Source organism: Buttiauxella brennerae ATCC 51605 (assembly GCF_001654925.1).
Taxonomy (GTDB): Bacteria; Pseudomonadota; Gammaproteobacteria; order Enterobacterales; family Enterobacteriaceae; genus Buttiauxella; species Buttiauxella brennerae.
On the sequence record NZ_LXER01000017.1, the window covers coordinates 1 to 115,343 of the forward strand.

The following is a 115,343-nucleotide window of genomic DNA, read 5'->3' on the forward strand; positions in this document are numbered from 1 at the left end:
AGCAAAAATAGATGAAGTTTGTTTTGCCGCATTTAATGATACTTTAAAGTGTGTGCGGTGTTGAGCTATAAGCCACTCACTCTAATTTACCGGCTGCTCATTGAAGGCGCAGCCGTTAAAGATATTTAACTCTACTTGTTCTGGTAAAGATCCCAGCGGTTGCCGTAGATGTCTTCAAATACAACGACCGTACCGTACTCCTCTTCACGTGGCTCTTCACAAAATTCAACACCTTTTGCTTTCATAGCGTTGTAGTCGCGCCAGAAGTCATCTGTCTGAAGGAACAGGAATACCCGCCCTCCACACTGGTTGCCTATGAAGTTTTCCTGCCTCTCGTTTGAAGCTCGGGCCAGAAGAATGTTGCAGTCGCTTTCCGGGTTCGGTGTGACCACTACCCATCGTTTCCCAGACTGTGGCGTATCCTCAACCAGGGTAAAGCCCAGCTTGGTTGTGTAATACTCAATCGCGCGGTCGTAGTCGTCAACCACCACGGCCACATACCCCATGCATCGCTTTTGTGTTCTCATTTTATGCTCCGTCAGACTTCAGGCATGACTACCTGGATACTCTTTTTATCACAGAACCTCTATACCTGACCGTCCGCTGTTGGCACTAAGCCGACCTTCAGCCCCTCTAAATTAATGAACAAATCTAATAAACCCTAGCTAATTACCCCATCTAATCGAATAAATCAGTTTGCGTTATGCTTTTCCTACACAACAGCTGAAGGATAACGTCATGCAAACTGTAAAACTGAACAACAGTATTGAAATGCCCCTGCTGGGCTTTGGTGTCTTCCAGATGACGGATGCCGGAGAATGCGAAAGAGCCGTTATTGATGCCATAGATACAGGATACCGCCTGATCGATACCGCTGCGTCTTACCAGAATGAAACCCAGGTCGGGAACGCACTGAAACAGACCAGTATTGCCCGTAACGAACTCTTTGTAACGACCAAACTTTGGCTACAGGATACCAATTACGAAGGCGCTAAAGCACAGTTCGAACGCTCCCTGAATCGGCTGCAACTTGATTACGTCGACCTGTATCTGATTCACCAGCCTTATGGCGATGTCCATGGGGCATGGCGTGCTATGGAAGAACTGCAGCAGGCAGGCAAAATTCGCGCCATTGGTGTCAGCAATTTCCATCCTGACAGACTGGCCGACCTTATCGCCTTCAACAAAGTTGCCCCTGCGGTAAACCAGATTGAAGTTAACCCCTTCAACCAGCAGCTGCATGCTGTTCCATGGAATCAAAGCCGTGGCATTCAGCCGGAAGCCTGGGCACCGTTTGCTGAGGGTAAAAATGGCCTGTTCCAGCATCCCGTGTTAACGGCAATTGGTCAGAAGTACGGCAAAAGCGTGGGCCAGGTTGTACTGCGTTGGATCTTCCAGCGAGGCATCGTTTCACTGGCCAAATCGGTGCGAAAAGAACGAATGGAAGAGAATATTAACATCCTCGATTTTGAACTCAGCTCTGAAGATATGCTGCAAATTGCCGCCCTCGACACCGCAACCAGTGCCTTCTTCTCTCACCGCGACCCGGCGATGGTGGAATGGCTGACTGGCCGAAAACTTGATGTTTAAGACGCGATAAAAGAGGTATTTATTCAATGCAAAAACGTTATCTGGGTCAATCCGGGCTCGAAGTCTCAGCGCTTGGACTCGGCTGCATGGGCTTAAGCCACGGCTACGGCCCGGCGACCGATACCCGTCAGGCTATCGAGCTCATTCGCGCTGCGGTTGAACGTGGCGTCACCTTCTTCGATACCGCCGAAGTATATGGCCCCTTCCTTAATGAAGAGGTTGTCGGCGAAGCCTTAAAACCGTTTCGTGACCGCGTGGTCATCGCCACCAAGTTTGGTTTTACTTTTGGCGACGACAACAAGCAGCAGATTTTAAACAGCCGTCCGGAGCATATCCGTGAAGCCGTTGAAGGCTCATTACGCCGTCTAAAGACTGATGTCATTGATCTGCTGTATCAACATCGTGTCGACCCGGCTGTCCCCATTGAAGATGTTGCGGGTACAGTGAAAGATCTGATCGCGGAAGGCAAAGTCAAACATTTCGGTCTGTCCGAAGCGGGTGCGCAGACCATTCGTCGTGCCCATGCCGTACAACCTGTCACTGCCTTGCAAAGCGAATACTCAATGTGGTGGCGCGAGCCTGAGCGGGAGATCCTGCCTTTACTGGAGGAACTGGGTATTGGTTTTGTGCCTTTCAGCCCATTAGGCAAGGGCTTCCTGACGGGTTCGATTAATCCAGGAACGACGTTTGGCAAGGATGATTACAGAAGCCAAGTGCCGCGTTTCGCCGAGCAGGCGATTGAAGCCAATGAAAAGCTGGTCTCATTGCTGGGTGAACTGGCGGCAGAGAAAGGCGTGACGTCTGCGCAAATCGCGCTGGCGTGGCTGCTGGCACAAAAGCCTTGGATTGCTCCTATTCCTGGCACCACCAAACTGCACCGGCTGGAGGAAAACCTGGGGGCTGCCGACATCATGCTTTCCCAGGATGACTCACGTCAGATAACCCAGGCGCTTGAAACGTTTAAAATCGTCGGCGAACGTTACTCTCCTGAGCACCAGGCCCGCGTAGGCCGTTAATATCCGGACGGGTCCGCTGAGATTGGCGGACCCTTTATTCCTGATAGCGAAGTGCATCGATCATCAGCGCAAAAGCTGGCGGATGCTGCTTACGGCTCGGGTAGTAAAGATAATATCCGGGGAAAGACGGACACCAGTCCTGCAGAACCTGAATCAGCTCTCCTGACTTTATATAATCCTGCACCCTGTCTTCAGGTATACAGGCGATGCCAAAACCGGATAAAGCCGCATCAATTCTTTCCGCCTGCAGATTAAACGTTACCTGCCCTTCCACTCTGACCCGTAACGGTTTCCCATCCTTCTCAAACTCCCAATGGTAAAGTCCACCGGCAGTCGGCAGGCGCATATTGATACACCGATGGTTTTGTAGCTCGTGCGGTGTTTCGGGTACGCGGCTAGCGGCAAAATAGGACGGTGCTCCCACCACTGCCATACGCATTTCCGGTCCAATCCTCACCGCGATCATATCCTTATCTACGCTTTCGCCAAGGCGGATCCCCGCATCAAAACGCCCCTCAACAATATCGACAAAACCGTTATCAACCACCAGTTCGAGATTGATTTCCGGATATTCCCTAAGGAAGGATTTTAACTTCGGCCATACCAGACTTCGCGCGGAATGCTCCCCAGCAGATAAACGGATATTGCCGGAGGCACTGCCGTTCAGTTGAACAAGCGATTCTAGCTCCTGCTCAAGATCGGCAATACGAGGTTCAAGGCAGGCAATAATTCTCTCACCGGCCTCTGTAGGGGCTACGCTTCGGGTCGTACGGGTCAGAAGGCGGATATTCAGCCTTTCCTCCAGTGCCTTCATTGCGTGACTGAGTGCAGACTGAGAAACGCCCAGTTTACCCGCTGCTTTGGTAAAACTTCGCTCCCTTGCTACCACAAGAAAGATTTGCAGTTCGTTGAAGTTTTCTTTGAGCATCGTCAATTTCCTTGTGGAGACATTCCCTTCAACGCGCACTCATGAAGGGTGTTCATAGACACAATCATTTTAGCCCCATTACTGACAATAATGATAATTGATATTCTGACTGTATCGAAAATAAGTCTGAATTATCAGAAGGTTTATCATGAAAATACTCGTTGCAGGGGCGACAGGAAGTATTGGTGTTCACGTCGTGAATACCGTTATTGAAATGGGCCATCAGACCGTCGCTCTGGTAAGAAATAAACGCAAAGTAAAACAACTTCCTCGTGGAACGGATGTGTTTTACGGCGATGTTTCAATGCCTGAAACGCTCACCGATTTGCCGAAAAATATTGATGCCATCATCTTCACTCTCGGTTCCGATGGTCAGGGTCGTATTGGTGCCAGAGCGGTAGATTACGGCGGAGTGCGCAATATTTTACGAATATTCAAGGATACACCTGTTCGTATCGGCCTAATGACCACAATTGGCGTGACTGAACGACTCAGCACCTGGAATCAACGCACTGAGGTTCATGACTGGAAAAGACGTGCCGAGCGTCTGGTAAGGGCGAGTGGTCATCCCTATACCATCGTCAGGCCCGGCTGGTTTGATTACAACAATGATGATGAGCACAGAATCGTTATGCTCCAGGGGGATCGACGGCATGCAGGAACGCCGGAAGATGGCGTGATATCAAGAAAACAAATCGCCCAGGCTCTGGTCAGTGCGTTGATTAACGATGCAGCAACAAATAAAACGTTTGAGCTGGTGGCTGAACGAGGCGAAGCACAGCAGGTTCTTACCCCACTCTTTGCTGATCTGCAGGCTGATGATCCACAAAAAAATGATGGAGTTCTAGACATAGACAATATGCCTCTACGTGAAGAACCTGACTGCATTATTAACGAGCTGAACCTGTATACAAAAAATTAACCAATCTACAACCCTGACAATGTTGTCATATAGCGGTCAGCCTCATGACAGCTTAGAACTGTATATTTGAATATACAGACGGATGAAGTTACTCCTGATAAAACCCAGTTTCAAACATATTGTTAAATGAGGTGCTAGATATGAAAAAACTACTTATTACTACTTTGGTCATGGGATTTATTTCAGTGAATGCCGCCTCTGCTGCTCAGGAAATTAATCATGCAGATGGGAAACAAAAGATTGGTGTAGTCTCAGCCAGCAATGCCTATACGCTTGATGAGTTATCGGATGTCCTTTCTCGTAAGGCTGATGGGGAAGGAGCAACGTCGTTCAAAATTCTGTCAACCACTGGGAATAATCGGTTGCACGGGGTTGCTGAAATCTATAAGTAAGTCATTAGTAAATAGAAAAGGATGTGTAAGTATCTCGCAACATCTCTCTGGAACAGTACAGTGTAAATATATATTTGAATTTTCATATATGAATGAAGATAGCGTCGGGAACAAGTCAGCTGAAGCGCCTAAGCCAATCAGTATGTTGATGTTCTTGTTGTATATATCCAGTGGCTGAATCGCCCCAAACATACTTACCTCCCTTATTTTCTGTGTTGAAAATAACATCAGTGTATAGGCAGACCAAGTTTTGACTTAGGCAAAAATTTGTAGCAATAGTCACTACTACTCTGGTTTTTCAACTATTGCAGTTAGCAGCATATATTGAATTAAACCCGTCCAGACGTCTGGACGGGTTTAATTACTTTTCGAGACTGCATTTCAACATATCAGCTTGTAATAATCCCTTTTTTTCCTAAATTACTAGTAAAATCCCCGTACCACTGCATCATATCCCTTCTCCCTTCCAGATACTGAGCGTGGTTATATGTCCCACGAATAGAGTTCTTATCGACGTGAGCCAGTTGTAGCTCAATCCAAGCCGAGTTGAATCCCTGCTCATGCAAAATGGTACTCATCGTGTGACGGAATCCATGCCCCGTAACGAGTCCGGCATAGCCGATGCGCTTGACCAACACAGTCAATGCCATATCACTCATCGGTTTCTTGGGATTATTACGTCCAGGGAACAACAACGCTCCTGCTCCCGTCATGAGTTTAAGCTGATTAAGTAGGTCAATTGCCTGGCTTGACAATGGAACTAAATGGGGACGGCGCATTTTCATGCGTTCTGCGGGTACGTTCCAAACCTTTCGCTCAAAATCAAATTCCCGCCACTCTGCTTGTCTCAGTTCTCCGGGCCTTACTCCGGTCAAAATAAGCAGCTGCATGGATAACTTAACAAGCACACTACCAGTATAGGTGTGCAGGATACGAAGAAACTCTGGCAATTCGTCCTGGGTTAAAAAAGCATAATGCTTTTTCTCATGAGGAGTTACGGCACTGGCTAAGTCAGGCGCTGGGTTGTACTCAGCCCTGCCAGTCACAACGGCATACTTCCAGACTTCGCCACAACGTTGACGAACCTTACGGACCTTCTCTGTTGCACCTCGAGCCTCGATCTTAGACAGAACGGCAAGCAACTCCATCGGCTTGATATCTTTGATTGGTCGGTGACCGATATATGGAAACACATCCGTCTCAAAGGTTCTCATCATCTCTTCACTATAGGAGACAGACCAGCGATCATAGCGACGCTGATACCACTCCCGAGTGATAGCTTCAAACGAGTTTTCTGCGTCCTGTTGACGACTAAGTTTCTCAATTTTGCGCTCAAGAGAAGGATCGTTGCCAGCCGCTAATGTCCTTTTAGCATCCTCACGCTTACTTCTGGCTTCAGCTAAAGAAACATCGGGGTAAACGCCAATCGCGAGCAGCTTCTCTTTGCCTAGCGAACGGTATTTGAGACGCCAGTATCTCTTACCGTTGGGATTAACCAGCAAGTAAAGACCACCACCATCGGCCAGTTTGTAGGGCTTCTCTTTGGGTTTTGCAGTTTCAACCTGACGAGCAGTTAACTTCATTGGGGGTACCTCTCAGCAGGGGTACAATTATACCCCCATCCATACCCCCACATTAGGGTTGACCCTGAGGGAGTACTATTGAGTTCAATTGACTAATAGAATGCTATAACTGCTGATTTATCAAGGGGAAATTGAGTTTGGTAGACTTCAGGAGAGTTGAGTTTGGAGCGGTCAGCGGGAATCGAACCCGCATCATCAGCTTGGAAGGCTGAGGTAATAGCCATTATACGATGACCGCATTGGTCCGCCACCGGAGCCTCGAACCCCGTACTACAACACTGTGGTTGCCGCTCTTCCCGATGAGCTAGTGGCGGTTTGGTATTCATTGCTGGAGTCAAACCAGCGGCGCATCATACATAAGTACAATTACCCATGCAATGAATAAGCCTTTGTAATAACTAAGTTATTAGCATCATCGAAGAACGTACATTTAAAAGAAACAAACACGCCGCATTTTCATAACCCTAATACGCATTAATGCCCCAAAAAGTCATCTTTCCCTTCGTTCTGTTACCAGATGAGAGATCGCCACTGCAAAACGTGCTGGCATTCGGCGCTGCAATCCGTACCATACACGCCAGCATTACGCGTTATGCGTGTCGGTTTATCCTGAGAACTCCATGACCAGTCAAAAAGAAATCTATAATCTGAACAAATTACAAAAGCGCCTGCGTCGCAACGTGGGTGAAGCGATCGCTGATTACAATATGATTGAGGAAGGCGACCGCATTATGGTTTGCCTTTCCGGCGGCAAAGACAGCTACACCATGCTGGAAATCCTGCGCAATTTGCAGCAAAGCGCACCAATCAATTTCAGCCTGATTGCCGTCAACCTCGATCAAAAACAACCGGGTTTCCCTGAGCACATTTTGCCAGCGTACCTGGAAAGCATCGGCGTTGAGTACAAAATTGTTGAAGAGAACACTTACGGGATCGTTAAAGACAAGATTCCGGAAGGCAAAACCACCTGTTCACTTTGCTCCCGTTTACGCCGTGGCATTCTGTACCGCACCGCCACCGAGTTAGGTGCAACCAAAATCGCCTTGGGTCATCACCGTGACGACATCCTTCAGACTCTGTTCCTGAATATGTTCTACGGCGGCAAAATGAAAGGCATGCCACCAAAACTGATGAGCGATGATGGCAAACACATCGTGATCCGCCCATTGGCTTATTGCCGTGAGAAAGATATCGAACGCTTCGCCACTGCGCGTGAATACCCGATTATTCCGTGTAACTTATGTGGCTCACAGCCGAACCTGCAACGCCAGGTCATTGGTGACATGCTACGTGACTGGGATAAACGCTATCCGGGTCGTATCGAAACCATGTTCAGCGCGATGCAAAATGTCGTGCCTTCACATATGTGTGATACCACGTTGTTTGACTTTAAAAGCCTGCAGCATGGTGCCGAAGTCGTTGATGGCGGTGATTTAGCGTTCGACCGTGAAGAGTTGCCAATGCAACCTGCGGGCTGGCAGCCAGAAGAAGATGACAACGAGGCACCATTGCAGCGCCTCGATATTCTCGAGATCAAATAATCTTCTCTCCCTCTCTCGCCTGAGAGAGGGTATCTCCTACATGTGCGGCGGTGGGTCAATAATAGGCTTCGGATCGGGATCTAATGGGTCGGGTATGGGCTGCGGTCTGGGAATAGGATCTGGGATGGGAGTCGGTTCATTCGGAAATGTTGGGTCGCTCATCATCAAGCTTCGATAGACAGTCATTATTGCCTCCTGTAGTTCTTCCTCTCAACACGAACTCTAAGCATAGACAACAAATCGCAGACAAAAAAAAGCCGACTAATAGTCGGCTCGTACGAATCAATTGTGCTATGCAGTAATTCTAAAAAAGGAAGTAAGACAATATGGAGCGCAACGCCCATCGCTTGACGTTGCATTCACCTGCGAGAGAGATATTGCCTTGAACCGGCGTTCCATTTATTGACTTGGCTCAACTATCGCAGCCTTTTTTAGTAGGCTTATTGTTAAAAATGTTAAATTTTACAGCCATTTACTGCGATGTAACCACCAGGCAACACCACCTATAAGAACTACCAACATGATGCAGAACATGCTGAAACCAAAATGCCAGCCGCCGCCAGGAATTCCGCCTAAATTCACCCCAAATAACCCGGTTAAAAACGTGCTGGGTAAAAAGACCATCGCCATCAACGACATGGTATAAGTACGTCGCCCCATCGCTTCCTGCATCACCTGCGCGATCTCATCGGTCATCACCGCGGTACGTGCAATACAAGCATCGATTTCATCCAGCCCGCGCCCTAGCCTGTCGGAAATATCCTGCATCCGGCGACGATGGTCGTCGGTCATCCAGGGTAAGCGCTCGCTGGAAAGCCGGGCGTAAACATCGCGTTGCGGTGCCATATAGCGGCGCATCACGATCAGTTGTTTGCGTAATAAAGCAAGGTAGCCGCGCGGCGGGATTTGCTGATCCAGCAGGTTATCTTCGAGGTCGATGATTTTATCGTGTAGCTGTTCAATAAACTCACTGGCGTGGTCAGTCAGAGCATCGCAAACATCCACCAGCCAGGAGCCGCTGTCGATGGGACCTGCGCCTTCTTTGAGATCGTTAACCACATCATCCAGGGCTAATACCTGGCGCTGACGCGTTGAAACAATCAGCCGTTCATCAATATATAAACGCATGGCGACAAGCTGGTCAGGGCGTTCATCTGTGCTACCGTTAATACAGCGCAGAGTGATGAGCGTGCCCTCACCTATCCGTGACACGCGCGGGCGCAAACTTTCGCCAGCCAGTGCATCGCGAGCATAATTTGGCAACACTGGCGTTGTTGCCAGCCAGTTCGCGCTCTCTGAATGGGTGTAATTCAAATGCAGCCAGGCAGGATGCTCAGCATCAACAGTGTCGTTACTCTCGATGCTATCGACACCGCCTTTGCCATCTAATTGCCAGGCAAATACAGCGTCTGGCACAATTAACTGACGTCCCTCAATGGTTTCCACTGCATTTTCTCCACGTGTTACCACAATATTGTTGTCAGTCTAGCTGCCTTCTTTTGTTATGTAACTCGGAAAATAAGCCAAACATGCTGAATTTTCACAATAAAAAATGTTACATTTCTGTTGGATTATTACCCTACATACCGAAGCAGTATACGGAGATGATGTTTGCCAGAAATTCGCAGTTCTCAGTCTGAATTAGAAACCCGCCTCAAAACCATGCGCCGCAGAGCGATAATTTCCAGTGGGCCATGGTTTCTATGGATTAACCTGTTGTTCTGTTTGTTCATATTAGGACGGCACTATTTTTCACCCTTGCCACAATTTGTAAATGACACGCAGGAGATCCCTGTACTCGAAATTCTGATGGGGCTGATACTCATCACCTCATCCTCCGTTATTTTCATTTTACGCATGGCGCACGATCCCCATGCCGAATGGCTGGGCAAACTGCTACACGGGGCATTGGTGTGTATCAGCGTATTATGGGTGGGATGTTTTTATCTCTTTTTGGCCAGCGGTGACTCGCGAATTGTGTTTCCTTTCGCGGCATTGCTAATTTTTACTGCGCTTATCTCGCTCTATTTTGATGCTCGCATATTACTGAGTTTTACCTTACCCATTTGGGTCGTTGTTCTTATCTGCAACTTTGTCTACCCATCAGAGCTGACCATGCTCAACGCAGTGCTCTATGTTCTGTTGGCTGGTTTGTTCGAATCAGGGCGCCGCATCTTGCGCGGTTGGTTTGTGCTGGCCATAAGCCGGGAACAAGAAACACGGGATTTGATTAAACAGTTAAAAATGTTGGCTAACCACGACCCATTGACCGGGATTGCTAATCGCCGCTCCTTTCACCTACAACTGGATAAAGCGATGCAACGCCAGCAGCAATGCAATATGCCGCTTTCGTTGGTGATGCTGGATGTCGACCACTTTAAGAAATATAACGACTATTACGGCCACCAGGCCGGTGATGAGTGCCTGATCAAAGTCGCTAAATGCCTTGAGGATGCAACGCGTTCAACACAAGATGTCGTGGCGCGTTTTGGCGGTGAGGAGTTTATCATGTTGCTCCCTGACGCAACCGAGCAGCAGGCCATAGAAGTGGCAAAGCGAATCCAGCAAAATTTACAGGTTCCTGGTATTGCTCATGCAGGGTCCCCAGCAACACCGTGGGTGACAATAAGTATTGGTATCTCCACGTTGCAGCCAGGGAGCTCCGCATCACGGCTTATTGCAGAAGCCGATGCAGCGTTGTACAAAGCCAAAGAGCATGGCCGTAACCAATGGCAAACTTTTACACACGGATAAACGAGAAAAAAATGAAAATTGGCGTTCTATTTCCCATTGCGATCATCGTTGCCGCAATTGTATTCATTACCTGGTTTATTGTGGGTGGATACGCAACGCAAGCTTCCTGAAGAAAAGGCCCGTCAGGGCCTTAACTTTTCTCAAAATCCGATGATGCGATTTTTACCGGCTTCCTTTGCCTCGTAGAGCAACTTATCGGCTTGCTCCAGCATTTCTTCCAGGCTTGCTGCGCTATCCGCCTCTACAATTCCACAGCTGAATGAAACGTTGAGTCCTTCTTCACGCCATGCTTTTTGCGAAACGTCACGCCGCCATTCATCCATTAACTCAAAACAGCGGCTAAATGAGCAATCAGGGAAGAGAGCAACCATTTCCTCACCACCAAAGCGGTAAATGGGATACTTGTCGCCAAAGGCTCGCATTCCTAGCCTGCTCACATGTTTAAGCACCATATCGCCTACTGGATGCCCAAAGTTGTCGTTGATGCTTTTAAAATTATCCAAATCAATAATGGCGAGATGAAACTTCACGTTCTTGCCATAATAATCTTTAGCATCTTGTTCTAATTTCCTGCGCGTTCCTGTTTGGGTTAACGTGTCCGTCACTGAAATGGTTTCAACTTCTTTGAGATGCTTATGTTTTTGTACCATACCTTCGTATAAACTTTCGAAGTTATCAACCTGAGCATTCACTTCCAGACCATTGCTACTCATATATAACAACGTAACCAGACGTTTAAAATAAACCCTAAACAACGCTATGATTATAAAATAGAAAAATGATGCCAAAAATATTACCAATGCCAGAATTTTATATTCAGCACTAAATATATTATTATAAACGTCTAAGCTAACTGATGAATAAGCGACCCAATCTGGATTATCATACACTCTGTAAAACACGAAGCTGTTCGTTTTTTCATCAACAAAAGAGCCACTCCTTTCAGTCGTATTCGTTAACCAGGAGTTTGGTATCCTTCTTTTAAGCACAGCATCCGTGTTTGAATACATAACAACAATACCATCTCGCGATGCAACCTGAAACCTCCCGCTATAGGGTATGGTTAACACCTGGAGCATTTTGCTCATGCTCTTCAAATCAAGATCGAATGCAACATTCCCTATCCGCTCTGAGTGTGAATCAAATATATTCATGCTGACGGTGACAGCCAGTTTGGATAGCTGCTTTATCCGGGAACCCGTCAAGGTTTCATAGGGGTCAGAGAAGACGATTTCATCTTTTATCCCGGTATGAGGATACCAGGGTCTTGAACTCGGAGTGAAATCGTCAATTTGAATCGTGGGGTAAATTTTGTAGTTATCAAACTTGTCCGAAACCATCGCGGAATTGAAAAACATCGTTGAGTCTACAATGGAGGGAATGACCATATTAAGGTCGATAAACTCTGAAGATAAATACTTCTCAATAACATCACCTTTCATGTTACCTGACAGAGAAAGTAACAATGACCTCATCTCCTCTACTGGACGCTCCACTGTAGATTGTGCAGAGTTATCATTAAACCTTCTCATCGTATCTTTAAAATCGCCCTCTTTTTCATATTTAATGTAGAAAAACGCACACATACATATAAATATAAAAGGAACCAGCATAACGGACATGAGAATCGTTATCGCTTTGTTCGTCGAAATTTTCTTCATTTATTGAGTCGCCATTAATTCCAAAAAAAACAACTGCCCATTAATGGATAAGTTGTCACTTCTTGACCGCGCGACATTATATACAAACAGATGTAACTTACATCAGTTATTAGCTGGCTATTTTAAAAGCGTGCTGGCGAAAGTTTCTGCGCCAGCACGCTTTTTAACAATGATTAATACTAATGCGCCACGATATACATCGTACGGCTGTATGCGACATCTTCTGGGTTATTGATTGGGTAACCCTTGAGCCACGGTTTGATTAAACGACCATTTGTGTACTGGTAAATTGGTGCAATCGGTGCTTGTTCCTGGATGATCTTTTCAGCCTGGTTGTAGTCTTTATTACGCGCAGCATCCGTCGTTTCCTGGCTTGCCTGCGCAAGAATCTTGTCGTACTCCGGTGAGTTGAAACGCGAAATATTTCCACTATGAGCGGCGGTTAATAACGACAAGAAGGTCGAAGGTTCATTGTAATCCCCTACCCATGACGCGCGGATCACATCGAAGTTGCCGGTGTTACGGCTGTCGATATAGGTTTTCCATTCCTGGTTTTGCAACTTCACATCGACACCCAGATTCTTCTTCCACATCGAAGCCACCGCAATCGCAATCTTCTGGTGGTTTTCTGAAGTGTTATACAAAAGCGTTAGCTTAAGCGGTTTCGTTGGGCCATAACCTGCCGCTTGCAGCAAGGTTTTCGCCTGTGCATTGGCCTCTTCCTGGCTCATTTGCTCGAATGGAGATGGGGCAGGTTTAAAGCCAGCCGTCACATCTGGCGTAAAGCGCCACGCGGGTTTCTCGCCGGTGCCCAGAACCTTATCAGCCATGATGTGGCGATCTATAGTCATGCTCAGTGCCAGGCGTACACGCTGATCGGCGGTTGGGCCTTTCTGAGTGTTAAAGGCGTAATAATAGGTCCCTAACTGTGGCGGCGTATAAACCTGGCCGGGAATATCTTTTAGCAATTTCTGGTAGAGATTTTTCGGGAAAGATTCGGTGATATCAATGTCACCTGCCAGATAACGTTTTGTCGCCGATGACTCCTGGTTGATAGGAATAAAGGTCACCTGAGTAATGACCGTCTTGCTGTCATCCCAGTAATTTTTATTCTGCACTGCCACCAGTTTTTCATTAACGATACGTTCTTTGAGAGCATAGGCACCGTTACCCACTAAGTTTCCTGGCTTGGTCCAGTCATTGCCGAATTTTTCAACGACGGCTTTTGGCACCGGGTAGAACGAGAAGTTGGCGGTAAGATTCGGGAAGTACGGTACAGGCTTATCGAGATTAATACGCAACGTGCGCGCATCTACCGCGGTCACGCCTAACTTATCAGCTGGCATTTTGCCATCGATAATTGCTTGTGCATTATTGATGCCTGCCAGGGCTGCAAACCAGGCAAACGGGGAGGTATTTTTTGGGTCAACCAGACGTTGCCAGCTATAAACGAAATCTTGTGCAGTGACTGGCGTGCCGTCAGACCAACGGGCGTTATCACGCAGGGTAAATGTCCAGGTGCGATTATCGTTGCTCTGCCATTTTGTCGCCACGCCAGGCTCAAGTTGCCCTTTTTCATTTTGGTTGACCAGGCCTTCAAAGAGATCGCGAATAACCTGAATTTCAGGCAAGCCTACCGCTTTCACCGGGTCCAGAGAAGCCGGTTCATCTTTGATATGGCGAACCAGGCTTTGATCCGCTGCGAGTTTAGTGCCAGCTGGAACATCCGCAGCCCAGCTTTGAGAACACAGGCAAGCAAGCGTCAATGCACAAGTCGTAATACGAAAAGGTATTCTCATGAGTGGTCCTGTAATTGTTAGTATTTAAAAGAGACGTTCCACGCCCAGAACTGATGAGTAATGTATCGCAATTGCTCGTTTTGCGAATAACGAAAACCGCATGAACCTTCAAGCTAGTACGCGAGTGTCGTTCTTTTCTGATTTTGTCATCAACAGAGCATAAACGCATTTTTTATATCATCTTTTATCTCTGCTTTCTCATATTATGCCCGCCAAAAAACACAGTAATAAAAGGAAATTTTAAATGGTACGTAGACCTCTTCTTTTCGCAATGCTAGTGGGATGCATCACTACAGCCTGGGCCGCGGAGCCAACACCAGCAATGCTGGGTAATATCACAGCAACGCTGCATCAGACATGTGGTAAACAAATTTTCATTCAGGTTGCAGAAATGAAAGGTGCTGACGCAGGACGAACCATTATTGGCATCAAAAATAACCAGACGGGTGATATCGATCTCTTCACTTCTTTCAGCGCCAGCAATAAGCAATATGATAAATATCAGCCAGTGACTTTTGATAATTTGTCGAAAACTCTGGTTGCGATGGAAAGCGAGCGTCCACCTATTGTCTGGGGCGGCGCGATGACCAATCTGAAAGGTATGGAATACAGTCTTGCGCTGGGATCCCATGTTTATCAGTGCTCAAAATTGGTGCCATTTGAGAGCGAGGTTGCCAACGACCTGTATGGCGAAACTGACACTACTGCTCATTGATTGAGCACAACGGCCTGGCAGCTATTTGTTTCAGATGAGATTTTGGCTAAACACTGATATTAATAATGTCTAGCCACTCGTCACAGTAAGGACATTTATGTCAGGCCACCGCCCTCGTTCACAACGAGGCCATTTGCCGAAAGGCTCCGAACGTTATGGAAAGTCTGTTTTTGGCGCACCGCTTATTTGGTTCCCTGCAGCCGCGAGTGAACAACGCAGTGGGTTGATTATTGCGGGCACACATGGCGATGAAAATGCTGCGATGGTGACGCTGTCTTGCGCTTTGCGCACCCTCGAACCAGAACATCGCCGTCATCACGTGGTGCTGGCCGTTAACCCTGATGGTTGCCAGCTCGGTTTACGGGCGAATGCCAACGGCGTGGATCTGAATCGCAATTTCCCTGCGGCCAACTGGAAGCCAGGTGAAACAGTTTATCGCTGGAACAGTAGCGCGGATGAACGTGATGTGGTGCTTTCCACCGGCGAAAAACCCGGATCTGAACCAGAAACTGCCGCGCTGTGCCAGTTAATTCATACTTTGCAGCCGGCATGGATTGCCTCCTTCCACGACCCGCTTGGTTGCATTGAAGATCCTGATAACTCAGTGTTGGGCGCCTGGCTTGCCAAAGCATTTGAATTGCCGCTGGTCACAAGCGTGGGTTACGAAACGCCGGGGTCATTTGGTAGTTGGTGCGCAGATTTAGACTTGCCGTGCATTACCGCAGAATTCCCGCCCATCTCCGCTGATGAAGCGAGTGAGCGATATCTGGATGCCATGATGGGCCTGCTGCACTGGCAGAAATAATTACACGGACGTTCAGGCGGGTGGTGCTTCACTACCCGCCTGAAACTTTACGCTCGTTACGGATAAAGTTTACCGGTTTCGAAGTGCAATGCGGGTTCGACATCGACCGCAAGCCAGGTTGGGCCATCAAGATCGGCAAAACGGACTTTCGCCGCCAGCGGTAGTGCAGCAGCGATTGCTCTTGAAGTGCACAACATGCAACCGAGCATTACATCAAAGCCTTGTTCACGAGCAGCCTGAGTTAACGCCAGTGCTTCAGTTAAACCCCCGGTTTTATCCAGCTTCACATTCACCATCTCGTAGCGCCCTTTTAGCGCTGGCAGGCTTTCGCGAGTGTGGCAGCTTTCATCGGCACAAATTGGCAGTGGATGGATAAAGTTCGACAGTGCGCTGTCTTGCCCAGCAGGAAGTGGTTGTTCGAGCATCGCAACATTGAGATCTGCCAGTAGCTGGCAACGCGCCGCAAGACCATCACTCTGCCAGGCTTCATTGGCATCGACAATAATTATCGCTTCCGGCACCGCGGCACGAATAGCGACCATACGTTCGGTTATTAAACGGTCGTCAATTTTGACCTTTAACAGGCGGGCACCTTTATCCCATAGCAGTTTTGCTGCCGCTGCCATTTGCTCGGGTTCAGCGATACCAACAGTTTGCGCCGTTGTGACTAATTCAGGCAGCTCAGTTCCTGCGGTATACGCCAGCGTTCGTTTCTGGCGACGCGCTTCTAAATCCCACAATGCGCTATCGACCGCGTTGCGTGCAGCCCCGGCAGGGAGTGCATCTTGCAGTTCTGCGCGTGTCATCCCCATTTCCAACTGAGGCATAATAGTGGTGATTTGCGCCAGCACCGATTCGACACTTTCCCCGTAGCGTGGATATGGCGTGCATTCGCCCACCGCTTTAATACTGTCTTCTTCCAACTCGACCACCACAACCACCGCTTCGCTGCGTGTTCCGCGTGAAATCACAAACGGGGTATGGAGCGGCCATGCTTCCTGGTAAACCTTGACTGTTCTCATTATTTTTGCCTGTCGTCATTGTTTTTTATCTTTGCCAGAGTATAGCCAGAGAACACTTTTACTTGCAGTATCAGTTTTTTATATTCAGACGAGGAATACTGACATACACTGTCGACGGCGTTAATTATATGTAAAAAGGAAAATCAAACATGTCACAAATCGTTCATTTCCAGGGCAACCCTGTAGCGGTTGCAGGTCAAATCCCACAAGCTGGCAACAAAGCTGAAGCTTTCTCACTGGTAGCAAAAGATCTTTCTGATGTTGCACTGAGCCAGTTCGACGGAAAACGTAAAGTACTGAACATTTTCCCAAGCATCGATACCGGTGTTTGTGCCGCTTCTGTGCGCAAATTCAACCAACTGGCAACCGAGATGGATAACACCGTTGTACTGTGTGTTTCCGCTGACCTGCCATTTGCACAATCTCGCTTCTGCGGCGCAGAAGGCCTGAGCAATGTGATTACACTGTCTACTCTGCGTAACCCAGAATTCCAGCAAGCCTATGGCGTGGGTATTTCTGAAGGCGCACTGAAAGGCCTGACTGCTCGCGCGGTTGTGGTTATCAATGAGAAAAATGAAGTGGTATTCAGCCAGTTAGTGAACGAAATCACTAATGAGCCGGATTATGCCGCAGCACTGGAAGCTCTGAAGGCTTAAGTGTGAATGCCCCCGGACCCGGGGGCATTTTTTTTACTCTTCTGTTTTACGCTGGCTCAGGCCATATTCACGTAATTTGTTAGCAATCGCGGTGTGCGAAACGCCCAGGCGCTTAGCCAACTTACGAGTACTTGGGTAAGTACGATAAAGCTGTGTGAGCACCGAGCGCTCAAAGCGGCTGGTAATATCATCCAGTGACCCTTCCATCGCCTCTTCACCAACCACTAAACTCGCCGTATCAAAATCAGGCAGCAGGATATCTTGTGGGCGCAGTTCATAACCTTCCAGTTGCGTTAATGCGCGGTAAATCGCATTTTTCAACTGGCGCACATTGCCCGGCCAGCCATAACGAGTGAGCACATTGCTTAAATCATTCGCCAGTTTCGGACGCGGAACACCCTGTTCATCCGCAAAGCGCGCCACAAACAATTCGGTCAGCGGCATGATGTCCTGCGGCCTGTCGCGTAGCGGCGGCAAATTCAGCGTCAGTACGTTCAGGCGATAATAGAGATCTTCGCGGAACTCACCTTTCTGCACCATTTCAATCAGGTTCTTTTGGGTTGCACAGATCACGCGTACATCGACATGCACTTCATGTTCTTCGCCAACCCGGCGGAACGTCCCGTCATTGAGAAAACGCAACAATTTGGTCTGCATGCGTGGCGACATTTCGCCGATTTCATCCAACAGCACCGAACCGCCGTTTGCCTGCTCGAAGAAACCCTTTTTACCTTCAATAGCGTTGGCGTAAGCGCCCGGCGCATGGCCAAACAACTCACTTTCCACCACATCATCCGGCATCGAACCACAATTAAGTGCCAGATACGGTTTTTGCGCACGCGGGCTGCCAAGATGGCATGCGTGAGCCAGCAAATCTTTACCAGTACCGGTATCACCAACAATCAGCAACGGTGCATTCAGCATTGCCAGTTTATGAGCCTGATCAACCACGTGGCGCATTTTTGGGCTGACTGCGACAATCTGGCTGAAAGCGCTGACATCAGTGTTCGAGAGGTTCTGTAACTGTCGGCCCATTCGCACCGTAGAGCGCAACATAACAACCGCGCCAACCAGTGAGGACTCTTCGTTTTCGCTATCCAGATGCACCGGGGTGATTTCCATCAGGAAATTCTGCCCGTTGATCACCACATGCTCGGTGTGCGATTCCACCGGTGCACTTTCCAGCCAGCGCGTAAAGTTGAAGCCATTCACCAGGCTTGCCGCATTATGGTTACGCAGCTTGTCTTCATTTTGCCCAAACAACGCACAGCTTGCCGGGTTCGCCAGTTCAACTTTGCTTTTCATATCCAGCGAAAGTACAGGTTCTGGTAAAGCTTCCAGCAGCGCACTCAGTGAACGGTGCTCACGTTCAGAAGGCATCCACGGCACGGTACGCACGTCCGTGACACCAGGGATGCGACGAATTTCAGCCATCAGGCTGCTGAACATGTCAAATTCAAGAGTCGAGAAATTCAGGTAAATTCGCCCAATTGGATCGATTTCGATACCTCGTAAATCGATACTACGCAGCACGAGTAAATCAAGTAATTCTCGAGTCAGACCAAGGCGGTCCTGGCAGAAGACTTCCAGACGCATGGAGGTGTCCTTCAAATGCAAATTGCGGAGTCATTGGGTGCGCCAATGATACTCCAGATACCTGGCAGTCTAAAGTGATGTGTGAAGAAATGTTGACAGATAACGTCATGAAGCGGAGGTACTTGTACAAATTGTGGGGTGTATACGTGCCAGCGCCATCCACCCTTGTCACCCATCATTTACATGACGGCAGATGGCACTGATCACCTTCTAAGCCGGGGGGTTTGGCTTCTTGTTCATCGTCTCTTTAAGCTGCACCAATAACTGCTTACGGAAGTCACCAAGACGTGGTTTATCCCCATCAATCCACGGTAAAGGTCGGCACAACTCCATGGCTTTGATCCCCAACCGCGCAGTAAGCAACCCGGCACCGATACCCTGGGCAGCACGCGTGGAAAGCCGTGCGGCAAGATCCTGGCCAAGCCAGTCCATACCCACTTCCCGCACCAGTTCACTGGCACCGGCAAAGGCGATATTCAGCAAAACCAGGCGGAACAAGCGGATGCGGCTGTAATAGCCTAATTCGATTCCGTACAGCGTGGCGATGCGGTTTATCAGGCGTAAGTTGCGCCACGCGATAAACGCCATATCCACTAACGCCAGCGGGCTTACCGCGATCATCAGTGTCGATTCCGCAGCGGAACGGCTGATTTCCCGGCGAGCCTGGTTATCCAGCACTGGCTGCACCAGGCGTGCATACAACTCCACCACTTCGCGGTCGTTTTGTGTTTCGTGAATCGCGGCATACCAGCGTTGCAACGCCGGGTGACCATGATCAAGCCCGGCCTGTTTCGCCAGTTTTTCACAAAAAGCACGCCCCTTGCCCATGCCGTGACTGTTCATCAAATCACGCGCTTCATCGCGCTCTTCAGCACGCTGACGTAAACGCCATAAACGACGCCATTCGGTTGCAACTGAGCCAACGCCCGCAGCGATGATCAAGCCGCCAGCAACACCGCCGCCAAGCGCAATCCAGTCCTGGGTGATGAATGCGTTATGTGTCCACTGTATCCCTTGCGCTACTACGCTTACGCCGAATAACCCAAGCCCGACCTGCACCATGCGCCGCCAGAGGCTGCGTTTAGGGTGCAATGCGGCTTCAATCACCGCCTCGGCCTGCCCGTCATCTTCAACGTCGTCTAAAGTGCCCAGTGCCGGGGTGAATTTTTCTGCTTCCGGATCACTAAAAGCATGCGGCGCTTTATAGCTATATTCTTTTTCCACTTCCAGTGGTTGCGCGAAATCAATGCGCGGTTTTAATGGCTCGTTCATCGCAATTTGTCCCCGATTAAAAACTCCAGCGCCGCATCCATCCGAATATGCGGCATTGGCCGGTCCACATCCATCACTTGTGGGCGGAACTGTTCAAACTGAAAACCCTGTTTCTCCCAGAATGCGCTGCCTGGTAAACGCGCGGGCACTTCACCGGGATAAACCGTCAACGGCTCGCCATCGCTTAACCGGTTACCACGCAATGCCGGGATTTGTTCACCTTTGACATCAACGAGGCCACTTTGTGTGGCCTGCACAGATGCAAGCCCCATGCAGTCCATGTCGATACCTTCAAACGCCGCATTTTGCCAGGCGTCCTGCACCAGTTGCTGAAGCAGCGCCACCATATTGGCGTGTTGATCCACCGTGACATGGTCAGCTTTAGTCGCCGCAAAAAGCAGTTTATCGATAACCGGCGAAAACAAGCGGCGGAACAAGGTGCGCTGGCCGTAATGGAAACTTTGCATCAGTTGCGTGAGCGCAAGGCGCATGTCGTTAAACGCCTGTGGCCCGCTGTTCAGCGGTTGCAGGCAGTCCACCAGTACAATTTGACGGTCGAATTTAAGGAAGTGATTTTTATAGAACCCTTTCACCACTTTTTCGCAGTAGTAATCAAAGCGGGTACGCAACATGCCGATGTTGGTGCTCTTGTCGGCCTGAGCAAGTTTCGACTCACCGATGTTGTCCACATCTGGCCACGGGAAGAACTGCAATGCTGGCGCACCCGCCATATCACCTGGCAACACAAAACGCCCAGGCTGGATGAAATGCAGCCCTTCACGTTTGCAACGCAGCAGGTAATCGGTCCAGGCTTCTGAAATAGCCGCCAGGCGGTTTTCATCAGCCGGGGCGAGAGGGTCCAGCCCTTCACATAATTTTCGCCATTGCGCTGACCACTCGCCGCGATCGCCGGTCAGCAGGCTGGTCATCTGGCGCGACCAAGTCAGGTAATTTTGCGCCAGCATCGGCAAGTCCAGCAGCCACTCGCCCGGGTAGTCGACAATTTCCAGATACAAGGTCGAGGTGTCTTTAAAGTGGCGCAGCAGCGAATCGTTAGAGCGATAACGCAGCGCCAGACGCATTTCGCTGACGCCACGGGTCGGCGTTGGCCAACTCGGTGGGGAGCCATAAAGCTGTGCCAACCCCTCATCATAGGTAAAGCGCTGGATCCCTAAATCACGCTGAGGCACACGTTTAACACCCAGCAAACGCTCTTCGCGTACCGCGTTAAGTAATGGCAAACGCGCGCCGTTATGGACACTCAGCAATTGATTCACCATCGCGGTGATAAAAGCCGTCTTACCGCTGCGGCTTAGACCCGTTACGGCAAGGCGTAAATGCCGGTCTACGCCCCGGTTCATCAGGGCATTCAGTTCATTCTTGATTCTGTTCATATGCGTCCTGGCAGCACCCGTCTGTGACTTTACTGAGAAAGGTTATGGGGGTAAATGGTGATAAATCAAAGGACATAGCATCATTTTACACCTATTTACACTGACGCATCGCCAATAGACAGCCCGTTACGTGTTCAGTAATATGCATTATCTTTTGGCGCAGAACAGGACCGGTTCAGCCATGTCGCCCACTATTTATGATATTGCCCGATTGGCGAATGTTTCCAAATCTACCGTATCGCGAGTGCTCAATAAGCAGACCAATATTTCCCCTGAGGCACTCGAACGTGTTTTAAAAGCGATTGAAGAGTTAAATTATCAGCCAAATAAATTAGCTCGTGCGCTAACGTCATCTGGTTTTGACGCGATTATGGTTATCTCCACGCGTTCAACTAAAACCACGGCGGGAAATCCCTTCTTCTCCGAAGTGCTACATGCCATCACCGCGCGCGCAGAACAGGAAGGTTTTGACGTCATTTTGCAGACGTCTAAAAACAGCCAGGAAGACCTGCAAAAGTGCGTCAGTAAAATCAAACAGAAAATGATTAAGGGCATTATTATGCTTAGCTCACCGACTGATGAATCATTTTTTGAAGAGTTAGATCAGTACGCTATTCCAGTGGTGGTGATTGGGAAAGTGGATGGTGAGTTCAGGCATGTTTGTTCGGTTGACACCGATAATTATCACGACAGCATTGCGCTGACCGAAACATTGCTCAATAAAGGCCATCGTAAAATAGCCTGCCTGCATGCCCCGCTTGATTATCACGTATCGCTAGACAGGCTCGCAGGATTTAAAGATTGCCTTAAAGAGCACGGTATAAACCAGCCGCAAGAGTGGATTGTGGATGGCGGTTATACCAATGAAAGCGCACTTGAAGCCGCTGATAAATTATTAAGCGCCCCGGATCTTCCAGACGCTATATTTGCCACCGACAGCCTGAAATTAATGAGTATTTACCGCATCGCTCATGAGAAAGGTATCGCGATTCCGCAACAGCTTTCTGTTGTCGGTTACAGCAATGACATGCTGAGCTTTTTGTTATCTCCACCACCTGGTGGCATTGAAGTGCCTACACTTGAATTAGGTACTGCAGGCAGCGCCCTGTTATTTGATAAAATAACAGGCAAAGCGGCAGCAGCAAGAACATTAATACCCACAACTATTACTCTGACTGATTCCATATCGTGAAATAACAGCTGCGGGTGCTTTATGCGCACCCGCCTTATTTTTCCACTTAGAACCCGTAGTTCACACCTATCCCGGCATAGTGGAATTTATCATTTCCACCTTCATCATGGTTTTCCCACTCGTAAGCATATTCCAGCGTCATCGACAGACCATTCTGGAAATCATAGGCATATAGCAGGCCAAGTCGGTTGTAGTCGTGGTCTTCACGGTCGATATCGTCAGACCAGTCCCAGTTTGTCCAGCGATCCAATCCCAGGCGGGTGTATGGCGTGAGCGTGGTATTCCCCAGGGAAATCGGCACGTAAGCACGTATTTCCTGTGTTGAGAATTCACCGTTATTTTTATCGCTGTCGGTGTTAAAGCCGCGTTCTAAATAATAATTTGCGCGCACGGAAACGGTTTCATTAATTTTCCAGCTAAAGCCCGTTTCGGTTTCAACGCGACTATCAGAATAGCCGGTCTGGTCAAGATCGTTATCGAAACGAAAGTAGGCTAACCAACCGCTGAAACTCCAGTCATTATTAATATTGACATTCCAGTCCGGCTGGAATTTATAACGCTGGGTATTAGCTGTTCCATTATTTGAGCCGTCATCATTTTTAAAATGATAACCGTAATTACGCATCCCCCCAGTGAAACCCAGTGACCAGGCATCATTGTCGATGATTTGATAGCGAATATCTAATTCCGGGCGGTTAAAGTAAGTCCCTCGAGTGAAGTTACTATAATCGGCAGAACCCTCCTGATACATCGTCATCGAGATGGTCCACGCACCGTAACTGGCATTGAAATAGACTGATGGCTCATAAAGCCCGTCTTTATCATCCGCCTGCCCTTCGACGTTTTCTATTTCGTACATGGCGCCGATATTATAATGCCAGGTATCATTTTCTGCAGCGTGCACATAAAGGGGCCCGGCACAGGCAATCAGCACTGTGCATTGAAGCAGCTTTTTCATTTGATTTCCTTGTCAAAAATAACTAAGAAACCGGGAATGACTTCCCGGCAGGGTACAGTAATAGTTGTTTAGCTAATAGCGCATTCCGTTTCAGCATCAAAGAAATGGCTTTTATTCATATCGAAGGCGATTTTTATATTTTGTGCCGCCCGATAATCAATATCTGAATTGGCACGTAATGTCAGTTCATGCCCACCAATGGTGGCGTATAACATAAATTCAGCACCAGTCAGTTCGGCAACTGTAATATGAGCCTCAACCCCCTCCTCTTTTGGTGAGGGCAAAATATCTTCCGGACGAATGCCCAGGATCACCGGTTTATGCTGGTAGTCTTCCAGTTTTAATGCCGCATATTTATCTTCGGGTATCGCAAGTTTCAGCGTTTCGGTAACAAAATGGCCGTTATCCAGGGTGCCACGGATGAAATTCATGGATGGCGAACCAATAAAACCGGCGACAAACATATTAGCTGGATGGTTATAAACGGTTTTAGGCGCTCCAACCTGCTGGATAATGCCATCCTTCATGATCACAATACGCGTCGCCATGGTCATGGCTTCGGTTTGATCATGAGTGACGTAAATCATGGTGGTGTTCAGCTTTTGATGCAATTTGCTAATTTCTGCACGCATTTGCACACGCAGCCTGGCATCGAGGTTAGAAAGCGGTTCATCCATCAGGAATACACCCGCTTCCCGGACAATGGCGCGTCCCAACGCGACACGCTGGCGTTGCCCGCCGGATAAAGCCGCCGGTTTGCGATCCAGATAGGTTTTCAACCCCAGTATTGAAGCCGCCCACTGCACGCGTTCATCAATAATTTGGGCATCCAGCTTCTGCATTTTCAGGCCAAATGCCATGTTGTCGTAAACCGACATATGCGGGTATAGCGCGTAGTTCTGGAACACCATGGCGATGCCGCGCGATTTTGCAGGAACATCGTTCATGCATACGCCGTCAATCAGCAGCTCACCGCCGCTGATCTCCTCAAGCCCGGCAATCATGCGTAAAGTTGTGGATTTTCCGCAGCCAGAAGGCCCCACGAAGACGATAAATTCTTTGTCTTCGATTTCCAGGGTGAAGTCTTTCACCACATGAACGTTGTTATTATAAATTTTCTGAATGTGCTGCAACGAGAGTTGTGCCATCACGTGTTCCTTTTCTCACACAGCATTGACGCTGTGCTGGGTTAACCAGAATGTTTGCAGAAGCGGCCAGTTCAGCTCGGCTGTAGACGGGAGCCTTAAATCCACGCCTTCAAGCTGCACGCCAATTCCTACCGAAAGCATGCCGCTGGCATTAATCGCTTCGATTCCAGCCTGAGCGTCCTCGATACCGATACAGTTTGCGGGTGCAACACCCAGCCCCGCACAGGCGGCGATGAATATTTCAGGGTCGGGTTTTGAGCGCTGAATTCGGCTGGCATCGGCACAGAAATCGAATTGGTCGACGAGTCCGAGCGCCTCAAGAATGCGTGGTGCATTTAATGAAACCGACGCCAGGCCAACGCGCACATCCTGTCGACGGAGTTCTGCGAGCAATGCCGCAATACCAGGCAACACCGAACCGGGATTTAATTGCTGGAGAGAGGCGACATACAACGCATTTTTACGCTCCGCCAGGCGACGTTTTTCCTGCTCGCTATAACGATGTTCTGCCCCGCCGCAACGTAAAATCCTCTCCAGCGAATCCATGCGGCTGATGCCTTTGAGCTGTTCGTTAATCTGCTCGTCAATGGCAATACCTATCTCGTGAGCGATGCGTTGCCAGGCGAGGAAGTGCAGATAGGCGGTGTCCGTCACCACGCCATCTAAATCAAAAATAACCGCCTGTGGTTTCATTTGGCGACTCCTTCTGTGGTACCGCTCCCAGTAACGGGCGCAAAAAACTCAGCCAGTAGCAGGGTTTGTGTACCTAAAATCGAGACCTGCTTTTCACCCAGCCAAAGCGTTAGCGGTTTGTTTTGCGCGACCGAAATCGTGACGTGCTGCTGAGTTAACATCAGGTGAATTTGTGCTCCCTGCCAGAAAAACGGCATTGCGACAGATTGCCACTGCGCTGGCATTTGTGGGTTTAAGTGAAGTTCGCCCTGCTCGACGGTTAACCCAACAAAGCCTTGCACCGCTCCCAGCCAGATAGCGCCCGTGGCGGCAGCGTGAATGCCGTCGTCACAGCTGTGCGCATCGCCCCCGAGGTCGATAAGACAAGCCTGTTGCCAGAATTCATAAGCCTGGTTGACCCGGTTACCACGCGCGGCAATCACGCCATGAATAGCTTTGCTCAGAGACGAGTCATGAATCGTCCTTGGTTCGTAGTACCCGAGATTCGCCTCCAGTTGTTCAGGCGTAAAACGCCACGGCAACATGTAAGTGAGCATCACTACATCAGCCTGTTTGAGGATTTGCATTTCGTTGACTTCGGCGCGTGAGTAATCGAGCAAAATCGCCTGCGTACCCTGCTGCGTTTTATATGCGCTGAGATCGATACTGGATTTGCTAAAGAAAGTGTCGTCCTGAGCAATAAGGTTCTGCTCATTGGCAGGCGGCAGCCAAAGGCGTTGCAGAAAATCATCAGCCTGGCGGGTAAACGACGGTTCCTGAAGGCCAAATTTCTGCAAATAATGTCTTGCCCGCTCCACATTGTGGAACGCCAGATAGTTGGTATATGCGTTGTTATCGATGTGCTCGGTGTACTCGTCCGGGCCGATGACATCGTGCAGTTCCAGCCTTCCTTTCACATCTACAGCGCGGCTTATCCAGAAACGTGCGGTTTCCAGAAGTAACGCAATACCGCGCTCACGCATAAAGACATCGTCGTGAGTCACCTGATAATAAGCATCTACCGCCCAGGCAATATCTGCGACAAGATGGTGCTCCGCCAGCGCTGAAGCGACCTTCTGGCGCAACCCGGTGCGAATATTGATTGCGGCAAATTCAGGGGTTTCCTCTTCACCTGTCCAGGCGCTTTCCCATGGGAACAGTGCACCCTGCCAACCGTTTTCCCGGGCTTTTGTCTGCGCCCCGCGCAGGTTATGCCAACGGTAACTCAGCAACTGGCGGGCAATATCTGGCTGGGTCATTAGATGAAATGGCAGCAGGAAGACTTCGGTATCCCAGAAAATGTGGCCTTTATAACCCTCGCCCGTCAGCCCTTTAGCGGCAATGCTGCAACGCTCGTTGTGAACAGGCGTCATGGCGAAAAGATGGTACAGCGCGAAATCCAGCGCGACCTGATCTTCTTCATTCACGCTCTCGATCTTCATACGACTGCGTTGCCAGTAGCCGTTCCAGACTTGAGCAGACTCCGCAAGAAGCTGTTCGTATCCGCGTTCTACACATTGCATCAGGTTTTGCAGCGCATGTTCCGCGCAGGTTTCAGCGCGATAGTTCTCATCAAGCGAGCTGGCAATCCAGCTGGTTTTCACCAGGGTAAAGGCAGTCTCTTTTGCGACCGTATTGCTACAGTGCTGCGTCAGACGGCGGTTTTTGGCATAAAAACTGCTGTTACTTTCAGGTGGTAATGCGCAAAAACTGCTGATAATGACTTCGTTGCTGCCATCTAACGTGCGATAGCAGCCTTGCAAATAACGCTGCTCGAAGACGCGAACGCTGGTTTCATCCAGGTGTTGGCGGCCGGAGTTGGTTTGTGTGGCATCGATTCCGGTGCTGATGGTGACTGTGGCTGCACAATCGAGCGGCGTAATCGTGATGCGTGAACAGACCAATGAATGTTGCGCGGCAGATAAAAACCGCTGGCACTCAATTTGATAGCGCTTACCGTTTGGCGATCTCCACAGCACACGACGCCGTAACTCACCGGTGGCAAAGTCCAGTTCGCGCTGATATTCCACGATCTGGCCTGCCAACAGTGTGAAGATTTCACCATCCAGTTCAATGCGCATGTGCAGGATATCGGGCAAGTTCACCAGTTCGGTTGTTTCAAATGGCGAGCTGCGATGGTAAAAGCCCGCCAGATACATGCCGCGAGTCTGGTCGGTATACGCTTCTTCATGACAGGCGCGCAGGCCAAGGTAGCCGTTACCCGCCGTCATCAAAGTGGCAAATTTATTCAGCGTATGGGGGCTAAATTGCGGCTCCTGAAGCCTCGTGAGAGTGCTCATAAATCGATGCTCGCTCCTGATTCTGCCGCGCGATAAATGGCCGCGACCAGTTGCTGAATAAGATAACCCTGCTCGGCATCCGCGATGCTGATCGGTGCGCCAAGCACATGATCGACAAAGGCACGCATACTTTTGAAGTGGCGTTCAGTGTCTGCACTTTCACGCTGTGACAACGTCACTAATTTACCCGCTTCATCCTGATAGATGTGCGCCGGGAAGAGTGTTGCGCCTGCTTTTACGCCGCAGAACTCGACGTTCATCACCGAAATCGGTTCAATATTGAGGGCAAACGAGGTTTCCAGGCGCAGGATGCCCCCATTGCGAAACTCAATAGTGGCAAACAGCGCATCTTCAACGGTGTAGGTTTTCGGGTCCCACTCACCAAATTGTCCGCTATGTTTGAGCGTGCCGAGTTTCTGGAATGAATGAGCATAAACGCGCTTCACCGCTGGGAAACCCAGCACGTACATGGCCGCATCAAGCATATGGATGCCGATATCAATTAACGGCCCGCCGCCCTGTAACTCCTTGTTGGTAAACACGCCCCAGCCCGGCACACCGCAACGGCGCAGTGCTTTTGCGGTGGTGACATATATTTCACCGAGCGTGCCAGCGACCACTTGTTCACGTAAAAACTGCGTGTCGCTGGCAAAACGGTGGTGGAAATCGTAGGCCAGCACTTTCCCGGTTTTGCGCGCGGCGTCACGCATTTCAGCAGCTTCTTCTGGCGTCATCGCTGGTGGTTTTTCACACATCACATGGCAGCCGTTTTCCAGCGCCTGCATGACATGCTGATGGTGGAAACGGTTAGGTGTGCACACGCTAACGATATCCGGCTGGCACTGGCGATACATTTCATCCGTATTCGCGAAGGCACGTGCAATTCCCAGACGGTTTGCGAGGGACTGCGCACGCTCAATATTGCTGTCGACGACAGCCACCAGTTCCAGTTCTCTTCGGGTCAGGTAATACGACGCATGTACGGTTTCTGCGACCTGGCCGCCACCGATAATCGCCACCCTGAGTTTTCGACTCATCTCACGTTGCCTCTTAGCAGGTACGCAAAAATTGCAGCGATTGCTGATATGCCGCCGCCGGATCTTCCGCACGAATGCGGCCTTCATAGACGATGTATCCGTCATAGCCATCGGCGCGAAGCTGCTCGAAGTGTTTTTTGAAATCGATGCTGCCGCTTCCAGGCTGGTAGCGGTGGTTGTCGGCAATATGCACGTGGCCTAGCAAATCACGGTTTTTATGGAACGCCTGGCTGATATCGTCTTCTTCAATATTCATGTGATAGAAGTCGCCGATGATTTGCGTATGTTTGAGTTGGTTTTCTTCGATATAAGAGCGTGCATCCGCCAGGGTGTTGATCATATGATCCTGATAACGGTTGAGCGGTTCGAGGTAGACTTTTGTGCCGGTACGGGCGGCAACTTCATCCAGATAACTCAGAGAATCACTCACGGCTTTACGGTCACCCGCCTGGCTGCGCGGTGAGTTCATCGGCGGCAAACGATAGGTAAACATGCCCCACGCTGCAGGAACCACAATCCCTTTGCCGCCCACTTCTGCCAGCGCTTCCAGAATGCGGGTGATTTGTTGCAGTCCGTTAAGGCGGCGTTCTTCAATAAAATCGCCAATCCAGCCATCGTAGCCGCCGCAAGCCGTAGTCACGGGTAGCCCGGTTTCAGCAATTGCCGCTTTTACTGCCTGTACGTTTTCGACTAATAATTTGCCGTCGATTTCAAAGCCGTCAAAGCCCATTGCTTTAACATATTTAAACTTTTCCAGAATATCTGCCGGGAAAAACGCCTGATTTTGAGTACCGATTTTCATGTTTTAAATCCTTTTAAGTTAGAATGTGACGCCCATCTTGATGCTCAAGTCTGGGTTCTGATCGACGTATTTCATGTAGCTTTCGGCGCTGTCGTGGAACGTGACAACCGGGTCAATCAGGTCTTCGCAGTTCAGATAGCCATTCATCAGCAGTTCCCAGCAGGTTTCTTCGATGCGCTTGCGGTCCCAGCGCGGGTAGTCCGGGTTTGGCTCGCTGCTGCCGCGTGAGAAGACGATTTTAGCGTTGTTGAAATGCGCTTCGCGCCCGAGGTTGAAATCGTGGAAGGGTTTGGCGAATGCGACGTAAGAGATGGTGCCGCCGTAGGCGATGCCGCGCAGAGCACCTTGCAGCGCCTGGTCGTTACCGCTGGTTTCGATAATCACGTCCGCGCCCAGTTTGTTGGTAATTTTCTTGATTTCAAGTCCGACGTCGGTACCAATCGGGTTGAGGCAGAAATCCGCACCGTGGCGTTTGGCGATTTCGCAGCGATGCGCAATAGGATCAACCCCAATCACCACCGATGCGCCCGCTTTCTTCGCCAGTTGGACAGCAATCTGGCCGATAGCGCCAAGGCCCACCACCACGACAAAATCACCGACACGCACGTTTCCGTCACGCACGCCGCTCATGGCGAACTGCGCCGGGTCGTAGCAGACGGCATTTTTCCAGCTCGAACCGGCAGGCATCTTGCGCAATTTGTAGTTGTTGACCCCATTCGCAATCACCGTTTCCTGCAACGGGCCATAAGTGCAAACCTGGTCGCCGATCTGGTATTCGCTAACCTCAGCGCCCTGCTCGATAATTTCTCCTACGACCATATTGCCGAGCTGAAATTTACCAAACTCAATGCCGCGAGCCGCCCCTTCAGCGCGTGGGACAAACAGGTTCCACTCGCTGTTGAATTCCTCATCAATGAACGGGCTGGCACCGCGAAAATCCACCACTTCGGTGCCGTGTTTAGGTGCGCCAAACGCGACTTTGATTTTGACTTCGTGCGCCTGTAACGGGCGGTCTTCATACTCTACTAACTGGGCTAAGCGCGGGGCGCTTGCGATTAACTTTTTCATTGCTCAACTCCGATATTTAAATTTTTTGGTGGATGGCGCTGCCTTATCCACCCTACAAATACATTTCACGACAACGGTTTAACCTTTCACGCCGCCTGCAGTCAGGCCGCTTTTGATAAACCGTTCCGATAACGCATACATCACCACCACCCGTAATGCGGTCACTAATGAGGCCGCCATCATTCTTCCCCATACATAATCAGGCGTGCTGAACAACGTGCTCAGGCCAACTGGCAATGTGAAGTTTTCAGAACTCGAGAGGAAAATAGAGGCAAACAGATAGTCGTTCCACGCCACCATAAAGCAGTAGACAAACACCGAAACCAGGCCGGATATCGCCAGTGGCACCGTGATGTAAAAGATGATTTGCAGGCGGTTTAAGCCGTCCATCATGGCCGCTTCTTCTATTTCGTCCGGAATAGTGTCGAAGTAGCTTTTCAACATAAACACGGCGGTTGGCAGCGTTTGCGTCACCATGGTGATGATCAACGCCAGTTCGGTGTCATAAATTCCCAGGGCGGTGATGATTTTGAATAGCGGCACCACCAGCAAAATTCCCGAAAACATATACACCGCATAGAAACTGGCATTGATGGTCATACGCCCTTTAAAGCGCAGTTTGGAAAGCGCATAGGCGCCAAGAATGCCAATCAGCACCGCAATGGCGGAGGACGTTAACGACACCACCAGGCTGTTTTTGAAATAGGTCAAAAACGGGAAAATGAGCGGATTAAAAATGTCGATGTAATGCTGCAGCGTCCACTCCTGCGGGAAGATGGTCGGATGCAGTGAAATCGCTTCCTGCGAGCTTTTGAACGACGTCATCAACATGACAAAGAACGGGAACAGTGTGACCAGCAGGAACACAGCCAGTCCGATATAAAAGCCCACGCGCCCGAGCAGTTTGCGGTTATTAGCAGTCATTTAAGGTTTACCCGTTTTCTGGTCAGCAAGATGACGGCGAAGATGATGACGAACAGCACCACAGAAATCGCAGCCGCCTTTCCTAAGTCATTAAAGGCAAAGGCCGTTTTATAGAGATAGACACCAAGGATGTTCACTTTGGTGGTCAACAACCAGACATCGGCGAACATATAGAACATCCAGATGGTGCGCAGCGTCACCACGGTTGCCAGTACCGGCATGATCGCCGGGAGGGTAACGATTTTGAATTTCTGCCAGCCGTTCGCGCCGTCCATTTCAGCGGCCTCGTACAGCGATTTGTCGATCGTTTGCAAAATCGCCAGGAAGGAAATAAACGCATACGGGAAGTAGCGCCAGATGGCGAACAACACCACCAGGAAGAAACTGCTGCCGGGGTTGTCGAACCACAATGGCGCTTCGTTAAACATGTGCAGCACATCTACGCCAAGATAGTTCACGATGCCGTAACCGCTGTTGAACATGTATTTCCACGCAAACACCAACGAGATAGATGGTGTGACGTAGGACAGAATTACCAGTGAGCGGGCCGTTTTACGCAACCGAAACTCGCGGTTAAAGAACAGCGCCACGCCAAGCCCTAACCCCGTACTACCAATGACAACCAGAGCGGTGTACCAGAACGTGGTCCATAACGATTGCCAGAAAGCCGCATCCGTCAGGATATTGATGTAGTTTTCTAATCCGATAAACCGGGCATTAATGTTCGGATTCAACGGTAAACGCAGAAAACTTATTTCGATGTTCGACAGCATCGGCCAGGCGACCAGACCACCCAGCAACAGCAAGCTGGGTGCGAGAAGCATCATGGCAAATGGCATATCAGAGCGGCCAGAAAACCACTTCTTCATAATGACTTATCCTGTGGTTCAGTGTTGTTTCATCAATTCAACGATGCGCTGCTGGCTTTTATCCAACGCCGGAGCTGTGGCCTGCTTGCCCACCGTCACCTGGTTAACCATCTCACTTAAAATGGCCGATCCGGTGATATCTCCCATGCGCGTAAAGTTCTTCTCACCGACGGAACCAAAAACTTGCACATGGGAGAATTGCGCGATCAGTTCGTATGGCAGAGAACCAAAGGCTTTGATCACTTCGTTATTTTTATAACTGTCGGTTTCCACTACGGCTTTGGTTACCGGCAGTGCCGCACCTGGCGACATCAACACCCAGTCAGCGGAGTTCTGTGCTTTTTCAAGGAAGGTGACGAATTTCTCAGCCGCTTCTGTTTCTTCTTTGCTCTGTCCGGAAGTAATGGTCAGCGAGGTCAACATGCCGTACACCGCCGGGGATTTTTCCGTTGGTACCACAAAGCCCAAATCCTGCGGTGAGCCGTCTTTATAGAATGCCGGGAGAATGTAGGTGGAATAGACGGCCATAGGCGCGGTGCCATTCATAAAGGCGTCTTTAATTTCCATTACATCGTTGGAACCCGGCATGGTGTATTGCGCCAGATCCCGGTAGTAATTGAGTGAAGCGAGCATTTCTGGGGAGTTAACCGTGACTTTCCCTGCGGCATCAAACACATTCGCCCCGTTGGAAAGCGCAAACTGTGAGAAGGTTTGTTCGGTCATTACGCTTTCAGCGGTAGGCAGCGCAATACCATATTTTTTATTCGCCGTATTGGTCATGCTGCGTGCGGCATTGAGCAATTCGGTCCAGTTTTTTGGCTCCGCAATCCCCGCTTTCGCCAGGGCTGATTTGCGATACCAGACACCCCCTAACCACGCGCTGATTGGCACTCCAGTAAACGCCGCAGCATCTTCGGTGCGAACTACGCGCAGCACACCGTCATAGAAACTGTTTTCCCCAACACTTGCGATGACCATTTTCACCGCGTCCCTGTCGATAAGCTGTTCTTTATCCATAACTTTGGCGTAGTCATGGCTCACTTCAATCACTTCAGGTAACGCGCCGGAGCGCGCAAGCGTAATGACTTTGGTGTTGTAAGCGTCTTCTTCAACCGGGACTTGCTTGACAATGATGTGTGGATTTTCCTGGCTGAAACGCTCGATTAATTTGCTAATAACAGCCTGGCGTTCCTGCTCAACCGATGAATGCATAAATTCAATCGTGACCTGTTGAGAATCATCCTCTTTACACCCTGAGAGCAAAGCAGCGGCTATAAGTGCTGATAACAGCACCGTTTTGGAAGTATTCATTGTTATTCCCTTATATTAATAGCTAAGCCATAACACCTGATAAGGTTGCATGTCGTAAGATTGCTTTCCGTTAATTTTCAGGCCGGTAATTAAATCTTCAAAATCATTAGCTGGCAGAGTGTGGCGCTGAGGCTCGCGACTTAAATTAAATAGCGCCAGGACATTATTACCTTTTGCTGAACGACGTTTAATGACCAGTAGGCTGTTGTTTATACATTGCGTATCGAAAGAGCTATTAGGATGAAAAACATCCTGTTTTTTACGAACATTAATCAGGTGCGATAATTTTTTATAGACCTGTTCGCGCAGTTCATTTTCACCTGATAATTGGCTTTCGATTTCATGAAGATCATATTTCTGGCGATTTATAGCCCGGTTGTAACCCAGGCGTTCAACACCCGCATAATCGTTACGCGAACCAAGAATACTTTGAATGTATATTGCCGGAACGCCGGGGAATGCCAGTAAAATAGCATGCGCCAGGATAAATCTCGCAAGACGCTCTTCGTCACTGCTATCTCGTCGATTTAACGCATCCATATAAGTCACATTAACTTCATACGGGCTACGTGTGCCGTCCGGATTACTCTTCCAGTTAACTAATGCGCCTTGCTCCTGCAACTCGTTCACCAGGTGCAGGATGTCTTCTTCAGGCAGAATTCCACGTAACGGGTTAAGACCGATGCCGTCGTGAGAAGCAAGGAAGTTAAACCAGGTGGTATTGTGGTTTTCAGCGGTTTCTAAAGACGCAGCCCATTGACTTAATACCTGAGCCGAACCGGTGTGTATCGCATGCAGTACCAACGGCGGCAGCGGGAACTGATACACCATGTGCGCTTCATCGTGACCATTTCCAAGATAAGAAATATTATCTTTGTGCGGGACATTCGTTTCGGTAATCAGCACAGTGCCTGGCGCGACTTCATCGACAACAGCGCGGAATAACTTAACGAGTTGATGCGTTTTTTCCAGGTGAATACAGCTGGTGCTGGGCGTTTTCCACATATACCCCACGGCATCCAGGCGAATATATTCTGCCCCTGATTGCAGGTAATGCAGCAAGACATCAACCATTGCCAGCAGAACCTGCGGATTGGCAAAATTGAGGTCAATTTGGTCGTCGCTGAAGGTGGTCCAGATATGTTGTTTTGTGCCATCTGAAAGAGTAAATGGCGATAAAAGTGGCAATGCGCGAGGGCGTGTAACGGCTGACAAGTCAGTTTCTGGATCAACCGATATAAAGAAATTCTTAAACTCAGGTTTGCCCTGAAGATATTGCTGAAACCAGCTGCTTTTCGCTGATATATGGTTGCAAACAAAATCAAACATCAGCTTTGTTGATTTATTTAACTTTGCAATATCGTCCCAGTCGCCGCATACAGGGTCAACCTGATGATAATCAATCACCGAAAAACCATCATCTGATGACCATGGATAAAATGGCAGAAGATGTATATGCGAGAAACTCTTACTTAGCCATTGGTTATAAAAATCGCCCAGCGTTTTTAAGGTTTTATCATTCTGGTGATGAAACTGATCGGCATAGGTAATGAGCACTACATCACTTTCATCCCAACCTTGCTTGCGGGTTTTCATACTGACATACCTGCCCTGCTCTACCCGCGAAATAAAAGCATCTGTAACTGGTTTATTTAACGTGTCGTCATAAATTGAAGACAGTAATTCTTTAATTTTCTGCATTTTTAGTTTTCTCATGGGAGCGGTACCACGAGAAGCGAGACTACTCCCGGTTTATATTTGTGTCAACGCAGAGGGAACTGAAGATTAATATTTGTGAGGTAACGCAAATTAAAATGAAACGCAGAGAATGGAAAGGTAGAGAGGGGATTGTTCCGCTCAAAATCGAGCGGAACAGGCATTCATGGAGAATTACTTCACTGACGGGTTGGTGTAACGCGCTGAAACTTTGCGCAAAATTTTCGCCATCATGGGTTCAAGCACCAGCGCCAGCAGCATTTTCAGCGGGCGGCGGGCGACAGATTTTACAGCCCAACCCGCAACGCCCGCTGGGCCGTAACGCAGAGCCGTCAACAGAACCAGTTTGCCGACGATTTTCAGGCCCGGTTTGGCTTTTTGCGCCGTAGTGCGAAATGTCGCCATGGAATTGAGTCTCCGAATGATGGAATAGTCAGTGAATGAGTCAGGTCGCCCTCAGGAGAGGGCGAAATCAACCCAGGCCAGTCCCCTCTCCCCAAGGAGAGGGTTAGGGAGGTCTAAAGCTGACGAAAACGGCTACGTAACGAGAAAGTATCAGAGGTTATGTAGCGCTCCATCGAGCGTAGCCGCTGCTCACCGGCCGCCAATTCCGCATCGACCTCATCAAGCAGGTCACGACTGGTAGGTTGTGGTTTTCCCTGTTCGGCACCCGCAGGCATCGGATCAAGGATAAATGTCAGTGCGATGTAGGCCACCATCACAAAGAAAAACAGGCCAAAAATCATGGCTAAAACGGTAATCAGGCGAACCAGTTTTACCGGGACATCAAGGTATTGTGCGATACCTGCACACACCCCTTTCACCATTCCCTTTTCTGGGATACGCCACAATTTACGACCGGAAAATGAATTCACCATTATTTGTCTCTCCAGTTCGGGTGTTCTGCATCAAGGATCTGCTCCAGCGCCTGAATGCGTTCGCGCATACGGCGTGCATCGTCAGTCAACTGTGCCAGCCGCTGTTGCTCGCCCTGCGAAAGCTGACCGCCATTCGCAGCTTGATTGTTGTAATGCAACCACAGCCAGATCGGGGCGACAAACAACACAAAAATGGTTAACGGAATGGCAATGAAAAGCGCGCTCATGTGTACTCCTTACAAGTCAGGCTAACTGCGGTGTGCCACGCACCACCGCAGTTAAATTAATTACCCACGTTCCTGGTTGTTCATTTTAGCTTTCAGCGCAGCCAGTTGTTCGCTGATTTCGTCATCCGCTTTCAGTTCGGCAAACTGTGTATCGAGGTTTTTCTGTTTGCCAAAACTGTGGCTTTCCGCTTCTGACTCCATCTGGTCGATACGACGTTCGAAGGATTCAAAACGCGCCATCGCTTCGTCGATTTTACCGCTGTCGAGCTGGCGGCGAACATCACGCGAAGAAGAAGCCGCCTGATGGCGTAACGTTAACGCCTGCTGACGCGCGCGGGTTTCGCTGAGTTTGTTCTCAAGCTCACCAATTTCTTTTTTCATGCGCGCCAGTGTTTCATCGACATGCACCACTTCATCTTCCAGGGTGGCGATCAGGTCGGTCATTTTTTGTTTTTCAATTAATGCCGCACGTGCCAAATCTTCTTTATCTTTACGCAAGGCCAGCTCGGCTTTTTCCTGCCATTCTGCTTGCTGTGCGGTCGCTTGTTCTACGCGACGGGAAAGCTGTTTCTTTTCAGCCAGCGCACGGGCAGAGGTAGAACGCACTTCAACCAGCGTGTCTTCCATTTCCTGAATCATCAGGCGTACCAGCTTCTGCGGATCTTCTGCTTTCTCAAGCAGTGAGTTGATGTTGGCATTCACGATGTCGGCGAAACGAGAAAAAATACCCATAATTCAATCCTCTTTGTACCCAGATTAGTCATTATTTCAGGTGCCTGGCACCTTGCACGAATTGAATATTGCAATGGGTATGCCAACTTTTTATTTATTTGATTAATAAGGAAATGATTAAATTTGACTCACTGTACATAACGTTTATAGTGGTGATATTCACTAACTATTGGTTAATTTCATCATGGCAGAAAGCAAAGATAACCTGATTGGCGAGGCAAATAGTTTTCTGGAGGTGCTGGAGCAAGTCTCCCGCCTGGCTCCCCTTGAGAAACCGGTGTTAGTGATTGGTGAGCGCGGCACCGGGAAAGAGCTGATTGCTAACCGCCTGCACTTTCTGTCACGCCGTTGGCAAGGGCCGTTTATCTCCCTCAACTGCGCGGCACTCAACGATAACTTGCTGGACTCAGAACTATTCGGGCATGAGGCTGGGGCTTTTACTGGCGCTCAGAAGCGCCATCCAGGCCGCTTTGAACGTGCCGACGGCGGTACGTTGTTTCTTGATGAACTGGCAACCGCACCCATGATGGTGCAGGAAAAACTTTTACGCGTCGTGGAATACGGTGAGCTTGAGCGTGTTGGCGGCAGCCAGCCGTTGCAGGTCAATGTGCGATTGGTTTGTGCGACCAACGCCGATCTGCCAAAACTTGCTGAAGAGGGGAAATTCCGCGCTGATTTGCTCGACCGCCTCGCATTTGATGTCGTCAAATTGCCACCGCTTCGCGAGCGCCAGCCCGATATCATGCTGATGGCCGAACATTTTGCGATCACGATGTGCCGCGAGTTAGGCCTGCCCTTCTTTCCGGGGTTTACCGAGCAAGCACAGTTAACACTGTTGAATTACGCCTGGCCGGGGAATATCCGCGAGCTAAAAAACGTGGTTGAACGCTCGGTATACCGCCATGGCAACAGCGAGGAGCAGGTCGATGAAGTGATCCTCGATCCCTTTGCGCGTAAGCCCACGCCTGGTGTGAAACACGAAGCGTCGCCACTCTCGTTGCCAATGGATCTGCGCAAATGGCAAAACGAGCAGGAAAAAACGCTGGTGGAACAGAGCCTGGTGCAGGCGAAATATAACCAACGAAAGGCTGCCGATTTGCTTGGCCTCACCTACCATCAACTGCGGGCATTGCTTAAAAAGCATGATGTGGTTCAGCCCGACTGACTCTCTGTTTACGGTTTTCGCTATTCGGCGAAGGCCGTAACTGCCGTAAAAAACAGCATTCCCCTGCCTTTTTTGCAGGCTTTGATTATAAAAAAAGCAAAATAGCCTGACATATTTTGGGAAGCCCTCCAGAGTGCGATACACTTTGGTTATCACCCGAGAAAACTCAAAAACTTATGCGCGGAATTGTCTCCTCCCTGTTACTGGCGGTAAGCTGCCTGAGTGGCGCAGCATTTGCTGCATCACCTGTTGAAAAGCCAGCCGATATCCGTAGCAGCGGATTTGTTTATTGTGTCAACGGTCAGGTCAATACCTTTAATCCGCAGATGGCCAGCGGCGGTTTGACTGTGGACACCCTTGCCGCACAGTTATATGACCGATTATTAGACGTCGATCCTTACACTTACCGCCTGATGCCAGAACTGGCCGAAAGCTGGGAAGTGCTGGATAATGGCGCCACCTACCGTTTCCATTTACGCCCGAATGTTCAGTTCCAGACCACCCCGTGGTTTACACCGACTCGCGCACTCAATGCCGATGATGTCGTGTTTAGCTTTCAACGCGTATTTGACCGCAAACACCCGTGGCATAACGTAAACGGCGGCAACTATCCTTATTTCGATAGCCTCCAGTTCCCGGACTCTGTGAAAAGTGTGCGTAAACTGGACAATAACACCGTCGAATTTCGCTTAGAAAAACCGGATGCTTCTTTCCTGTGGCATATGGCGACGCATTACGCATCCGTTATGTCTGCCGAATACGCCGCACAGCTGACCAAAGCCGACAAGCAAGAGTTGATGGACCGCCAGCCAGTTGGCACCGGACCATTCCAGATCAGTGAATATCGTGCCGGGCAATACATTCGCCTGGCTCGCCATCCTCATTTCTGGCGCGGTGTGCCATTGATGCCGCAGGTGGTGCTGGATTTAGGCTCCGGCGGCACCGGGCGCTTGTCTAAATTGCTGACCGGCGAATGTGACGTGCTGGCGTATCCTGCTGCCAGCCAGCTCACCATTTTGCGTGATGACCCCCGCCTGCGCCTCACTTTGCGCCCGGGAATGAACATCGCTTACCTGGCGTTTAATACCAATAAAGCGCCGATGAATAACCCGGCGGTGCGCCATGCATTAGCGCTGGCAATTAACAACCAGCGCCTGATGCAGTCGATTTACTACGGCACAGCAGAAACCGCGGCGTCGATTTTGCCGCGTGCATCGTGGGCGTATGACAGCGACTCTAAAATTACCGAATACAATCCAGCAAAAGCGCGCCAGCAATTAAAAGCATTGGGGCTCAATAACCTGGAATTGCGATTGTGGGTGCCGACCAGTTCTCAGGCGTGGAACCCAAGTCCGTTGAAAACCGCCGAGCTTATCCAGGCGGATATGGCGCAAATTGGGGTGAAAGTGATTATCGTGCCGGTCGAAGGTCGCTTCCAGGAAGCGCGTTTGATGGACATGAACCATGACCTGACACTTGCGGGTTGGGCAACAGACAGTAATGACCCGGACAGTTTCTTCCGCCCGATGTTAAGTTGCGCCGCGATACGCTCGCAGACCAACTATGCTCGCTGGTGTGATCCTAAGTTCGATGAGGTGCTGCAAAAGGCGTTGTCCTCTCAGCAACTGGCATCACGCATCGAAGCGTACCGCGAAGCGCAGGACATTCTGGCCAAAGAGTTGCCGGTGCTGCCGTTGGCATCGTCTCTGCGCCTGCAGGCTTATCGCTACGACATTAAAGGGCTGGTGCTGAGTCCATTTGGTAACGCATCATTTGCGGGTGTTTCCCGTGAGAATGTTGAGGTGAAAAAACCATGATTATTTATACTCTGCGCCGCCTGCTGCTATTGCTGGTGACGCTGTTTTTTCTGGCCTTTATAGGTTTTAGCCTCAACTACTTTACCCCTCACGCCCCGTTGCAAGGCGCGTCGTTATGGAATGCCTGGGTGTTCTGGTTTGAAAGCATTCTGCACTGGGATTTCGGGGTGTCGAGCATCAACGGGCAGTCGATTAACGAACAGTTAGGCATTGTTTTCCCGGCCACCATGGAGTTATGTCTGCTGGCCTTCGGCCTCGCGTTGTTGATTGGTATTCCGGTCGGCATGCTGGCCGGAATTATGCGTAATAAATGGCAGGACAGGCTGATCAGTGCGCTGGCGTTAATTGGCTTTTCCATTCCGGTGTTCTGGTTTGCGTTACTGCTGACCCTGTTCTTCTCTTTGACGCTGGGCTGGCTCCCCGTTTCCGGGCGTTTCGATTTACTCTATGAAGTTAAATCCGTCACCGGTTTTGCGCTGGTTGATGCCTGGCTGTCGGACTCGCCGTATCGCGATGAGATGATTGTCAGTGCCATCCGCCACATGATTTTACCCGTAGTGGCTCTGGCCGTTGCCCCAACGACCGAAGTGGTACGCCTGATGCGCCTGAGTACCATTGAAGTGTTTGACCAAAACTACATTAAAGCGGCGGCGACGCGTGGCTTATCGCGCCTGACAATTCTTCATCGCCATGTGCTGCATAACGCCCTACCGCCAGTGATCCCTCGCCTAGGCTTACAGTTTTCAACCATGTTGACGCTGGCGATGATTACCGAAGTGGTGTTTAGCTGGCCAGGCCTTGGGCGCTGGCTGATCAACGCCATTCGCCAGCAAGACTACACGGCAATTTCTGCCGGTGTGATGGTCATCGGTTCGCTGGTTATCATCGTGAATGTTATCTCCGATATTTTGGGTGCGATGGCAAACCCACTGACACATAAGGAATGGTATGCCTTACGATAGCGTCTATCGCGAGAAGCGACCGCCGAGCACGCTACGCCTGACCTGGCAGAAATTTTACGGCGACACGACGGCAATGATTGGCCTGTATGGTTGCGGGGCTTTGGTGGTGCTATGCGTGTTTGGTGGCGTTTTTGCCCCCTATGGCATCGATCAACAATTCCTCGGCTACCAACTGTTACCGCCTTCATGGTCGCGCTATGGCGACGTTTCGTTCTTCCTGGGAACCGATGACCTGGGGCGCGACGTCTTAAGCCGCTTGTTAAGTGGCGCGGCACCAACCGTAGGCGGCGCATTTGTCGTGACGCTCGCCGCTGCGGTGTTCGGCATTCTTCTGGGCGTGATTGCGGGTTCGACCCATGGCCTACGCTCTGCGGTACTTAATCACATTCTCGATACCCTACTGTCGATTCCTTCGCTGTTGCTGGCGATCATCGTGGTGGCGTTTGTTGGCCCGCATTTGGTCCATGCCATGTTCGCGGTGTGGCTGGCCCTTCTGCCGCGCATGGTGCGCTCCGTCTACAGCGCCGTGCATGATGAGCTGGAAAAAGATTACGTGGTTGCCGCCCGGCTGGATGGTGCATCAACGCTCAATATTCTTTGGTTTGCGGTCATGCCTAACACGGCGGCCATTCTGGTGACGGAAGTGACCCGCGCCCTGTCGATGGCGATTCTGGATATTGCCGCATTAGGTTTTCTGGATCTCGGTGCACAGCTTCCCTCGCCAGAGTGGGGTTCGATGCTGGGTGATGCGCTGGAGCTGATTTATGTCGCTCCGTGGACAGTAATGCTGCCAGGCGTGGCTATCATGATCAGTGTGTTGCTGGTCAACCTGCTGGGCGACGGTTTACGCCGCGCGATCAATGCGGGGGTACAATAATGCCATTACTTGATATTCGAAACCTGACCATCGAGTTCATGACTTCCGACGGTTGGGTAAAAGCGGTCGATCGCGTCAGCATGACCCTGAACGAAGGGGAAATCCGCGGTTTAGTCGGTGAGTCCGGCTCAGGAAAGAGCCTGATTGCGAAAGCCATTTGCGGTGTCACCAAAGACAACTGGCGTGTGACCGCCGACCGTATGCGTTTTGATGATATCGACTTACTGCGCCTGAGCTCTCGTGAACGCCGTCGACTTGTCGGCCATAATGTTTCGATGATTTTCCAGGAACCGCAGTCGTGTCTTGACCCGTCAGAGCGTGTTGGCCGCCAGCTGATGCAAAACATCCCCGGCTGGACCTACAAAGGCCGCTGGTGGAAACGGTTTGGCTGGCGTAAACGCCGTGCCATCGAACTGTTACACCGCGTCGGGATCAAAGACCATAAAGATGCGATGCGCAGTTACCCTTATGAGTTAACTGACGGTGAGTGCCAGAAAGTGATGATTGCCATCGCACTTGCCAACCAGCCGCGCCTGTTGATTGCCGATGAGCCAACCAACGCGATGGAACCCACCACGCAATTACAAATTTTCAAATTGTTGACGCGACTCAATCAGTACAACAACACCACTATTTTGCTGATTAGCCACGATTTACAGATGTTGAGCAAATGGGCCGACAAAATTAACGTCATGTATTGTGGGCAAACGGTGGAAAGTGCGACCAGCGAAGAGCTGATTGCGACCCCGCACCACCCCTATACTCAAGCGCTTATCCGCGCTATTCCTGACTTTGGCAGCCCGATGCCACATAAAAGCCGCCTGAACACCATGCCTGGCGCGATTCCGTTGCTGGAACATTTGCCGATGGGTTGCCGTCTGGGGCCACGTTGCCCTTATGCGCAACGTGAGTGCATCGAAACGCCACGCCTGACCGGGGCAAAAACTCATCTCTATGCCTGCCACTTCCCGCTGAATATGGAGAGTCAGTAATGGTCGAAACGCTGCTCGAAGTTCGCAATTTAAGTAAAACGTTTCGCTATCGAACGGGGTTGTTCCAGCGCCAGCATGTAGATGCCGTGAAACCTCTGAGTTTCACGTTGCGGGAAAAACAGACGCTGGCAATTATTGGCGAAAATGGCTCCGGGAAATCGACGTTGGCGAAAATGCTTGCCGGAATGGTTGAGCCGACCACTGGCGAAGTGTTGATTAACGATCATTTGCTGCAATACGGCGACTACACCTACCGAAGCCAGCATATCCGTATGATTTTCCAGGATCCGAGCACGTCGCTGAACCCGCGCCAGCGTATTTCTCAAATCCTTGATTTCCCGCTGCGCCTTAATACCAATCTTGAACCGGAAGCGCGTCACAAACAGATCATCGAAACACTGAGAATGGTCGGTTTGCTTCCCGATCACGCCAGTTACTACCCGCATATGCTGGCCCCAGGGCAGAAACAGCGTCTGGGCCTGGCTCGTGCGTTAATTTTGCGCCCGAAAGTGATTATTGCCGACGAAGCGCTGGCATCTCTTGATATGTCGATGCGTTCGCAACTGATTAACCTGATGCTTGAACTGCAGGAAAAACAGGGTATTGCCTATATTTATGTCACGCAGCATATCGGCATGATGAAACACATCAGCGACAAAGTGATTGTGATGCATCAGGGTGAAGTCGTTGAACGTGGCAGTACCGCTGAAGTTCTCGCCTCCCCGCTTCACGACCTGACCAAGCGCCTGATCGCCAGCCATTTCGGCGAAGCGTTAACAGCGGATGCGTGGCGAAAAGACAGGTAAAGACTGCGGCTAATCCGGCCTGTAAAAACGAAACCCAGGCCGGATAAGCGCAGTAGCACCCTTCAAAACTTACACCTTCGCCTCTACGTATTTCGCGAAATTGTCCAGAATCGCCTGCCAACCGTTTTTCTGATGCTCGACAGGGTATTGCGTATCAGGGTCAAACTCGAGATGCACTAGCACGCCGCCCTCTTGTTGAGAGAATTTGACTTGTGCTTCCCGGTCACCAAAAGAGTATTCAATCAATTCGTGGGGAACAATGTGGGTATAAACACCTGCAAAATCAAAGCCCATACTGCCGTCTTTGGCTTCCATACGTGATGAAAACTTCCCTCCAGGTTTAAAATCAACCACGGCATTGACGGTGTGCCAGTCAGCTGAGGCTGTATTCCACTTTTCAATATCTTGCGGATTGATATAGGTGTCCCAGACCCGTTCAATCGGCGCATTAACCCGTGATTCAACAGCGATTTTCATCATTTATCTCCAGCGTTCATGTTGTCAGGTAACCAGCATTTCCAGCCTAAAAGATAGTATTTGACGCCGATGTCAGCCATTCGCACAGGCGAGTATCTGTTCAGACCTCTGGTGACGGTATCGCCAGTTGGTGGGGTTGTGGAAAATAACGTGACACAACAGGCGCTGAGTGGGATATAATTTCACTTTCGTGTTGAAAAATTGTGACTAATCATTGGCAACTTGATGATTATAAAGTCATAAAATTAGCAGAAACTATAAGGATTCAAAGCTATGGGTTTTCTTACCGGTAAGCGCATTCTGATCACTGGCGTCGCCAGTAAACTCTCCATTGCCTACGGTATCGCGCAGGCGATGCACCGTGAAGGTGCTGAACTGGCTTTCACTTACCAGAATGAAAAACTGAAAGGCCGTGTGGAAGGTTTTGCTGCAGATCTGGGTTCAAGCCTGGTTCTTCCGTGTGACGTAGCAGAAGATGCAAGCATCGAAGCGATGTTTGCTGAACTCGCGAAAAGCTGGCCGAAATTTGACGGTTTCGTTCACTCTATCGGTTTCGCACCTGGCGACCAGTTAGATGGCGATTACGTGAATGCCGTTACCCGTGAAGGCTTCAAAATTGCTCATGACATCAGCTCCTACAGCTTTGTTGCGATGGCAAAAGTTTGCCGCGAAATGCTCAATCCTGGCTCTGCGCTGCTGACTCTGTCTTACCTGGGCGCTGAGCGTGCTATCCCTAACTACAACGTTATGGGTCTGGCTAAAGCTTCTCTGGAAGCAAACGTGCGCTATATGGCAAACGCGATGGGCCCTGAAGGCGTGCGCGTAAACGGTATTTCTGCTGGCCCAATCCGTACTCTGGCGGCTTCCGGCATCAAAGATTTCCGTAAAATGCTGGCACATTGCGAAGCGGTTACCCCAATTCGCCGCACTGTGACCATCGAAGATGTGGGTAACTCCGCAGCGTTCCTGTGTTCTGACCTGTCTGCCGGTATTTCTGGCGAAGTGGTCCACGTTGACGGCGGTTTCAGCATCGCTGCAATGAACGAACTGGAACTGAAAGACTAATTCAGTTCACAACGTGGGTAGGCATTCGCCTACCCCGTTACCCCCACGGTTTCCTATATCCCCCTTAAATCACGCCAAGACAAAGCCCAAAATAACGGGTTATAGCTTTCTGATATTTGTTATCACCTATCATTCTTTTGTCACCCCTCATGGTTACGCCAGGATAAAGCAGCAAACTAGCCGTCAGGTGTTTTTCCCGGGCTTGTAAACTCTTTGACCAAGGAACGACCATGGAACAACGCCGAATATCTGGCAAAGGCCACTGGTATCATGAAACGCAATCCAGTCGCAACGACGCTGTCGTGTTACCGTTAGTTCCCGAAGCGGCTTTTCTCGAAGACCGGTTCTTGCTCGATTTGAGTCTGAGCGCAGAACAACACGCATCACAAGCTGAGTGGTTTTCTGCTGCGCGTAGTGCCTATGAATGTTTGCTGCCAGAGAACAGCGCTGTGACACGCTTACACACGCTCAGTAGCTACGATCGCCTGAGTACCGCGCTGACTGTCGCGCAGGTTTATGGCGTTCAGCGTTTGTGTAATCACTATGCCGCTCGCCTTGCGCCGCAACCCGGCCCTGACTCCTCCCGCGAGAGCAACCGCCGCCTGACGCAAATCACCCAGTACGCCCGGCAACTGGCCAGCCAGCCAACGCTCATTGATGATGTCTCCCGCCAACAGCTCGATGAAGTTGCGCTTTCGGTCAATGATATCGTGACGTTTAACCAGCTTATTGGCTTTATCGGCTTTCAGGCCCGCGTGCTCGCCGTCTTTCAGGCTCTGCAAGGGTTGCCTGTTCGCTGGGTTCCGGGGCTTGATACGCAACAAGATGCCAGCGCCGATTTATTCCAGGAAGGCGAAAAGCAATGGCAGCCAGCATTGCCTGCCGTCGAGCAGCGCTATGCAAATACTCAACAACTCGAAGTGCTCAATATTAGCCTGCCACAACGCGTCTTACATGATATGGGCTGGCTGTTGGCACACGATGCCGATGCCCTGTCGGTATTGAGTAAGCTAACCTGTCTGTTTTTCTTGCCCGCGGAGGAAACGCCGGCCAATAACGACCACATTCTGGCCGGAATGCTGACGGCACGCATTAACGGAAGCGCGGGTTGTTACACGGATTTGGCGCGTGCATGGCATGGAGAAAGTGGTTTGCCAGAAGCGATGCGTAATGGTGAGCGAGCATTGCAAGCCTGGAGCCATAACCACCCGCGAGAACGCGCAATCATTCAGGCGGTACGCGTGTTAACCCGTGCGCCCGGCAGCTTTAGTGCAGCCCAGCTTCAACCCTTGTTCGAGCAAGGTTTTACCGAAGAGGAAATTTTACTATTACTGGTAAATTCGGCCCTGCATGGCTGGCTAAATCGTTTAAAAATCGGGCTTGGCAATGCCTGCTAAACATTGTATATCCCACGTTTTTACGGCAAACAGCGCTTGCCGCAAAGGGTCGTTTCGCGTAAAACTGTCAGCCGCTCTTTTGGCCACGAAAACTAAAAAACATGTTTCAGGATAACCCGCTGCTCGCGCAGCTTAAACAGCAACTGCATTCTCAAACTCCACGCGTAGAAGGCGTGGTAAAAGGCACGGAAAAAGGGTTTGGCTTCCTCGAAGTGGACTCGCAAAAAAGTTACTTTATTCCGCCGCCGCAAATGAAAAAAGTGATGCACGGTGACCGCGTGAGCGCGGTGATCCATACCGACAAGGACCGCGAAACCGCTGAGCCAGAAGAGCTTATCGAACCGTTCCTTAGCCGGTTTGTTGGCCGTGTACTACGTAAAGACGACCGTCTGTCGATTGTGCCGGATCATCCGTTACTAAGAGATGCGATTCAATGTCGCGCAGACCGCAACGTCACCCATGATTTCCAGAATGGTGATTGGGCTGTTGCTGAAATGAAGCGCCACCCGCTCAAAGGCGACCGTGGTTTCTACGCAGACTTAACGCAATTCATCACCTTTGGTGACGATCACCTCGCACCATGGTGGGTGACACTGTCACGCCATAATCTTGAGCGTGAAGCACCTGACGGCGTAGCGAATGAAATGCTGGACGAAGGCCTGGTACGTGAAGATTTAACCGCACTGGATTTCGTTACCATCGACAGCGCCAGCACCGAAGATATGGATGATGCGCTGTTCGTTGAAGAACTGGCCGATGGTAAACTGCAACTGACGGTGGCTATCGCTGACCCGACAGCGTGGATTGCAGAAGGCAGCAAACTTGATGGTATCGCCAAAGTTCGCGCCTTCACTAACTATCTACCGGGCTTTAACATCCCGATGCTGCCACGTGAGTTATCCGACGATCTGTGCTCCCTGCGCCCTAACGTCACTCGTCCGGTTGTTGCATGCCGCATGGTTATTGCACAAGACGGCAGCATTGAAAAAGAGATTAACTTTTTCGTCGCAACCATCGAGTCAAAAGCCAAACTGGCCTATGACGATGTTTCCGACTGGCTGGAAGAAAAAGGCGACTGGCAGCCACCGAGTGATGCCATTGCAAAACAAATTCGCCTGCTGGAGCGCGTTTGCCTGAGTCGTGCCGACTGGCGCCGCACTCACGCATTAGTGTTCAAAGATCGCCCTGATTACCGCTTTGTTTTAGGTGAAAAAGGCGAAGTGCTGGATATCGTTTCCGAACCACGTCGCATTGCAAACCGCATCGTTGAAGAATCAATGATTGCTGCAAACGTCTGTGCCGCAATCGTGCTGCGCGAGAAACTGGGCTTTGGCGTTTATAACGTCCATACCGGTTTTGACCCGGCAAACATTGAACAGCTCGCCACGATGCTGCAAGGCCATGGTCTTGACGTTGACGCGCAAGAAGTGCTGACGCTAAACGGCTTCTGCAAACTTCGCCGTGAACTGGATGCACAGCCAACCGGTTTCCTTGATAGCCGCATTCGTCGCTACCAGTCGTTTGCTGAAATCAGCACCGAGCCTGGCCCGCATTACGGTCTTGGCCTGGAAGCTTATGCGACCTGGACTTCACCTATTCGTAAATACGGCGATATGATCAACCATCGTCTATTAAAAGCGATCATTAAAGGTGAAACCGCCAACCGTCCACAAGACGAGATCACGGTACAGATGGCAGAGCGCCGCCGCCTGAATCGCATGGCCGAACGCGATGTGGGTGACTGGTTGTATGCTCGTTTCCTGAGTGATAAAGCCGGAACCGATACCCGTTTTGCTGCTGAGATCATTGATGTTAGCCGGGGCGGCATGCGTGTGCGTCTGGTTGAAAATGGCGCAGTTGCCTTTATCCCTGCCCCGTTCATCCACGCCGTTCGTGACGAGATGGTATGCAGTCAGGAATTGGGCACCGTGCAAATCAAAGGCGAAGTCGCTTATAAAGTCACTGACGTGATTGATGTAACGATTGCCGAAGTTCGTATGGAAACGCGCAGCGTTATTGCGCGACCTGCTGCCTGAAAGTAATAAAATCGTCACCCCTTTAAAAACCGAACCTTGAGTTCGGTTTTTTTTTTGCTTTTTTCCTGCAAAAGTTAAATGTGATAATCACCACCTGAAAATGATTAGCGTTATCAAACTGTTTTGTTCTTCTCATTTCACCTCCAAAACTACCAATCTCACTGTGAATATTAAGATTTCGCACAACTTCCGCAAAAACAATGTCTTTAATATACGGTTGTCGCTTTAAGATCGGTTTTATATTGCTAATATAAATTACAGACTGACAGGCTATGTCGGCCCCGGTTCAGGAGAGAGCATGAAAGACGATTTGGAGCAGAATCTGCTCTACCGTTATTTAGGGACAACAAGCCCGTACTGGCGTTTGCCTACCGATAGCAACGCTTTACAATTAGCCGCCAGCGAAAACTCGGATATTAGCCAGGTGGTTGCTCTTGACCCCGACCAGGCGGAGCAAATTCGCCAGATGACCGTGATTACCTCAAGCGTAACCATGTCAATCTCATTGTTTGGCAGTGACGTTCCTGTGCATTTGGTGGGACGTAAAGTATCGAAAAAAGAGTGGGCGGGTTCGGCATCAGCCTGGAATGACACCCCTTCTGTTGCCCGCGATTTAGTGCAAGGGCTCTCGTTTGCTGAACAAGTGGTATCTGAGGCCAATTCGGTCATCGTGATCCTCGATAGACTGGGCAATATTCAGCGCTTCAATCGTCTGAGTGAAGAATATACCGGTTTAAAAGAACAAGAAGTCATTGGCCAGAACGTTTTCAAATTATTTATGAGCCGCAGCGAAGCGGCTGCGTCTAAGCGCAACATTAGCGGTTTTTTTCGTAATGGAAATTCCTATGAAGTTGAACGCTGGATAAAAACCCGTAAAGGCCAGCGGCTCTTTTTGTTTCGCAACAAATTCGTCCACAGTGGCAGCGGCAAGAATGAAATCTATTTGATTTGTTCAGGCACTGACATCACCGAAGAGCGCCGTGCTCAGGAACGCCTACGAGTTCTTGCGAATACCGATACCATCACCGGCCTTCCCAACCGTAATGCCATCAACGATTTAATTACCGCGGCTATTGATACGCGCGGTGAAACTCAGGTGGGGATTGTTTATCTCGACCTCGATAACTTTAAAAAAGTGAATGATGCCTACGGGCACATGTTCGGTGACCAGCTCCTGCAGGCGGTGTCATTAGCCATTCTCAGTTGCCTTGATGAGGGGCAAATTCTGGCACGCCTCGGCGGTGACGAATTTATTGTTTTAGCCACCGATACCTCCCAGGCAACGCTTGAAGCGATGTCGTCACGCATTCTGGCACGACTCAAACAACCCTTCCGCATTGGCCTGATTGAAGTTTATTCCGGCTGCTCATTAGGTATTTCGTTGGCACCGCAACATGGTGAAGATCGCGAAAGCGTGATTCGAAATGCCGACACTGCGATGTATACCGCCAAAGAGAGCGGTCGTGGCAAGTTCTGCGTATTCGCACCCGAAATGAACCAGCGTGTGTTTGAATATTTATGGCTTGATACAAACCTTCGCAAAGCGCTGGAAAACGACCAGTTGGTTATTCACTACCAGCCAAAAATGACCTGGCGTGGCGAAATCAGAAGCCTGGAAGCACTGGTGCGCTGGCAATCGCCAGAGCGTGGATTGATCCCACCGTTAGATTTTATCTCTTACGCAGAAGAGTCCGGCTTAATTGTTCCTCTTGGCCGTTGGGTGATGCTGAGCGTGGTTCAACAGGTGGCGAAGTGGCGCGACAAAGGCATCAACTTACGCGTCGCGGTAAACGTTTCGGCACGCCAGCTTGCGGACCAGACAATCTTCAGCGATCTCAAACAGGCACTGAAAGATCTTAATTTTGAATATTGCCCGATTGATGTTGAGCTGACGGAAAGCTGCCTGATTGAAAATGAAGAACTCGCGCTTTCAGTTATCCAGCAATTCAGCCGCCTTGGCGCTCAAGTTCATCTGGATGACTTCGGTACGGGCTATTCGTCCCTTTCGCAGCTTGCCCGCTTCCCGATTGACGCGATTAAACTCGACCAAAGTTTTGTGCGCGATATTCATAAACATTCAGTCTCACAATCGCTGGTGCGTGCAATCGTGGCGGTTGCACAGGCGCTGAATTTACAGGTTATTGCTGAAGGTGTTGAGAACCAGAAAGAAGATGCCTTCCTGACCAAGAATGGCGTTAACGAACGGCAGGGTTATTTATTTGCCAAGCCAATGCCTGCCGCCGTTTTTGAGCGCTGGTTGAAGCGTTATCAGGCACGTACCGCACGCTAATTCACCATCTCTTCATTTATTCAATGGCCAGGGAAACCTGGTCATATTCACCACGCCAATATTTCACACCATTTCCACCGCTAAACTGAACTATTTCACCTTAAAATGCTTTCATCGCCGCACTCAATAAAAATATCCATTCCATTGATTTTATTTGATTTTATTTGATTTTAATATTCACAAACAATCAATAGTCTGATATCAGACCAGAAAGACTTACATTTACCCGGTCAATGCATTGATTAAAAAAGAGACTCAGGTAATATCTATTGCATTGAAACAGCCGGTGATGGTAGCGCAGGGAATTAAATATTCCTGAGCGCTATTAATATGGATATTTCACATCTCACATAAAAAACAATAGTAGTGATGCTAGTGTTTACCTGACCCTACTTTTAATACAATTAAAAGTAACAATATCGGCAATATCAATATTCCCAGACTACCGACCAGAAATAAGAACATTGTAAATACATGCCTTCTTAATTTCTCAAAAACTATCCAGACTGTAGGTAATTAATGTATGAAAATAAGTATCAAGAAATCATTTGCTATTTGCTCATTGATTTTAACTGGTGCAGCATCAACACAGTGTTTTGCTGCAGCTGCTGAGAATAGCATTACATTTAGTGGCAAGCTTATTGATAAGGCTTGTACCGTTGTTGTTAATGATGGTACTGCGACCGTAGATTTAGGTTCTACGGCTGTGGCTGATATTGCAACCACAGGTAAAACAAGTGCTCCTAAAACTTTCACCGTTGCACTTAATAGCTGCCCGGCGGCTGGCGCTGGTGTACCAACGAAAGCCTATGTAGAATTTGAAGGTACAACAGATGGTGATGAAACTTATTTCAAAAATACCGCTGATGCAGCAACTGCGGCAACTAACGTGGCGGTAATAATTAAAGATGCATCTGAAACAGCAATCATCAATAAAGATAAAAATGCCGCAATTACTCTGCCAACGGCAGCTGGGGATATCGTCACTGACTATACAGCAATGATGATTGCTACAGCTGATGATGCAACCAAAGGTGATGTCTCCACAACCCTTACCTATAACGTCAGCTACGAATAATTATATTTGTGCTGAGCAATCTCGCTCAGCACTTTTTTAATCAAGAGTGCAAAATATGAAATACAGCCTTATCGCATCTACCCTTCTCATTTCAACATTAAGCGTATTTAATGCGACAGCCAGCGTGACTGTCGGCGGGACCAGGATCATTTACGAAGGAACGAAAAAAGAAACATCAATATCTGTAGAAAATAAAGACAAGGTGGCTAATCTGGTTCAATCATGGATTACTCCGGCAGATGCCACTACCCCCGGAAAGGATGCCATGATCATTACCCCGCCATTATTCCGCGAGGAAGTCGGAGCAAAAAATGTTTTGCGTATCGTTCGCTCAGGTTTGCCTATGCCTGAAGACCGTGAAAGTATGTATTGGTTAAACGTGAAGGGTATTCCTTCAACGGCTACAAGTCAGCAGAACAACACTGTTGAAATTGCAATAAACACACGTATCAAACTCATTTATCGCCCTAAATCATTATGTGGGGAGATGCCTGAAAAAGTGACCGACAAACTAAGTTGGGCAGTAAGCGGAAATGAAATAAAAGTAACCAACCCTACGCCTTACTATATGAATTTTGCTGTTGTGAAGATTAATGGCAAAACGGTTGATAAAGCCTCATATGTCGCCCCACTTTCTTCAACAACATTTACTGCACCAGCGGGTTCTGGCCACGGAAAAATTTCCTGGCGTATTTTGAATGATTTTGGAATGGCGGCGAGCGAACATAATTCCCAGATATAACCCTCTGGGTTTGAATAAGACCCAGGATTGAATTATAAATATTGGACTGAAAGAGATAAGCATGCGTTATAACAATATTATACGTAGTTTGATTATCTCAGGGATGATCCCTTTTTGCTTTTCCACAAGCAATCTGGCATATGCTCAGGATCACTTCAATCCAAACTTATTAAATACTTCCGATGCGATACCATCAGAGGTCGATCTTTCTCATTATGAAAATGGGATTCAGGCTCCGGGGAAATATCGTGTTGATATTTATATTAATCAAGAGTTGGTTGATACCCAGGAAATCACCTTCACGCTGAATAAAGATTCCAAAGGTGAGCAGACGCTGCAACCTTGCCTGAGCGTTGAGCAACTCGGCGCATGGGGAGTGAAAATAGAAAATTATCCTGAGCTTAGCGTACAGGGAAATCAGTGCGCTAATCTCTCAGTAATTCCTGAATTCACTTCAGTATTAAAATTCAGCGATCAGCGCTTGGATTTAAGTATTCCCCAAATTGCCATGCATGCTGTTGCTCGCGACTATGTCGCCCCGGAACAATGGGATGAAGGTATCAATGCAGCGATGATGAATTACAGTTTCACGGGTACCACAACGAAACCCAGAGTTGCGGGTGAAAGTGCCGGGAATAGCCAATATATGAACCTGCGCCCAGGGTTCAACTTAGGGGCGTGGCGTTTTCGTAACTATTCAACCTGGAATCATGATGATACAGGCGTAAATGATTGGGACTCCGTTAACAACTACGTCACTCGTGATATTAAGACGCTGAAAAGCCAATTAACGTTGGGCGACAGTAACTCTCCTTCCGATATTTTTGACAGTCTTGCGTTCACTGGTGCCCAGATGGCATCCGACGACGATATGATCCCGGACAGCCAAAAAGGTTATGCTCCGGTTATTCATGGTATTGCACGCACTAATGCTGAAGTCACTGTGTCTCAAAATGGCCACAGCATTTATAAAACCAGCGTAGCGCCTGGCGCTTTTGAAATTAATGATTTGTATCCCACAGGGGGTTCCGGGGATATGGATGTTCTGGTCAAAGAGTCGGATGGTACTGAGCAACATCTGGTGGTGCCGTATGCAGCGTTACCAGTGTTGCAGCGTGAAGGCCATTTTAAATACAGCTCTACCGTGGGCCACACCCGTGATACATCATCTGAAGATGTCGGCTTCGGCCAAATGACGGCGTCTTATGGCTTCGCACATGGTATTACCGCCTATGGCGGGATTCAGGCGACACAGAAGGGGTATCAGGCCGTTGCCCTAGGTGCAGGGCTTAATCTCGGAGATTTCGGCGCGGTTTCTGCGGACGTGACGCAATCCTGGGCCATTGTTAATGATGCTGGCCAGACTACAAATATGGACACCAATACAAACCAGTCCTCTCTCAAAAAAGAGAGTGGCCAATCCTTACGCTTGCGTTACAGCAAAAATATTGCGACTACCGGAACCAATTTCACGGTTGCGGGTTATCGTTATTCAACTTCAGGGTATTATTCACTGCAAGATGCGCTGAATACCTTTGATGAGTCTGACGATTATAATTATGGCCGTAGCAGAAACAGAACCGAACTATCTATGTCTCAGAATATTGTTTATGGTTCATTGTCAGTTAACCTGGTTAACGAAAACTATTGGGATAAGAGCCGTACGACATCGTTGAACCTGGGATACAACAACAGTATTGGTGGGATATCTTACGGGCTTAACTACTCTTACAATATTAATGCTGACAATAATACGGCGGATGATAATCGTAGTGATGATCAACAAATAACGTTTAACGTCAGTATTCCTTTAGAGAAATTCCTGCCGTCAAGTTATGCCACGTTTAACATGAGCGGCAGTAAAAATTCTCCGACGACTTATAACACTGGAATCAGTGGTAGTGCCTTTGAGGACCATTCATTAAACTGGCAGGTTCAGGAAGGCTATTCAGATAGCGATCATAAAACCAATGGCAGCGTGAATGCTGATATGAGAACTCGCTACTCAGAATTTAATGCTGGTTATTCTTACGACACGAATGCTGAACGTTTTAACTACGGCATTCAGGGAGGGATGTTATTACACAGCGGTGGCCTGACTCTTTCTCAACCCTTCAATGACACGATTGTGTTAGTCAAAGCAAAAGGTGCAGAGGGTGTGCCAGTGAATAATAACGTAGGTATCAAAACAGACGGACTGGGTTACGCTGTGGTGCCCTACGCAAGCCCATATAAGAGAAATGACATTTCACTCGATACAGAGCAAATTGAAAATGACGATATCGAATTGCAGGACACTAGTAAGAATGTAATCCCTACTCGCGGGGCTGTTGTGGTTGCTGAATATAATGCCAATATCGGTTATCGCGTGTTGTTTAATTTAACATCGACACAGGGTAAACCATTGCCGTTTGGCTCAACTGCTACGGACAAAGGCACTTCAGCGGATAATGAGAATGTTCATAGTGGAATTGTTGGCGATAGTGGCAGTGTTTACATCACGGGTTTAGAGAAGTCTGGCGAGATATTAGTTAAATGGGGTGCCGGTGCCAATGAGCAGTGCACAGCACATTACCACCTCCCGGATCAAAAAAGTGCGTCTGGCGTTGAGGTTATTCATGAGCAATGTAGTTAATATTACACTCTGGAAAGTAAACAATGAAATTTATAACATACATACTATTTTCGTGCGGATTAATTTTATCTGGAAACAATGCCTTTGCATTTGATGACCACTCAGACTTGACCGTTAATATCACCGGAGCTATCGTTGCGCCAGTCTGTAGTGTGACTATCGATAACAAAATCACATTAGGCACATGGGCTAAAGATTCATTATCTACAGCGGGTGCAACTACTGAGACCGTTCCCGTCGATATAGTTATAAGTAAATGCCCAAACAGTATCACAGAAGCAACAGCAACGTTTAGCGGCACCGCCTATTCCGCAGACCCGAGTTTTTCAGATGTCCTTTACGCAAATAGTGCAGCAAAAGGTGCGAGTGATGTTGGGCTGCAATTATATAATATGGATGGCAAAGATGTTATTAACCTGGCTAATGAAACCACCTACTCTTTTCCAGTAGATAGTGAAGCGGGTACAGCGACGTTTAAAATGGGCGCGCGGTTATATACCCCGCACGGCTCACCCACCGCAGGTGATTTTGAAGCAACCATTACGGTTGATGTCACCTATAAATAAATATTTTCCTTTGCATAAAAAAACACCCAGGAACCTCTTCATGCGAGCTTTAATTTTTATTTTATTATCAATCTGCTTATTTAACAGCTGCGAAGCAGCTTGCCAACGAGGTGGTGATATGACGGCCAATAAAAATATTTCGGTATCGTCGGTTTCATTACCTGCAAATATTGTCGTCGAAAGTCGGAATTATTCACCGGGTGAAGTGGTCTGGAGCCAGGGGCCAATAACGGGTTCTAATTCAAATTTAACTATTACAGGTTGCAGCAACGGTTATCACGTCGGTTTTCTTTACACCGGTGGCGGCGAGAAAACGGCATCCGTTGATGCTAACGGTATCGTGCCCACCAATATTGCCGGTTTAGGGTTGCGTATTTACGCGCAAAACCAGGGCGGAAATTATGACGGTAAACACCCTATTGATAATGCGTTTGTTAGTGGTGACGGTAGTGATAAAGACCATACGTTGAAAAACTCAGCCTATTTTGTCGAACTGGTTGCTACGGGTGGGAAAATAACCGGGGGGCAGCTGACTTTTGCTTCTCCAATTGCTCAAGTCGAGTTCAGTGAAGATGGCTCAGAAAGCGGCCGTGGTGATATCGCCTCACAATTAAATCTGAGCAGCACTAATGTCGCGGTAAAAGCCATGGGCTGTACTGCTGATGTCAGCGAGTTGAACTTTGATTTTGGCAAGGTCGACATTAATGAATTTGAATCAAAAACTACCGTGGGTGGCGCTCCTGATCAGACCATTAATTTGGCATGCGAACCAGGGACAAACATCTCATTTTACATCCAGGGGCCTCTGGCACAGGGAAACAACCCAAACCATTCGATCCTGGGTATTATGCAGGGTGGGCTAACGGTAGCTAGCGGCGTTGGCATTCAGATAGATTTAAAAGCCGGTAGTTATGATAGTGCAGGTAAAGGCATTCCGCTCAATTCATTTCTTCAGTTATTCACTTCAACACGCGATGGAGACACAATCACTGGAGGTGCTGCAGCCAATGAGGCCCTTACCTTTAGTGCAAAGGTGGCAAAAGTGGAAGATGATGTCACGGTTGGGAAGGTCAATACGTTTGCAACTATGTCGCTTAGTTATAACTAATGTGCAGGCGTAAGAAGAAAGACTCTTTAACCCGCGTGATGTAAAAGAAGACGCCCTTCTTCTTCTGAAAGGCGTCAACGAACGGCCGGCTAACTTGCAATCAATGCCAGCGGCCTTAGTCGAGCGTCAAATGCAGTATTAACTCGCTTTACGTAAAACCGTCGCGCTATGGCGATTTTGCAACTGTACTAATCGTTCCATATAAGCAATGTCCTTAGGCTCGAGGCAAAATGCTGCATCCACCCAGTCTTCGGTGATATCCATTAATTCTGAACGCGGTAACTGAAGAACACGTTGACGGGCACGCAGCATAGCCCGAACGCCATTCAGTTTAGGTTGCAGGGTATCAATGAATGTTCGCGTGGCGAGATAACCCTGGCCGGGCTCAAAAAGCTCATCTACCAGGCCAAATTGTTGATGCCACTCAGCGGTATGTGCTTCTCCTTTATAAATCAGTTCTTCAGCCAGTTTCATCCCCGAACGGCGAGCAACCAGTGAATACGCCCCCATACCCGGGAACAGGTTGAAGGCGATTTCCGGAAACCCCATGCGTGCATCTCTTTGTGCCAGAACAAAGTGGTGCGCCAGCGCGGCTTCAAACCCTCCTCCTAACGCGCTGCCTTCGACCATAGCGAGGCTAATAGCACCACTATCAAAACCCCGTGATGCAGCATGGACACAATCAACGCAGGCGCGAGCATAGGCACGAAGCGCTTCGCGCCGCCCTTGCTGAATTGATTCAACAAAGAAACCCAAATCACCACCTGTGTTATACATTCCCTGCACCAATGAACCGGTCACCCAAAAATTAACCACAAATCCCTCCTGTTGTACCAGGTACCGCAGGTTCATAATCTCTTCGATCAACTCGTGATTGAAGCAAGGGCGAGGTTGTGCTCGCAACATCATCCACACAGTGCGGCGCTCCGCCTCGTAATAACCCGACAGCTGAGTGAATCGTGAAGTATCCGTGAACAATTTGCAGGTTGGCTGGTTAATTACTGTCATCATCTTATCCTCATGTTATAAAAGCGCGTTACACGCAGGATCAGACTAATCCACTACTGCTTTAGGATGAATTTACCGGGGAATTTAATAATTATTACTTATATATTGTTCGATAATTGATTGATGGATAAGACTAAAAAAGCGCGCTGGCACCTTCTCTTTTAGCGCCTTTTTTTGCATTATGAAGGCAACATTTTTCGTAAAAGAAAAGGACGCACTATGCCGACAGTGGACCCTCTCCAACTCGCAAAACGTATTGATATCGTGCTGGATATTTTGGTGGGTGGTGATCATGCCTCTGCCATCAACAATCTGGAGATTTTAAAAAAAGAATTGCTGGGTATTGCGAATGGCGACGACCAAAAAGAAAGCGACTTGAAAAAGTCGCCCTGGGAGATTTAACGCTGACGCCGGTCATAACCGGCGCTGTTTCTTTTGACTGATTGTTACAAACTCAATGAACCAAATGCGCCCTGCCAGTCTTTCTCAAACGTGGCGATAGCGGCGTTGACCGCAGGCGTAGTCAATAATTGTTCGGTGACATCAACCGGCAACGTAATCGCTTCGCAACCTGCCAATAGACATGACATCGCCTGATGTGGCGTGCGGAAACTGGCCGCCAGCACTTTGGATTGTGGCGCATGCAAGGTCAGTAACTGCTGCAAGTTTTGCACCATTTCAATGCCATCGCCGCCCTGCGCATCCAGACGGTTTACGTACGGCGCGACATATTCAGCCCCTGCCAGCGCCGCTAACAACCCTTGAGCCGCACCATAAACGGCGGTACCCAGTGTCGGGATCCCCAGCACTTTCAGCTGTTTCATTGCCGCCAAACCTTCTACCGTTGTTGGCACTTTAACCACTAATCCCGGTACGCGCTTCACCAGCAGCTCAGCTTCTTTCACCATTTCATCGGCCTGGGCTGCAATAACCTGAGCGAATAATTTACCTTCACCGCCCAAGGCATCTTTAAGCGCGGGCAGAACTTCCCACAATGAAATACCGGCCTTTGCCACGATAGATGGGTTGGTCGTCACGCCCTGTAAAGGTAAAACACGCGCCAGACGCTTAACTGCGGCTACATCAGCCGTATCTAAATACAGTTCCATAAACTCTCCAGATTTGTCGAATATCGCAATACGGACATCATAACGTCGCTGTCTGTTCTTTATCTGATCAAAATCAATAAAACTTTCATTCGAAAGTAATCTAATTTACGAACAGAAGATAAAGGCGGGCTTATGCTATTTAATATCCAACGTTACTCAACACATGATGGCCCCGGTATTCGTACCGTGGTGTTCCTGAAAGGCTGCTCGCTGGGCTGCCGCTGGTGCCAGAACCCTGAGAGCCGTGCTCGTGGCCAGGATGTGTTGTTTGATGAGCGTCTTTGCCTTGCGGGCTGCGAGCTTTGCCCACAGGCGGCACCTCACGCCATCACACGTATAGATGACGCGCTGGTTATTGCTCGCGAAAAATTAATGCCCGACGATTTAGCCACATTAACGGACTGCTGCCCGACCCAAGCCTTGAGCGTGTGTGGCGAAACACAAAGCGTTGAAGCCATCATGCAGAAAGTGCTGCGTGATAAACCCTTTTATGACCGCAGCGGCGGAGGGATCACGCTTTCCGGTGGCGAACCCTTTATGCAGCCAGAAGTCGCTGAACAACTGCTACGAAAAAGCAAAGAGGCTGGCATTCATACCGCCGTTGAGTCCTGCCTGCATGTGCCATGGAAATACATTGAGCCGAGTGTTGAGCACCTCGATTTACTGCTCGCTGACCTCAAACATGTCGATGCACAACGCTTTAAGCAATGGACTGATGGTAATGCCGAACGCGTGCTGGATAACTTCCGCAAGCTGGCTGCACGGAACGTACAAATGACTATCCGCGTGCCATTGATCCCCGATTTTAATGCTGATGAGCAATCCATTCGCGCGATCAGCGATTTTGCCGCCGATGAAATTGGCGTGAAAGCGATTCATTTTTTGCCTTACCACACCTTAGGTATCAACAAATATAAGCTCCTGAATCTCCCTTACCTGGCCGCGCAGCAACCTCTTGATGCGCCAGAACTGCTGGAATTTGCCCAGCAGTACGCAAGCCAAAAAGGGATGACCGCCTGGATAAGAGGATAAACCGATGACCCAACTGAACCTGAATACTTTAAGCCAACGAATCAAAGACCATAAAGACGCTTTGATTCATATCGTTAAGCCACCCGTTTGTACTGAGCGCGCGCAACACTACACGGCGATTTATCAGCAGCATCAGGATAAGCCTTTGCCGGTGCGCCGTGCGCTTGCCCTCGCCCATCATTTGGCTGAACGCTCTATCTGGATTAAGCATGATGAGCTGATTGTCGGCAACCAGGCAAGCCACGTTCGTGGAGCCCCTTTTTTCCCTGAATATACCGTTGGCTGGATTGAAACGGAGATTGATGAGCTAGGCGACCGCCCAGGTGCTGGCTTCTCTATTTCAGATGCAGATAAAGCGGTGATGCATGAGATTTGCCCATGGTGGCGCGGGCAGACGGTACAAGATCGTTGCTACGGAATGTTTACTGACGAGCAAAAAGAGTTGCTGGCAAGCGGGATCATTAAAGCCGAAGGCAACATGACGTCAGGCGACGCGCACCTGGCAGTTAACTTCCCTTTGCTGTTGGAATTAGGCATTGATGGTTTACGTGCTAAAGTGGCCGAGCGCCGTTCACGCCTGCACCTCACAGACTGGGAGGATTTGCATAAAGAACAATTCCTTAAGGCCATTGATATTACGTTTGTGGCTTTGAGTGACCATATCGAACGTTTCGCGCGTCTGGCGAAAGAAATGGCGAGCACCGAAGCACGTGTCGCGCGTCGTGATGAGCTTCTGGCGATTGCTGAAAACTGCGAATTGATTGCCCATAAAAAACCGACCTCTTTCTGGCAGGCTTTGCAGCTAAGCTACTTCGTACAGTTGGTACTACAGATTGAATCTAACGGGCACTCTGTTTCATTTGGTCGCCTCGATCAATTCCTTTACCCGTGGTATCGCCGCGATGTCGAGCTTGAGCAAACGCTGGGGCGCGACCAGGCAATTGAGCTGCTGCAAAGCTGTTGGTTAAAGCTGTTGGAAGTGAATAAGATTCGCTCAGGTTCGCACTCAAAAGCCTCTGCTGGTAGCCCGCTTTACCAAAACGTGACCATTGGTGGCCAGACGCTGGTTAACGGGCAAGCCGTTGATGCGGTGAACCCGCTCTCTTACGCCATCCTTGAATCATGCGGTCAGTTGCGCTCAACCCAACCAAACTTGAGCGTGCGTTACCACGCCGGAATGAGCAATGATTTCCTTGATGCCTGCGTTCAGGTGATTCGCTGCGGTTTTGGGATGCCTGCATTCAACAACGATGAAATCGTGATTGAGGAATTTATCAAGCTAGGTGTCAGCCGTGAGGATGCATACGACTACGCCGCAATTGGCTGTATCGAAACGGCTGTCGGTGGCAAATGGGGTTATCGTTGTACCGGCATGAGCTTTATTAACTTTGCTCGAGTCATGCTGGCCGCCATGGAACATGGCCGTGATGCTACTAGCGGCAAAATATTCTTGCCGCAAGAACACGCGCTGTCAGCAGGCAACTTCAGCCAGTTTGATCAGGTAATGAATGCCTGGGATACCCAGATTCGCTATTACACTCAGAAATCCATCGAAATTGAGTGCGTGGTTGATACGGTGCTTGAAGAAAATGCCCATGATATTTTGTGCTCGGCGCTGGTGGATGACTGCATCGAGCGTGGTAAAAGTATCAAGCAAGGTGGCGCAAAATATGACTGGGTTTCAGGTTTGCAAGTGGGTATTGCCAACCTCGGCAATAGCCTGGCTGCGGTAAAAAAACTGGTATTTGAGCAAGGTGCCATCGGCCAGCAACAGTTAGCTGAAGCGCTGGCAAACGACTTCGATGGTTTAACAGGTGAACAATTACGCCAGCGCCTGATCAACAATGCGCCAAAATACGGTAATGACGAAGATGAAGTGGATTTACTGCTGGCGCGGGCTTATCAGACCTACATTGATGAGCTGAAGCAGTATCACAACACCCGTTTTGGTCGTGGCCCTGTTGGCGGAACTTACTATGCGGGTACTTCTTCTATTTCAGCGAACGTACCTTTTGGTGCGGCAACAATGGCAACCCCTGATGGCCGCAAAGCGACAACACCCTTAGCGGAAGGTGCAAGCCCGGCTTCAGGTACTGACCGGCTTGGTCCAACAGCGGTAATAAGTTCAGTGGGCAAACTACCAACCAGCAAAATCCTGGGTGGGGTATTACTCAACCAGAAACTGAATCCGGCAACGCTTGATAACCCGCGCGACCGTGAAAAATTGATGTTTATGCTGCGTACTTTCTTTGAAGCGCACAAAGGCTGGCATGTGCAATACAACATAGTTTCCCGTGAAACCCTGTTAGATGCAAAACAACATCCTGATAAATATCGTGATCTGGTCGTTCGTGTAGCAGGTTACTCTGCTTTCTTTACCGCCTTATCTCCAGACGCTCAGGATGATATTATAGCCCGTACAGAACATACACTTTGATAATCCGGCGGTGCATTAAGCACCGCCTCAAAATTGGCTGACATGAACTCCAGACAACAAATTATTTTACAGATGGTGATAGATCAAGGCCGCATGAGTGTGGCCGATCTCGCTAAAAAAACCGGTGTCTCAGAAGTCACTATTCGCCAGGATCTCAACCTTCTGGAGAAAAAAAGCTATCTGAAACGTGCCCACGGTTATGCCGTACCGCTGGATAGCGAAGATGTTGAAACACGAATGATGAACAACTATTCGTTGAAACGGCATCTTGCTGATTTTGCCGCTACGCTTGTCAACGACGGCGAAACGATTTTCATCGAAAATGGCAGTTGCAATGCGCTGTTAGCTCGCGCATTGGCCGAGCAGAAGAAAATCACGCTGATAACGGTTAGCAGCTATATCGCTCACCTTCTGAAAGATACCGAATGCGAAGTGGTGTTACTTGGCGGGATCTATCAGAAGAAAAGTGAAAGCATGGTTGGCCCACTTACCCGTCAATTTATCCAGCAGGTTCATTTCAGCAAAGCGTTTATTGGCATTGATGGTTTCTTGCCTGAAACCGGGTTTACCAGCCGCGATATGATGCGTGCCGATGTGGTCAATACCGTGCTTGAAAAAGGCAGTGAAGCCATTGTTCTGACGGACAGTTCTAAATTCGGTGCGATGCACCCCTACACTCTCGGCCCGATCTCGCGCATTAACCGGGTGATTACCGATGATGCGCTCAGTGAAGTTGCTGGCCAGCAACTTCAGGACAGCGGCGTTCAGGTCAATATTGTTAAACAATTCCCGATCGCCTGAGAACCTTTTTAGCTGCCTGCGGCCCAGCAGGCAGCGCTCTTATCAGAATTATCCTGCCTATCCTTTAAGATTATTTACCTGTTGTTATTTCCCATAGAAATTAGACTATTTATTAGCGATATAACAGGAAGTGATAATCACTGGCGTTATCTTTTAGGTCTTATATCGCCATACCGTTTCGCGGATGTTTCCTTAAAACTGGCTGATTGCCACTATACTTTCAGGGAGACTTATTTCCGTGAATCAATTATTCAGGAGAGAGTATTATGACCTTAAATAACAAAAAAGTTGCCGCCGTTGTTCTGGCTTTAACCGTTGCGATGTCTTTAAGCGCATGTTCAAACTGGTCCAAACGTGACCGTAACACCGCGATTGGTGCAGGTGCAGGTGCTGTTGGTGGTGCTGTTCTTACCGACGGTAGTGCATTGGGTACATTAGGTGGTGCCGCAGTAGGTGGTATTATTGGCCATCAGGTAAGCAAATAAAGCCTGTTGCCTGTAGAAGCGTAAATGCTTTAACTTATTATAAATAGCTTTAATATTCAGGTCTGACTTTCAGCAGTCATAATAAAAGGCCACGGTATATTTACCGTGGCCTGATTATTTTCAGCAGCTAAATCAACCGCCTGCTAATTTTACTTTCATACCTTTTGCTTCAAGCAGAGATTTAATCAGGTCACGTTTATCACCCTGAATCTCAATAACGCCATCTTTTAGTGAACCACCGCAACCACATTTTTTCTTCAGTTCGGCAGCGAGCGTTGCTAATTGCGCGTCATCGGCATCAATGCCGGTAATCAAACACACACCTTTACCTTTACGACCACTGGTCTGGCGTTGGATACGCACCACTCCATCACCTTTCGGACGCACCGCTTCCGCTTTAGGCTCGTCAATGCGGCCCGTTTCTGTGGAATAAACTAAACGGCTGTTATCGTCTTTCATCATTCACCCTGTACTAATGAAGCGCGGATATCACATAGCGTCTGTGAAGGGTTTGCAGATTGGGTGATTGGACGACCGATGACCATGAAGTCAACACCCGCAGCTTGTGCCTGCTGTGGTGTCATGATGCGACGCTGGTCGCCCGCATCGCTACCCACTGGGCGAATACCTGGCGTCACGAGCTTAAATGACTGACCCAATTCACTCTTGAAGCGAACGGCTTCCTGAGCTGAACAAACCACACCATCTAAACCACAATTTTTTGTCAAACGGGCCAGGCGCTCTGCATGTTCCGCAGGTGTTGCGGTAATACCGAGATCGGCCAGGTCGCTTGCTTCCATACTGGTAAGAACAGTCACAGCAATCAGTAACGGTGCATCTTTACCGAAAGGCAGTAATGCTTCGCGAGCCGCAGTCATCATACGCGCCCCACCACTGGCGTGAACGTTAACCATCCATACACCCAGTTCTGCCGCAGCAGCAACCGCATGTGCCGTGGTGTTTGGGATATCGTGAAATTTCAGATCAAGGAATACGTCAAACCCGCGAGCCTGGATATCGCGCACCAACTGCGGCCCAAACAATGTAAACATCTCTTTGCCCACTTTGAGTCGGCAATCACGCGGATCAATGCGGTCAATGAATGCTAAGGCTTTGTCACGATTATCGTAATCAAGTGCGACGACAATAGGAGAATCGGTGGCAACTCGGGAGGAGGATGTAGTGGAATTCATGGCTAAACCTTCTGATGTTGGGCAGCAATGCGGCGCAAGAGATAAACGGCAAGCATTCTACCCGCGGCACACATAAAATTACAGTTGCCATTGCACCCTGCCAGGCACAAACCGCTCGATGTTGAGGCGAGTGAGGTATTTAAATTCATAAGTATGTTGTAACTAAAGTATAGCTTTTTTTTATAATGGCCGACGATCTGCCTTTACTGACCGTCCAACCCACGGATAGGTTTTATCGTTGACCATGCACGGCAAGATGGGCAATGCCAGTAAAGAGTAAACGCTGTGAAGCCACATTTCTGGCAACGATATCGCGGTTTGGTGCGAACTTGTTCGCCGACCATGTCACGCAGTACCATCAGGCTCTCTTTCGCACGCCCTTCTTCCGCTTCCTGCAAGTGGTAATCCATCAAACGATGGAACACACGCATCGTTGGGTGACGTTGTAGCTGGCGATTGATATAAACCTGTGCGACCTCGGACCCTTCTTTGTGCTCAAGGATCTCAGCCAGCATCAATTCTGCACCGGCGCCGGTATTCTCTTCAACGCAACGTTTTAAGAATGCTTCCCACTCTTGCGGCTTGTTGAGCTGCTGATAGCAAGTCTGAAGCATTTCCAGCGTTTCACTGACTAACTCACTGTCTTGATCGATAACACGCTGCAAGGTATCAACGGCTTTAGCGTACTCATTACGGACCATGAAGATGCGCCCCATCATGATAGATACCCGAGCACAATTTTTGTCTGCCGCCGCCCCTTTCTTCAGCAGTGACATTGCACGGTCAAGATCATCGCCACCCATCAGTTGCAGGGCTTGTTCACAATAGAAGTGAGCAATCTCAGTACGCTGTTTATCTTTGCCAAGCTTAACCAGGCGTTCAGCTACTTCAATTGCCTTTTGCCAGTCACTGGTAGCCTGGTGAATCAACAGCAGTTGTTGCAATGCGCCAATTCGGAAGTCGGTTTCATCAATCAACTGCGCAAACATGTCTTCTGCACGGTCGTACAAACCCGCTGCCATGTAATCACGGCCCAGCTGTTGTACTGCCAGCAGACGTTGCTCGTAAGTTAGCGAGGCACTTTCCATTAAGGACTGGTGGATACGGATGGCGCGGTCAACTTCACCACGTGAGCGGAACAGATTTCCCAGCGTGAGGTGAGCCTCTATGGTGCTGGTATCCTCTTTAAGCATATCAAGGAACAGATCGACTGCTTTATCTTGCTGGTTTGACAGCAAGAAGTTAACCCCCGCCACATAGTCTCGCGACAGGCGGTTCGCTTCTTGTTGCTTATCTTGTTGCGCGCTTCTGCGCCCCATGTACCAGCCGTAAGCGGCAGCAATAGGTAAGAGCAGAAACAACAATTCCAGCATGGCAGGTTATTCCTTCACAGCCGGAACAGCCGCTACGGTGGCATCAGCACCCGTGGAAACTTGTTGCTCAAGACGCTTAATTTTACGATCTGCACGCGCAAGTGAAACGCGCAGGCGCAGCCAGAACAGGCCGCAAATTAGCCAGCCCAGTAAAAAGCCCGCAGCAAAAAGAGTCGCCAGTAATGTGGAGACACGGTATTCGCCTTGTGCCAGCAGATAGTTGAAATTAACTACCTGATCGTTTTGCGCGCCCAGAGTGACAGAAATCACAAAAATCGCTAGCACCAGTAAGAAAATGAATAAATATTTCACATTACTTCCCGTCATGTGGTTTTACGCGACTAAATTATGCCCAAATGCTTAGCCAACGGTATAAATTACCATTTCCCGCTTGTTCGGGGAATCCATTAGGGCCCTCCAATTCATAAGAAATGGGGATTAAATCGATAAACTCAAGTTTCAGCATCTCGTTCGGCTATTTCGCCCGCTTCTTGCGGCGGTGGTGACAGCGGGCCGCACAGTTTCTGAGCAAGCCAGGTCGCCAGTGTTACCAACACCCAGGAGAGCAATGTGGCGACCGCTAAATCACGGGGCCAGTGCATTCCAAGCAATAACCGGCTCCCCATCACTCCCGTTGCCCAAACTAATAATAACGCAATGGTCCAGGTACGGCGGCGTGGCCACAACAGCCCTACGCCCAATAATGCCCAGCTTGCCGCAAACATGGTGTGCCCTGACGGGAAGGCAAAGCCGGTCTCTTTTTGCCAGTGTTTACGCAACCAGTGAGGCACTTCCGTGTTCGACTCAAGCTGGCTTTTTACCAGTTCGCTGCGCTGCTTGCGTTTTAAATTGTAGAACTCATCTGTAGGAATATGTTGTGTTTTCTCAAGCCACACTACAAAAGGACGTGGTTCTTGCACTTTGTCTTTGATAACAGATTTAACGCCCTGCCCAATAAGAATAGCTGCACCGAGAATAGCGAATAACATGACAGCCGCTTTTAAGCGGAACCTCAGGCACCACAAAAACCAGCCGCACAGCAGAACATGGGTAATGATGCCCCAGGGCTGAGTGACCGTTTCAGTCACCCAATACATCATCTTAAGCCAGGCACTGTTTCCGCCAGGCACCCACTGCCAACCTGAAACCCACACGGCCAAAGGCATGACTAAAAGTAGTCCGGCCCCCATTGTCGTTCGCTTCGCTATTGCCTGCATCACTCATCCTTATGCTATTTAAGTATCAAGAATACCTGATAAACCGCACCGAAGGGAAAACGTGCTCGTGCAGAAAGGGTAAAAATCAGAGCACGTCCAGTCAATTAGGCGAAGTGCCGGCGTTGTGGCAAAATAGCCGATAGCAATTAAACAGGCCAGACGACTGGCAGGCAGCATGCTTTCAAGACATGCAGCCAATATAAGTACCTGGAGAAACACATGCAGCTTAAACGTGTGGCAGAAGCCAAACTGCCAACCCCATGGGGCGATTTCCTGATGGTGGGTTTTGAAGAACTGGCAACAGGGCAAGATCATGTTGCGTTAGTTTTTGGTGATGTAAGCGGGAATGAATCTGTTCTGGCACGTGTCCATTCTGAGTGTCTGACGGGAGATGCGCTTTTTAGCCTGCGCTGTGATTGCGGTTTCCAACTTGAAGCGGCTCTGACTCAGATTGCCGAAGAAGGTCGCGGTGTGCTGCTGTATCACCGCCAGGAAGGTCGTAACATCGGTCTGCTCAATAAGATCCGAGCCTATGCATTACAGGACAAAGGCTACGATACCGTTGAAGCAAACCACCAGCTCGGTTTTGCCGCCGACGAGCGTGACTTCACCCTTTGTGCTGACATGTTTAAATTATTGGGTATCGAGGCTGTGCGCTTATTGACCAATAACCCGCAAAAAGTAGAAATTCTTTCCGAGGCGGGAATCAATATCGTTGAGCGTGTGCCACTGATTGTCGGTCGTAACCCGAAGAACGCCCACTATCTGGATACCAAAGCTGCCAAAATGGGGCATTTGCTGTCTAAAGATTAAGTGATTTTCTCCCCCATCGCTGGGGGAGAAACTTTCCTAGTTCAGCATGTTGCGAATGACATAGTGCAAGATACCGTCATTTTTGAAGTACGTCAGTTCATTGCCAGTATCAATACGGCAGCGGCACTCCACCACTTCTTTATGCCCATCAGCAAATGTTAATGAAACCGGAACTGTAGCTCCCGGCGTCAGGCTATTGAGCCCACTGATATCAATAAACTCTTCCCCGGTCAGCCCCAATGTTTTGCGCGTCACACCCTGCGGGAACTCCAGAGGAAGAATACCCATACCAATCAGGTTTGAGCGGTGAATACGTTCGAATGACTCGGCAATCACTACCCGAACCCCCAGCAGACGTGGCCCTTTCGCCGCCCAGTCGCGACTGGAGCCTGAACCATATTCTTGACCCGCAAATACCGCCAGCGGCACACCTTTGTCGCGATATTTCATTGCCGCGTCATAGATAGAGATCACTTCCTCGCCTGGCAACATGCGTGTCATACCACCTTCCACACCCGGTACCATTTCATTGCGGATACGAATGTTTGCAAAGGTACCGCGCACCATCACTTCATGATTACCTCGGCGTGAACCGTAGGAGTTGAAATCTTTACGCTCAACGCCATGGTTTTGCAAATAGCGCCCTGCCGGGCTGTCAGGTTTGATATTCCCCGCCGGGGAGATGTGGTCGGTTGTTACCGAGTCGCCAAGCATCGCCAGCACTCGTGCACCGTGAATATCCTGCAACGGTTTCGGCGTCGCTTCCATATCATCAAAGAAAGGCGACAAACGGATGTAAGTAGAATCACTTTGCCAGCCGTAAGTGTCTGAACGATCCACCTCAATGTTGCGCCACTCAGGTGTGCCTTCGAACACTTCTGCATACTCTTTATGGAACATTTCTGTGGTAACTTGCGCCACTGCACGGGCAATTTCCTGGCTGCTCGGCCAAATGTCTTTGAGATAAACCGGGTCACCTTTTACATCATGGCCCAACGGGTCGGTTGTCAGGTTCACGTTCATGTTACCTGCCAACGCATAGGCAACGACCAACGGCGGAGACGCCAGCCAGTTCGTTTTCACCAGCGGATGAATACGCCCTTCAAAGTTACGGTTCCCGGAAAGCACTGCGCCGACGGTAAGGTCCCCCTTCTTGATGGCTTGCTCAATTGGGTCCGGCAACGGCCCGGAGTTACCAATACAGGTTGTACAACCGTAACCCACGAGGTTGAAACCCAGTTCGTCGAGATATGGCGTCAGTTTGGCCTTGGCAAGATAATCCGAAACGACTTTCGATCCCGGAGCCAGCGAGGCTTTCACCCACGGCTGGCGCTTTAAGCCTAATGTCACCGCTTTTTTCGCCAGTAACCCGGCCGCCATCAGTACACTCGGGTTCGAAGTGTTAGTACAAGACGTAATTGCCGAAATAACTACGGCACCATCGGGCAACTGATACTCACACCCGCCCATGGTGTAGTTAACCGGAGCCCGGTCTTTATGGGAGGTGTTGAGTTCCAGTTCATTGCTGGCATTAAACGCTTTAGGAACATCCCCCAGTGCGACGCGATCCTGCGGGCGCTTTGGCCCGGCGAGGCTGGCTTCAACCTCATTCATATCCAGCGCCAGCGTACTGGTGAATACCGGCTCATCACCAGTGTTTCGCCACATACCCTGCGCTTTAGCATAGGCTTCAACCAGTGCCACCTGCTCTTCACTGCGCCCACTCAGGCGCATGTAATCCAGCGTCACGGCATCAATCGGGAAGAAGCCGCAAGTCGCACCATATTCAGGAGCCATATTCGCAATCGTTGCGCGGTCAGCAAGCGGGAGTGAGTCCAGCCCATCGCCATAGAACTCGACAAATTTGCCAACAACACCGTGCTTACGCAGCATTTGCGTGACTGTCAGAACCAGGTCTGTTGCGGTAATACCCTCGCGAAGTTTCCCGTTGAGTTTAAAACCGACCACATCCGGGATAAGCATCGACACGGGCTGCCCCAGCATCGCGGCTTCCGCTTCAATCCCCCCAACACCCCAGCCCAACACGCCAAGGCCGTTGATCATTGTGGTGTGGGAATCGGTTCCCACCAGCGTGTCGGGATAAGCCACCAGCTCATCACCCTGCATTTCACTCCACACCGCTTTACCGAGGTATTCCAGATTGACCTGGTGACATATGCCCGTTCCCGGTGGCACCACGCTAAAACGGCTGAAAGCCTGTTGGCCCCAGCGCAGGAAAACATAGCGCTCGTGATTACGCTCCATTTCCAGACGCACGTTTTCTTCAAAGGCATCGTCATTGCCGAAATGATCGACGGTAACCGAGTGGTCAATAACTAAATCGACGGGGGAAAGTGGATTAACTTTGGCGACATCGCCACCAAGACGTTTAACGGCTTGACGCATGGCGGCTAAATCAACCACTGCGGGTACACCGGTAAAATCCTGCATCAGCACACGTGCCGGGCGATAGGCAATTTCGCGATCCGCATGCGCATCTTTCAGCCAACCGGCCAGCGCATGGATATCATCTTGCGTAACAGAACTTTCATCCTGCCAGCGCAGCAGGTTTTCGAGCAGAACTTTTAGCGACTTGGGTAAACGGTTGATATCCCCAAGTTCCTTTGCGGCCAGCGGCAAGCTGTAATAGTGATAGGTTTTATTCAGCGCCTGTAGCGTGTCCTTACTGGCCTCGCGTAGGGTTAACGACATAGCTCCCTCCTTAAATTTCTTAGGATAGCGGTATCCCGGATGAAGATCAGGGACAGTATTAAAGATAACACAAAGATGTCGTAACGATTTGATAACAACCCGAATTGATAAACCAGAGGGTGTAAACAGGAGGGAGAGCCTTGATTATACCCCGGCCGGTGGCCAGGGTATGGGGAATAGTTATTTAGCCAGCATCGCGACCATTTGCGCCCAAAACAGGAACGAAACAGTGAATGCACTTAGCCATGACCAGTACTTGACGCTACAGTGAGTATTCATATGCCACTCTCTTTATTTTTTAGTAAACACTATGACTGAATAAATAATCAGCCGGTTTGAATATTGCTGTGTGTAGTGATTACTTAAAGAGTGCTGTAAATCACATCTAATAAAAAAGTGTGATTGACCGCAAGTTAAATAAAGGTAAATAAAAATAATGCTTATTGTTTTATATGATCGTCTGTTGAAAACAGTTCGATGAAATCTTTTTGCTGTTGGGTCAACTGCCACGATTCGGGAACCTGAACTTCGCCCGGTTTTGCCTCTTTCTGTGGCTTGTCATCTTGCTGACGTACAGTTTTTTGCACTTGTGTCTGAGCCAGGGTTGTCATACTTACCCCCAAAAATGCCAGGCTGCCAACGCTACCACGAGCCAGAACAGACCTGATACGAGAAACACCGCCAGCCAGGCTTTACGTTTACGCCCTGAATCCCTTTGCGGTTCTTCACTTCCTGAAGGCATTGCTAACCTCATACAATCGGCACCACTTATCATAAAATCTTAAACAATAGGTATAATTAATCGCCTGTTGGGATTAATCCTAAAGAAACTCTAGTACAAAAGCCAGCGAAATTACCTGCCCATTGCAGGAAAAGATTTAATCTTTTGACCTCAAATAAATAATTGAAACAGTAAATTTGCGTAGTCGTTAATTATTATCTACGTTTGTCTCTTAATTGAGACAGATTAACCACTTATAAAGCATGGGTAATTAAAATTTGGCAGGTTATTTATTACGAGGAGGGGTAAAGCATATTCATTAATGCAAATGAGAAGAGGTATCTTTCCATCACGAAAAGATACCTTCAGATATTATTTGGCAGGTAATTTAATATCTTTAAACATCGCTTCAATATCTTCGTTAGAACGCAAAGCCACCGCGGTATCGACAACGTCGCGCGTCAAATGCGGCGCAAAACGCTGAATAAAATCATACATGTAACTACGCAGGAACGTGCTACGACGAAAACCAATTTTCGTGGTGCTGTGGCTGAACACGCCTTGCGCTTCAATACGCACTAGATCCGGGTCAGAAATCGGGTCAACAGCCATACTGGCAATGACCCCAACCCCCAGCCCCAAACGCACATAGGTCTTAATAACGTCGGCATCCGTTGCGGTAAACACAATACGAGGTGTTAAACCGGCACGATTAAACGCGGTATCGAGCTCAGAGCGGCCTGTGAAGCCAAAGGTATAGGTAACCAGTGGGTACTGGGCCAACTCTTCAATAGAGACCGACTCTTTCGACGCTAACGGGTGATCCGGTGTGACGACAATCGAACGGTTCCAGTGATAACACGGAAGCATCACGAGATCGTCGTAAAGATGCAGCGCTTCAGTCGCAATCGCAAAATCGGCATTGCCTTTGGAAACGGCTTCAGCAATCTGTGTTGGCGACCCCTGATGCATATGCAGCGATACACGTGGATAGCGCTCAATAAAGCCTTTAATCACGTTAGGCAGTGCGTAACGAGCCTGTGTGTGGGTTGTCGCGACATACAGGGAGCCTTTGTCAGGCCAGGTATGCTCACCGGCAACCGACTTGATAGCATCGACTTTTGAGAGCACTTCGCGGGCAATACGAATTATCTCCTGCCCGGCTGGCGTCACCTGGGTCAGATGTTTGCCGCTACGTGCAAAGATCTGAATCCCCAGTTCGTCTTCCAGCATACGAACCTGTTTACTGATCCCCGGCTGAGAAGTGTAAAGCCCTTCTGCCGTCGACGACACGTTGAGGTTGTGGTTTACCACCTCTACGATATAACGAAGTTGCTGTAGTTTCATGGCGTTCCATCCGCAGTAAAAGCAGCCCCGGTATGAACAACGGCGGGGATCAGACGAGGTAAAAATCTCTGAAACCACTATATCAGTTATACCATCTATGTATAGTTAGAAAGAAAAAATAATAATCAGGTTATATACACCCGAAATAATTCGCGTTGTCAGGCAAACGCGAACGGCCAATGCTCCCGTGACCTGAAGTATGGCGGGTATACGCAGATACAAAAAAGCCGGAGCACAGGCCCCGGCTTTTCATATCAAAAGGAATTACTTCTTCCCTTCAACCCACTTGCCATCCACAAAGAAGGCTGACCAACCGGTCGCTTTACCTTCTTTCTCGGAAGAAACATATTGCTGTTTAGTCTTACGGCTAAAGCGAACAACCGCTTTGTTACCGTCAGCATCTTGCTGTGGCGCGTCAGCCAGATAACGCAGTTTCTCTGGCAGACGGTCACGGAAGCGATACAGCTCTTCCACTAATGGTGCACGTGTTTCACGAGATTTAGGGAAAGTGTTTGCCGCAAGGAAAACACCCGCCGCGCCATCACGCAGGACAAAGTAAGCATCTGACTTCTCGCAAGGCAATTCTGGCAACGGAACCGGATCTTCTTTCGGTGGTGCCACTTCGCCGCTACGCAGGATCTTACGCGTGTTTTTACAATCGTCGTTTGTACAAGCCATGTATTTACCGAAGCGACCCATTTTCAGGTGCATTTCAGAACCACATTTCTCACACTCTACAATTGGGCCGTCATAACCCTTGATGCGGAACTCGCCCTCTTCGATTTCGTAGCCATCACATGTTGGGTTGTTACCACAAACATGTAATTTACGTTTTGGATCGATGAGGTAGCTGTCCATCGCGGTACCGCACTTGGTACAACGACGTTTCGCACGCAGTGCGTTAGTTTCCGCGTCATCCCCTTCAAGCACGTTGAGGACTTCGTTTTCCGGCACCAGGTTAATGGTGGTTTTGCAGCGCTCTTTAGGAGGCAATGCGTAACCAGAGCAACCGAGGAACACACCGGTGCTTGCAGTACGGATACCCATTTCGCGGCCACAGGTCGGGCAATCGATGCTGGTCAGTACCATCTGGTTTGGACGCATACCGCCTTCTTCCGGATCCAGTTCAGCTTTACTAAGCTTTTCACTGAAATCGCTAAAGAAGTTGTCCAGTACCCCTTTCCACTCGGCCTGATTATTGGCCACCTGGTCCAGGTTACTTTCCATTTGCGCGGTGAAATCGTAGTTCATCAGCTCACGGAAGTTTTCTTCCAGGCGGTCAGTAACAATCTCACCCATTTTTTCAGCATAGAAACGGCGGTTTTCTACACGTACATAACCACGATCCTGAATGGTGGAAATGATCGATGCGTAAGTAGACGGACGGCCAATTCCACGTTTTTCCAGCTCTTTAACCAACGAGGCTTCACTAAAGCGAGCCGGTGGTTTGGTAAAGTGCTGGCCTGGAATAACTTCAACCAGTGCGAGTTCATCGCCCTGCTCGACAGGTGGCAATGTACGGTCTTCATCACCTTTACGCAGTGCAGGCATCACTTTCGTCCAGCCATCAAAACGCAGCGTACGGCCACGCGTTTTCAGGCGGAAGTCACCGGCTTGCACAGTCAAAGTGGTGGAGTCGTATTGCGCAGGTGTCATTTGGCACGCGACAAACTGGCGCCAGATTAACTGGTAAAGTTTCTGCGCGTCGGCTTCCATATCTTTAAGCGAATCCGCAACAACACTCACATCTGAAGGGCGAATCGCTTCGTGTGCTTCTTGTGAGTTTTCTTTGCTGGAGTAATGGTTCGCGGCTTCCGGAAGATATTTCTTACCGAAACTCTCTTCGATGTAACCGCGCACCATGCTCACTGCGTCCTGGCTCAAGTTGGTTGAGTCGGTACGCATGTAAGTAATATGACCCGCTTCATACAGACGCTGCGCCATCATCATGGTTTTCTTCACACCAAAACCAAGACGGGTGCTTGCAGCTTGCTGCAAGGTAGAGGTAATGAACGGCGCACCAGGCTTGCTGCTGGTTGGCTTGTCTTCACGCTCAAGCACAGAATAACGAGCTTTCTCCAGCTCGCTAACCGCAGACATTGTCTGCTCGCGGTTAACCGGGCGGAATGGCTTGTCTTTATGGTGGCTGACCTGAACCGGCAGACTGTCACCTTTCGGCGTAGTCAGGTTGGCGTCAACTTCCCAATATTCTTCTGGCACAAACGCTTTAATTTCGCGTTCACGGTCAACAACCAGACGCACAGCAACAGACTGTACGCGGCCAGCAGACAGACCACGGGCAATTTTCTTCCACAGTAACGGGGATACCATGTAACCCACAACGCGATCCATAAAGCGGCGCGCTTGTTGTGCATTAACACGATCAATATTCAATTCACCCGGTTTTTCAAATGCCTGTTGAATGGCATTTTTGGTGATTTCGTTAAATACCACGCGACTGTAACGCGTTTCATCACCACCGATAACTTCCCGCAGGTGCCACGCAATGGCTTCCCCTTCGCGGTCAAGGTCAGTTGCGAGATAGATATGGTCTGCTTTTTCAGCCAGTGATTTCAGTTCAGAAACCACTTTTTCTTTACCCGGAAGCACTTCGTACTGCGCTTCCCAGTTGTGCCATGGATCGACACCCATACGATTTACGAGCGCGCCGCGTTCATCCTTTTTGACCTTTTTGGTCCCTTTGGTGGAGGCGGAGTCAGCGCTCTTCTTGGTGGTTGATCCACTAGTCGGCAAATCACGGATATGACCGACGCTGGACTTAACCACGTAGTCATTACCGAGATATTTGTTGATCGTTTTGGCTTTTGCCGGGGACTCAACGATGACGAGAGCTTTACCCATATTCACCTTTACCTAATGTAATTCTTCCAGGAGACGTCGCACGCTAGTTACACCTTCCACTGACGACGCGCTTTTCTATATTGCGACAGCGTGAATGGATATCAACTCTTTTTTCAACACCGGCCAGATTAAGCGAACAATCGCAGGTGATTGAGATAACGAGTCTTTCGCACCGGTGACATAGCACGACGGAACTTTGGTTGAATGTCAAGCAATTCCGTTGCCAGATTTGCGAAAGCGTCACACTCTACCTGATAAAATGAGTTACGCAACTTTATTAGCATGCGGCGAGGATTCCTGCCAGCACAGTAAACTGTTTAAATCACCTTAGGTTTACTCAGGAGATATTGCCCTTTGCAGTATAGCGGAAGTACACTACCGCCAGTTTTTATAGGAGGAAATCATGAAACCATCCACACAACCTATCGATAAACAGTCGCTAATTATTGAAGCAAACAAAGTTATCCGTGCCCATGAAGATTTCATGCATGGAATGGAAGCCACTGACGTCGAACAAAAAAACGGGGTGCTGGTATTCAAAGGTGAATACTTCCTTGATGAGCAAGGCTTACCTACCGGGAAAAGCACCGCCGTGTTTAATATGTTTAAACATCTTGCGCATGTATTTGCTGAAAAATATCACCTGCAAGACTAAGAATCAGAACGAGGCCAAATGGCCTCGTTTTTACTTTCAAACTGGCTTTCACACCGAGTTTGATTACAACAGCGGTTTTTCACCACGTTGCCACCAGCGCAACAACAGGTTATCCAGGCTGTTAGCCGCACTACCGGTAAAACGGTCCATCATCTTTTTGCGACGTGTGTAATGCACATTAATGACATCATGATCTTTCATCAGATTGATCAGCAAATCGTCGCTGGTGCTGACCGCATCAACCAGGCCTTTTTCATACGCCTGCGTGCCGTACCAGTGCTCACCTGTCGCAACTGCATCAATGTCCAGAGATGGGCGCATATCATGAACAAACTGCTTAAACAGCTGATGAGTTTCGTTGAGGTCTTCACGGAATTTCTCACGCCCCTGCTCGGTGTTTTCACCAAACAGTGTCAACGTGCGTTTGTACTGCCCGGCGGTATGTAGCTCCACATCTATATTATTGCGTTTTAGCAAACGGTGGAAGTTTGGAACCTGCGCCACTACGCCAATCGAGCCAATAATAGAAAACGGTGCAGCGACGATTTTGTCTGCCACACACGCCATCATATATCCACCGCTGGCAGCAACTTTATCTACCGCAACGGTCAGGCGAACTTTACTGTCGCGCAAACGTTGAAGCTGTGATGCAGCAAGCCCATAACCATGAACGACGCCGCCTGGGCTTTCCAGGCGCAGCAGAACCTCATCTTCAGGTTTCACTACGGCCAACACCGCGGTTATCTCTTCACGCAAAGAAGTGACTTCGTGGGCATCCATACTTCCTTTAAAATCCAGCACATAAAGCGTGGGTTTGTCAGAAATAACCGTTTCGCCACGTTTAGCACGCGCTTTCGCTTGTTTCGCTTCAAGCTTATGCTTTTTCTTTTGTGTTTTATGCCAGAGTTTTTGCTGATGACCATCAAGCCTCGCCACCTGCATTTCTTCCTGCATTTCCTGGTATTGTTCACTTAAATTGGTGAGCCGCAGCTCGCCACGTTGATGTCTTTTACGCCCGGCAACATTCACAATAACCGTGACAAGAATGCCAATAGCCGCAACGACTGTGACAATTTTCGCCAAAAATAACCCATAGTTTGCAATCAGATCCACGCTTACCGCCTTCCATTTCGATCATTAAATATCTATTGCCCAGTGTAACCGAGCCGTGATTCCACGTCTGCAATCAACTATAAATGCTGCGAGCCTTCTTCCTGAATGTATTTATCAAAATGAAACTTTTGCAAAATGTTAATCAAAGGTATTGTCTCCTGTTGCCTGATTGAAATAACAAACCCTTTCAGGCATAAAGCGTAAAGGCCATGCATCCCCAGGTATTTCTGAGAATGAAGACGTGAGCGAAACATCACGCGAGGAGTTGAACGTGCACTACCAACCAAAAACTGACTTACTGCAAAACCGGATACTTTTAATCACCGGCGCCAGCGATGGCATCGGTCGTGAAGCCGCCTTAACTTATGCCCGTTACGGCGCAAGCGTGATTCTGTTAGGCCGTAGCGAAGATAAACTGCGTCATGTCGCCCAGCAGGTCAACGCAGTTTGCGGCAGCTTGCCACACTGGTTTACGCTGGATTTTGCCGCCGCGACACCTGAAGATTGTCAGAGCCTTGCGCATAAACTTTCAGGGCTAATTCCGCGCCTGGATGGTGTGTTACACAATGCGGGTATTCTCGGCGATATTTGCCCAATGGATGAACAAGATCCGCAAACGTGGCAGAACGTGATGCAGGTAAATGTGAATGTTACCTTCTTCCTGACCCAGGCTTTGCTTCCTTTATTACTGAAGTCAGAATCAGGTTCACTGGTGTTTACCAGCTCCAGTGTCGGCCGCCAGGGGCGTGCAGGTTGGGGTGCCTATGCGGTTTCAAAATTCGCCACCGAAGGCATGATGCAAGTACTCGCGGAAGAGTATAAACAGCATAATTTGCGCGTAAATTGCATTAATCCTGGTGGCACTCGTACCGCGATGCGCGCCAGTGCTTTCCCCACTGAAGATCCCGAAAAACTCAAAACACCACGTGATTTAATGCCGCTTTATTTATGGCTGATGGGCGATGACAGTCGCCGTAAAACAGGCATGAGCTTTGATGCTCAACCCAACCGTAAACCAGGAATTTCCGAATGAGTGAAGATCGTTACCAGCAACGCCAACAACGTCAAAAAGAGAAAGTGGATGCCCGTGTGGCTGCAGCTCAGGAAGAGCGCGGGATATTGATTGTCTTTACCGGAAACGGTAAAGGCAAAACCACTGCGGCTTTTGGGACGGCAACGCGTGCTGTTGGGCACGGAAAAAAAGTGGGCGTCATCCAGTTTATCAAAGGCCAGTGGCCAAACGGCGAACGTAATCTACTCGAGCCGATGGGTGTTGAGTTCCAGGTGATGGCGACAGGTTTTACCTGGGACACACAGAACCGTGAAACGGATACCGCTGCGTGCCTGGAAGTATGGGACCATGCAAAGCGTATGCTGGCTGATGACTCGCTGGATATGGTTATCCTCGACGAAATAACCTATATGGTCGCCTACGACTACCTGGCGTTAGAGGAAGTGCTGGCGGCATTAACCCAACGGCCTGTGAACCAGACTGTTATTATTACTGGGCGTGGTTGTCATCGCGATATTCTTGAAATTGCTGATACGGTGAGTGAGTTAAGGCCGGTCAAGCATGCATTCGATGCGGGCATCAAAGCGCAAATTGGTATCGATTATTAATAAATAACCACTTTTTAAAAAGTGGTTAATGAGTACCCATAAAAAACCCCTCAGCTGAGGGGTTTGATATTTAGCTGCTACGACCACCGCGGCGGCCACCGCCACTACCCGTAGTTTGCGTATGGCGTTTCACCGCACGACGAATCTGGTTCGCCTTCATGCGGCGACGGTCTTTTTCAACCGCCACTTTGCTTTCAGTCTCTTCCTGCAACTCTACCAGTTTACGCAGGTAGTTAGTTTGGCCCAGGTCGAGCTCAGTGTAACCACCACGTGGCAGGCCTTTCGGCAACTGGATGTCACCGTAGCGCACACGAATAAGACGGCTAACCTGCACACCGACCGCTTCCCACAGGCGGCGCACTTCACGGTTGCGGCCTTCAGTCAGGGTTACGTTGTACCATTGGTTAATGCCTTCACCACCGGTAAATTTGATGGTTTTAAACGCAGCCGGGCCGTCTTCAAGTTGCACGCCACGACCCAGTTGCTTCACTTTGTCGTCGTCAACTTCACCGAACACACGTACCGCATATTCACGCTCAACTTCACGGCTTGGGTGCATCAGGCGGTTAGCCAGCTCACCATCGGTCGTGAAAAGTAACAACCCGCAGGTGTTCACATCCAGACGACCGACCGCAATCCAGCGCGCGCCGCGCAGTTTTGGTAAACGGTCAAATACCGTTGGACGCCCTTCCGGGTCATTACGTGTACACAGTTCGCCTTCCGGCTTGTAATAAGCCAGCACGCGGCAAATCTGTTCTGCAGATTCTTTAATGGAAATCAGGTGACCATCAATACGGATTTTCAGGGATTGTGTTACTTCAACACGGTCACCTAATTTGGCAACTTTGCCATCCACACTGACACGGCCGGCAGAGATAATGGTTTCAATCTCACGACGGGAACCATGGCCTGCACGGGCCAAAACTTTCTGTAACTTTTCGCTCTTATCGCTCATTGAGCTTCCTCGGGTGTCGCCTTCACAGGCGTCGAATTGGGATAATGAAGCATATCAGCCCCATTTTAGGCCGCACAGTATAGCCGCAGACGCACTTATAAGAAAGGCTTAGCGTCACCGGCACCTTCGCGGATAACAACAGGTGCATCCTCAGTTAAATCAACAACCGTCGTCGGTTGCTGGCCAAGGTAGCCACCGTGGATAACTAAATCGACAACCTTTTCGAGGCGGTCTTTAATTTCTTCTGGATCGGATTCGGTAAATTCGCTGCCCGGCAACATCAACGAAGTTGATAACATCGGTTGATCCAGCACTTCCAGCAACGCCAGCGCAATCGGGTTGGAAGGCACGCGTAAACCGATCGTTTTACGTTTTTCCTGCAACAAACGGCGCGGGACTTCTTTGGTACCTTTGAGAATGAAGGTGTAGTTACCTGGCGTGTTATTTTTGATTAAGCGAAACGCCACGTTATCGACAAATGCGTACGTTGAAAGCTCCGACAAATCCCGGCACATCAACGTAAAATTATGCCCATCAGGCAAATGGCGGATGCGGCAAATGCGCTCCATTGCTGATTTATCTTCAAGCTTACAGCCCAATGCATAACCCGAGTCGGTTGGGTAAACAATAACCCCACCCTTGCGAACAATTTCAACCGCCTGGTTAATCAGGCGTTGTTGCGGGTTATCCGGGTGAATATAGAAAAATTGACTCATATACCCTCTCTTTTGCGATGTGGCGGCTCTACTCGTCATACTTCAAGTTGCAGATGCAATGGCTGCAACTCGAATTATTTAGAGCTTATTATCCCAATTCTGCCAGACAGGTTCCACACCTCCGGGCAGCCAGAGTTTGCGCCCAAGCTCAATCCACGCACATGGCATATGGAAATCTGAGCCTTGCGATGCCAGCAAATTATATTGCTGCGCATAACTTGCAAGCTGGGTGCGCTCATTGGGAGCTTGCTGGCACTGCGCGACTTCCATGGCATCGCCTCCACTTTCGGCAAAATGCGCCAGCAACCTTTTCAGCCATTTAGCCGTCAGGTCATAGCGGCCTGGATGTGCCAGTACCGCCTGCCCGCCAGAATGATGAATCACATCAATAGCTTGTTCTATTGTACACCACTGTGGCGGAACGTAACCGGTTTTCCCCTTTGCGAGATATTTCTTAAATACATCGGCCATTGTATTGGCCTTCCCGCACTCCATAAGGAAGCGAGCGAAATGCCCACGGGTTACTTCACCACCGTTGGCATGGCGCATCGCACCTTCCAGCGCACCGGGGATATGCGCTTTTTCAAGCCGTTCTGCGATCAATACCGCACGCTGTACCCGGCGTTCACTTTGCTGGGCCAGAAATTCCGCCAATGCCGGGTGATGTTCATCAACACCCAATCCAACAATATGAATTTCATGGTTTTCCCAGAGGGTGGAAATTTCGACCCCACTGATTAAGCGCAAGGGCAATTGCAGGCGTGATACCGCTTCCCTTGCAGCAGCGATTCCGGCTACTGTGTCATGGTCTGTAATTGCCAGAATACCAACACGCATTTCTACAGCACGTTGCACTAACGCCTCAGGCGTTAGCAGGCCATCAGACGCGGTGGTATGGCTATGTAAATCGTAAATCACCGCAAGTGTTGGTTCGCTCAAATTGGCTCCGGGTGTGTTAATAAAATGAAAAACGCCGCTCATGATAGCGATTTTCCTTGATAACTAAAAATCGCTATTGACATTGACTCATCGAACTAGTTAACTAGTACGCAAGTTCACGCAATAAAGGTATCTGAAATGAAAGCGATAATCCTCATGCACAGCTGGTGGCGTACTTCCTGATAACGGGCAGTGTAATCGCTATGGCTGTAACCCAGCCCAGATACCAGGCCCGCCAACGAAGCGGGCTTTTTTTTGAACAAAATATTGAGAGCAGAACATGCAAACACAAAAACCAGCGCTCGAATCACTGACCTGTGACGCGCCATACCGCGATAACCCAACCGCCGTTTTCCATCAACTGTGTGGCGCTCGCCCGGCAACGCTGTTGCTTGAGTCTGCAGACATCGACAGCAAAGATGATTTAAAAAGCCTGCTGTTAGTTGACAGTGCGCTGCGCATCACCGCTTTAGGTGACACCGTCACCATTCACGCCCTTTCCGAGAACGGCGCTTCATTGCTGCCTTTACTGGATGCAGCCTTACCTGCTGGCGTGGAAAACGCACATTCACCGCAAGGCCGCGTGCTGCGTTTCCCGGCGATCAGCGCTTTGCTGGATGAAGATGCGCGCCTTTGTTCGCTGTCTGTGTTTGATGCTTTCCGCATTATGCAGGAGCTGGTTAGCGTGCCGGAAAACGAGCGCGAAGCGATGTTCTTTGGCGGCCTGTTTGCTTATGACCTGGTTGCCGGGTTTGAAGACCTGCCTGACCTTGTGCAGGATAATAGCTGCCCTGACTACTGTTTCTACCTGGCAGAAACGCTGCTGGTTATCGACCACCAGAAAAAACATACCCGTATCCAGGCAAGCTTATTTACCCCATCAGCCGCTGAAAAACAGCGTCTGCTTCAACGCACCGCGCAATTGAGCAAACAGATGGAGCAGGAACCTGCGCCACTACCGGTGCAGAAAGTGGAACGCATGACCTGCGAATGCAACCAAAGCGACGAAGAATTTGGTGATGTCGTGCGTAAAATGCAAAAAGCGATTCGCATCGGTGAAATTTTCCAGGTTGTTCCATCGCGCCGTTTTTCACTGCCGTGCCCTTCTCCGCTTGCCGCTTACCAGACACTGAAAAAGAGCAACCCAAGCCCGTATATGTTCTTTATGCAGGATAACGATTTCACACTGTTTGGTGCGTCTCCGGAAAGCTCGCTGAAATATGATGCGACATCGCGCCAGATTGAAATCTACCCGATTGCCGGAACTCGCCCACGTGGCCGCCGCGCTGACGGTTCCCTTGATCGTGACCTCGACAGCCGCATTGAGCTGGAAATGCGTACCGACCATAAAGAGATGTCCGAGCACTTGATGCTAGTTGATCTGGCACGTAACGACCTGGCGCGTATTTGTACCCCGGGCAGCCGCTATGTTGCCGACTTAACCAAAGTGGACCGTTACTCCTTTGTGATGCACCTGGTTTCCCGTGTGGTTGGCGAACTGCATAAAGATCTCGATGTACTGCACGCATACCGCGCTTGCATGAATATGGGCACCCTGAGCGGCGCACCAAAAGTGCGCGCCATGCAGCTGATTGCCAAAGCCGAAGGTGTGCGCCGTGGCAGCTACGGCGGTGCCGTCGGTTACTTTACCGCTCATGGTGATTTAGACACCTGCATCGTTATCCGCTCAGCGTACGTTGAAAATGGCATTGCCACCGTGCAAGCCGGTGCCGGTGTGGTGCTCGATTCTGTACCGCAATCGGAAGCCGACGAAACCCGCAACAAAGCCCGCGCTGTACTGCGCGCTATCGCCACCGCGCATCACGCACAGGAGATTTTCTGATGGCTGACATTCTGCTGCTCGATAACATCGACTCGTTCACTTATAACCTGGCGGACCAACTGCGTGCCAACGGCCACAATGTCGTCATTTATCGTAACCATGTTCCGGCGCAAACCTTAATTGAGCGCCTGGCAACCATGGACAACCCGGTGCTGATGCTGTCGCCAGGCCCTGGTGCACCCAGTGAAGCCGGTTGCATGCCAGAATTACTGACTCGCCTGCGCGGTAAATTACCGATTATTGGCATCTGCCTGGGCCACCAGGCGATTGTTGAAGCTTACGGTGGATATGTCGGTCAGGCGGGGGAAATCCTGCACGGTAAAGCGTCAATCATTTCGCACGATGGCGAAGCGATGTTTGCGAATCTCCCTAACCCGCTGCCGGTTGCCCGTTACCACTCACTGGTCGGCAGTAATATTCCAGCTGGCCTGACGATTAATGCCCATTTTGATGGCATGGTGATGGCCGTTCGTCACGATGCTGACCGTGTGTGTGGCTTCCAGTTCCACCCTGAGTCAATTCTGACTACGCATGGCGCACGCTTGCTAGAACAGACTCTCGACTGGGCGCTGCTGAAGTTAAAGCAAGCCAACACGCTGCAACCGATTCTCGACAAACTCTACCAGGCACAGACCCTGAGCCGCGAAGAGAGCCACCAGCTGTTTGCCGCCATCGTTCGTGGCGAGCTGAAACCAGAACAACTGGCAGCCGCACTGGTGAGCATGAAAGTACGCGGTGAGCATCCGAATGAAATTGCCGGTGCCGCAACCGCGTTGCTGGAAGCCGCAGCACCGTTCCCAAGCCCGGACTACCCGTTTGCAGATATCGTCGGTACCGGTGGTGATGGCAGTAACAGCATCAATATCTCTACCGCCAGTGCTTTTGTTGCCGCAGCCGTTGGGCTGAAAGTCGCCAAACACGGTAACCGTAGCGTTTCCAGTAAATCCGGTTCATCCGATTTACTGGCCGCCTTCGGTATTAACCTGGAGATGAGTGCCGAAGCGTCCCGTCAAGCGCTGGATGATTTGGGCGTCTGTTTCCTGTTTGCTCCGAAATACCACACCGGTTTTCGCCACGCGATGCCTGTGCGCCAGCAGTTAAAAACGCGCACCCTGTTTAACGTGCTCGGGCCGCTAATTAACCCGGCGCATCCACAGATGGCGCTGATTGGTGTCTACAGCGCAGAACTGGTGTTACCGATTGCAGAAACGCTGCGTGTTCTGGGTTACAAACGTGCCGCAGTGGTGCATAGCGGTGGAATGGACGAAGTTTCTCTGCATGCCACCACTCAGGTTGCTGAACTGCACAACGGTGAGATAAAAAGTTACCAACTGGAAGCGACCGATTTTGGTCTTCCGGCTTACCACCAGGACGAGCTTGCAGGCGGCACACCGGAAGAAAACCGTGACATTCTCACCCGCCTGTTACAAGGTAAAGGTGAGACAGCTCATGAGTCAGCAGTGGCGGTCAACGTCGCGATGTTAATGCGTCTGCATGGGCAAGAAGATCTTAAAGCGAACGCACAACGAGTGCTGGAAGTACTGCGCAGCGGTGCTGCGTATGACCGGGTTACAGCACTGGCAGGAAGAGGATAAGTCATGCAGGAAACCGTATTAAAGAAGATCGTCATTGATAAGGCGATTTGGGTTGAAGCACGCAAGCAACAACAACCCCTGGCAAGTTTCCAGAACAACATCGTACCGGCGACACGTAATTTTTATCACGCGCTGCAAGGGGCTCGCACCGCTTTCATTCTGGAGTGCAAAAAAGCCTCTCCATCCAAAGGCGTGATTCGTGATGATTTTGACCCGGCGCGTATTGCAAACGTTTATAAACACTACGCTTCTGCGATTTCAGTCTTAACCGACGAAAAGTATTTCCAGGGCAGTTTTGATTTCTTGCCGATTGTCAGTGACATTGTCACGCAGCCGGTGCTGTGCAAAGACTTTATTATCGACTCGTATCAGATTCATCTGGCGCGTTTTTATCAGGCCGATGCCTGCTTATTGATGCTCTCCGTGCTTGATGATGCTCAGTATCGCCAGCTTGCAGCTGTAGCGCACAGCCTGAATATGGGCGTGCTGACCGAAGTCAGTAATGAAGAAGAGCTGGAACGTGCTATCGAGCTTGGCGCTAAAGTTGTGGGTATCAACAACCGTGATCTGCGTGATTTGTCGATTGACCTGAATCGTACTCGCCAGCTTGCACCGCGCCTCGGCCACGGAGTTACAGTTATCAGCGAATCGGGCATCAGCAATTACGGCCAGATTCGTGAGCTGAGCCATTTCGCTAACGGCTTCCTGATCGGTTCAGCCTTGATGGGCGAAGACGATCTGAATGCTGCGGTTCGCCGCGTAACGTTAGGCGAAAACAAAGTCTGTGGCCTGACTCGCCCGCAAGATTCCCGCGCCGCCTTTGAAGCGGGCGCAATTTACGGCGGCCTGATTTTTGTTCCGTCATCGCCACGTTTTGTCAGCGACGAAACGGCTGCAACAGTGATTGCCGCCGCGCCATTGAAATATGTCGGTGTGTTCCGTGACACAGCTGTGGATGATGTGGTGCAGAAAGCCGCTCAACTGTCACTGACTGCGGTGCAACTGCACGGTGATGAAAACCAGGTTTATATTGACGCGCTTCGCGCAGCCCTTCCGGCCAAAGTACAAATCTGGAAAGCACTGAGCGTAAAAGAAAGCCTGCCGGCACGCGATTTGAACCACGTCGACAAATACCTGTTCGACAACGGCCAGGGCGGTAGCGGCAAGCGTTTTGACTGGTCACTCCTTGCAGGTCAGAATCTGGAAAACGTGATTCTGGCTGGCGGACTGGGTGCTGATAACTGCGTGGACGCGGCGAAAACGGGCTGCGTAGGTTTAGATTTCAACTCAGGTGTCGAAAGCGCACCGGGTATTAAAGATGCTAACAAGCTGGCTGCCGTCTTCCAGACGCTGCGGGCTTACTAAGGAAAATATCATGACGTTACTTAATCCCTATTTCGGTGAGTTTGGTGGCATGTATGTGCCGCAGATCCTGATGCCTGCTCTGCGTCAGTTAGAAGAAGCTTTCGTCTCTGCACAAAGTGATGCTGAATTTCAGGCTGAATTTAACGACCTGCTGAAAAACTACGCGGGCCGCCCGACGGCACTGACCAAATGCCGCAATCTGACGGCTGGCACTAAAACCACGTTGTATTTAAAGCGTGAAGATTTGCTGCACGGTGGCGCGCACAAAACTAACCAGGTGCTTGGCCAGGCACTGCTTGCCAAGAAAATGGGCAAAACCGAAATCATCGCCGAAACTGGCGCGGGCCAACATGGTGTTGCGTCAGCGTTAGCCAGTGCTCTGCTTGGCCTGAAATGCCGCATTTATATGGGTGCAAAAGACGTTGAGCGCCAGTCGCCAAACGTGTTCCGTATGCGTTTAATGGGCGCGGAAGTGATTCCTGTGCACAGTGGTTCTGCAACGCTGAAAGATGCCTGCAACGAAGCATTGCGCGACTGGTCTGGTAGCTACGACACCGCGCACTATATGCTCGGCACCGCAGCAGGCCCGCACCCGTTCCCGACTATTGTGCGTGAATTCCAGCGCATGATTGGCGAAGAAACCAAAGCGCAAATCCTTGAAAAAGAAGGCCGTCTGCCAGATGCCGTTATCGCCTGCGTAGGCGGTGGTTCTAACGCCATTGGTATGTTTGCTGATTTCATCAACGATCCGCAAGTTGGCCTGATTGGTGTTGAACCCGCCGGGCACGGTATCGAAAGCGGTGAACACGGCGCGCCACTGAAACATGGTCGCGTAGGTATCTACTTCGGTATGAAATCGCCGATGATGCAAACCGACGAAGGCCAGATTGAAGAGTCTTATTCAATTTCCGCCGGGCTGGACTTCCCTTCTGTCGGGCCACAGCATGCGCACCTCAACAGCATTGGCCGTGCAGATTACGTTTCAATCACCGATGACGAAGCACTGGAAGCATTCAAAACGCTGTGTCGCAGTGAAGGTATTATTCCGGCGCTGGAATCTTCCCACGCCCTGGCTCACGCGCTGAAAATGATCAAAGAGAATCCAGAAAAAGAACAACTGCTGGTGGTAAACCTCTCTGGCCGTGGTGACAAAGATATCTTCACCGTTCACGACATTCTGAAAGCACGAGGGGAAATCTAATGGAACGTTATCAACACGCATTTGAACAGTTGCAGGCTCGTAAAGAAGGCGCTTTCGTTCCCTTCGTGACGCTTGGCGATCCGTCTCCGGAACAGTCACTGAAGATTATCGACACGCTGATTGAAGCGGGTGCCGATGCGCTGGAGTTGGGCATCCCCTTCTCTGACCCGTTAGCGGATGGCCCAACCATTCAGAATGCTGCTCTGCGTGCATTTGCCGCAGGTGTCACACCAACGCAGTGTTTCGAAATGCTGGCCGTTATTCGCCAGAAGCATCCGACGATTCCGATTGGCTTGCTGATGTATGCCAACCTGGTATTTAGCCGCGGTATTGATGAGTTTTACGCGTTGTGTGCCAAAGTGGGTGTCGATTCGGTATTGATTGCTGATGTGCCAATCGAAGAGTCTGCGCCATTCCGCCAGGCAGCGATGCGCCACAACGTTGCACCGATTTTCATCTGCCCACCTAACGCTGACGACGCGCTGCTGCGTGAAATCGCCACACATGGCCGTGGATATACCTATCTGCTGTCTCGTGCAGGCGTGACCGGTGCTGAAACCCGTGCGCAGTTACCGCTTCACCATCTGGTGGAAAAACTGACTGAGTTTGGTGCGGCACCTTCACTGCAAGGCTTTGGTATTTCTGAACCTTCACAGGTGAAAGATGCAATTGATGCCGGCGCTGCCGGGGCGATTTCGGGTTCCGCGATTGTGAAAATCATCGAGAAGAATTTGGATAAACCAGATGTGATGTTGAGCGAGCTGAAAGCGTTTGTTCAGAGCTTGAAAGCCGCGACTCGTCGTTAATTTTATTGTTGCCGGATGGCGCTAACGCTAATCCGGCCTACAATTGCTCGCGTAGGTCGGATTAGCGCAGCGACATCCGACATTACTGTTCTATCAGAAACGATAACCTGCCGAGAACATAAACACCCACGGATCGATGCGCGTTTTAATGTTCTGCTGCTCGCCACCGGCTTTAAACTTCACTTCAGTGTCAATATCCATGTACCACACCGACATGTTCAGCAACCAGTTATCATTAACCATATAATCCAGCCCAACTTGCCCTGCCGCTCCCCACGAATCTTTCACACTCAGATCGCTTAAGCCTGCATCTTTTCCAGTCTGGTTAAAGTCGGCATCAAAGAAAGTGGTGTAGTTAATCCCTGCGCCGATATAGGGCCGCACTTTGCTCTTCGCATCGCCAAAGTACCACTGCGCCATTAAGGTCGGTGGCAGTTGACGAACCGTTGCCAGGTCGCCTGTCGGACCTAAACCAACACGGTGACGAAACGGTGTTGCCGCCAGCAGTTCGATGCCGATGTTATCGGTCACCATATAGTCAAATGTCAGACCCAGTTGGGTATTGTTGCTGACGCTAAAACCGCCCATCCCAAGTACGTTGTCAGAACCTTCCGTTGGACGCACGGTTGCCGTACCCGCACGCATGAAGAATTCACCTTGTTGATGTGCCAGTGCTTCACCAGATAAGCAGGTTAATGCAAGTAACGCCACAGACAATTTTTTCATAGCCCTCTCCTTGTGTTTTTTTAGGCGGGCTGAATATACCTATTATTGAGTATTAATTGATCTGGTGCCGATCACACTTTGCTGGCTAATTTAACATTTAATGATCTGGATTAATTTTTACTCATATTGCTTAAAATCAAAATATGTAGCCAGGTCCAGTACCGGGAGGTTATGACCTCCTGGTACAAGGATGTTGAAGCGACGTTATCGCAGGCAGGCAAAGATTTCGGCTGGATTCAAAGCGCGGTTGCCACTGATAAGGTCCGTCGTTTTGCTATTGTTGCCATAACCAGTACTAACATCATCAGGACTTCCATGCCGAGTACGCCAATCATCGCCTGCGGATAGTTGCCATGATTTTGTTGTTGCATGTGAAGGAATAAACCGCCGAGTACGGCTGGCCCCAGGGCCAATGTAGATTGCTGTAGGGTGCTGAGAATAGCGCTGGCTGCTCCGGCATCATTCGGTTTGATATCTTGCATCCCGACGCGGTAAAAAGTATTGACGATTAAAGCCTGACCATAACCAATGAACACCGTTGCTGGCGCAATGATTAACGCACCGGCTGCATGGCCATAATGATATAGGGTTGCCATAAGACCGATAAGGCCAAAAATTTGCAGTGAAATACCTGACAACAAAATGGTGCTCATCGAATAGCGAGCAATGAGTTTTGGGGCATAACAGGCTGAGATAAAATAAGAAACGCCAAGTGCAATAAAACTATTACCCGATTGCCATGGCTCCATACCCATACCAGACTGTAAAGTCACTGCCAGGCAGAACATAAAACCTGACCAACAACTGAAAAATAATACTGCAATTAATAAGCCAAACCGAATGCTCGGGAGTTTAAGCAAATGAGGCGCGACAAGAGGTTGCAGGCCTCGTTTTTGTTGCAGCAAAGCAGCAGCGCGCATTAAATAACCGAGCGGCAATACCATTACCAGCATTGCCTGCATATACCAGGGCCAATTTAATTCCGGGCCTAAGGTCATCGGAAACAGTAAACAGCACAACATAATTGCCAGAATAGATGTTCCTGGCCAGTCAATACGTGAAGGTGCTTCGCTACTAGTTTCTGGAATATATGAACGACTCAATAGCAGAAATAACACGCAAATTGGCACATTAATAAAGAAGGCGTTACGCCAGCCCAGTCCCGCTATATCTGCTGAGACCAGCCATCCGCCACCCATCTGGCCGATAATAAATGCAATACCACCAATTCCGCCATATAGACTTATTGCCCGTGCACGAGCGGGACCTTTTAACGTCACATGAAGCGTGGCAAGTATTTGCGGGACGATCAGTGCTGCGCCTGCACCCTGAAGCACTCGGGCAGCCAACAATTCATTTACAGAACCAGATATGCCACATAATAAAGAGGCTAAACCGAAAATAAATACACCTAATTGCAAAATACGGCGACGACCATTGTTATCACCCAGTTTGCTTCCCACGGCAAGACAGACGGCAAACGCAACGCCATAAAGTGCAACAATAAGTTCCAACTGAGTCGATGTCGTACCAAGCGAGTGAGTAATAGAATCGAGGGCAACATTAGTGATCGAAGTATCTATCATTGGCAACATCTGCGCTGTTAATAATAACAACAGGCCAGCGCGGCCAGGTGAAACATTCATCAAGTACTCCACTGCATAATTTAAAATTCGGATACAGTATTTCTGATGAATTAACACGGTACCAGTATTTGGTTATACTGGTATTATCACTGCTACGATATTGGAATTTTTAATGCCCCTGAAAGTCTCGCAAGAGATGCCCGCCAACCTCCTGGATGATAGCAATAAAATATTGGCTTTGTTTCTGCGTACACGGCGTGAAAGTCTTGATCCTGCTCGCCTGGGTTTACCACGTAGCGGTAGACGCCGCACGCCAGGTCTGCGTCGCGAAGAAGTCGCTATGCTCGCGAATATCGGGGTCACCTGGTATACCTGGCTTGAACAAGGGCGGAAAGTCAATCCGTCAACGGCTTCCATGGCAGCCATTGCTGATGCTCTGCAATGCACACCAGCTGAGACACGTTATTTGTTTATTCTTGCAGGCCTGCAACCTTCAGAAATGCCTATAGCATCAAAGTATGAAGAGGTCAGCGCAGCATCGCGGCGGATACTGGATACGCTCATGCCGCTCCCTGCCAGTATCGTCATGCCTAACTTTGATATTCAGGGTTATAACGCTAATTACTGTCGTTTGATGGGCGTTGATCTCGATAATGTGCCACACGATGATCGCAACTCAATTTACCAATATCTCACAAATGACCACTGGCATAATTTACTGGGCGACGACGATATTGTTTTGCCCATTTTTATCGCTTATTTCCATGCGGGTATGACAGAACACCGCGGCGACCCACGTTGGGAAAATCTCTTAGAGCGATTTTTCGAGGCCTCTCCTGTATTCAAGCATTTCTGGGAACAGAGACACGAAGTACGTTATATCGAAAATCACACTATGACTTACTATCACCATGAATTAGGGCCATTCAAAATACAAAAGGTTAACTGGTTCTCCGCTCCCCGCGATGGGTCACGTCTGCTGGTTTATGTACCGGTAGATGAAAAAGGGGAGCGGATTATTGCCATGCTCGAGCATAAAGAGATGAACTAGTAGCCCATGGTCCTGCGAGTGATATTCACTCCTGGCCTGTGATGAAGGCTGGTCATGATGTCACTCGTTGTAATGACGGATTTATATAGCCACATTATATATTTCACGAGAATCATCCAGGCGAACAAGTTAAGAATGTAGTGGTTATCATTTATTCAAAGGCGAACCGGTAAGCTACAGCGTAGTCCTGGTTCCTGCCGCCCCTTATTATTATGAATCCTGTAACCGTACCAACATGTTGGTCCTGCATGAGTAAATCATCACGCACAACAGCAGGCTGATCTGTGCCAGAAACCGCATGATAAAAGTCTGAAACACCAAAACCGTGCAGGCATTAGTGACCGTATCAGGATAATCAGCTTAACCGCCGCATTGCTGTCCAGTTGCAGTAATTACGCTGATAGAACGGTAACTGCGCTTAATGATGAATCACCATGCGTGAACCTGCCATATTCTAGTGAATCTAGAACTTCCGCTCCTGGCTCAGAGCAGACTACCAGGACTTACAGTCCGCTCTGAGCGACAAGATAACTAAACTGTCTAATCACTTATCCAATTCGCTAATTGCCAGCTTAGCAACATTTGATGCAATTGATGTTGCATCATTACTTTCGAGGGACCATGTTGTTGAAAGCCCGCACCATGCAATTATCCATTTGAGAAGGCGATCTCTGTCCAGTTCTGCCGTCTCGACAACAACACTTAGACGCTGTTTAAATATCTCCGGCAGCGTCGCGACACGAGGCACTGGATTACCAAGATCCGGATTAGTAAAAATATTGGCAAAGTCGAATCCCCGTTCACCTATTAGTCCTTTTGGGTCAATGGCCAACCAGCCAGATGTTTCAAAATCAAGCACGTTACCGTGATGTAAGTCACCATGTAATGCGACCACATCACGTGGAGAAGAAAGCAATTCTTCTGAGATTTCTGCGCAACGTGTCAGGATACCGCCATACTTCAAGGCTGCTGGTTTTAGAGGATAAAACCACTCATGTAGAGGTGTAAGCTGGGGTAATGGTTTTTTTGGGAATGTATGAAGCCTGTTCGCAGTAGTACACAGAATACGACAAGCTACATCATCCTGACCTTCTCGTGACATAGCTGCCAATGACGCGGAACCACAGGCTCTTGAAAGAAGAATTGCTTCATTTTCATGTGCAATAACATGCGCCGCACCATTCCCTTCCCACCATGCCATTAGTGCATTACCGGCTTGTTCATCTGTATCATCCGTAACTTTTAACATGGCTTTAATACCATGTGTTGCTGTTTTAACCGGATATAACTGTGATGTATGAGTTATAAATGGGGTGCCATCAGGAATAAGATTCCAGCGATTTAGCCAATGTTTTAACTTGAGCGTATCCATAAAATTTTCTTTAATATCCTTATATTAAAAGAGGGGAAAAAGACATGCATTCAAGTATTTTAACCCATAGGTGATGAGCTTTCCTGCATGCTGTTTTCTAGTAGGCAACGTCCGCTTCACGCCCTGTCAACTCAGACCTCAATGGACTCAGATATCTCCAGAGCATCATCTACTTCAATACCCAGATAGCGGACATAGCTGCCAGACCATAAATTTACAAAATTTTGACTTCGCTCAACACATTTTTACCCATGAAGAGCTATTTATTTGCCGTTAAATCATCTCGTCTCAATACAACAAAAAGGAGGAATGATGATGTTGACCTATGATTGCTACCGTAACGCTATCACAACTGGCAGCCGTGTTATGGTGTTCAATAAAGGTCTGACTGGTGTCATTAAGACCATTCACGGCGAAGGTAAAACAGCCGAACAAATTCGTCGTTCTGAATGTGTTGAAATCGAAGGTTGTGAAGGTGCTTTCTGCCCGATGGAGTTGGTTAGACTTGAACTTCACTGATAGGGCTTATCGAGCCAACACATTGCTTTACACATAAGATAACCCCGTAAGGCCACCGAATTGGTGGCCTTATTTGATGGATTACTTAGCAACGCTGACCCGCCTCTCGAAAATCTCCATCAGCTTTGAGCGAAGAATGGACAATACCCTTTCTAACCTTGCGCCCACCAAAGAAAGGTCGGGGTGATACCCGCCGCTGGAGTTACATGAACGGTGCGTACAGTGTGTACATTATTGTAAATACTGATATTACTTGAGTTGAATTTTCATTGATGGAGATGCATGATACACAAAATGATTTCGCTCATAAAACGGAATAGCTTCTTTTCTGGCATCTAAAAAAATAAAGTTCATACCCCTGCTTTTAGACTCTGCTTTTGCAAAATTCAAGAGTAATTCGCCTATACCCAAGCTTCGAGACTCTTTATCAACAACCAAATCATCAATATGCAGATGAAGACCTCTAGCTAGTGTATGAACAGGTCTGAACCCCATCAACCCCATGGGTTTTTCATCAATAAAAGCACCCACGATTTCATAACCGTTTAGAGTTTGGATAGTCACGCTCTGGATAAATTGTTCCTTTGAAATATCTCGCAGCTGAGATATCAATCTGTAAGCGCCATCCCATTCGTTAGGAAGTAATTTCCTGATAATCATGCTGATACCTCTTTTTATTTATATATTTTTGACTCTATAAGATTCAATTTCATTATGGAGCCCCCTGCTAATTCGTACCCCCTGTGTCAGTAACATCCGTTTCTGGTACTAACCAGTCCACATGTTGTTCCCAGTTGTACTCACAGTGAGAAACGGACGTAATGGCATAACAATAATGGGTCTATCGAAATCAGGCGATTCAACATCATCAAATGAAGCATAAGGCATTTACCATTATCATCTTCTATCCTGACTAAGAACTTTAATGAAGGGTATCGCATGATAACAGTAGAGAAATCAGATCCACTTTCACCAGATTCTTATTCTTTAATTGAAAATAGCATAAGCGTTTTCTACTCATACCTTTATTTGCGCAGCGTCCCAGCGTGCGATTTGGCCTTCCCCAGGCTATAGGCGCAGATGAATGAGCGCGCTGATCGAAAAATGTTAAATGTCCATTTAATCAAAATCTTAAATTTGACAAGATGTACACCTGAGATTCTACAGTATCAACCAGGGCGTATTGGCATTTTGAATATTACTCTCTAATCCGGGTAATTTATTGCTTCACCCAAACCAACTGATCGACCTGGAAGCCGAGAGTGCGCGCAGTGTTTAGGTAATCCTGCTTCACCGCATCCGGAATGGTTGGCGTACGCGACAAAATCCACAAGTAGTCACGGTTCGGGCCGCTAACCAGCGCGAACTGGTAATCATCATCGAGCTTTATCACGTTATAGCCGCCGTAGAATGGCCCAAAGAATGAAACCTTCAGCGCGGCGGTTGTAGGTGCACCGGTGAATGAGGCTTTCCCTTCGCTCTCGTTCCATTTGTTCTTAATCGGATCATACCCGCGATTGAGTACGCTAATCGTGCCATCGCTGCGCTTGCCGTAAGTAGCAGTCACCTGCTCAAGGCCTCGTTCGAAGCGGTTTTCAAGGCGAGCGACTTCGTACCATTTGCCAAGATAGCGGCTGGCATCAAAATCAGTTATCGGCTGCACGCCTTTCGGTGGCGTGGGGGATTTACACGCAACGAGTGACAGTGCGATAGCAACACCGGTTACAACAGGCCATAGCTTCATAAAACCTCCTTTCTTCTGCGCATCTGGAACTAGAAAGTGTAGTGCAAACATTCTGCACTTCATTCATGCCGCGAATATTCGTAGTATATTGAGAATATTCTTTGTTATCAGGTGTACCTCATGGCCTACTCCATCGGCGAATTTGCCCGGCTCTGCGGAATCAACGCGACCACGCTACGCGCCTGGCAGCGTCGTTACGGCCTGATTAAACCGTTACGCACCGATGGCGGGCACCGCCTGTACAGTGATGACGATGTCCAGCAGGCGCTTAAAATTCTCGACTGGGTGAAAAAAGGCGTCCCGGTAAGCCAGGTGAAGCCCTTGCTGGCCCGCCCGGAAGCTCGCCGTACAAACAACTGGCTCACCCTTCAGGAGAGCATGTTGCAGCGGTTGAAAGAGGGAAAAATCGAATCTCTACGCCATCTGATTTACGACGCGGGCCGCGAGTATCCCCGCCCGGAAATGGTCACCGAAGTACTGCGCCCGTTGCGCAGTAAAGTCTCGGCCAACATTCCCGCGATCATGACGCTGCGTGAAGTCCTCGATGGCATCATCATCTCCTACACCTCGTTTTGCCTTGAAGGTGATAAAAAAGCGCCGGGGGATAATTACCTCATCACCGGCTGGCACCTTAGCGACCCGTGCGAAATCTGGCTTGAAGCGCTGAAACGCACGGGACAAGGGCAGCGTATTGACGTGCTCCCGGTGCCGCCTGCCACACTGGCTCCCGAGATCTTCCCTGAGCGAAAATGGCTGCTGGTCACCACCGGCAAACTTACCGCAGCCCGCAAAAAACAGATCGAACTCTGGCAGCAACAGGTCGTTTCACTCGACGTGATCCCACTCTAAAACTGTTCCTCCGCCCCCTTTTCCTCTCGATGATAAGCAACCGTAAAAAGTTGCGTATCTGGCATGTCTTTATAAAAACCCAATCAAAACCAGCAAAATAACACCTACATAATGCATTGAATATATAGAACAATAAAAACAGATCCACTCTAAACTTGTACAAATATTATTAATTGTCTAAGTTTTAACTATGCGATGACATTACGTCGTCCACAACCAGGGTGAGACTCATGAGCACAATGCCATCCGTCATCGATCGTTTTTTTGACTATTACACCACCCTGGATAACCAGTCTCCGTTGGCGCTGGCGGCGCTTTATCACCGGGATGCCGAACTGGTCGACCCCTTTGGTACACATCAGGGGCTGTATGCGCTACAGCGTTACTTTACCCATCTGCTGACCAACGTGGAGCAGTGTCGCTTTTCCATCGATTCGCCGCTCAGCGAAGGCCAGCGTTTTGCCGTGAGCTGGACAATGCACTGGTCACACCCACGGATTTCTAAAGGAGACACGCTCGCTTTGCCAGGGTGTTCAATCGTGGATGTACAGGACAACCTGATTATTCGTCAGCGCGATTACTACGATGCGGGAGAGATGGTTTACGAACATCTTCCCCTGCTGGGCTGGCTGGTACGCGGAGTAAAAAGGAGGGTGCGCTCATGATGACTGTCCTCATCACTGGCGCATCCTCCGGCATTGGGGCGGGGCTTGCAAAATCCTGGGCTGATGACGGCTGGCGCGTCATCGCGTGCGGTCGCGATCCTGCCCGGCTTGAGGCCCTTCACCAGCACAACCCGAACATCACGCTACGACTGTTCGATATGACGGACGCGGCGGCCTGTCACCAGGCCCTGGCGGGTATTAAGGCCGATCTGGTCGTTCTCTGCGCGGGAACCTGCGAGTATCTCGACGGCGGCATAGTCGATGCAGCTCTAGTTGAACGGGTTATCAACACCAACTTACTCGGGCCGGTAAACTGCCTGGCGGCACTTCAGCCACAGCTGGTTTCGGGCAATCGTGTGGTGTTTGTCAGCTCAATGGCGCACTGGCTACCTTTCCCCAGAGCCGAGGCGTACGGCGCGTCTAAAGCCGCACTCACCTGGTTTGCTAACAGTTTGCGCCTGGACTGGGAACCTAAAGGCATTGCGGTAACAGTGGTATCGCCGGGCTTTGTCGATACGCCACTTACCCGTAAAAATGATTTTGCTATGCCTGGACGGGTCAGTGTTGACAACGCGGTGGAGGCCATTCGCAACGGCCTTGCGAAAGAGAAAAACCATATCGCCTTTCCCACTCGTTTGAGCCTTACCCTGGGTCTGTTGGCAGCACTGCCGTCCTTTTTACAGCGAGCACTGCTGCGCAAGATGGTGCGATCATGAAAATCGCTATTATCGGCAGCGGTATCGCTGGGTTGACCTGTGCCTGGCGGCTGGCAGGACATCACCAGGTCTCCCTTTTTGAAGCAGAACCCACAGCGGGCGGGCATACCGCTACGGTAGATGTGACCACCCCGCAGGGCACGTACGCCATTGATACCGGGTTTATCGTCTATAACGACCGCACCTATCCACGTTTTATGGGCCTGCTGAGCGAGTTGGGTATCAGCGGGCAAAAAACGCAGATGAGCTTCTCGGTGCATAATCCGCGCAGCGGCCTTGAGTACAACGGGCATACCCTCAGCTCGTTGTTTGCCCAGCGCCAGAACCTGTTTAACCCTGTGTTCTGGAAGTTGCTGAAAGATATCGTGCGCTTTAATCGCCTGGCGAAAGCCACGCTTGCGGGCGAAGTTGAACCAAACGCCACGCTACATAACTTTCTTGAGCAACACCGCTTCAGCCCGTTTTTCGCGCGCCATTACATTCTACCGATGGGCGCCGCCATCTGGTCGTCATCGTTGCAAGAGATGCGCCGTTTTCCCCTGCCCTTGTTCTTACGTTTCTTTGAACACCACGGTCTGCTGGATATTACTCATCGCCCGCAGTGGTACGTGGTGCCAGGCGGCTCTCGAGAGTATATCCGCGCCATGCTTTCACAGCTGGGTGACCGCCTGACTCTGCACCTCAACTCGCCAGTACAACAGGTCATCCGCAATGCCGAGGGCGTTAAAATCCAGCTTGAAACCGCAAGCCACACGTTCGACCAGGTGATCTTCGCCTGCCACTCTGCGCAGGCTCTGGCGATGCTTGACGAACCGACAGCCAGCGAGCGCGAAGTGCTGGGTGATATCGGCTGGCAGCGTAATGAGGTGGTTCTACATAACGATCCTCGCTGGCTTCCGGTGCGTGAACGCGCCTGGGCAAGCTGGAACTATCGTCTGAGCGAACGGGATGAAGCCCGCGCCTGCGTGACCTACAACATGAATATTCTCCAGGGATTCCCTGCGGGGAGTCCGCTGTTTTGCGTGACTCTGAATCCAGAAACGCCGGTAGATGAACGCTTTGTCCTGAAACGTTTTGTTTATGAGCACCCGCTGTTTAACCCACAAAGCTGGCGTGCTCAGGCACGTCGCAGCGAGATTAATAGTCACCCGCAAAGCTGGTTCTGCGGGGCTTACTGGTACAACGGTTTTCACGAAGACGGGGTACGCAGCGCCCTCGACGTAGTGCAGGGAATTGCCGCCGGGAAAGGTGATTAAGATGAACAGTTGCCTGTATCAGGGCGTGTTACGTCATCGCCGCCTCCAGCCAAAAGTGCATCATTTCCGCTATCGCGTATTTATGGGCTGGCTGGATTTGGATGAGCTTGATGCGCTTTCGTTGGTGGGGATCCGGCGCAACAAGTTTGCCGCAGCCGCCTTCTACGACGCGGATTACCCGCTCGGTATGCCGCTTAAAGAGAATGTTCTCAACCGGCTGGAAAGCCTGACAGGAGAACGCTCTGGTGGCCGCGTCATGCTGCTGACCCAATTGCGTTACTTCGGGTTCCATTTTAATCCGATTAACTTCTACTACTGCTATGACCGCACGGACACGCTGCTATGGATTCTGGCAGAGGTGCGCAATACGCCGTGGAACGAGCGCCATTACTACGCGGTGGACGGTCAGGTAGCGCATCCAATTGAGAAAGCTTTCCACGTCTCGCCCTTTAACCCGATGGACATGGTTTATCACTGGCGCTTCAACAAACCCGGCAAAACGCTGTATATGCACATCGAAAATCACCAGCAATCGAAAGTGTTCGACGCAACACTGGCGCTGAGCCGCACGCCGCTGACGCGTGCCAACCTGGCCTCGGTGCTGCGGCGTATACCGTTGATGACGCTTAAAACGGTGTTCGCCATTTACTGGCAGGCGCTACGGCTGTGGTTCAAGCGCGTGCCTTTTTATAGCCACCCCGTTAACAGGAGTGATCGCTCATGACCGATCCTGTCTTTGCGTTTGAAGCGAGCACCCCACGCAACGTGCGTCTCGCCCGCTGGATGCTGTTCCGTTTGTTGAGCGGTATTCGCGGGGGTTCGCTCACCGTGCGTGACGGGACACAGATCTGGCATTTTGGTGATACCTGCGCCGCGTTAAATGCCGAAGTGCAAATCCTCTCGCCAGCCGTTTACTGGCGTCTGCTGACGGGTGGAAGCCTCGCCGCGGCAGAAGCCTGGATAGAAGGCGAGTGGGAAACGCACCAGTTAACACCGCTGTTGCAGATTCTGGCACTGAATGGCCAGGTTTTAGGACAGCTGGAAAGGGGGTTCCGCCTGCTTGGCAAACCCATAGAGCGACTTCGCCACTGGACACGGCGCAACCATCGCCAGCAGGCGCGTGAAAACATCGCCGCACATTACGACCTGGGAAACGAGTTTTACGCCCTTTTTCTCGATGAAGAACTGCTCTACTCCAGCGCACTGTTTACCGCCGATGAGCTGGATCTCACCCGCGCTCAGCAGGCCAAAATGGCACGACTGTGCGAACAGCTGGCGCTGACTTCCAGCGATCATCTTCTTGAAATCGGCACTGGCTGGGGGGCGATGGCCGAATATGCCGCTCGCCACTACGGCTGTCGCGTGACCACCACCACGCTTTCGCAGGAGCAATACCTCTGGGCGACACAGAGGATTGCCCGCGCAGGATTACAGGATCGGGTACAAGTGCTGTTGTGCGATTATCGCGACCTGACCGGAGAGTTCGACAAGCTAGTGTCCGTCGAGATGATTGAAGCCGTGGGTCAACGCTACCTGCCCACGTTTTTCCGCACCTGTCAGGCACGGCTGCGACCGGGTGGAAAAATGGCGATTCAGGCGATCACCATTCAGGACCAGCGCTACCGTGACTACAGCAAAAGCGTCGACTTTATCCAGCGCTACATTTTCCCCGGCGGTTTTCTGCCGAGTATTACGGCAATAAGCGAGCTGATGACACACCACACGGATTTTGTGGTACGCAATCTTTTTGATATGGGGCCAGACTACGCCCGCACGCTGGCGCACTGGCGGCAGCGGTTTGTACACGCCTGGCTCGATATTGAAAAACTCGGTTTTGATGACCAGTTCCGCCGTATGTGGCTCTACTACTTCGGTTACTGCGAAGCCGGATTTAACGCACGCACCATCAGCGTCGTACAACTGACGGCGGAGCGCGTATGAATCGCAATGTGCAGGTTTTTGCGATGGCCATCGCGTTTGATCTTTACTGGACGTTGGTGGTGCTGTTTCGCGAGCACGGCGTGATTCTTTGGCTGGCCCTCGCCATCCTGGCCTGCCTGATGCTCTCGCCTGCACATCGTTTTTACGCCCTCTTGCTTGCTGCTGTGGGCAGCGGGTTGGATGCACTCTGGGCACTGACCGGGCTTATTGATTTTAATGGCGACGCGCTATTACCCCTTTGGATGCTCTCCCTGTGGCTGATGTTTGCCGTCGTCTGGACCAGACTAACGACCACAACGACGTTACCAGGCTGGTTGTTGACGCTAATGGCGACAGCTGGTGGGCCTGTGGCGTACCTGATCGGCGAACGCCTTGGCGCGATGACCTTCCTTGCACCAACGTTTATCGTCGTCAGTTGGATGGCGACGGGCTGGCTGGTTCTTATGCTGTTTTTCCATGTTCTGATAGGGAGGCGAGCATGAAAACCTCCCTATTATTGTTGCTCTGGCTGACTGTTTTTACACCCGTCGCCCATGCCGCTGACTGGTTAAACTGGCATAAAGTCGGTAGCGCGACTCTCACCTGGGGGCCATTTACCGTCTATACCTCCCAACTGCTTACGCCAAGCGGTCTTTATGACGGGCCGATGCAGAACCAGGCGCTGATTATCACCTACCAACGCGACATCAGTCGCAAGGAGCTGGTCGAGGCCACTCGTGACCAATGGCAGGCGCAAGGCGTACTCGCGCGCGAACCGCAAAGCAATACCTGGATTCGTACGCTGCTTTCACTCTGGCCAGATGTATCGAATGGTACCCAACTGGCATTTGTTCTCAACGATAAACAGGGGCAGTTCTGGTATCGCGCTTCAACATCACAAAAAACCTTTACCCCTCTGGGGCCCCGCCAGTCTGAAGCGTTTAGCGTCCACTTTTTGGGCATCTGGCTTGATCCCCGCACTCAATATCCCGCACTGCGCCAGCAGTTAATTGGAGGTGGAGAATGAAACGTATTCTGGCACTCGGTATAGCATTGATTCTGTTGCTGGCGGGATGTAGCACAAACATTAACGACTACCGCCAACAGACGCCGCCACTTGATATCTTCCACTACTTCCAGGGTAAAACCGAGGCATGGGGCATGGTGCAGGACCGCAGTGGGAAACAGCTGCGCCGCTTCCATGTCGAGATTAGCGGTGACGTTGTCGGCGACACATTGACTCTCAATGAGCACTTCGTCTATGACGACGGCGAGAAACAGCAGCGGGTTTGGCATATTCGCCGCGTCAGTTCTGACCGTTACGAAGGCACTGCGGGCGATATTGAAGGCGTGGCAACGGGCACGACGGCGGGGAATGCCTTTAACTGGCGTTACAGCATGAAGGTGAAAGCCAACGGCAGCAGCTGGCTGCTGAACTTTGACGACTGGATGTACCTGCAAGACGGCACCCATCTTTTTAACAAAACCGAGATGAAGAAATTCGGGGTTACCGTTGGTACGGTCACGCTTTTCTTTACCCGAAAAGATCAGTAAGAGGATTACACCATGAACACTCAACCTGTCATTGGGATTAGCGGATGTTTAACCGGCTCGGCAGTAAGATTTGACGGCGGTCATAAACGGATGGGCTTTGTAATGGACGCGCTGTCTCAGTGGGTGACGTTCAAACCTGTCTGCCCGGAGATGGCTATCGGCCTCCCCGTTCCCCGCCCGGCGCTGCGCCTGGTTCAGACCAGCGAAGGGGATATCCGGATGCGCTTTAGCCATGCCCCTCATGATGATGTGACGCAGAAAATGGCCACATTCGCTGATTCATATATTTCCCAACAGAGTCATTTGTCTGGCTTTATCGTCTGCGCGAAATCGCCGAGCTGCGGCATGGAACGCGTCCGGCTTTATGACGATAAAGGGAATCGCGGGCGCAAAGAGGGTGTCGGGCTGTTTACCGGTGCGCTGTTGGAAAAATTCCCGTGGCTGCCCGTAGAAGAGGATGGCCGCCTTCACGACCCGGTGCTGCGTGAAAACTTTGTCGAACGGGTTTTCGCCTTACACGAACTCAACACCCTGCGGGCAAACGGTCTGACGCGCCGCGCACTTCTGGATTTCCACAGCCGCTACAAACTCCAGTTGCTGGCGCACCACCAGCCAGGCTACCGGGAAATTGGACCTTTTGTCGCGTCGCTGCACCAGTGGGAAGATCTGGATGCTTTCTTCGTCGAGTATCGCGAAAAGCTCATGACGATCCTGAAAAATCCCGCGTCACGTAAAAATCACACTAACGTGCTCATGCATATTCAGGGCTACTTCCGCAAACAACTGAACACCCGCCAGCGCGGGGAATTGCGTGACGTGATCCTTCACTACCGTGAAGGACTGTTACCGCTGCTCGCCCCACTAACGCTGTTGAATCATTATCTGGGCGAGTACCCGGACAGCTACCTGCTGACGCAAAACTACTTTTCCCCCTACCCCGAAAATTTATGCCTGCGTCTGACGGTTAACTGAGAACGCAACACATTGAGAGCTGGCTTATCGGGCCAGCACGTCAATTTCTGGGTAAAACGACGCTCACACTCCAGATCAAAGTGACATATTGACAGTAACTTACTTACTGCGGTTCATCTTGTCGGTGCTAGCGCCCTTCATCCAGTGTACAATTGGCCGCTGATTTTTTACCGCGCAACACCAAGGAGAGTGCATGTCTATCACGGCGGGTTCTGTGTACCGTGACACGGGGAATTTTCTACGCAATCAGTTTGTTACTGTCTTACTGATCGCTTTGCTTTGTGCCTTTATTTCGGTGGTGATCGGTCACGCTTTTTCACCTAGCGACGAGCAAATGTCTATCCTTAGCGAAGGGGATAATTTATCGAATAGCGTTGGGCTGTTTGACCTTGTGCAAAACATGACTCCAGAACAACAGCAAATGTTGCTCAAAGCGTCAGCGGCATCGACATTTTCCGGTTTGATCGGCAATGCTATCCTTGCGGGTAGCATGCTGGTTTTGATCCAGATGGTTTCTGCCGGTCAGCGTGTGAGTGCGCTTCGTGCCATTGGTACGTCGGCACCTGTGTTGCCTAAAATCTTTATTCTGATGTTCCTAACCACTTTCCTGGTGCAGATTGGCATCATGCTGGTTGTGGTACCCGGTGTCGTGTTAGCGATTTTGCTGTCGTTCGCACCGATTATGGTTGTTCAGGATAAAGCGGGGATCTTCCAGTCCATGCGCAGCAGCATGCGTCTTGCATGGGCAAATATGCGCCTGGTTGCCCCAGCGGTGATTAGCTGGTTGCTGGCAAAAACTGCACTTCTGATGCTCGCATCTTCATTTGCGGCGCTGTCACCTGCTGTTGGCGGGGTGGTCGCGAATACGATTAGCAACCTGATTTCTGCCGTGTTGCTCATCTATGTATACCGTTTGTATATGCTGGTTCGCCAATAACATTAACTTACGCCTGAGCAGACTCATTTACGGTTCAGGCGTTATTTTACGGAACAGATTATGAAGCAGTTTCTCGATTTTCTGCCCCTGATTGTCTTCTTTGCATTCTATAAAATGTACGACATCTATGTGGCCTCAGGCGCACTGATCGTCGCCACCGGTTTTGCGTTGGTCTACAGCTGGTATAAATTCCACAAGCTGGAGAAAATGGCGCTGATCACCTTCTTAATGGTTGCGGTATTCGGCGGCCTGACGTTGTTCTTCCATAACGATGAATTTATCAAATGGAAAGTAACCGTGATTTACGGCCTGTTTGCTGCCGCGTTGCTGATTAGCCAGTTGGTGATGGGCAAGCCGTTGATTCAACGGATGCTGGGGAAAGAGATTTCCTTGCCGCAAATGGTCTGGTCACGCTTGAATGTTGCCTGGGCGCTGTTTTTCATCATCTGCGGCGCACTCAATATTTACGTTGCGTTCTGGCTGCCACAAAGCGTGTGGGTCAACTTTAAAGTTTTCGGCCTGACCGCAGCAACGCTGGTATTTACCCTGCTGAGCGGCGTGTATATCTATCGCCACATGCCTCAGGAAGAGAAGTAGGAATAGCGCCGACTGCATCAATAAGTTGTTGGCCGTTTCTCTATAAAAAGCACGCAACTCATTGCGTGCTTTTTTGCTTTTAAAACGTGGCAAACTCCCGATACAAAAATGCCCCGGCAATAATAACCGAGGCATTTTCATCAGACTTAAATTCTAAAATTAATGATGGTCATCATACTGGTGCTCAATCACCATACCTTCCGCAACACTGGCAACATGCCGAGCACGTGGATGATAAGCGGCTACGGGGGCTGGAGCGGGCGTTGGTGCAACATAAACTGCCTGCGGTGCCGGGCTTGCAACGGTGATAGCCTGCGAAACAGTAACGGAAGAAGGCACTACCACCACTTTATAGCCACTTGGCACATCAACAGTGACATTTTGCGCCATGGCTGAGCTAATCCCACCCGCCATAACAACCGCCAAAAGAATGATTTTTTTCATATAAACATTAACCTACCAGATAGTCAGAATACGTAATTCGCTAAAAGAAGCGTCAGTAAATACAAGTCATGCTTTTTCTGTGGTGCGACAGTGATGCGGATAGTAGACAGTTTATCAATGTGATTATTAGCTTTGGGTGCTTAGGTTTATCCCCTTCAAAAACGACTTCACAAGCCATACCGGGCGCAGGGTCATGTTCATAACTATGATAAAATATGCAAAGACTTTAATAATGTTGAAATTCATGACTACTTTTTGGAAAGCAAAATGACTCCACAAGACGCACCCGCAGGGGAACTGGTACTGCGCACACTCGCGATGCCTGCTGACACTAACGCCAACGGCGATATTTTTGGCGGCTGGTTGATGGCGCAAATGGATATGGGCGGTGCAATCATGGCCAAAGAGATTGCCCAGGGGCGCGTGGTCACCGTTCGTGTCGATGGTATGACCTTCCTTAAACCCGTCGCGGTAGGCGATGTGGTGTGTTGTTATGCAAACTGCGTAAAACGTGGCAATAGCTCCATCACCATAAATGTCGAAGTGTGGGTGAAAAAGGTTTCATCAGAGCCGATTGGCCAGCGCTACAAAGCCACTGAAGCCATTTTTATTTATGTGGCTGTCGATTCTGAAGGTAAGCCGCGCCCTATTCCTCGCTAAATTTATTAATAGGAAATGCGCCTGACGGCGCATTTTTTGACTACAAATCATCAGTCATAAACACTCACTCATAAATAAATTGACCGGAGGATTATGCTTTTTCAAATTATTAAGAAACAGTAATAATTCACAATCGGAATGAAGATTAAATTTGCTCATCATTAAACGTTTGTGTGCGCTTATGGTTTTAACATTAAGTTCTAATAGTTCTGCTATACCAATAATGTCATGACCGCGAAGCAGCAATTTAGCAATCGTCAGTTGCTGCGGTGTTAGTGAGCGATATTTGCATTTCAGGCATTTTTTACAAGGTAATGATTCAGGGTTTTCAATATTGTTCCTCCAGGCTTGCACAACCTGTTCTCGCGCGGTGTTTAATGGCTCTGCACGGTTGATAAACACAACGTTTTTTATACATAGCGGCAACTCATTATGATAAGGAGTCTTTTCACCATCATAGATACCAATAATTAACCCTGGCCTGCTTCGGTACTTTAACATCGGCTGGCAAATATATTCAGCACCTGCCACAAAACTCTTTACGATCACATCAGCCTGAATGGAATTCGTTTTGGTCAGTGGGTTAAACTGCACAGGCTCATTTTGTTCTTCAAGAAATAATTCCTCGAGAAAAATTTCCATTCCATTCCGATACAGCGAATCCGAATCATCAATGGCGATATTTAACATCTTTTCCTTTCTCAGAATGCTACTTAAACCAAAATAAGATCTTACTGGTAAGTAAATACAACGCTTACCGCAGCATTAAACGTCCCACCTGTCGCATTCTCAGCCGGGCTGAATATTCTCGCAGAAAGCGGGAATACTGCCTGTCTCGTTGAATTATCAACGTTCACAGTCATCTGGCTGGCATTACCGTAAATAACCGAATGGTCAGTATTTGTCATCTGCAAGGCGCTATTCACCCCCGTGCCGAGATTCTTAAATGCTGTCGGGTCGGTACTGTCAACATCACCGCTAAAGGTTGCCGTTGCTGAATGGGTAGCAGCCGGACACTGGGTTAATAAAAGCTGGAAGTCCTTCCAGACTGGATTCCCGCCGGGCTGATTAAGGTTGTTTGCAAACGCCGGCCCTAAATCAACTTGTTTCGAGACAGTATCCGTATCGACGACACACGGTGATGCCACCACACGCCCGGTTACGCTGATATTCACCAGGTCGGCAGCACTGGCCATAACGACATAACACAGTGCGGCACCCGAGAGAATCAAAGCAGTAATGGTCTTTTTCATGATAATTACCGCCCTTATTGATAGGTTAATTGTAGCGTGGCACTGGTACTGGCATCGCCAGCCGTTACCGTGGTTTGAGTCTGAATAAAACGTGCCTTCAGAGGAAAGGTTTCGACACCACCCGGTGAGCTTTTCAGCACGATTCTATTATTCAATATTAAAGGAACATCATTATAAAGAAGCTGAATCCCCACACCACTGGCGACATCACTTCCCCCCTGGTTATTTAATGCTAGTACGCTGGCATTCGAACTATCAGGGTTTTGTGTCCCATTTAATGAAACATTAAAATTGGCACCGGCATCACAATCCAACCCAAGGTTTTGAGTTGAGCTGACATCCGGTATAAAACCGATGGTGTTGCCAAAAGTTGAAACCGGAACATCGCCCAATGGAAACACTAAATTAGGCGTTTTTATCGAACAGGCGACTTGTGTGACAGAACCACCCGACAATTGGATATCACGCAAAATACCGCCATCGTCTAAAAGTGTTTGATGACCAACTCTGCCAGGAACCAAATTACCTGAAATAATATTCCCCACTTTATAAAGTCTTATAACCTGTGGATTTCCCGACCAAATATCTGTAATGGTTGTACTACCCGAAGCAAGCTGATAGGGAACCGGTGGACTTTGCATCGTCGATGTGCCACCCGTCATACCAACAATACTCATACCGACCCCTGGAATGTTCGTGTTATAGACATTGGGAATGGACGTTGCCACTCCCCCCATATAATCGAACTGGGCCAATGCCTTGCCAGGGCCGGTGGCATTGATGCAAGTAGCCTGATGAACTTCTTGGGCCTGGGTTGGTACAGTCCCAATTAGCGCTCCTACCGGCGTATCGCGCTGAACGATGATATTTCCGGCATTAACAACTGAAAGCCAGGTATCTACCGTCTGGCAAACGGCCCCAGCAAGACCAGAAAATAATAATGTAATAATTAAAGCAAAATATTTCATAGCGAATTCCTTAATGACACACGGCATCAAGCTGCGTAACGGATGTATCATTTTTCGGTTCAGGCAATACGGTTTTAACCTGGCAGATTTGCGTGGCGTCATCACCCCATTTCACAGTGGAATCAAGGTTATTACTCAGGCCAGTTAAATAAACCTGCCCGTTATCACCCACAATAAATCCATGGTTATCGGCATCTTTATTATTCATTGATAAAATGGCACCAAATGGAACAGGTTCGCCATTGTTGCGTTTCAGATTCAATAACAACCTTAGCCCAACGTTCGCCTGATAAACCGCACGCACCACCGCACCACGCGTCGGTACCACGGTTTTGGTGGTTAATTCCAGCTCCACGTTATCCGGCATACTTGCGGTATCAAAACTGATGTCGTTTTTACGGAATGGCGTCATATTGCTCACCGCGGTGTAGCCGCGATAATCCGTTTTCACCCCATTCTGGTTCAATACCCCAACTCCGACAGCACCAGGTGCTTTGACCAACGCAATGGTTTCGCCAAAAGGCTGCGCCAGCGTAATGCCGTCACTGTGAGCAAGGACTCCACCGGAAAGGCCATAATTCACGCGCTGTGAATGCTGATCGTAGCTGTATCCTGCAAGCGCTTCGCCGTAGGTTCCCCGGTAATCAGCATTCATATTTCCGGTGTAACCGACATCATTTGTTCCGTAGCCCTGCTGCACGTTCCAGTTCAGTGCGTTGCCGGGTAAAGCAATACCACTGACACCGATATTATGGGTTGTATTGCCCTGTTTACTGGTATTCATGTTGTAGTTAGCCCAGCTATTTGGCAGGAAATTTGACAACGGAACGCTGATATTCAATGAGACCAGTTGATCGTTGGTATAAATTTTCCCGCTATTGCTACCATTTGCCGTCGAGTTCTTACTCCATGTGTAACTCAGGCTGTAACTGACGCTATTCCATGCGTTGTTATAGCTCGCGCCATACGACTCCATAGTTTTGTTAATATTCCAGTAATCCTCGCGGATGGCCGACAGCGAAACAGCCCCCATGGATTTACCCAGCGCCTGACTAAGAGTCATTTCTGCACGATTACGGCGGCGGTCGTCGGAAAAGTGCGAGTCACTATAGGTATCGAGCACTTCCTGCATGCTATAAAAGCCGGAGGTGGAATAGCGATAACCTGCGATGGCAAAGTTGGTGCCGCTCTCAGAGAAGTTCTTACTGTAGCGAACACGCCATGACTGCCCATCTGTTTTTAAGCCGCCTTTTGGCGTTGACCAGCCTTGTGTCACATCGGTCGAAATCGCCCCAATATCACCGAGGTTTTTCCCCAGGCCCAGTGCCAGGGACTGATATTTGCTCGACTCCTGCAAGCCGCCATAAATCGTAAAGCCGTGTGGCAGACCATAAATTGCTGTACCTTGCGCCAGCGGCGTTTTTTCAACGCTGCTGCTATACGAGCGATACTCACCGCCTGTCAGACTGTATTTCAGCCGCCCTTCACGCTGCAAAACGGGTACGGAAGCAAAAGGCACCACCAGATATTGTTCGCTGCCGTCTGCTTCTTTTATGGTGACAAATAAATCACCGGAGCCACCGGTCGGGTACATGTCGGTAATTTCAAAAGCACCCGGTGCGACGTAGCTTTGATAAATAACATAACCGCCCTGGCGAATAATCACCTGCGCATTGGTACGGGCAATTCCACGTACCACGGGTGCGTAGCCTTTCAGGCTGTCTGGCAACATATCGTCATCAGAGGCTAACTGACCGCCGCGGAACGGAATACTGTCGAACACATCAGATGGTGTTGAGCTGTCGCCGAGCGTCATCTGGCTTTTCAGGGCAACGACATCACGCTGGGCGTAGGTGTAAACCGTATCCCATCTGTCTTTGCCGTCACTGTCACGGTTCCATGTGGTGTAGTTGCGCAGGCGCCAGGCGCCGTAGTTGATGCCCGGGCGCAGGTTGGCATACTGGCTATTGGTGTTCTGGCCATTACGCACAAATGTGTTATTACCGCTGACGCTGTAGTTCAGCAGCAGCGCGTTAATACCTTCATCCCATAGTTCTGGCGCCACATAGCCACGCGCCTGCGCGGAAAGTGCCGCCTGAGGAATACTCAGCAATAACTGCTGTGATGAAAATAAAAACTCAGCTGACGCCTGCGGAATAGCCGAGAGATTAGCGCATTCCGCCTCAACATTAAGCTGCGGGAACAGAGCTGTTTTTACGCCGTAGCTTTGTAAAACACCGACAGACAAACAAGGCTGAAGTTTCGCCTCTCCCTTACCTTCTTTGACCATTTTGAAAGTCATATCCCGGGTGTCGACCAGTTGGTTGTTAATAACAACATCAACACGATAAATACCGGCCGCCTGTTCACCCTCTTCAAAGGCGGTAAGATCAGCACCTTGTGAAGAAGGGTTATTAACCTCGAGTAATGCCGGGTTAAAATAATCACGCGACTGAGCTGTTTCACTCATACCTGAACACGCCAGCGCGACACACCAGGCGAGATGGGTCGATCGTAATTGAAGACGATTATTTGCTTTCATCATTAACTTCCTGCCTGTATATATCAGGCTATATCATTCTGGTCCGTACCACCCTGTACGCCCGGGAAGCATCTATTAAGTTTATTAAATTGACGCGTTATGAGCTTCGCCGGTGCCCCCGTAATCACTGATTAATTTAAAGCTCAGGGGTCCCGATGAAACGCCAGCAGGTAAGTTAAAGCGTGCCGTACCGCCCGGCGCGACAAAGCTGACATCTGACACGGCTTTACCACCGACCGTAATTTGGTTGAAATTCATGTAGTAACTGGTTGGGTTAGTCACCTGCAGCTGGTTACCGACTTTCTGCCAGGTCAGTTGATCCGCGACTTTTTCCGGTATATTTTTCTTTAACGACCCCGGGCGATAAATCAATTTAATGCGGGTTTTTACCGCCACCTGGAGCGTGTTTTCCTTTTTAGGTGCAGAAGGAATAGATTTTATATTTAACCAGTACATTGATTCTTTATTATCCGGCAGATTCCCGGCACGCACGATACGCAATATATTCTGTTGGCCGTTATCTAAACGAAACAGTGGCGGCGTGATAATAAAGGGAGCTTTCTCAGCGCCACCTGATTGGGTGTCAATCCATGACTGAATCAGATATGGCACAGAATCCGGATTATTGACGCTCAGTGAAGCTTCCTTTTTTCCACCGTCATAAATCACCCGGGTTCCACCAATCACAACGCCTGCATTGGCTGCAGAAATAGCCGTACCGGCTATCACCAGGGCAATTATAGTTTTACTGACAAAATTCATTTGATACCTCTGTAAAAAAGGGCCGGGAAATCCGGCCCTCTTGTCATTTCTGTCTGGATATTAGTTATAAACAACAGAGAAGCTGGCTACAGAGTTTGCCGGGCCAGCAGTCACTGTTGCAGATGTTGATTTATACTGAGCGTAGAAATCCAGAACGTTATCTACAGTGTCAGTCAGAGTGTAGCGATAGCTGTTTTCGCCGTGCAGAGGCAACTGAGTTTTATCTGCAGACATCAGATTGATTGCAACACCAGTAGCTGCGCCCGGAACGGTGCTGTCGATAGCCAGCAGAGTAGAATCAGCAATAACTGGCTCGCCGTCAAAACGCACGTGAGCAATTTTGATTGCTTCAGGGCAGTCTTTCAGCACGATAGAGAATTTCTTAGCCGCTGTTACAGTACCCATGGAGGTGAATTCAGACTTATTGTATTCACCCAATGGAACAGTCTGGTTTGCAGAAGCCACGTCAACAGTACAAGCCGTATCCAGAATGACACCTGTGAAGTTCACGGTGCCTGCAGTTGCCATAGCATTAGAAGCAGATACAGCGGAGATAGCAGCAATTACAACAGCGAGTAAATTCTTTTTCATTTTGTTTTCCTTTATATATTTATTTGACGTTTTATTCAGGCAAAACAAGCCCCATTCATTATCGTGAAATAATGAAAAATATACCGTCAGGTTTTCCATGCATCATCATGTTATATGTACAGCGAAATGTGACATGAGAAGAGAAGGTGATTTATCTCATTAATATTCAATTCGTTCTTTTGGCGTTAACCATAAAAACCGAACCTATATTAATAATCAACTTTTGAACTTCACATCAATTCGCTGCTTGAATCAATTTTCATCAAATCACACATCAAACTCAAGGTATTTCTCGGTCTAAATTTAGACCGAGAAAGCAATACTAAAATTGGGAGTTGCCTTGCCATAATGCTGACTCAAATAACAGACCAGCTCTAAGAACAATCCATTCATATCGGAGTTATCACCTATGCAGGCAATAGAAAAATCAGTAATTTCAGCTGATTGCACAGACAGAAAAGATAAACCTAATTCTCACATACAGAATTTAATTAATTGTTTTCTGCCCTATGCAAATACATTTGAAACAAATAATAAACAAATTTTTAACTATGGTAATCAAGATGAGAATACCATTATCATCCTGCTTGAAGGGAGCATTTCGCTATATCGCAAGCATGACAATATGATTCTTAATTCAGAATCAGCCCCCTTTATTTTTGGTATGGGTCAGCAAAGCACGTCGCCAGAGTACCTCTTTTTGCGTACTCAGGAGCCTTGCCTGGTCGCCACACTTTCCCTGACCGAGGCACATCGTTTAATTGATGACAATGAGCTTTGGGAAAGTCTGGCAAAGTTACTGATTTATACCATTGCTCGTGTCTATGCGCATTGCGCTAAAATTTCGCAACTCTCTGCGTACGAAATTATTCGTTTTCAACTGCTTGAGCTGATGAATGAAAGTCCGGAAATCCGCAGTAAGACTACGGCGGCAAATTACATTATTAGCAGAACATTTTTATCCCGCAGTGGCACGATGCGTATTTTGGCGGAACTGAGAGCGGGTAACTACATAAGCATAGAAAAAGGCATTTTGCATAACGTCAACCATTTGCCATTGAAGTATTAACCTTATGAATTTACTAGAAACATTTGCTTAAATTTTTGCCCATCAGACTTGAGGAATACCCGTGCTTTGTATGCTATGTTTTTATAAGACTATGTGATCCTATATGAAGCTTTGGTATTAAACCTGAGGAAAGAATGTGAACAATATTGAAAAGTTCTCACTTTATACTGAAGAATTCATTAGAAAATTGATTCCTTATGTGGAGTTCAAACTGTCCCCAGCGGGGCGGGTCTGCCCTTTTATGACTCAGGGGCGACTCAATTGCTATCTGATCCGTACCGGGAGCATTTCTGTCTATCATTCTGGCGGTATTTTGATAGGTGGCCTACCCGCACCCGCTATTGTTGGACTGGGTGAGTTTGAAGCAGCTTCATCTTTGTATTTTCTAACCAACGAGCCTTGCGAGATTGCTGAAATCTCTCGTGATGATATTTTTAACATCATAGAGAAAGATAATCTTTGGCAGAACCTCTCGGTCCATATGCGGTTTGTCTCAAACCGGTTACTTAACTACGCCTCGATTCTTAACGCCCCTAGTGCATATGAGATGATTCGCAACCAGTTGCTGAAGCTTATCAATGAACCTGACTCTCTCAGAGAGTCCATTACCGCGGAAAAGTATATACGGTCAAAAACACATCTTTCGCGTAGTGGCATTATGCGCATTCTTTCTGCGTTAAAAGAGGGGGAATACATTATGATTGAGAATGGAGTATTGAAGGAAGTCCGCCATTTACCGGCGAAATATTGATAGAGTGAGAGTGAAGATGAATACGAAAAAACCGAGCTTTCACCCGGTTTGATTAAAAATTCTTATACGCATTCAAATTATTAGCTGGCAAACAAATGAACGGGTGGATTATGTGTTCTCAGGTTATTGAGAAATTGCACTAATTCACAGTCAGAATCGAGATTGAACTTTTTCATCATTAAGCGTTTGTGCGCGCTGACTGTCTTAACATTAATTTCTAAAGAACTGGCAATCTCTATGATGTCATTGCCATGTAAAATGTGTCGGGCAATAACAGATTGCTGAGATGTTAATGAACGATATCGGCATTTAAGGCACTTTTTACATTTTAGTTCTTTCGAGTCAATAATTTTCTCTTGCCACGCCTCAATAATTTTATCGTAGACAACACTTAACATTTCATTGCGATTAATAAACAAAATGTTTTT

General features: G+C 49.3%; 114 protein-coding genes, 1 tRNA gene and 1 other annotated feature (1 of these 116 running past the window's edge). Of the genes, 57 read left to right on the plus strand and 58 right to left on the minus strand.

Annotated features, from left to right (window positions below; genetic code table 11):
- Window positions 1-131: 131 nt before the first annotated feature.
- Window positions 132-527: a VOC family protein gene (locus M975_RS08095; protein ID WP_064558680.1), complete on the minus strand. Its 396-nt coding sequence runs from the start codon at window positions 525-527 to the stop codon at window positions 132-134.
- Window positions 528-738: 211 nt separating this feature from the next.
- Here M975_RS08095 and M975_RS08100 point away from each other — a divergent pair, with 211 nt between their 5' ends.
- Window positions 739-1,590, plus strand: a complete 852-nt coding sequence (locus M975_RS08100) for an aldo/keto reductase (protein ID WP_064558682.1) — start codon at window positions 739-741, stop codon at window positions 1,588-1,590.
- Window positions 1,591-1,616: 26 nt separating this feature from the next.
- Window positions 1,617-2,606, plus strand: a complete 990-nt coding sequence (locus tag M975_RS08105) for an aldo/keto reductase (protein ID WP_064558684.1) — start codon at window positions 1,617-1,619, stop codon at window positions 2,604-2,606.
- 34 nt (window positions 2,607-2,640) lie between these two features.
- On the opposite strand, the gene M975_RS08110 is transcribed toward M975_RS08105, so the two are convergent.
- Complete coding sequence (locus M975_RS08110; protein WP_064558686.1) at window positions 2,641-3,534, minus strand: LysR family transcriptional regulator; 894 nt, start codon at window positions 3,532-3,534, stop codon at window positions 2,641-2,643.
- A gap of 148 nt (window positions 3,535-3,682) precedes the next feature.
- Here M975_RS08110 and M975_RS08115 point away from each other — a divergent pair, with 148 nt between their 5' ends.
- Entirely contained in the window at window positions 3,683-4,456 is a 774-nt protein-coding gene (locus M975_RS08115; RefSeq protein ID WP_064558688.1) for an SDR family oxidoreductase, read from the plus strand.
- Window positions 4,457-4,596: 140 nt separating this feature from the next.
- Entirely contained in the window at window positions 4,597-4,848 is a 252-nt protein-coding gene (locus tag M975_RS08120) for a YdgH/BhsA/McbA family protein (protein ID WP_064558690.1), read from the plus strand.
- Between the two features lie 389 nt (window positions 4,849-5,237).
- On the opposite strand, the gene M975_RS08125 is transcribed toward M975_RS08120, so the two are convergent.
- The gene (locus M975_RS08125) at window positions 5,238-6,431 is read right to left on the minus strand and encodes a tyrosine-type recombinase/integrase (RefSeq protein ID WP_064558692.1); all 1,194 of its coding nucleotides are present in this window, start codon (window positions 6,429-6,431) and stop codon (window positions 5,238-5,240) included.
- A 163-nt stretch (window positions 6,432-6,594) separates the two neighbouring features.
- Window positions 6,595-6,669: transfer RNA gene (locus M975_RS08130), tRNA-Gly, on the minus strand.
- Between the two features lie 382 nt (window positions 6,670-7,051).
- On the opposite strand from M975_RS08130, the gene ttcA reads away from it, so the two are divergent.
- Window positions 7,052-7,972: a tRNA 2-thiocytidine(32) synthetase TtcA gene (gene ttcA / locus M975_RS08135; protein ID WP_064558694.1), complete on the plus strand. Its 921-nt coding sequence runs from the start codon at window positions 7,052-7,054 to the stop codon at window positions 7,970-7,972.
- Window positions 7,973-8,008: 36 nt separating this feature from the next.
- Here ttcA and ynaL read toward each other — a convergent pair whose 3' ends face one another.
- Entirely contained in the window at window positions 8,009-8,158 is a 150-nt protein-coding gene (gene ynaL, locus M975_RS23635; RefSeq protein ID WP_483413588.1) for a proline-rich small protein YnaL, read from the minus strand.
- A 276-nt stretch (window positions 8,159-8,434) separates the two neighbouring features.
- Window positions 8,435-9,418 (minus strand): zinc transporter ZntB, encoded by a 984-nt coding sequence (gene zntB / locus M975_RS08140; protein ID WP_064558696.1) that lies wholly within the window; start codon window positions 9,416-9,418, stop codon window positions 8,435-8,437.
- A gap of 216 nt (window positions 9,419-9,634) precedes the next feature.
- Here zntB and M975_RS08145 point away from each other — a divergent pair, with 216 nt between their 5' ends.
- Together M975_RS08145 and M975_RS22905 are read left to right on the plus strand one after the other, a co-directional pair.
- Window positions 9,635-10,726 (plus strand): GGDEF domain-containing protein, encoded by a 1,092-nt coding sequence (locus M975_RS08145; RefSeq protein ID WP_064559177.1) that lies wholly within the window; start codon window positions 9,635-9,637, stop codon window positions 10,724-10,726.
- A gap of 11 nt (window positions 10,727-10,737) precedes the next feature.
- Window positions 10,738-10,836, plus strand: coding sequence for a YoaK family small membrane protein (locus tag M975_RS22905; protein WP_157093351.1), 99 nt, complete (start codon window positions 10,738-10,740; stop codon window positions 10,834-10,836).
- 30 nt (window positions 10,837-10,866) lie between these two features.
- Here M975_RS22905 and M975_RS08150 read toward each other — a convergent pair whose 3' ends face one another.
- Window positions 10,867-12,387 carry a sensor domain-containing diguanylate cyclase gene (locus M975_RS08150; protein ID WP_064558698.1) on the minus strand — a complete coding sequence of 507 codons (1,521 nt, stop codon included), beginning with the start codon at window positions 12,385-12,387 and terminating at the stop codon, window positions 10,867-10,869.
- A 179-nt stretch (window positions 12,388-12,566) separates the two neighbouring features.
- Window positions 12,567-14,186 carry a peptide ABC transporter substrate-binding protein gene (locus M975_RS08155; RefSeq protein WP_064558700.1) on the minus strand — a complete coding sequence of 540 codons (1,620 nt, stop codon included), beginning with the start codon at window positions 14,184-14,186 and terminating at the stop codon, window positions 12,567-12,569.
- Window positions 14,187-14,430: 244 nt separating this feature from the next.
- Here M975_RS08155 and M975_RS08160 point away from each other — a divergent pair, with 244 nt between their 5' ends.
- Window positions 14,431-14,901 (plus strand): hypothetical protein, encoded by a 471-nt coding sequence (locus tag M975_RS08160; RefSeq protein WP_157093352.1) that lies wholly within the window; start codon window positions 14,431-14,433, stop codon window positions 14,899-14,901.
- 97 nt (window positions 14,902-14,998) lie between these two features.
- Window positions 14,999-15,706 (plus strand): murein tripeptide amidase MpaA, encoded by a 708-nt coding sequence (gene mpaA / locus M975_RS08165; protein ID WP_064558703.1) that lies wholly within the window; start codon window positions 14,999-15,001, stop codon window positions 15,704-15,706.
- A 56-nt stretch (window positions 15,707-15,762) separates the two neighbouring features.
- Here the strand turns inward: mpaA and ycjG are convergent, their stop codons facing one another.
- Window positions 15,763-16,728: an L-Ala-D/L-Glu epimerase gene (gene ycjG, locus M975_RS08170; protein WP_064558704.1), complete on the minus strand. Its 966-nt coding sequence runs from the start codon at window positions 16,726-16,728 to the stop codon at window positions 15,763-15,765.
- Between the two features lie 149 nt (window positions 16,729-16,877).
- Between ycjG and tpx the strand changes: the two genes are divergently transcribed.
- Window positions 16,878-17,384, plus strand: coding sequence for a thiol peroxidase (gene tpx / locus M975_RS08175; RefSeq protein WP_064558706.1), 507 nt, complete (start codon window positions 16,878-16,880; stop codon window positions 17,382-17,384).
- Window positions 17,385-17,417: 33 nt separating this feature from the next.
- Here tpx and tyrR read toward each other — a convergent pair whose 3' ends face one another.
- The 3 genes from tyrR to M975_RS08190 all read right to left on the minus strand — a co-directional run bounded on the left by tyrR (window position 17,418) and on the right by M975_RS08190 (window position 21,646).
- Window positions 17,418-18,980: a transcriptional regulator TyrR gene (tyrR, locus tag M975_RS08180; RefSeq protein ID WP_064558708.1), complete on the minus strand. Its 1,563-nt coding sequence runs from the start codon at window positions 18,978-18,980 to the stop codon at window positions 17,418-17,420.
- 210 nt (window positions 18,981-19,190) lie between these two features.
- Window positions 19,191-20,252 carry a YcjF family protein gene (locus M975_RS08185; protein WP_064558710.1) on the minus strand — a complete coding sequence of 354 codons (1,062 nt, stop codon included), beginning with the start codon at window positions 20,250-20,252 and terminating at the stop codon, window positions 19,191-19,193.
- Window positions 20,249-21,646, minus strand: coding sequence for a YcjX family GTP-binding protein (locus M975_RS08190; RefSeq protein ID WP_064558712.1), 1,398 nt, complete (start codon window positions 21,644-21,646; stop codon window positions 20,249-20,251). The genes M975_RS08185 and M975_RS08190 overlap by 4 nt, the downstream gene beginning before the upstream one ends.
- A gap of 181 nt (window positions 21,647-21,827) precedes the next feature.
- Between M975_RS08190 and M975_RS08195 the strand changes: the two genes are divergently transcribed.
- Window positions 21,828-22,838, plus strand: a complete 1,011-nt coding sequence (locus tag M975_RS08195; protein WP_064558714.1) for a LacI family DNA-binding transcriptional regulator — start codon at window positions 21,828-21,830, stop codon at window positions 22,836-22,838.
- 46 nt (window positions 22,839-22,884) lie between these two features.
- On the opposite strand, the gene M975_RS08200 is transcribed toward M975_RS08195, so the two are convergent.
- From M975_RS08200 to pspA, 15 genes are all read right to left on the minus strand, one after another.
- Window positions 22,885-23,796: an OmpG family monomeric porin gene (locus M975_RS08200; protein ID WP_064558716.1), complete on the minus strand. Its 912-nt coding sequence runs from the start codon at window positions 23,794-23,796 to the stop codon at window positions 22,885-22,887.
- Window positions 23,797-23,864: 68 nt separating this feature from the next.
- Window positions 23,865-24,944 carry an ABC transporter ATP-binding protein gene (locus M975_RS08205; RefSeq protein WP_064558718.1) on the minus strand — a complete coding sequence of 360 codons (1,080 nt, stop codon included), beginning with the start codon at window positions 24,942-24,944 and terminating at the stop codon, window positions 23,865-23,867.
- A gap of 15 nt (window positions 24,945-24,959) precedes the next feature.
- Window positions 24,960-25,637, minus strand: coding sequence for a beta-phosphoglucomutase (pgmB, locus tag M975_RS08210; protein WP_064558720.1), 678 nt, complete (start codon window positions 25,635-25,637; stop codon window positions 24,960-24,962).
- Window positions 25,634-27,916 carry a glycoside hydrolase family 65 protein gene (locus M975_RS08215; RefSeq protein ID WP_064558722.1) on the minus strand — a complete coding sequence of 761 codons (2,283 nt, stop codon included), beginning with the start codon at window positions 27,914-27,916 and terminating at the stop codon, window positions 25,634-25,636. Before M975_RS08215 ends, pgmB begins: the two co-directional genes overlap by 4 nt.
- Window positions 27,913-28,953, minus strand: coding sequence for a D-glucoside 3-dehydrogenase (gene ycjS, locus M975_RS08220; RefSeq protein WP_064558723.1), 1,041 nt, complete (start codon window positions 28,951-28,953; stop codon window positions 27,913-27,915). The genes M975_RS08215 and ycjS overlap by 4 nt, the downstream gene beginning before the upstream one ends.
- Window positions 28,954-28,966: 13 nt before the next feature.
- Window positions 28,967-29,755 (minus strand): 3-dehydro-D-guloside 4-epimerase, encoded by a 789-nt coding sequence (gene ycjR, locus M975_RS08225; protein ID WP_064558725.1) that lies wholly within the window; start codon window positions 29,753-29,755, stop codon window positions 28,967-28,969.
- Between the two features lie 18 nt (window positions 29,756-29,773).
- Complete coding sequence (gene ycjQ / locus M975_RS08230; protein WP_064558727.1) at window positions 29,774-30,823, minus strand: D-guloside 3-dehydrogenase; 1,050 nt, start codon at window positions 30,821-30,823, stop codon at window positions 29,774-29,776.
- Window positions 30,824-30,901: 78 nt separating this feature from the next.
- Entirely contained in the window at window positions 30,902-31,747 is an 846-nt protein-coding gene (locus tag M975_RS08235) for a carbohydrate ABC transporter permease (protein ID WP_064558729.1), read from the minus strand.
- Window positions 31,744-32,616 (minus strand): carbohydrate ABC transporter permease, encoded by an 873-nt coding sequence (locus tag M975_RS08240; protein ID WP_064558731.1) that lies wholly within the window; start codon window positions 32,614-32,616, stop codon window positions 31,744-31,746. The genes M975_RS08235 and M975_RS08240 overlap by 4 nt, the downstream gene beginning before the upstream one ends.
- Before the next feature lie 18 nt (window positions 32,617-32,634).
- Window positions 32,635-33,927 carry an ABC transporter substrate-binding protein gene (locus tag M975_RS08245; RefSeq protein ID WP_064558733.1) on the minus strand — a complete coding sequence of 431 codons (1,293 nt, stop codon included), beginning with the start codon at window positions 33,925-33,927 and terminating at the stop codon, window positions 32,635-32,637.
- A gap of 15 nt (window positions 33,928-33,942) precedes the next feature.
- Window positions 33,943-35,628, minus strand: coding sequence for an alpha-amylase family glycosyl hydrolase (locus tag M975_RS08250; protein ID WP_064558735.1), 1,686 nt, complete (start codon window positions 35,626-35,628; stop codon window positions 33,943-33,945).
- A 189-nt stretch (window positions 35,629-35,817) separates the two neighbouring features.
- Window positions 35,818-36,048, minus strand: coding sequence for a phage shock protein PspD (gene pspD / locus M975_RS08255; RefSeq protein WP_064558737.1), 231 nt, complete (start codon window positions 36,046-36,048; stop codon window positions 35,818-35,820).
- A 113-nt stretch (window positions 36,049-36,161) separates the two neighbouring features.
- Entirely contained in the window at window positions 36,162-36,521 is a 360-nt protein-coding gene (pspC, locus tag M975_RS08260; protein ID WP_064558739.1) for an envelope stress response membrane protein PspC, read from the minus strand.
- On the minus strand, window positions 36,521-36,748 hold the full coding sequence (gene pspB, locus M975_RS08265) for an envelope stress response membrane protein PspB (RefSeq protein WP_064558741.1): 228 nt from the start codon (window positions 36,746-36,748) through the stop codon (window positions 36,521-36,523). The genes pspC and pspB overlap by 1 nt, the downstream gene beginning before the upstream one ends.
- Window positions 36,749-36,808: 60 nt before the next feature.
- Window positions 36,809-37,480, minus strand: a complete 672-nt coding sequence (gene pspA / locus M975_RS08270; protein WP_064558743.1) for a phage shock protein PspA — start codon at window positions 37,478-37,480, stop codon at window positions 36,809-36,811.
- Window positions 37,481-37,649: 169 nt separating this feature from the next.
- On the opposite strand from pspA, the gene pspF reads away from it, so the two are divergent.
- The 6 genes from pspF (at window position 37,650) to sapF (ending at window position 44,099) form a co-directional block, all read left to right on the plus strand.
- Window positions 37,650-38,645, plus strand: a complete 996-nt coding sequence (gene pspF, locus M975_RS08275) for a phage shock protein operon transcriptional activator (RefSeq protein WP_074388343.1) — start codon at window positions 37,650-37,652, stop codon at window positions 38,643-38,645.
- Window positions 38,646-38,821: 176 nt separating this feature from the next.
- Window positions 38,822-40,462 (plus strand): ABC transporter substrate-binding protein SapA, encoded by a 1,641-nt coding sequence (sapA, locus tag M975_RS08280; RefSeq protein WP_064558747.1) that lies wholly within the window; start codon window positions 38,822-38,824, stop codon window positions 40,460-40,462.
- Complete coding sequence (gene sapB / locus M975_RS08285; protein WP_064558749.1) at window positions 40,459-41,424, plus strand: putrescine export ABC transporter permease SapB; 966 nt, start codon at window positions 40,459-40,461, stop codon at window positions 41,422-41,424. Before sapA ends, sapB begins: the two co-directional genes overlap by 4 nt.
- Window positions 41,411-42,301, plus strand: a complete 891-nt coding sequence (gene sapC, locus M975_RS08290) for a putrescine export ABC transporter permease SapC (protein WP_064558751.1) — start codon at window positions 41,411-41,413, stop codon at window positions 42,299-42,301. The genes sapB and sapC overlap by 14 nt, the downstream gene beginning before the upstream one ends.
- Window positions 42,301-43,293, plus strand: coding sequence for a putrescine export ABC transporter ATP-binding protein SapD (gene sapD / locus M975_RS08295; RefSeq protein WP_064558753.1), 993 nt, complete (start codon window positions 42,301-42,303; stop codon window positions 43,291-43,293). The genes sapC and sapD overlap by 1 nt, the downstream gene beginning before the upstream one ends.
- On the plus strand, window positions 43,293-44,099 hold the full coding sequence (gene sapF / locus M975_RS08300; protein WP_064558754.1) for a putrescine export ABC transporter ATP-binding protein SapF: 807 nt from the start codon (window positions 43,293-43,295) through the stop codon (window positions 44,097-44,099). Before sapD ends, sapF begins: the two co-directional genes overlap by 1 nt.
- 69 nt (window positions 44,100-44,168) lie before the next feature.
- On the opposite strand, the gene M975_RS08305 is transcribed toward sapF, so the two are convergent.
- Window positions 44,169-44,579, minus strand: coding sequence for an SRPBCC domain-containing protein (locus M975_RS08305; protein ID WP_064558756.1), 411 nt, complete (start codon window positions 44,577-44,579; stop codon window positions 44,169-44,171).
- Between the two features lie 270 nt (window positions 44,580-44,849).
- Here M975_RS08305 and fabI point away from each other — a divergent pair, with 270 nt between their 5' ends.
- From fabI to M975_RS08350, 9 genes are all read left to right on the plus strand, one after another.
- Window positions 44,850-45,641: an enoyl-ACP reductase FabI gene (fabI, locus tag M975_RS08310; protein WP_064558757.1), complete on the plus strand. Its 792-nt coding sequence runs from the start codon at window positions 44,850-44,852 to the stop codon at window positions 45,639-45,641.
- Window positions 45,642-45,871: 230 nt separating this feature from the next.
- Window positions 45,872-47,038: a CMD domain-containing protein gene (locus M975_RS08315; RefSeq protein WP_064558758.1), complete on the plus strand. Its 1,167-nt coding sequence runs from the start codon at window positions 45,872-45,874 to the stop codon at window positions 47,036-47,038.
- A gap of 101 nt (window positions 47,039-47,139) precedes the next feature.
- Complete coding sequence (locus M975_RS08320) at window positions 47,140-49,074, plus strand: exoribonuclease II (RefSeq protein WP_064558759.1); 1,935 nt, start codon at window positions 47,140-47,142, stop codon at window positions 49,072-49,074.
- Window positions 49,075-49,372: 298 nt separating this feature from the next.
- Window positions 49,373-51,364, plus strand: a complete 1,992-nt coding sequence (pdeR, locus tag M975_RS08325; protein WP_064558760.1) for a cyclic di-GMP phosphodiesterase — start codon at window positions 49,373-49,375, stop codon at window positions 51,362-51,364.
- 523 nt (window positions 51,365-51,887) lie between these two features.
- Entirely contained in the window at window positions 51,888-52,442 is a 555-nt protein-coding gene (locus M975_RS08330) for a fimbrial protein (protein WP_064558761.1), read from the plus strand.
- A gap of 55 nt (window positions 52,443-52,497) precedes the next feature.
- Window positions 52,498-53,184, plus strand: a complete 687-nt coding sequence (locus M975_RS08335; protein WP_064558762.1) for a fimbria/pilus periplasmic chaperone — start codon at window positions 52,498-52,500, stop codon at window positions 53,182-53,184.
- A 61-nt stretch (window positions 53,185-53,245) separates the two neighbouring features.
- Window positions 53,246-55,819, plus strand: a complete 2,574-nt coding sequence (locus tag M975_RS08340) for a fimbria/pilus outer membrane usher protein (RefSeq protein WP_064558763.1) — start codon at window positions 53,246-53,248, stop codon at window positions 55,817-55,819.
- A gap of 23 nt (window positions 55,820-55,842) precedes the next feature.
- Window positions 55,843-56,385, plus strand: coding sequence for a fimbrial protein (locus M975_RS08345; RefSeq protein WP_064558764.1), 543 nt, complete (start codon window positions 55,843-55,845; stop codon window positions 56,383-56,385).
- A gap of 40 nt (window positions 56,386-56,425) precedes the next feature.
- The gene (locus tag M975_RS08350; protein ID WP_064558765.1) at window positions 56,426-57,493 is read left to right on the plus strand and encodes a type 1 fimbrial protein; all 1,068 of its coding nucleotides are present in this window, start codon (window positions 56,426-56,428) and stop codon (window positions 57,491-57,493) included.
- 138 nt (window positions 57,494-57,631) lie between these two features.
- Here the strand turns inward: M975_RS08350 and M975_RS08355 are convergent, their stop codons facing one another.
- A complete protein-coding gene (locus M975_RS08355; RefSeq protein WP_064559178.1) occupies window positions 57,632-58,501 on the minus strand; it encodes a crotonase/enoyl-CoA hydratase family protein in 870 nt (289 codons plus the stop codon).
- 219 nt (window positions 58,502-58,720) lie between these two features.
- Here M975_RS08355 and yciZ point away from each other — a divergent pair, with 219 nt between their 5' ends.
- Window positions 58,721-58,903 (plus strand): protein YciZ/DeoL, encoded by a 183-nt coding sequence (gene yciZ, locus M975_RS08360; protein ID WP_064558766.1) that lies wholly within the window; start codon window positions 58,721-58,723, stop codon window positions 58,901-58,903.
- A gap of 44 nt (window positions 58,904-58,947) precedes the next feature.
- On the opposite strand, the gene fsa is transcribed toward yciZ, so the two are convergent.
- Window positions 58,948-59,610, minus strand: coding sequence for a fructose-6-phosphate aldolase (gene fsa / locus M975_RS08365; RefSeq protein ID WP_064558767.1), 663 nt, complete (start codon window positions 59,608-59,610; stop codon window positions 58,948-58,950).
- A gap of 132 nt (window positions 59,611-59,742) precedes the next feature.
- Here fsa and M975_RS08370 point away from each other — a divergent pair, with 132 nt between their 5' ends.
- The 4 genes from M975_RS08370 (at window position 59,743) to osmB (ending at window position 64,365) form a co-directional block, all read left to right on the plus strand.
- Complete coding sequence (locus tag M975_RS08370; RefSeq protein WP_064558768.1) at window positions 59,743-60,642, plus strand: glycyl-radical enzyme activating protein; 900 nt, start codon at window positions 59,743-59,745, stop codon at window positions 60,640-60,642.
- Window positions 60,643-60,646: 4 nt separating this feature from the next.
- Complete coding sequence (locus M975_RS08375; protein WP_064558769.1) at window positions 60,647-63,079, plus strand: formate C-acetyltransferase/glycerol dehydratase family glycyl radical enzyme; 2,433 nt, start codon at window positions 60,647-60,649, stop codon at window positions 63,077-63,079.
- Window positions 63,080-63,121: 42 nt separating this feature from the next.
- Complete coding sequence (gene yciT / locus M975_RS08380; protein ID WP_064558770.1) at window positions 63,122-63,880, plus strand: DNA-binding transcriptional regulator YciT; 759 nt, start codon at window positions 63,122-63,124, stop codon at window positions 63,878-63,880.
- 266 nt (window positions 63,881-64,146) lie between these two features.
- The gene (osmB, locus tag M975_RS08385) at window positions 64,147-64,365 is read left to right on the plus strand and encodes an osmotically-inducible lipoprotein OsmB (RefSeq protein WP_064558771.1); all 219 of its coding nucleotides are present in this window, start codon (window positions 64,147-64,149) and stop codon (window positions 64,363-64,365) included.
- Window positions 64,366-64,497: 132 nt separating this feature from the next.
- Here the strand turns inward: osmB and yciH are convergent, their stop codons facing one another.
- The 5 genes from yciH to pgpB all read right to left on the minus strand — a co-directional run bounded on the left by yciH (window position 64,498) and on the right by pgpB (window position 68,148).
- Entirely contained in the window at window positions 64,498-64,824 is a 327-nt protein-coding gene (gene yciH, locus M975_RS08390; protein ID WP_064558772.1) for a stress response translation initiation inhibitor YciH, read from the minus strand.
- Complete coding sequence (pyrF, locus tag M975_RS08395) at window positions 64,824-65,558, minus strand: orotidine-5'-phosphate decarboxylase (RefSeq protein ID WP_064558773.1); 735 nt, start codon at window positions 65,556-65,558, stop codon at window positions 64,824-64,826. Before pyrF ends, yciH begins: the two co-directional genes overlap by 1 nt.
- A gap of 203 nt (window positions 65,559-65,761) precedes the next feature.
- On the minus strand, window positions 65,762-66,931 hold the full coding sequence (lapB, locus tag M975_RS08400; protein ID WP_064558774.1) for a lipopolysaccharide assembly protein LapB: 1,170 nt from the start codon (window positions 66,929-66,931) through the stop codon (window positions 65,762-65,764).
- Window positions 66,932-66,937: 6 nt separating this feature from the next.
- Window positions 66,938-67,243 carry a LapA family protein gene (locus M975_RS08405; RefSeq protein WP_064558775.1) on the minus strand — a complete coding sequence of 102 codons (306 nt, stop codon included), beginning with the start codon at window positions 67,241-67,243 and terminating at the stop codon, window positions 66,938-66,940.
- Between the two features lie 140 nt (window positions 67,244-67,383).
- Entirely contained in the window at window positions 67,384-68,148 is a 765-nt protein-coding gene (pgpB, locus tag M975_RS08410) for a phosphatidylglycerophosphatase B (RefSeq protein ID WP_064558776.1), read from the minus strand.
- 219 nt (window positions 68,149-68,367) lie between these two features.
- On the opposite strand from pgpB, the gene ribA reads away from it, so the two are divergent.
- On the plus strand, window positions 68,368-68,961 hold the full coding sequence (ribA, locus tag M975_RS08415) for a GTP cyclohydrolase II (RefSeq protein ID WP_064558777.1): 594 nt from the start codon (window positions 68,368-68,370) through the stop codon (window positions 68,959-68,961).
- Between the two features lie 36 nt (window positions 68,962-68,997).
- On the opposite strand, the gene acnA is transcribed toward ribA, so the two are convergent.
- The 6 genes from acnA to topA form a co-directional block, all read right to left on the minus strand.
- Window positions 68,998-71,673 (minus strand): aconitate hydratase AcnA, encoded by a 2,676-nt coding sequence (gene acnA / locus M975_RS08420; protein WP_064558778.1) that lies wholly within the window; start codon window positions 71,671-71,673, stop codon window positions 68,998-69,000.
- 180 nt (window positions 71,674-71,853) lie between these two features.
- Window positions 71,854-71,952, minus strand: coding sequence for a small membrane protein YmiC (gene ymiC, locus M975_RS23495; RefSeq protein ID WP_280643780.1), 99 nt, complete (start codon window positions 71,950-71,952; stop codon window positions 71,854-71,856).
- Window positions 71,953-72,113: 161 nt separating this feature from the next.
- Window positions 72,114-72,284 carry a hypothetical protein gene (locus M975_RS22910; RefSeq protein ID WP_157093354.1) on the minus strand — a complete coding sequence of 57 codons (171 nt, stop codon included), beginning with the start codon at window positions 72,282-72,284 and terminating at the stop codon, window positions 72,114-72,116.
- A gap of 2 nt (window positions 72,285-72,286) precedes the next feature.
- Window positions 72,287-72,448 (minus strand): YmiA family putative membrane protein, encoded by a 162-nt coding sequence (locus M975_RS22285; protein ID WP_157093355.1) that lies wholly within the window; start codon window positions 72,446-72,448, stop codon window positions 72,287-72,289.
- 318 nt (window positions 72,449-72,766) lie between these two features.
- Complete coding sequence (gene cysB / locus M975_RS08425; protein ID WP_064558779.1) at window positions 72,767-73,741, minus strand: HTH-type transcriptional regulator CysB; 975 nt, start codon at window positions 73,739-73,741, stop codon at window positions 72,767-72,769.
- Between the two features lie 264 nt (window positions 73,742-74,005).
- Window positions 74,006-76,603: a type I DNA topoisomerase gene (gene topA / locus M975_RS08430; RefSeq protein WP_064558780.1), complete on the minus strand. Its 2,598-nt coding sequence runs from the start codon at window positions 76,601-76,603 to the stop codon at window positions 74,006-74,008.
- A 403-nt stretch (window positions 76,604-77,006) separates the two neighbouring features.
- Here topA and M975_RS08435 point away from each other — a divergent pair, with 403 nt between their 5' ends.
- Window positions 77,007-77,258 (plus strand): YciN family protein, encoded by a 252-nt coding sequence (locus M975_RS08435; RefSeq protein WP_064558781.1) that lies wholly within the window; start codon window positions 77,007-77,009, stop codon window positions 77,256-77,258.
- A 63-nt stretch (window positions 77,259-77,321) separates the two neighbouring features.
- Here M975_RS08435 and sohB read toward each other — a convergent pair whose 3' ends face one another.
- Window positions 77,322-78,371, minus strand: a complete 1,050-nt coding sequence (sohB, locus tag M975_RS08440) for a protease SohB (protein WP_064558782.1) — start codon at window positions 78,369-78,371, stop codon at window positions 77,322-77,324.
- 271 nt (window positions 78,372-78,642) lie between these two features.
- Between sohB and M975_RS08445 the strand changes: the two genes are divergently transcribed.
- Window positions 78,643-79,404, plus strand: coding sequence for a YciK family oxidoreductase (locus tag M975_RS08445; RefSeq protein ID WP_064558783.1), 762 nt, complete (start codon window positions 78,643-78,645; stop codon window positions 79,402-79,404).
- Window positions 79,401-79,991 carry a cob(I)yrinic acid a,c-diamide adenosyltransferase gene (gene cobO / locus M975_RS08450; protein WP_064558784.1) on the plus strand — a complete coding sequence of 197 codons (591 nt, stop codon included), beginning with the start codon at window positions 79,401-79,403 and terminating at the stop codon, window positions 79,989-79,991. Before M975_RS08445 ends, cobO begins: the two co-directional genes overlap by 4 nt.
- Window positions 79,992-80,061: 70 nt before the next feature.
- On the opposite strand, the gene rluB is transcribed toward cobO, so the two are convergent.
- The 3 genes from rluB to rnm all read right to left on the minus strand — a co-directional run bounded on the left by rluB (window position 80,062) and on the right by rnm (window position 82,643).
- Window positions 80,062-80,946, minus strand: a complete 885-nt coding sequence (gene rluB, locus M975_RS08455; RefSeq protein WP_064558785.1) for a 23S rRNA pseudouridine(2605) synthase RluB — start codon at window positions 80,944-80,946, stop codon at window positions 80,062-80,064.
- A gap of 95 nt (window positions 80,947-81,041) precedes the next feature.
- A complete protein-coding gene (locus tag M975_RS08460) occupies window positions 81,042-81,662 on the minus strand; it encodes an L-threonylcarbamoyladenylate synthase (protein ID WP_064558786.1) in 621 nt (206 codons plus the stop codon).
- Window positions 81,663-81,740: 78 nt separating this feature from the next.
- Window positions 81,741-82,643: an RNase RNM gene (rnm, locus tag M975_RS08465; RefSeq protein ID WP_157093356.1), complete on the minus strand. Its 903-nt coding sequence runs from the start codon at window positions 82,641-82,643 to the stop codon at window positions 81,741-81,743.
- A 117-nt stretch (window positions 82,644-82,760) separates the two neighbouring features.
- Window positions 82,761-82,858: a sequence feature (Trp leader region), on the plus strand.
- A 23-nt stretch (window positions 82,859-82,881) separates the two neighbouring features.
- Between rnm and M975_RS08470 the strand changes: the two genes are divergently transcribed.
- From M975_RS08470 to trpA, 5 genes are read left to right on the plus strand one after another with little or no spacing between them, the layout of a single operon-like run.
- Window positions 82,882-84,444 carry an anthranilate synthase component 1 gene (locus tag M975_RS08470; protein WP_064558787.1) on the plus strand — a complete coding sequence of 521 codons (1,563 nt, stop codon included), beginning with the start codon at window positions 82,882-82,884 and terminating at the stop codon, window positions 84,442-84,444.
- A complete protein-coding gene (trpD, locus tag M975_RS08475; protein ID WP_064558788.1) occupies window positions 84,444-86,039 on the plus strand; it encodes a bifunctional anthranilate synthase glutamate amidotransferase component TrpG/anthranilate phosphoribosyltransferase TrpD in 1,596 nt (531 codons plus the stop codon). Before M975_RS08470 ends, trpD begins: the two co-directional genes overlap by 1 nt.
- A gap of 3 nt (window positions 86,040-86,042) precedes the next feature.
- The gene (gene trpCF / locus M975_RS08480; protein ID WP_064558789.1) at window positions 86,043-87,404 is read left to right on the plus strand and encodes a bifunctional indole-3-glycerol-phosphate synthase TrpC/phosphoribosylanthranilate isomerase TrpF; all 1,362 of its coding nucleotides are present in this window, start codon (window positions 86,043-86,045) and stop codon (window positions 87,402-87,404) included.
- Between the two features lie 7 nt (window positions 87,405-87,411).
- Window positions 87,412-88,605 carry a tryptophan synthase subunit beta gene (gene trpB / locus M975_RS08485; protein WP_064559180.1) on the plus strand — a complete coding sequence of 398 codons (1,194 nt, stop codon included), beginning with the start codon at window positions 87,412-87,414 and terminating at the stop codon, window positions 88,603-88,605.
- The gene (gene trpA, locus M975_RS08490; RefSeq protein ID WP_064558790.1) at window positions 88,605-89,411 is read left to right on the plus strand and encodes a tryptophan synthase subunit alpha; all 807 of its coding nucleotides are present in this window, start codon (window positions 88,605-88,607) and stop codon (window positions 89,409-89,411) included. The genes trpB and trpA overlap by 1 nt, the downstream gene beginning before the upstream one ends.
- Window positions 89,412-89,504: 93 nt before the next feature.
- On the opposite strand, the gene ompW is transcribed toward trpA, so the two are convergent.
- Both ompW and M975_RS08500 read right to left on the minus strand, forming a co-directional pair.
- Complete coding sequence (ompW, locus tag M975_RS08495; RefSeq protein WP_064558791.1) at window positions 89,505-90,137, minus strand: outer membrane protein OmpW; 633 nt, start codon at window positions 90,135-90,137, stop codon at window positions 89,505-89,507.
- A 236-nt stretch (window positions 90,138-90,373) separates the two neighbouring features.
- Complete coding sequence (locus tag M975_RS08500) at window positions 90,374-91,783, minus strand: MFS transporter (protein WP_064558792.1); 1,410 nt, start codon at window positions 91,781-91,783, stop codon at window positions 90,374-90,376.
- Window positions 91,784-91,901: 118 nt separating this feature from the next.
- Between M975_RS08500 and M975_RS08505 the strand changes: the two genes are divergently transcribed.
- Entirely contained in the window at window positions 91,902-92,774 is an 873-nt protein-coding gene (locus M975_RS08505; RefSeq protein ID WP_425339001.1) for a helix-turn-helix transcriptional regulator, read from the plus strand.
- Window positions 92,775-93,318: 544 nt separating this feature from the next.
- Here the strand turns inward: M975_RS08505 and M975_RS08510 are convergent.
- The gene (locus M975_RS08510) at window positions 93,319-94,146 is read right to left on the minus strand and encodes an aminoglycoside phosphotransferase family protein (protein WP_064558793.1); all 828 of its coding nucleotides are present in this window, start codon (window positions 94,144-94,146) and stop codon (window positions 93,319-93,321) included.
- A gap of 315 nt (window positions 94,147-94,461) precedes the next feature.
- Between M975_RS08510 and ydfZ the strand changes: the two genes are divergently transcribed.
- Window positions 94,462-94,665, plus strand: a complete 204-nt coding sequence (gene ydfZ, locus M975_RS08515) for a putative selenium delivery protein YdfZ (RefSeq protein WP_064559182.1) — start codon at window positions 94,462-94,464, stop codon at window positions 94,663-94,665.
- Window positions 94,666-94,914: 249 nt separating this feature from the next.
- On the opposite strand, the gene M975_RS08520 is transcribed toward ydfZ, so the two are convergent.
- Both M975_RS08520 and M975_RS08525 read right to left on the minus strand, forming a co-directional pair.
- Entirely contained in the window at window positions 94,915-95,325 is a 411-nt protein-coding gene (locus tag M975_RS08520; protein ID WP_245164377.1) for a GNAT family N-acetyltransferase, read from the minus strand.
- Between the two features lie 559 nt (window positions 95,326-95,884).
- Window positions 95,885-96,409: a lipocalin family protein gene (locus M975_RS08525; protein WP_064558795.1), complete on the minus strand. Its 525-nt coding sequence runs from the start codon at window positions 96,407-96,409 to the stop codon at window positions 95,885-95,887.
- Between the two features lie 120 nt (window positions 96,410-96,529).
- On the opposite strand from M975_RS08525, the gene M975_RS08530 reads away from it, so the two are divergent.
- From M975_RS08530 to M975_RS08585, 12 genes are all read left to right on the plus strand, one after another.
- Window positions 96,530-97,258 (plus strand): MerR family transcriptional regulator, encoded by a 729-nt coding sequence (locus M975_RS08530; protein WP_064558796.1) that lies wholly within the window; start codon window positions 96,530-96,532, stop codon window positions 97,256-97,258.
- A gap of 230 nt (window positions 97,259-97,488) precedes the next feature.
- A complete protein-coding gene (locus M975_RS08535) occupies window positions 97,489-97,923 on the plus strand; it encodes a nuclear transport factor 2 family protein (protein WP_064558797.1) in 435 nt (144 codons plus the stop codon).
- A complete protein-coding gene (locus tag M975_RS08540) occupies window positions 97,920-98,639 on the plus strand; it encodes an SDR family NAD(P)-dependent oxidoreductase (RefSeq protein ID WP_064558798.1) in 720 nt (239 codons plus the stop codon). The genes M975_RS08535 and M975_RS08540 overlap by 4 nt, the downstream gene beginning before the upstream one ends.
- The gene (locus tag M975_RS08545) at window positions 98,636-99,895 is read left to right on the plus strand and encodes an NAD(P)/FAD-dependent oxidoreductase (protein ID WP_064558799.1); all 1,260 of its coding nucleotides are present in this window, start codon (window positions 98,636-98,638) and stop codon (window positions 99,893-99,895) included. The genes M975_RS08540 and M975_RS08545 overlap by 4 nt, the downstream gene beginning before the upstream one ends.
- A 1-nt stretch (window position 99,896) precedes the next feature.
- Window positions 99,897-100,619, plus strand: coding sequence for a DUF1365 domain-containing protein (locus M975_RS08550; protein WP_064558800.1), 723 nt, complete (start codon window positions 99,897-99,899; stop codon window positions 100,617-100,619).
- Complete coding sequence (locus M975_RS08555) at window positions 100,616-101,836, plus strand: SAM-dependent methyltransferase (RefSeq protein WP_064558801.1); 1,221 nt, start codon at window positions 100,616-100,618, stop codon at window positions 101,834-101,836. Before M975_RS08550 ends, M975_RS08555 begins: the two co-directional genes overlap by 4 nt.
- The gene (locus M975_RS08560) at window positions 101,833-102,318 is read left to right on the plus strand and encodes a DUF2878 domain-containing protein (RefSeq protein WP_064558802.1); all 486 of its coding nucleotides are present in this window, start codon (window positions 101,833-101,835) and stop codon (window positions 102,316-102,318) included. Before M975_RS08555 ends, M975_RS08560 begins: the two co-directional genes overlap by 4 nt.
- Window positions 102,315-102,842 carry a hypothetical protein gene (locus M975_RS08565; RefSeq protein WP_064558803.1) on the plus strand — a complete coding sequence of 176 codons (528 nt, stop codon included), beginning with the start codon at window positions 102,315-102,317 and terminating at the stop codon, window positions 102,840-102,842. Before M975_RS08560 ends, M975_RS08565 begins: the two co-directional genes overlap by 4 nt.
- The gene (locus tag M975_RS08570; RefSeq protein ID WP_064558804.1) at window positions 102,839-103,369 is read left to right on the plus strand and encodes a DUF3833 domain-containing protein; all 531 of its coding nucleotides are present in this window, start codon (window positions 102,839-102,841) and stop codon (window positions 103,367-103,369) included. The genes M975_RS08565 and M975_RS08570 overlap by 4 nt, the downstream gene beginning before the upstream one ends.
- A 12-nt stretch (window positions 103,370-103,381) precedes the next feature.
- The gene (locus tag M975_RS08575; RefSeq protein ID WP_064558805.1) at window positions 103,382-104,341 is read left to right on the plus strand and encodes a YbgA family protein; all 960 of its coding nucleotides are present in this window, start codon (window positions 103,382-103,384) and stop codon (window positions 104,339-104,341) included.
- Window positions 104,342-104,534: 193 nt separating this feature from the next.
- A complete protein-coding gene (locus M975_RS08580) occupies window positions 104,535-105,278 on the plus strand; it encodes a YciC family protein (RefSeq protein ID WP_064558806.1) in 744 nt (247 codons plus the stop codon).
- A 60-nt stretch (window positions 105,279-105,338) separates the two neighbouring features.
- A complete protein-coding gene (locus M975_RS08585) occupies window positions 105,339-105,875 on the plus strand; it encodes a septation protein A (protein WP_064558807.1) in 537 nt (178 codons plus the stop codon).
- A gap of 159 nt (window positions 105,876-106,034) precedes the next feature.
- On the opposite strand, the gene M975_RS08590 is transcribed toward M975_RS08585, so the two are convergent.
- A complete protein-coding gene (locus M975_RS08590) occupies window positions 106,035-106,319 on the minus strand; it encodes a hypothetical protein (protein WP_064558808.1) in 285 nt (94 codons plus the stop codon).
- Between the two features lie 267 nt (window positions 106,320-106,586).
- Between M975_RS08590 and yciA the strand changes: the two genes are divergently transcribed.
- Window positions 106,587-106,979, plus strand: coding sequence for an acyl-CoA thioester hydrolase YciA (yciA, locus tag M975_RS08595; RefSeq protein ID WP_064558809.1), 393 nt, complete (start codon window positions 106,587-106,589; stop codon window positions 106,977-106,979).
- Between the two features lie 54 nt (window positions 106,980-107,033).
- On the opposite strand, the gene M975_RS08600 is transcribed toward yciA, so the two are convergent.
- The 6 genes from M975_RS08600 to M975_RS08625 all read right to left on the minus strand — a co-directional run bounded on the left by M975_RS08600 (window position 107,034) and on the right by M975_RS08625 (window position 113,095).
- Window positions 107,034-107,669, minus strand: a complete 636-nt coding sequence (locus M975_RS08600) for a LuxR C-terminal-related transcriptional regulator (RefSeq protein WP_064558810.1) — start codon at window positions 107,667-107,669, stop codon at window positions 107,034-107,036.
- A 41-nt stretch (window positions 107,670-107,710) separates the two neighbouring features.
- The gene (locus tag M975_RS08605) at window positions 107,711-108,232 is read right to left on the minus strand and encodes a fimbrial protein (RefSeq protein WP_064558811.1); all 522 of its coding nucleotides are present in this window, start codon (window positions 108,230-108,232) and stop codon (window positions 107,711-107,713) included.
- 14 nt (window positions 108,233-108,246) lie between these two features.
- Complete coding sequence (locus M975_RS08610) at window positions 108,247-109,200, minus strand: fimbrial protein (RefSeq protein ID WP_064558812.1); 954 nt, start codon at window positions 109,198-109,200, stop codon at window positions 108,247-108,249.
- 10 nt (window positions 109,201-109,210) lie between these two features.
- A complete protein-coding gene (locus tag M975_RS08615) occupies window positions 109,211-111,745 on the minus strand; it encodes a fimbria/pilus outer membrane usher protein (protein ID WP_064558813.1) in 2,535 nt (844 codons plus the stop codon).
- An 81-nt stretch (window positions 111,746-111,826) separates the two neighbouring features.
- On the minus strand, window positions 111,827-112,504 hold the full coding sequence (locus tag M975_RS08620) for a fimbrial biogenesis chaperone (RefSeq protein WP_064558814.1): 678 nt from the start codon (window positions 112,502-112,504) through the stop codon (window positions 111,827-111,829).
- Between the two features lie 60 nt (window positions 112,505-112,564).
- Entirely contained in the window at window positions 112,565-113,095 is a 531-nt protein-coding gene (locus M975_RS08625) for a fimbrial protein (protein ID WP_064559183.1), read from the minus strand.
- Between the two features lie 409 nt (window positions 113,096-113,504).
- On the opposite strand from M975_RS08625, the gene M975_RS08630 reads away from it, so the two are divergent.
- Both M975_RS08630 and M975_RS08635 read left to right on the plus strand, forming a co-directional pair.
- Complete coding sequence (locus M975_RS08630; protein WP_064558815.1) at window positions 113,505-114,164, plus strand: helix-turn-helix domain-containing protein; 660 nt, start codon at window positions 113,505-113,507, stop codon at window positions 114,162-114,164.
- 136 nt (window positions 114,165-114,300) lie between these two features.
- On the plus strand, window positions 114,301-114,915 hold the full coding sequence (locus M975_RS08635; protein ID WP_064558816.1) for a winged helix-turn-helix transcriptional regulator: 615 nt from the start codon (window positions 114,301-114,303) through the stop codon (window positions 114,913-114,915).
- 80 nt (window positions 114,916-114,995) lie between these two features.
- Here the strand turns inward: M975_RS08635 and M975_RS08640 are convergent, their stop codons facing one another.
- A protein-coding gene (locus M975_RS08640) for a LuxR C-terminal-related transcriptional regulator (RefSeq protein ID WP_064558817.1) crosses the window boundary here: on the minus strand, window positions 114,996-115,343 show its 3' portion. The gene runs 279 nt beyond the window's last position; the window shows 348 of its 627 coding nt (coding positions 280-627); its start codon lies beyond the right edge, outside the window; its stop codon occupies window positions 114,996-114,998.

Bases quoted from the DNA above. Each gene is read 5' to 3' on its own strand.
- M975_RS08370 (WP_064558768.1), top strand. From the start codon at position 59,743: ATGCTATTTAATATCCAACGTTACTCAACACATGATGGCCCCGGTATT.
- M975_RS08145 (WP_064559177.1), top strand. From the start codon at position 9,635: ATGCGCCGCAGAGCGATAATTTCCAGTGGGCCATGGTTTCTATGGATT.
- M975_RS08540 (WP_064558798.1), top strand. From the start codon at position 97,920: ATGATGACTGTCCTCATCACTGGCGCATCCTCCGGCATTGGGGCGGGG.
- M975_RS08520 (WP_245164377.1), bottom strand. From the start codon at position 95,325: ATGATTATCAGGAAATTACTTCCTAACGAATGGGATGGCGCTTACAGA.
- pspC (WP_064558739.1), bottom strand. From the start codon at position 36,521: ATGGTGAATTCATTTTCCGGTCGTAAATTGTGGCGTATCCCAGAAAAG.
- M975_RS08555 (WP_064558801.1), top strand. From the start codon at position 100,616: ATGACCGATCCTGTCTTTGCGTTTGAAGCGAGCACCCCACGCAACGTG.
- ycjS (WP_064558723.1), bottom strand. From the start codon at position 28,953: ATGAGTCGAAAACTCAGGGTGGCGATTATCGGTGGCGGCCAGGTCGCA.
- M975_RS08200 (WP_064558716.1), bottom strand. From the start codon at position 23,796: ATGAAAAAGCTGCTTCAATGCACAGTGCTGATTGCCTGTGCCGGGCCC.
- M975_RS08340 (WP_064558763.1), top strand. From the start codon at position 53,246: ATGCGTTATAACAATATTATACGTAGTTTGATTATCTCAGGGATGATC.
- mpaA (WP_064558703.1), top strand. From the start codon at position 14,999: ATGTCAGGCCACCGCCCTCGTTCACAACGAGGCCATTTGCCGAAAGGC.
- M975_RS08535 (WP_064558797.1), top strand. From the start codon at position 97,489: ATGAGCACAATGCCATCCGTCATCGATCGTTTTTTTGACTATTACACC.
- sapF (WP_064558754.1), top strand. From the start codon at position 43,293: ATGGTCGAAACGCTGCTCGAAGTTCGCAATTTAAGTAAAACGTTTCGC.
- ttcA (WP_064558694.1), top strand. From the start codon at position 7,052: ATGACCAGTCAAAAAGAAATCTATAATCTGAACAAATTACAAAAGCGC.
- M975_RS08525 (WP_064558795.1), bottom strand. From the start codon at position 96,409: ATGAAGCTATGGCCTGTTGTAACCGGTGTTGCTATCGCACTGTCACTC.
- tpx (WP_064558706.1), top strand. From the start codon at position 16,878: ATGTCACAAATCGTTCATTTCCAGGGCAACCCTGTAGCGGTTGCAGGT.
- M975_RS08560 (WP_064558802.1), top strand. From the start codon at position 101,833: ATGAATCGCAATGTGCAGGTTTTTGCGATGGCCATCGCGTTTGATCTT.
- ompW (WP_064558791.1), bottom strand. From the start codon at position 90,137: ATGAAAAAATTGTCTGTGGCGTTACTTGCATTAACCTGCTTATCTGGT.
- M975_RS08095 (WP_064558680.1), bottom strand. From the start codon at position 527: ATGAGAACACAAAAGCGATGCATGGGGTATGTGGCCGTGGTGGTTGAC.
- M975_RS08460 (WP_064558786.1), bottom strand. From the start codon at position 81,662: ATGAGTCAATTTTTCTATATTCACCCGGATAACCCGCAACAACGCCTG.
- M975_RS08155 (WP_064558700.1), bottom strand. From the start codon at position 14,186: ATGAGAATACCTTTTCGTATTACGACTTGTGCATTGACGCTTGCTTGC.
- yciH (WP_064558772.1), bottom strand. From the start codon at position 64,824: ATGAAAGACGATAACAGCCGTTTAGTTTATTCCACAGAAACGGGCCGC.
- M975_RS08240 (WP_064558731.1), bottom strand. From the start codon at position 32,616: ATGAAGAAGTGGTTTTCTGGCCGCTCTGATATGCCATTTGCCATGATG.
- M975_RS08565 (WP_064558803.1), top strand. From the start codon at position 102,315: ATGAAAACCTCCCTATTATTGTTGCTCTGGCTGACTGTTTTTACACCC.
- pspA (WP_064558743.1), bottom strand. From the start codon at position 37,480: ATGGGTATTTTTTCTCGTTTCGCCGACATCGTGAATGCCAACATCAAC.
- M975_RS08530 (WP_064558796.1), top strand. From the start codon at position 96,530: ATGGCCTACTCCATCGGCGAATTTGCCCGGCTCTGCGGAATCAACGCG.
- M975_RS08305 (WP_064558756.1), bottom strand. From the start codon at position 44,579: ATGATGAAAATCGCTGTTGAATCACGGGTTAATGCGCCGATTGAACGG.
- pgmB (WP_064558720.1), bottom strand. From the start codon at position 25,637: ATGAAACCACAGGCGGTTATTTTTGATTTAGATGGCGTGGTGACGGAC.
- M975_RS08510 (WP_064558793.1), bottom strand. From the start codon at position 94,146: ATGGATACGCTCAAGTTAAAACATTGGCTAAATCGCTGGAATCTTATT.
- M975_RS08620 (WP_064558814.1), bottom strand. From the start codon at position 112,504: ATGAATTTTGTCAGTAAAACTATAATTGCCCTGGTGATAGCCGGTACG.
- yciZ (WP_064558766.1), top strand. From the start codon at position 58,721: ATGCCGACAGTGGACCCTCTCCAACTCGCAAAACGTATTGATATCGTG.
- M975_RS08355 (WP_064559178.1), bottom strand. From the start codon at position 58,501: ATGACAGTAATTAACCAGCCAACCTGCAAATTGTTCACGGATACTTCA.
- cysB (WP_064558779.1), bottom strand. From the start codon at position 73,741: ATGAAACTACAGCAACTTCGTTATATCGTAGAGGTGGTAAACCACAAC.
- M975_RS08205 (WP_064558718.1), bottom strand. From the start codon at position 24,944: ATGGCACAACTCTCGTTGCAGCACATTCAGAAAATTTATAATAACAAC.
- topA (WP_064558780.1), bottom strand. From the start codon at position 76,603: ATGGGTAAAGCTCTCGTCATCGTTGAGTCCCCGGCAAAAGCCAAAACG.
- M975_RS08100 (WP_064558682.1), top strand. From the start codon at position 739: ATGCAAACTGTAAAACTGAACAACAGTATTGAAATGCCCCTGCTGGGC.
- M975_RS08120 (WP_064558690.1), top strand. From the start codon at position 4,597: ATGAAAAAACTACTTATTACTACTTTGGTCATGGGATTTATTTCAGTG.
- M975_RS08185 (WP_064558710.1), bottom strand. From the start codon at position 20,252: ATGAACGAGCCATTAAAACCGCGCATTGATTTCGCGCAACCACTGGAA.
- rluB (WP_064558785.1), bottom strand. From the start codon at position 80,946: ATGAGCGATAAGAGCGAAAAGTTACAGAAAGTTTTGGCCCGTGCAGGC.
- M975_RS08470 (WP_064558787.1), top strand. From the start codon at position 82,882: ATGCAAACACAAAAACCAGCGCTCGAATCACTGACCTGTGACGCGCCA.
- M975_RS08570 (WP_064558804.1), top strand. From the start codon at position 102,839: ATGAAACGTATTCTGGCACTCGGTATAGCATTGATTCTGTTGCTGGCG.
- M975_RS08590 (WP_064558808.1), bottom strand. From the start codon at position 106,319: ATGAAAAAAATCATTCTTTTGGCGGTTGTTATGGCGGGTGGGATTAGC.
- sapD (WP_064558753.1), top strand. From the start codon at position 42,301: ATGCCATTACTTGATATTCGAAACCTGACCATCGAGTTCATGACTTCC.
- M975_RS08615 (WP_064558813.1), bottom strand. From the start codon at position 111,745: ATGATGAAAGCAAATAATCGTCTTCAATTACGATCGACCCATCTCGCC.
- sapA (WP_064558747.1), top strand. From the start codon at position 38,822: ATGCGCGGAATTGTCTCCTCCCTGTTACTGGCGGTAAGCTGCCTGAGT.
- M975_RS08550 (WP_064558800.1), top strand. From the start codon at position 99,897: ATGAACAGTTGCCTGTATCAGGGCGTGTTACGTCATCGCCGCCTCCAG.
- pdeR (WP_064558760.1), top strand. From the start codon at position 49,373: ATGAAAGACGATTTGGAGCAGAATCTGCTCTACCGTTATTTAGGGACA.
- sapB (WP_064558749.1), top strand. From the start codon at position 40,459: ATGATTATTTATACTCTGCGCCGCCTGCTGCTATTGCTGGTGACGCTG.
- M975_RS08500 (WP_064558792.1), bottom strand. From the start codon at position 91,783: ATGAATGTTTCACCTGGCCGCGCTGGCCTGTTGTTATTATTAACAGCG.
- yciA (WP_064558809.1), top strand. From the start codon at position 106,587: ATGACTCCACAAGACGCACCCGCAGGGGAACTGGTACTGCGCACACTC.
- pgpB (WP_064558776.1), bottom strand. From the start codon at position 68,148: ATGCAGGCAATAGCGAAGCGAACGACAATGGGGGCCGGACTACTTTTA.
- M975_RS08150 (WP_064558698.1), bottom strand. From the start codon at position 12,387: ATGAAGAAAATTTCGACGAACAAAGCGATAACGATTCTCATGTCCGTT.
- trpD (WP_064558788.1), top strand. From the start codon at position 84,444: ATGGCTGACATTCTGCTGCTCGATAACATCGACTCGTTCACTTATAAC.
- lapB (WP_064558774.1), bottom strand. From the start codon at position 66,931: ATGCTGGAATTGTTGTTTCTGCTCTTACCTATTGCTGCCGCTTACGGC.
- ydfZ (WP_064559182.1), top strand. From the start codon at position 94,462: ATGTTGACCTATGATTGCTACCGTAACGCTATCACAACTGGCAGCCGT.
- fsa (WP_064558767.1), bottom strand. From the start codon at position 59,610: ATGGAACTGTATTTAGATACGGCTGATGTAGCCGCAGTTAAGCGTCTG.
- M975_RS08545 (WP_064558799.1), top strand. From the start codon at position 98,636: ATGAAAATCGCTATTATCGGCAGCGGTATCGCTGGGTTGACCTGTGCC.
- pspB (WP_064558741.1), bottom strand. From the start codon at position 36,748: ATGAGCGCGCTTTTCATTGCCATTCCGTTAACCATTTTTGTGTTGTTT.
- trpCF (WP_064558789.1), top strand. From the start codon at position 86,043: ATGCAGGAAACCGTATTAAAGAAGATCGTCATTGATAAGGCGATTTGG.
- pspD (WP_064558737.1), bottom strand. From the start codon at position 36,048: ATGGCGACATTTCGCACTACGGCGCAAAAAGCCAAACCGGGCCTGAAA.
- M975_RS22905 (WP_157093351.1), top strand. From the start codon at position 10,738: ATGAAAATTGGCGTTCTATTTCCCATTGCGATCATCGTTGCCGCAATT.
- M975_RS08320 (WP_064558759.1), top strand. From the start codon at position 47,140: ATGTTTCAGGATAACCCGCTGCTCGCGCAGCTTAAACAGCAACTGCAT.
- M975_RS08330 (WP_064558761.1), top strand. From the start codon at position 51,888: ATGAAAATAAGTATCAAGAAATCATTTGCTATTTGCTCATTGATTTTA.
- M975_RS22285 (WP_157093355.1), bottom strand. From the start codon at position 72,448: ATGATAAGTGGTGCCGATTGTATGAGGTTAGCAATGCCTTCAGGAAGT.
- yciT (WP_064558770.1), top strand. From the start codon at position 63,122: ATGAACTCCAGACAACAAATTATTTTACAGATGGTGATAGATCAAGGC.
- M975_RS08115 (WP_064558688.1), top strand. From the start codon at position 3,683: ATGAAAATACTCGTTGCAGGGGCGACAGGAAGTATTGGTGTTCACGTC.
- M975_RS08585 (WP_064558807.1), top strand. From the start codon at position 105,339: ATGAAGCAGTTTCTCGATTTTCTGCCCCTGATTGTCTTCTTTGCATTC.
- ycjG (WP_064558704.1), bottom strand. From the start codon at position 16,728: ATGAGAACAGTCAAGGTTTACCAGGAAGCATGGCCGCTCCATACCCCG.
- acnA (WP_064558778.1), bottom strand. From the start codon at position 71,673: ATGTCGTTAACCCTACGCGAGGCCAGTAAGGACACGCTACAGGCGCTG.
- M975_RS08315 (WP_064558758.1), top strand. From the start codon at position 45,872: ATGGAACAACGCCGAATATCTGGCAAAGGCCACTGGTATCATGAAACG.
- M975_RS08335 (WP_064558762.1), top strand. From the start codon at position 52,498: ATGAAATACAGCCTTATCGCATCTACCCTTCTCATTTCAACATTAAGC.
- M975_RS08195 (WP_064558714.1), top strand. From the start codon at position 21,828: ATGTCGCCCACTATTTATGATATTGCCCGATTGGCGAATGTTTCCAAA.
- trpA (WP_064558790.1), top strand. From the start codon at position 88,605: ATGGAACGTTATCAACACGCATTTGAACAGTTGCAGGCTCGTAAAGAA.
- M975_RS08125 (WP_064558692.1), bottom strand. From the start codon at position 6,431: ATGAAGTTAACTGCTCGTCAGGTTGAAACTGCAAAACCCAAAGAGAAG.
- tyrR (WP_064558708.1), bottom strand. From the start codon at position 18,980: ATGCGTCTGGAAGTCTTCTGCCAGGACCGCCTTGGTCTGACTCGAGAA.
- rnm (WP_157093356.1), bottom strand. From the start codon at position 82,643: ATGAGCGGCGTTTTTCATTTTATTAACACACCCGGAGCCAATTTGAGC.
- M975_RS08235 (WP_064558729.1), bottom strand. From the start codon at position 31,747: ATGACTGCTAATAACCGCAAACTGCTCGGGCGCGTGGGCTTTTATATC.
- pyrF (WP_064558773.1), bottom strand. From the start codon at position 65,558: ATGAATTCCACTACATCCTCCTCCCGAGTTGCCACCGATTCTCCTATT.
- fabI (WP_064558757.1), top strand. From the start codon at position 44,850: ATGGGTTTTCTTACCGGTAAGCGCATTCTGATCACTGGCGTCGCCAGT.
- M975_RS08110 (WP_064558686.1), bottom strand. From the start codon at position 3,534: ATGCTCAAAGAAAACTTCAACGAACTGCAAATCTTTCTTGTGGTAGCA.
- M975_RS08610 (WP_064558812.1), bottom strand. From the start codon at position 109,200: ATGAAATATTTTGCTTTAATTATTACATTATTATTTTCTGGTCTTGCT.
- ymiC (WP_280643780.1), bottom strand. From the start codon at position 71,952: ATGAATACTCACTGTAGCGTCAAGTACTGGTCATGGCTAAGTGCATTC.
- ycjQ (WP_064558727.1), bottom strand. From the start codon at position 30,823: ATGAAAAAGTTAATCGCAAGCGCCCCGCGCTTAGCCCAGTTAGTAGAG.
- ycjR (WP_064558725.1), bottom strand. From the start codon at position 29,755: ATGAAAATCGGTACTCAAAATCAGGCGTTTTTCCCGGCAGATATTCTG.
- M975_RS08345 (WP_064558764.1), top strand. From the start codon at position 55,843: ATGAAATTTATAACATACATACTATTTTCGTGCGGATTAATTTTATCT.
- M975_RS08375 (WP_064558769.1), top strand. From the start codon at position 60,647: ATGACCCAACTGAACCTGAATACTTTAAGCCAACGAATCAAAGACCAT.
- cobO (WP_064558784.1), top strand. From the start codon at position 79,401: ATGAGTGAAGATCGTTACCAGCAACGCCAACAACGTCAAAAAGAGAAA.
- M975_RS08630 (WP_064558815.1), top strand. From the start codon at position 113,505: ATGCAGGCAATAGAAAAATCAGTAATTTCAGCTGATTGCACAGACAGA.
- M975_RS08625 (WP_064559183.1), bottom strand. From the start codon at position 113,095: ATGAAAAAGAATTTACTCGCTGTTGTAATTGCTGCTATCTCCGCTGTA.
- M975_RS08605 (WP_064558811.1), bottom strand. From the start codon at position 108,232: ATGAAAAAGACCATTACTGCTTTGATTCTCTCGGGTGCCGCACTGTGT.
- M975_RS08160 (WP_157093352.1), top strand. From the start codon at position 14,431: ATGGTACGTAGACCTCTTCTTTTCGCAATGCTAGTGGGATGCATCACT.
- M975_RS08245 (WP_064558733.1), bottom strand. From the start codon at position 33,927: ATGAATACTTCCAAAACGGTGCTGTTATCAGCACTTATAGCCGCTGCT.
- M975_RS08575 (WP_064558805.1), top strand. From the start codon at position 103,382: ATGAACACTCAACCTGTCATTGGGATTAGCGGATGTTTAACCGGCTCG.
- M975_RS08350 (WP_064558765.1), top strand. From the start codon at position 56,426: ATGCGAGCTTTAATTTTTATTTTATTATCAATCTGCTTATTTAACAGC.
- sapC (WP_064558751.1), top strand. From the start codon at position 41,411: ATGCCTTACGATAGCGTCTATCGCGAGAAGCGACCGCCGAGCACGCTA.
- ribA (WP_064558777.1), top strand. From the start codon at position 68,368: ATGCAGCTTAAACGTGTGGCAGAAGCCAAACTGCCAACCCCATGGGGC.
- M975_RS08580 (WP_064558806.1), top strand. From the start codon at position 104,535: ATGTCTATCACGGCGGGTTCTGTGTACCGTGACACGGGGAATTTTCTA.
- osmB (WP_064558771.1), top strand. From the start codon at position 64,147: ATGACCTTAAATAACAAAAAAGTTGCCGCCGTTGTTCTGGCTTTAACC.
- ynaL (WP_483413588.1), bottom strand. From the start codon at position 8,158: ATGACTGTCTATCGAAGCTTGATGATGAGCGACCCAACATTTCCGAAT.
- M975_RS08600 (WP_064558810.1), bottom strand. From the start codon at position 107,669: ATGTTAAATATCGCCATTGATGATTCGGATTCGCTGTATCGGAATGGA.
- M975_RS08215 (WP_064558722.1), bottom strand. From the start codon at position 27,916: ATGAGCACTCTCACGAGGCTTCAGGAGCCGCAATTTAGCCCCCATACG.
- M975_RS08250 (WP_064558735.1), bottom strand. From the start codon at position 35,628: ATGCAGAAAATTAAAGAATTACTGTCTTCAATTTATGACGACACGTTA.
- M975_RS08190 (WP_064558712.1), bottom strand. From the start codon at position 21,646: ATGAACAGAATCAAGAATGAACTGAATGCCCTGATGAACCGGGGCGTA.
- M975_RS08105 (WP_064558684.1), top strand. From the start codon at position 1,617: ATGCAAAAACGTTATCTGGGTCAATCCGGGCTCGAAGTCTCAGCGCTT.
- M975_RS08435 (WP_064558781.1), top strand. From the start codon at position 77,007: ATGAAACCATCCACACAACCTATCGATAAACAGTCGCTAATTATTGAA.
- M975_RS22910 (WP_157093354.1), bottom strand. From the start codon at position 72,284: ATGACAACCCTGGCTCAGACACAAGTGCAAAAAACTGTACGTCAGCAA.